We start from the raw sequence: 113,193 nt of genomic DNA, 5'->3' as shown, positions 1-113,193 counted from the left end.
GTTCCGGAAGAAGCTCCAAAAGGTAAAACGGATTTATTCGTCAGTGTCGATTTCCGGATGACCAGTTCCGGGCTGTTCTCCGACATTGTGCTTCCAGCTGCGACCTGGTATGAAAAATATGATCTCAGCAGCACAGACTTGCACCCATTCGTCCATCCGTTCAACCCGGCCATTTCTCCACCATGGCAGGCGAAAAGCGACTGGAATACTTTTCGTGAAATAGCGAAAGTATTCTCCGAGCTGGCCGAAGAACATCTGCCGGCAACGGAGGAATTGATGATGACACCGCTGGCACATGATACCCCGGGAGAAATCTCCCAGGCTCTTGGCAAGGTCAAGGATTGGCGCAAAGGAGAGACTGAGCCGGTACCAGGCAAGACCATGCCGAATCTGCAGGTCGTTCAGCGGGATTACCCGAGGGTTTATGAAAAAATGACAACAATCGGACCGGAAATCAAGAAAGGCTACGGTTCCAAAGGCGTTACAATTCCAGGTGAAGAAGTATATGAAGAGCTTGGAAAGCGGGTTGGTATTTCAAGGCGTGAAGGAATAGGCAAAGGGCTGCCAGATCTTTATACGGACAGGCAAGCGATCGAAGCCATCCTGTTGATGTCGGGTGCCACCAATGGCAAGCGGGCGACTGCTGGATGGAAGTCACTCGAGAAGAAGACTGGCCAGGACCTATCCGATATTGCTGAAGGTAGGGAAGAGGAGGAATTCAACCTCAACGATCTGACCGTTCAGCCAAGGCACGCTATCTCCACACCAGTATGGAGCGGACTGGAGAAAGACAACCGGAGGTATTCGCCATTTACTGTCAATACAGAATACAACATTCCTTGGCGGACATTGACAGGCAGACAGAGCTTTTATCTGGACCATGAGATGATTTTAGATTTCGGGGAAGGCCTGCCACTGTACATTCCGCCGCTAGCACATCGACCGTTCCTGGAAAATGAAAAAGGGGTGGAGGAGAACGGAGAATCGATTACCGTCCGTTACTTGACCCCCCATCAGAAGTGGGGCATCCATACCATGTTTACCGATACGACACAGATGTCGACCCTGTTCCGCGGTTGGCAGACGGTATGGATGAATGAAAATGATGGGCATGCAATTGGACTGAAAGATAATGACTGGATTGAAGTGTACAACCGGAATGGTGCTATTTCTGCAAGGGTGGTCTTGACCTACCGTATCCCACAGGGAATGGCTTATATGTATCATGCGCAGGATCGTACGCTAGGTGTACCGGGCACCTCCATCAATAAAAAGCGGGGCGGAACCCATAACAGTGTGACCCGGATCTCTTTGAAACCGACGCATATGATCGGCGGCTATTCACAGCTGAGCTATGGATTCAACTACTATGGACCGACCGGCCATCAGCGTGACACGATGGCAGTCATCAGAAAACTGAAGGAGGTAGATTGGCTTGAGGATTAAGGCACAGGTAGCGATGGTGATGCACTTGGATAAGTGCATCGGCTGTCATACATGTTCCGTCACGTGCAAAAATACGTGGACAAATCGTCCGGGAACAGAATACATGTGGTTCAACAATGTGGAAACCCGTCCAGGTCCCGGTTATCCGAAAAGCTGGGAGGATACCGATCGTTACAAGGGCGGCTGGGAAATGAAAAACGGGAAGCTGCGGCTCAAAGCCGGCGGTCCCGTTTCCAAACTCGCCAAGATTTTCTATAATCCAAACATGGCCACAATGGAAGACTACTATGAACCATGGACATATGATTATGATAACCTTCTTCATAGCCCGAAAAGGGAAAATCTCCCTGTCGGCAGGCCGAAATCCCAAATAACCGGTAAATATATGGACAAACCGGAATGGGGCTCCAACTGGGATGATGACCTGGCGGGCGGCAGTGAGGTCGTTCCGCTGGACCCGAACGTACAGGAACTTCAAGAACACATTTCCATGGAATATGAGAAGACTTTCATGATGTATCTTCCGAGGATTTGTGAGCATTGCTTGAATCCATCCTGTGTCGCATCCTGTCCATCCGGTGCGCTATATAAACGTGATGAAGACGGGATTGTTCTGGTTGATCAGGATGCCTGCCGTGGTTGGCGTTTTTGTATGAGCGGCTGCCCGTATCACAAAGTTTATTATAATTGGAACACTCATAAAGCAGAGAAATGCAATTTCTGTTATCCGAGAACAGAAGCAGGGCTTCCTACTATCTGTTCAGAAACCTGTGTCGGAAGGATCCGTTATATTGGGGTAGTGCTCTATGACGCGGACAAGGTAAAAGAAGCGGCATCTGTAGAAGACCCGCAGGATCTCTATGAAGCTCAGCTTGGCTGTTTTCTTGATCCTTTTGATCCGGATATACAGGAAAAGGCAAGAGAAGCAGGGATCAATGACGCTTGGATTGAAGCTGCACAGGAATCTCCTGTCTACAAAATGGCAATTAAATGGAAGATCGCTCTTCCGCTCCACCCTGAATACCGCACCATGCCTATGGTATGGTATGTACCACCGCTCAGTCCGATCATGAACCATATCACCAATGAAGATGAACTGAGTACAGACGGGTATATTCCTGCCGTCGATCAAATGAGGATACCGATGGAGTATTTGGCATCATTGCTCTCGGCAGGTGATAAGGAAGTAATCCGTAAAGTTCTGTTGAAACTGACAGCAATGCGTGTGCTCATGCGTGGACAGACGGTCGGTGATGTGGATGAATTCAGACAGAGTGAACTCGTGCAAGAGGCGGGAACCACACCAGAAGAACTTCAAGATATGGCCAGACTGCTGGGGATTGCGAAATATAATGAGCGTTTTGTCATTCCGACTGGAAGAAGAGAAATGGATGATGACAATTATTATGAACAAGGTGCCTGCAGCTTGGAAGACTTGGCTCCGCCAGAAGGTGTCATGGCTACCTTCGGGAGGGATTAAACAATGGACCAAGATCAGCGTGCTGTTCTTCTGATTGCATCGCGTCTCCTCGGTTATCCTGAGGAGACGGATGTTCAGGAAGAAGAGGAAATGGATGCTTTTGTCGAGGAGAAAATATCATCTCTAAGATTGAGACAGGACCTTAAAGCCGCATATGCACCTATTTTGAGGCTCCCTGTACATGTGCGCCGGGAGTTGTATGTGTCGAGCTTCGATTTGAAATCGAAGCTGGGGCTTTACCTGACGGCACACGAACTAGGAGACAGTCCAAAACGTGGAGCTGCCCTCATCCGTCTGCAGAATATCCTGGCCGATGCAGGCTATGCCGGGGTGGAAGGAGAGCTGGCAGATTATATACCGCTATTGTTCGAGTTTCTTGCAATCACAGAGGAAAACCCCGACCATCAGCGGCTTGTCAGAAGGCTTGCTGTTGCAATCAAGCGAATGTCTGACCATATCCATGATAGCCCGTTCGCCAAAATTCTGGAAGTATTGAGGGATTATGTTTTCCCGGAACCGACCAAAGCGGAAATAGAGAAGCTGGAATTCGAACGGGAAGAGGCGGATTTGGAAGAGCTGCCATACCCGATTATGTACCAGTGATTCTTATATTCACATCAATATCTGAAGGGGTGATTTGATGCCAGAAGTTTTCTGGTGGGTAGTCTATCCATATGTAACATTAATGATGATGCTCCTTGGATTGCTGTACCGATACGCATTCCGGCAGCTCAGTTGGGCGGCCCCTTCCACGGAATTCCTGGAAAAGAAATGGTTGAGTATTGGCTCCCCTCTTTTTCACTGGGGAATCATCTTCGCTTTTATCGGCCATGTCATGGGGATTATTATTCCCCTGGAATTCTATTATGCTGTCGGGATCAATGACCACCAGTATCATAGTCTCGCGCTTGCCGGTGGGGGAGTAGCAGCTATCATGGTCATGGCTGGGTTGATTATTCTCTTAATCAGGAAGATCATCTTCGACCCTGTTCGAATCCGAGCAAGTTTTGCAGATTTCTTTTCTCTTATAGCCCTTTTGCTGGTCGCGGGAACAGGTACGTGGGTGACTTTGGTATACAATACCGGGCCTATACCATATGATTATCGACAGGCAATAGGCCCATGGTTCCGCAGTCTGTTCGTTCTGCAGCCGAAATATGAATTGATGGCAGCGGCTCCCATGGTTTTCAAAATCCATGTTATTGCGGCTTTCGGCTTGTTTGCTTCCATACCGTTCACGAGCCTGGTCCACTTCTACAGTCTGCCTGTGAGTTATCCGACTAGAGCTCCGCAGCAATATCGGTCAAGGTCGAATTATAAGCGGAAAGGAAATGAAACACCTGGGGCATGATCAACTGGCACCGGAAGCCGGACGGCTTCCGGTGTTTTTCTTTTATAGCAATCCTGTCAGTATACCAGCTGCAAAGAGAAGACCGAATACCCAGTGATGCCGGCCTGCCCATTTCATCGCCATTTTTTCTTCAGCTTCTGTGCTGGACTCTCGAAAGGACCAGCGCAGCCGGATGGCGATGGGAATTGCCAACAGGACGAAGAGGGTGCCTGCAGGGACGGCTTCCACTATTACCAGAGCCAGAACCAGCAAATAGCAACTGAATAATAGAACCGTCAACAACCCTTCTGCCTGTCTCCTCCCCAGCCTCATTGCCAAAGTCCTCCGGTATCCCTTGTCTTTCTGGATATCCCGCAAGTTGTTGGTCAAGATCATCGTACTGATCAACATGGCATAGAGCAGAGCAATCATCATTATGGTCCAGTTGATTGCTTGGGTCTGAACACTGTAGCTGAGCAACGTAACCGTCATCCCCAAAAACAGGCCTGCTGTCACCTCTCCAAGCCCTAGAGCAGCCAAAGAATGCCGGCCGGCTGAATAGGCAATTCCTGCAGCGATTCCAATGGAGCCTACAACTGCTATCCACCAGCCGGCCTGAGAGGAAATCCAAAGACCTAGAATCATCGCAACCCCTATAAGCGAACTGGCTATATAGGGGACCTGATGATGAACGGGAAGCCGGCTAGATGCTTTCGCTTCTTCCAGCTGCCATTTTTCTTTATCCTGCCCATTCCTGAAATCAAAATAATCATTGAACATATTAGCCGATGTTTGTACTAGGATTGCCGCGACCAGCAACACGAACAGCAAGTCGTAACGCAGTCGTCCGTCAAGTGCAGCCAAACCTGTACCGGCTAGGATCGGACTGATGGTTCCGCTTAAAGTTATAGGTCTAGCCAGTTGCAGCCAGGTAAGTTTGCATGAATAAATACGTCCGTGCGAAAATGGGTCCGTTGATTGTTCTGCTTTTAAGACACGCATCATTCCACCACCCATATTAAATTAGATTTTCATCATCAGGATAATCAGCACGAGGAAACCCGCTATCTCGAATGATTCCAGTACAGCTATACGAAAAAGTTGCCGGAACAGTGGTTTCCCGTTTCCTTTTTCTGCCTCCTGCCAAAAATAATCATCGGTGAGCACCAGCATCGTCTCCCTGTAACCGATTCCTATCCCCCATAGCAGGGTAAAACCACCCACCAGTAATGCAGCCAGCCATATGTTTCCATATGCCGTATTCCAAAGAAAGTCCCAACTTTTCACAGGACCAAGGATAGCTCCGAGCAGTATGCCGGTGATACCGACGCCCATTCCTGCAGCCGTCAACAGGGGGTGCGACCACCTCATCAGACTGGTCAAGAATTGGCGCTGACTTTGATAAGACATCTTCATCACAGCAGGGAAGACTCCCCAGCCGATGAACAAAATGCCCCCGACCCAAATGATGCCTAGGAATATATGGAGGATAAGAACAATCTCACGCATTGGTGGCTCTCCTTCCTATTGGTCTACTGGCCGCTTTTTCATCTATAGAAAAGATGACTGGCTTCCATTTGCTCCTTCAGCTGTCATCTGGGGAGGAATTTGATGAGTCTTCTCAAGAACGAGACGGTAATTCCGGTCCACTGCCATTTTAAAACGAATAAGCAGAAAGCCGATGAGAAGGGCTTCTAGGATGGCTGATAAAATAGCCAACCATGTTGCTTCTGCTGCTGGAAGAATTGCCAGTAGAGCAATTTGAGCAAGAAACAGTCTCATACTTCGCAACATGACAGAAACTCCAAGTGATAGAATTGCAGCGCTCAGGATTAGCAAGGAAAGGCTGGAAGGACCTACATCAGGTGAAATGGTTTGAAGAGAGAGGAAACTTATCATGCTGAGGTCAACTCCTCTCTGGCAGGACTATCCGCTTGTTCTACTAGCTGTGAAACATGCGAGGGATCTTCATATTTACTTTCATCATAGCCATATAGAATAAAGCCGCCGCCAAGGCCTTCATTAATCATCCGGTCTACATCGAAATTCTCTTGGTACATTTGGTTTTGTTTCATGAGTATCTCCTCCTTTGTCTCAATTATCTGCTATTTACTTCTATAAATCCTTGACATAGGTCAATTATTTGAAAGAAATTGAAACTTGGGGAGGAGTGCATTCGCACCTTGATATCCTGAACGTGCTGCTGATAAATTCGCGCTCCAGCCGATATCCAGCACTCGCTCCGACAGAACGCTTCTTCCAAGGTCTTCGGACTCGTGTTGTATCACTGGAGTCTCCGCAGCGATGGCTCCCATAGAAGGAATCGACCACGGTTTCTGCCACAACGAAAACGGCATACCAACCGTTATCCGATTGGTATGCCGCTTCCTTGATCATTTAATTGTTGCTGTATTTCTTTATTTACTTTCCCTCTTGGCCACTGTATAGAATCATATACGTGGGAAAAGGATATTGTTCTCCAGGTGGATATGTTGGAACGTATTATCCTCTAATTCTTTCAACCGGGCATAGGTTATTTGATAGGATCCGCAGGCATTGGCATGCGGCTTGAAACCATCGGTGATCCGGCGCATTTCTTTCAGCAGCTTGCCAACTTCATCATGTTCGCTTTCCAACTCGCCATTGGCCTCATGGATCTGTCTTATTAATGCATCTGACGGATTTTGCTCGTACTCTTTAATGAGGGGGAATACATCATTTTCTTCTTTGATGGTATGCTCCTCCATTTCGGTCATGAACTTGCCGTACAATTTATGCAGCTCTTTAAGATGTGGTTGGTTTTCCCCATGTTTACGATAAATTTTGGTGACAAACTGACCAAGCGCAGGCAGTTCCTCCATCAAATAGGCGTGATGCCGGTGAACAATATGGTCTACCAATTCCGTCAATGAAGCGGTATCCCAGTCAGTTGCCTGATTGCCTTCTTCTTGCCAGCGGGTGAAAGCCTGATTCAGTTCAGATAGGATACTTTGTTCGTCCAGGTTTTTCTCTTCAAAGCTTTCTTTCAGGGGGCGATGGCCGCCACAGCAAAAATCAATTTGATGGACTTTGAACAAATCGCTTGCCTTTGGGAAAACCTTCACTATATTTGCCGGTGTATGTTCAACAGTAAATGTGTTCATCAACTCTACCTCCAATTAATGTCTTGTCTTTATGATAAGGGATGAAGGTTAATGGGTCAGTGATTTGCATCACTGGGGAAAGGTTTTTATAAAAATATTTGTCGTCCAACATCAGTTATTGTTGGAAGTAGAGGGGATAAATCATTTATAATTGGCTATAGTCATAATATTCCATTTACAGAGATATCATTCACTTCACTGAAAGGGGCGAAGGCAATGCACTTGGTCAATCAGTTAACAGTGGAGAGGAATACGAGAATTTTCTCGGAGGATTGCAAGAGAGAGATAGAAGCGATCATGCATCCGGAAACATTTGTTAAAGGATCGAGCATTTACTGGGAGGGCGACGACACCGGTAAACTGTTCTACCTGAGGGAGGGGAAGGTGCGACTGACCAAAGTAAGTGATGAGGGAAAGGAAATAGCCATGTACTATTACTTCCCTGGTGACATGTTTGGTGAGTACCTTCCAGATCAGCACCCGCTCTGTGCCTTTACCGCGGAAGTTCTTGAGGACACAACAGTAGGAGTGATCCGCAGAAAGGAGCTGGAGCAGCTGATGAAAGAAAACGGCACGCTCGCATTGGAATTCACCCAATGGCTCAGCCACACACAGCAATACACCCATATGAAACTGAGGGATCTTCTGCTCTATGGTAAGAATGGAGCATTGGCATCCATGTTGATCCGTATCTCCAATACATACGGACAAGACGATGGGGAGGAAATTACCATAAGCAGAAAATTCACCAATATGGAACTGGCCAAAATGGTCGGAGCCACCAGAGAGACAGTCAATCGGCTGTTGACAGGGTTTAAAAAGGATGGGCTGATCGACTATGAGCAGGGGAAGATTTCCATTCTCAATCTGGGGGGATTGAAGGAAATCAACCAATGCGAAGAATGCCCGGTGGAGATCTGCAGGCTTTGATCGCAGAGTTTCCTCCATAGGAAGAGAAGAAAAGCGGAAGACGCCAGGGGTATACATCCTGATGTCTTCCGCTTTTTGTTCGACTACTCTGCTGGCCTGTTGGGTTCTGTCAAATCATTGAACATGCCTACGTAATATTTAATGGTTCCCACATCACTACGGATAGCACTGATGGTCAGCCATTCCTTGTAAATTTCTCCATTTTTGCGTCGGTTCCAGATCTCTCCTTCCCAGAACCCCTTCTCTTCAATATCTTTCCACATTTTTCTATAAAATGCTTGATCCTGTTCACCGGAATGAAGCAGGGATGGCGTCTGCCCCAATGCTTCATCCTTGGTATAGCCGGTTACCACGGTGAAAGCGGGATTGACATCTTGGATGACTCCCTGTCTGTTCGTCACCATGATTCCTTCGGCGGTATGTTGGATTATCTGCCTCTCTACATTCATCTGATCTTGGTAGTACATGAAAACAACAATAACAAAGCTCACGAGGGCGAACTGGGACATCAGCATGAAGCCAATGGCATAATGGCCGGTAATATTGAAGACACTCGTCAAGATAAGCGGCGGGAAGAATCCTCCAAGTCCCCCCATCGCAGACACCACTCCATTGACGATACCGGCTTGTTTAGAAAAGTAAAGCGGCACAAGCTTGAAGACCGTACCATTACCGATCCCGACAGTAACAGCAACTGCCAATGCTCCGACTGTATACCATTCAATATTCGGTGAAAATGACAGCAAAATACCAGATAAGGCCACACTGATAAATACAATCATCAAAATAATGAAGGCGTTGAATTTATCGGCAAGCCAACCCCCTACAGGGCGGAGCAGGGTAGCAACAGCAATGAAGCCGGCAGTGCGGAGACCTGCATCCACAGCATCCAAACCAAAGTTGTTCACCAGGAAATTCGGCAGGAATACCGTGAAGGCGACGAATGCACCGAAAGTTATGAAGTAGAACAGGCTCAGGAACCACAGGGTCGCATTTTTATAGACACCTTTGATCTGTTCCACCATGGAATTCTTCACTTTTGTCTCTTTCCTGTCCCCGAAGAAGAAGTTCAATACGATGAAAAGCAAAAGCAGGACAAGGAAAAGGCGGACGGTAGCCTGCCAGCCGATGGACTGAGCCAGAACAGGTGCGGCAAAGGTGGTTGCTGCCGTACCAATATTACCAACCCCGTATATTCCATTGACAAGGCCATGCTTTTCTTTCGGGTAGTACTTTGGCAGGGAGGTTACACCGATGGAAAAGGTCGCTCCTCCAATACCAAGCAGCAAGCCGCCGATGACCAGGTCCATAAATGAGTCCGCAATACTAATGTAGAAAACCGGGAACAAGAGGGCGATGAAACTGATGATGAAGATCCATCTAGCCCCGAGCCGATTGGTATAGAATCCGATAGGAATTCGCAACAGGGAGCCAAGAATTACTGGTATCGCCGTAACAAGGGATACTTGCCCTGCAGTCAGATCAATGTCCTCCTGAATACTGGGCATCAATGAGGAAATGATGACCCAAATCATGAATCCGATGACAAGACTGGATGTTTGTAGTGTTAATTGTATTCCAGGTTTTTTCATAGGAGTTTCTTTCCTTTCTGGTTTAGATACGTTTAATGCAAGCCTACCGAATACCATTTTAAGTATCTGTGAAAAACATCACAGTCATGCAGAAGAATATGGAAAAAGTGAACAGGCTGTGACAAATCTCTTGGGTGTGAAAAACTTCACACCGGGATTAGCCGGTGAGTGGTTCAATGGGGATACAACATTTAAAGCAGTTGTCTGGAGGGACAAGCATGAAAAAGAAACCATCCCCGCTTTGGCAGAGATTGAACTATCTGAAGCCGAAAGAAACGTATTCAAATGATCACAGCCAGTTACAAGAAGGAAATCGTGACTGGGAAAATGTCTACCGCAGAAGATGGCAGCATGACAAGGTAATCCGATCCACCCATGGGGTGAACTGTACCGGATCATGCAGCTGGAATATATATGTAAAAGATGGAATTGTCACATGGGAAGGGCAGCAGCTCGATTATCCGACGACAGGGCCGGACATGCCAGAATTTGAACCACGCGGCTGTCCGAGGGGAGCCAGTTTTTCCTGGTACATATACAGTCCTCTTCGGGTGAAGTACCCTTATGTTCGTAAAAAACTGCTCGTCATGTGGCGGGAAGCATTAAAGAACCATGAGACCCCGCTGGAAGCCTGGAAAAGTATTGTGGAAGACAAGGAGAAAGCGAAGCAATACAAGCAGGCAAGAGGGAAGGGCGGTCTTGTCCGTACCGACTGGGATGAGGTGACCAAATTGGTGGCAGCATCTGTCCTATACACGACCTTGAAGTATGGTCCTGACCGTAACGTAGGCTTTTCTCCGATCCCAGCAATGTCGATGATCAGTCATGCAGCGGGAAGTAGATTCATGTCCTTGATCGGCGGACCGATGCTAAGCTTCTATGATTGGTATGCGGATCTACCGCCTGCATCCCCACAGATTTGGGGAGATCAGACGGATGTTCCGGAAAGTTCCGACTGGTTCAATTCCAGTTACATCATGACTTGGGGATCCAACGTACCTATGACCAGGACACCGGATGCACACTTTCTAGTGGAGGCCCGTTATAAAGGAACAAAAGTAGTCTCGGTCAGTCCAGACTATGCAGAATCCACAAAGTTTGCAGATGACTGGATGTCGGTGAAACAAGGTACCGATGGTGCGGTTGCCATGGCTATGGGGCATGTCATCTTGAACGAATTCTACCATAAAGAGAAGACTCCATATTTTGAAGAATATGCAAAGACTTATACCGATTTTCCATTTTCCGTCAGGCTCAAAGAGCAAAACGGCAGCCTGACAGCTGACCGGTTCCTCCATGCAAAGGATCTGGGCATAAAGACAGAGCATGATGAATGGAAACCAGCGATGTACAACCAGCGCACTGGAGGGTTTTCCATCCCACAAGGAACAATGGGTTCCCGATGGGACGAACAGGGCAAATGGAATCTCCGATTGGTGGATGAGAACACCAACGAAGCAATTGAACCTGTACTGAGTTTCCTGGGAGAAGAGGACGAGATTGTCCAAGTGGATATGCCTTACTTCGATCATGATACGAAGAAAGTACTTCCACGTGCAGTACCTGCGAAGAAAATAGAGATCGACGGTGAAGTGCAATATGTTGCTACTGTCTATGATTTGATGATGGCCAACTACGGTATCGACCGTGGACTTGGAGGTGAAGCAGCAGCCAGCTATGATGAGATAGCTCCATTTTCCCCGGCATGGCAGGAACAGATCACCGGAGTGGACCGCTCTTTGGTAATCAAAATTGCCAGGGAGTTCGCACAAAATGCAGTAGATACTAACGGACGCTCCATGATTATTATGGGAGCAGGGATCAATCACTGGTTCAACTCCGATACCATCTACCGGGCGATCGTCAACCTTGTCTTGATGGTTGGTGCCCAAGGAGTGAACGGAGGCGGATGGGCCCACTATGTAGGCCAGGAAAAACTCCGGCCTGCTGAAGGGTGGAGTGCAATCGCCACGGCGAAAGACTGGGGCGGGCCACCAAAATTGCAGAATGGTACTTCCTTCTTCTACTTTGCGACAAATCAATGGCGCTACGAAGAAACACCAGTAAGTGACCTGACAGCTGCCAATGTAGAAAAAGCAAGGTATGACCACCATGGAGACTATAACGTTATGGCAGCAAGGCTCGGATGGCTTCCATCTTATCCGACATTCGACCGGAACGGGATAGATATCCACAAAGAAGCTGTAGAGGCAGGAAACGAAACGGTTGAAGATATTGGCAAATATGTTGCCGGACAATTGAAGGATAAGAATCTTAAATTTGCAATAGAGGATCCGGATGATGAAGCGAATTTCCCAAGGAACCTGTTCGTATGGAGAGCGAATCTTATCTCCAGTTCCGGCAAGGGGCATGAATATTTCCTGAAAACCCTGCTTGGCACCAGTCACGGTATGATGAACTCGGATGAAGATACCCTTCGTCCCGAGGAGATCAAGTGGCATGAGGAAGCACCAGAAGGGAAGCTGGATCTGCTAATCAACCTGGACTTCCGGATGGCCGGTACTGCTCTCTACTCAGATGTCATTCTCCCGGCAGCAACCTGGTATGAGAAGCATGACCTCTCGAGCACAGACATGCATCCATTCGTCCATCCATTCAATCCCGCAATCGCTTCTCCTTGGGAAGCAAAATCAGATTGGGATATTTTCAAATCTGTGGCGAAAGGAGTCTCCGACCTCGCGGAAGAGCTGGATATGGAGCCGATCAAAGAGGTAGTGGCTACCCCATTGAACCATGATACACCGGCCGAGATGTCCCAGCCATTCGGTGAAATCAAAGACTGGTCCAAAGGGGAATGCGAGCCGATTCCAGGAAAGACGATGCCGCAGATCCATGTGGTGGAGCGTGACTTCAAACAAGTTTATAAGAAAATGACCTCCCTTGGTCCAAATATTGCCAAGCAGCCGTATGGCGGAAAAGGTATCAATTGGAACATGGAGAAGGAATATGAGCAGGTGAAACGAACCATCGGCACTCTCCAAGATGGCAGCATAGCTGATGGTTGTCCGGATATCACCAGTGCAAGAGATGCCTGTGAAGCAATCCTGATGCTATCGTCCACCACCAACGGCAAAGTTGCAGTCAAGGCATGGGAGGCACTGGAGAAGAAAACGGATCTGGAACTGAAAGACCTTGCTGAGGAAAGAGAAGAAGAATTATTCACATTTGACCAGATTACGGCTCAGCCAAAGACAGTCATCACTTCACCGGCATTTAGCGGATCGGAAAAGGGAGGCAGGAGGTATTCGCCTTTTACTACCAATATCGAGAAGTTGATTCCATTCCGTACGATCACTGGAAGACAATCGTTCTTCGTCGACCATGAAATGATGAAAGAATTTGGAGAAACGATGGCAGTATTCAAGCCGATTCTGAACCACCGTCCTTTCAGGGAAAACCGTCCGGAGGTAGAAGGAAAAGAGATTACGCTTAATTACCTGACACCGCATAATAAATGGTCGATTCACAGCATGTACTTTGATGCACAGCCAATGCTTACATTATTCCGCGGAGGGCCGACGATCTGGCTGAATAAGGACGATGCCGCAGATGCGGATATCGAGGATAATGATTGGATTGAATGCTTCAACCGAAATGGTGTCGTTGTGGCACGGGCAGTTGTATCCCACCGGATTCCAAGGACCATGGCATTCATGCACCATGCACAGGATCGCCATATCCATACACCTGGAACGAAACTGACGAAGAACAGGGGCGGCACCCATAACAGTCCTACCCGTATACATGTGAAGCCTACACATATGATCGGCGGCTATGCACAGCTGAGCTACGGCTTCAACTATTATGGCCCAACAGGGAACCAGCGGGATCTGAATGTGATCATCCGCAAAATGAAGGAGGTAGATTGGCTTGAAAATTAAAGCGCAAGTAGGTATGGTGATGAACCTTGACAAGTGTATCGGCTGCCATACCTGCAGTGTCACTTGTAAAAACACTTGGACAAATCGACCGGGTGCAGAATATATGTATTTCAATAATGTGGAAACGAAACCGGGGATCGGTTACCCGAAGCAATGGGAAGACCAGGAGAAATATAAGGGAGGCTGGGAACTGGACGGCGGCGAATTGCGGCTGAAATCCGGTTCCAAGGCCAACCGGCTGCTGAACTTGTTCTATAACCCGAATCAGCCGGAAATGGACGACTACTACGAACCATGGACCTATGATTACGAAACACTGACCAATTCCAAGGAACGGAAGCACCAGCCAGTAGCTCGGGCGAAATCCGCTGTAACAGGGGAATTCATGGACCTGGAATGGGGCCCGAACTGGGAGGATGACCTTGCTGGTGGGCATATCACAGGTCTGCGCGATCCGAACGTGGTACAGATGGAAGAGTCAATCAAGACGGAGTTCGAAGATGTGTTCATGATGTATCTGCCTCGTATTTGTGAACATTGCATTAACGCTCCATGTGTATCCTCCTGCCCGTCCGGTGCGATGTATAAACGGGACGAAGACGGTATTGTGTTGGTAGATCAGAATGCCTGTCGTGCATGGAGACATTGTGTCACTTCCTGTCCGTATAAGAAGGTCTATTTCAACTGGCAGACGAACAAAGCAGAAAAATGCACCATGTGCTACCCGCGGATTGAAAATGGTCAGCCGACCATCTGTTCGGAAACATGTGTTGGCCGTATCCGTTATATCGGTATCATGCTGTATGACGCCGATAAAGTGCTGGAAGCTGCATCTGTAGAAGATGACAAAGATTTGTATGAAGCACAATTGGGCATTTTCCTAGACCCGAATGATCCTGAAGTAATCAAGGAAGCGAAAAAAGAAGGAATTCCGATGGACTGGATAGAGGCGGCACAAAAATCACCGCTCTACAAAATGATCATCGACTGGAAAATCGCTCTCCCGCTCCACCCGGAATACCGCACCATGCCAATGGTTTGGTACATTCCACCATTGAGCCCGATCATGAATATGATTGAAGGAAAGGGAAGCCAGGCAGACACAGAGGATATTTTCCCAGCTATCGACAACATGCGTATTCCAATTGAGTACCTGGCGAATCTCCTGACAGCCGGAGATACCGACCATATCCGCAACGTACTGAAGAAAATGGCCGTGATGCGCGGGTTTATGCGGGCAGAGACAACCGGTAAGAAATTTGATAAAGAAACCATTACAGACCTTGGGTTGGAGGAAGACGATGTTCGCAAGATGTACCGCCTTCTGGCAATTGCCAAATATGAAGACCGCTTCGTCATTCCGAAAAGCCATAAAGAGGAAGTTGCAGATCTGTACGATGAGCAAGGTGCATGTGGACTGGACTTTGCCGGCGGACCTGGAAGCTGTGGCGTCCTGTCGTAGGCAGGACTGCCCTTACAAATTTTATTCGGTCTTAGTTAAATGATAAAGAGTTTGGGACAAACTAAATTGCTTTACTCAAGAGATGAGCAATGAATTGAATTAGCGAAGGAAATATACGTAGACTCCTACGGGAGGAAAGGCCTAGGTGAGACCCCGAAGTGCGATAGCACTCGGAGGCTCAGCAGCCGCCCGTGGAAAGCGGAGTATATTTCCGAAGCGGCAATTCCCACTTAACAATATTGCTAGCTAGTTCGTTTTTTCTTTTGATTAAACAGTTTTGTCCCAGGCTCGCTAATAAAGGATGAGTGAAATGAACCGGACACAAACAACGGAAATCTATCAGATTCTATCCTTCCTGTTGCATTACCCAAGCCAGCAGATGAAAGATACATTGCCAGTGTTGCGAACGGAGATAGAGTCGATCGAAGACCAACAGATCAAAGAAGATTTGCAAAAGTTTATGGAAATTGCCTGGAACACACCACTTGGGGAATGGATTGATTATTATGTCGAGCATTTCGACTTCGGCAGGATCACCAATCTGTATGTCACCTATCTCAAACTGGGGGAACAGAGGGAAAGAGGGCTTGAGCTCCTGAAGCTCAAGAAATTCTATGAATCTGCCGGGTTTGATGTATCGGATCATGAGCTGCCGGATTATCTGCCATTGATGCTTGAATTCTGTGCCCAAGTACCAGTCAAGAAAAGTAATGAGCTGCTCGACATGCATGCTGCTGCCATCAAACAGATCCATGGCGTTCTGGAAGAGAGTGAAAACTACTACGTCCTTTTATTCCATGCACTGCTGATCCATATGGAAAATAACGGCGTCCAGATCCCTGCAGAGGAAGAGATGAAAGCTGCTACCAAATAATCTATCGGAATTTTTGCTTAGCCTGAAGGAGGCAAGTTAAGATGAGTATGACGGAATTAGTACTCTGGGGAGTCATTCCCTATATCGTACTGACGATTTTTATCGGCGGTCATATTTACCGCTATCAAAAAGACCAGTTCGGATGGTCCACCAAATCCAGTGAGTTTCTGGAGAAAAAACGGCTCCGGATCGGGTCGACCCTGTTCCACTGGGGAATCCTGTTCGTTCTTGCCGGTCATGTCGGAGGATTAATTGTCCCGGTCGGCTTCTATAACATGCTGGGAATCACCGAGCATATGTACCATAATGTTGCCATTATATTCGGAATGCCTGCGGGTATTGCTGCCTTGATCGGCGCAGTTCTGTTAACCTATAGAAGAATAAGTGTAAAACGGATCAAGCAGACAACATCAACCGGTGACTGGGTAACATTGATCGGGTTGCTTTTGGTCATCATCAGCGGCCTGGTAGCTACTGCCCTCAATGTGGATTCACATGGATTTGATTACCGTACGACAATTGCACCATGGCTCCGGGGATTATTCATCTTCCAGGTACAGCCAGAGTTGATGGCGGAGGTGCCGATCTGGTTCAAGATACATATCTATACCACATTTGCACTCTACGTTGTCTGGCCTTTCACCAGACTGGTCCATGTATTCAGTTTCCCGTTCCGTTATCTGACTAGGAATTATGTTATTTATAAAAAAAGGATCTCCAGCAGAGAAGCTTAGATACTAATGGAGATCCACCGCACCTTTTTGCAGTCGGAAAAGAGGGGTAGATGTGAGTAGATGGTTTTACCTGAATATGGCCTTGCTGTGCCTGGCTGTATGGAATGTTGCTGCCAGCAGCTCCTTTCCGGCTCTAAGACTGACTGTGCTCTTTGGTTTTCTCGGCCTGCTGTTCGTCCTGTTCAACTGGACGAGGCATGCTGTTTTTTCCACCATCCGCAACTCCCGGGAGCGACGCAGGAAAATAAGATTCGCCAATCTCTCCAAAAGGGTCCTGCCCTACCACCGCTGGACAGGTACCATGGCTTTACTTCTGATTCTCACCCATGCCGGATTTGTCCTAGTACGGTATGGCTTCTACTGGCAGAACGGAAAAATGGCCACTGGTGTTCTGGCTGCAATTGTACTGGCTGCTGTCGTTGTCACGGGATGGATGCGCCTTTATCGGCCGAGCGGGAGGAAACGGAAAATTCATTTGTTCCTCGGCATGTCGTTGTTTTTCCTCATTGCTGCCCATCTGTTGTTTTAAGCTAAAAATATTGGAAATAAGGTTGTGAATTTGATGCTGAAAGTAAATAAACTTCTATCCCTCAGGGAAGAACTGAAGGCAAATGTGATGAAAAAGGAATATGATCAGGCTGCTAACCAAGCGGAGGAAATGGAGAATCTCCTGGCAGCTGGGACGGAAGCGGCTGAAGAAGAGCTGTTCCTCTCATTCAGTGCTTTGGCTAAATTGTACAGCCGGACTCGCAATTATGATAAAGCTGCGGACTTCAGCCGGCAAGCACTGCGTTTGGCCAAGTCTTTGGGGGAAGACCAGATGGAAGCAGTTATTGACGCCCATCTAGAATATGCTGCACTGGAGCGGGAGTATCAGCAGTTTGCTGAAGCCAGAAGGCAGTTGGCCAATTTGCTTCAACTGCTGGAAAAGAGGAAATTCAACGATGATTTCGCGCATGGAATGATTTACTCGAGCCTTGGCAAGGTGTCCCTGGATGAAGAGAATCTTGATGGCGCATCCAGACAGCTGAAGCAGGCGCTTGATTTTTTCGGCAAGGCCGTGCCGATGACCCACCCGGCATCTGCGCAAACGGCCGATATGCTTTCGGACGTCTATATACAGATGGAAAACCACCAGAAGGCACTCGAATTGAACAAGGAAATCCTGAAAGAGCATCAACAAGCAGAGAACAGGCAGGCAGAAGGAAGAACCCTTCTGAAGATCGGTGAGATCTATTTTTATATCGATTTGAAGCAGGCACATAAAACCATCCGCCAGGCAATGAAGTTGCTGACAGATATACATGGGGATAAACACCTGGATATCGCCCAAGGCAATCTCATGCTCGGCGAGTTGGATGAGAATATGGGGAAATATCCGCGTTCCCTGAAATATTATCAGCGGGCTTTGGAGAGCCTTGAGACCTTTTATACCAAAGACCATTTCATGATTGCTTATGCCTATTCCAAGGTCGGTACATTGTCCATCAAAGCTGGTGAGATGCTGAAGGCAAAAGAGCATCTGGAAAAGGGATTGGAGCTGACGGAAAAATTCCCGAAACTCAGACTGCAGTTCCTTCATGCCCTAGGAGAGATCTATTCGAATGAAAAGCGATATGAAGATGCTGATCGCATGTACCGTGAATTCCTTGATATTCTGGATAAAGACGGGAGGAAGAAATCTCAAGGATATGCTGATACACTTCAGGTGATTGCCTTCAACGAACTCGACCAGGAAAAGTGGGAGGATGCTGTCCGCCATTATGAAGAGGCCCTGGAGATTTATGAACAACTCAAGCCCATTCCTCCGCAGGAAGCAGGTTTGACCTGTATGCGTCTTGGCCACAGTTATGAAAATAAGCCGGGTCCAAGCCCGGAGAAAGCAGAAACCTATTATGAAAGAGGCTATAAGCTGCTGGAGAAAACCAAGAACCGAGACATTCTGCAAGAAGCGGTCACCGGACTGATTGAGTTTTACAGCCGTCATCCGAACGAGAAAAAGAGAAAGAAATACGAAGACAAATTTGTCAAACTGCAAAAGACGGAGTGATTTATTCGCTCGGTCTTTTTTGCTGCCGGCTTTCCCCGGCTTGTGACTTTTTTAACTGCAATTTCGTGAGGTTGTTGGTAACATGATAGTAAGCATTTAAATTAGGAGAGATTCCATGTCAATGTTAACAGATAAATTGGGCCGTCCCCTGCATGATCTAAGGATTTCAGTGACGGACCGCTGCAACTTCAGGTGCAGGTATTGTATGCCGAGGGAGCTCTTCGGCAAAGACCATGTCTTCCTGCCAAAGAATGAGCTTCTTAGTTTTGAAGAAATTGAAAGGCTGGCCAGGATTTTTGTAGAGCTGGGTGTAAAAAAGATCCGCCTCACGGGTGGGGAACCATTATTGAGACGGGATTTGCATATACTTGTGGAACGCTTGGCTGCATTGGATGGCTTAGAGGACATCGGATTGACGACGAATGCCTCTCTGTTGGAGCATTCTGCAGAAAAATTGAAAGCTGCTGGACTTCACCGCGTCAATGTGAGTCTGGATGCACTCGATGCAAAGCAATTTGAATCGATCAGCGACAGTGGCGTCAATCCTGAACGCGTGTTGAAAGGGATCCGCAAAGCAAAAGAGGTCGGCCTGGGTGTCAAGGTCAATATGGTGGTCAAAAAAGGAATGAACGATGACCAGATCATCCCGATGGCCAAGTTTTTCAAAGAAGAGGGTATTACTCTCCGTTATATCGAATTCATGGATGTCGGACAGTCGAATGGCTGGGATTTCAGCAAGGTTGTGACCAAGAAGGAAATATTCGATCAATTGTCCGATCAATTTGAACTGGAGCCTGTCGATCCTGCTTATATCGGAGAAGTAGCCAAGCGTTACCGCTACAAAGGAACGGATACAGAAGTAGGCTTCATCACTTCGGTTTCTGAATCGTTCTGTTCTACTTGCACCAGGGCTAGGCTGGCAGCGGATGGAAAATTATATACCTGCCTGTTTGCTGCAGACGGCAAGGACTTGCGCGAAGTAATCCGCTCCGGTGTAGACGATGATGGCTTGCGGTCGGCGATTGTCCCTACGTGGAAAAACCGTGAGGACCGTTACTCAGACGAGCGTACAGAAGAAACAGCGAGAAACCGGAAGAAAATCGAAATGTCTTATATCGGCGGGTAATCCCGCGTTCCCGGATAAATGGAGGAAAGGATAATGGCTCATGACAGATAGATATTCCAGACAGACATTGTTCCAGCCTATAGGGGAAACCGGGCAGCAGCGGATCAGTCAGAAGCATGTGCTGATTCTCGGCTGCGGGGCCCTTGGCTCCGCCAATGCGGAGAATCTGGTACGTGCTGGTGTCGGAAAATTGACATTGATAGACCGGGACTACGTAGAAGTCAGTAATCTGCAGCGTCAGCAGCTGTTCACAACTTCTGATGCCAATGAGCAATTGCCCAAAGTGGTGGCGGCAAAGGCCAGGCTTCAAGAAATCAACCCGGGAACGGAAATCGAGGGGCATGTCATGGATGCCACCAGTATGTCTCTTGAGCCCCTCATCAAAAAAGCGGATCTTGCTATAGATGCGACCGATAACTTTGATATTCGGTTCATTCTGAATGATGTGTGCCAAAAACTCGGGGTGCCATGGATTTACGGCTCCTGTGTAGGAAGCACGGGCATGAGCTATACCGTACTGCCGGATGAGGGACCATGCCTCCAATGCCTGCTGGATACCGTACCAGTAACCGGTGCAACCTGTGATTCGGTCGGTATCATATCACCGGCGGTCCAGATGGTTGTCGCACATCAATCGGCAGAGGCATTGAAACTGCTGGTGGAAGATAAAGAGGCACTCCGGGCCAAGCTGGTGACATTCGATCTCTGGAGGAACCATTATCAGACGATCGGGGTGGGCAGGGCAAAAAATGAGTCATGCCCATCCTGTGGGGAAAGTGCTGTATACCCGTATTTAACTTATGAGGCACAGACAAAAACAGAAGTGCTCTGCGGCAGGAATACTGTCCAAATCCGGCCAAATCGTAAAGTCTCACTGGAGGAACTATCCGGGCGACTGGAACGGATAGCCCCGGTTAAGTCCAATTCATTCTTGCTGTCCATGGAGTATGATTCCTGCCGGCTAGTGTTCTTCCACGATGGCCGGGCGTTGGTCCATGGGACGAATTCCATAGAAAAAGCTAAAAACATCTATTATAAATTGATAGGTTAGGAGGAGAAAAATGGTAGAACGGCGGAAACCGATTAAAGTGAATGAAGCAATCAACCGTGTCATGGAATATGCTGTGCCGGGAAACGTCCATCATGTACCACTGGACAAAAGTTATGGACAATTTCTTGGGCAGGGTCTGGTAGCCGACCACCCTGTACCTCCTTTTGACCGGTCCCCATATGACGGATTCGCAGTCCGCTCGTTGGACACGGAAGAGGCTGCCAGCACGAATCCTGTAACATTCGAAGTCATAGGGGAAATCGGGGCTGGAAGTGTATTTGACGGAAACGTAGGCAGTTTTCAGGCGGTCCGGATCATGACCGGTGCTCAGATACCGGATGATTGTGACGCAGTCATCATGTTTGAGTCGGTTAAAGAGTTTGAAGAGGATGGGAAACCATTCATTCAAATCAAACGCAGGCTGAAAACCGGTGATAACATTTCGTTCACAGGTGAGGATACGGAGCAGGGGGAAGTCCTCGCTAAAAAGGGAACACCGATCAACCCGGGAATCACTGCTCTCCTTGCAACGTTCGGATATAAACAAGTTCCTGTTGCAAGAAAGCCTAAAGTGGGTATCATCGCAACAGGCAGTGAACTGTTGGAGGTGGATGAACCTGTCCAGCCAGGAAAGATCAGGAACAGCAATGCCTATATGGTTCAAGCACAAGTAGAAAGGGCCGGAGCGGAACCAGTCTATTTTGGTCAGTTTAGTGATGAGTTTGAAACTTGCTTGCAGCAAGTGAAAGAAGCAATGGATGAAGTGGATATCCTATTGACGACAGGCGGGGTGTCTGTCGGTGATTACGATTATCTGCCAGCCATTTATGAATCTCTTTCAGCGGATGTACTATTTAACAAAGTGGGCATGAGGCCGGGGAGTGTCACAACAGTAGCCGCGAAAGATGGTAAGTTGCTGTTCGGGCTCTCAGGTAATCCATCTGCATGTTATGTCGGTTTTGAACTTTTCACAAGGCCGGTCATCCGTACGATGTTGTATTCACCGCTTCCTTTCCAAAAAGAGGAGACTGCTGTCCTTGGCGCTGACTTCCCAAAACCGAACCCTTTTGACCGGTTTGTCCGAGGGCGTCTTACATATGAGGATGGCCGACTAGTGGCTACGCCAAGCGGGCTGGATAAATCAAATGTCGTTTCATCTCTGGCTGAAGCGAATGTGCTGATTGTTTTGCCCGGAGGTACCCGCGGGTATGAAAGAGGCATGGAAGTATCCGTATTGCTGCTAGAAGATCAAGAGGGAAGTAGCAATGCGTTATTCCATCAACACGAACAGGAGAGTCGGACACATGGATGAAAAGTTATTCGATATCACCAAAGAGCCGATCCAGGTGGAGGAGCTGGTGAAGAAAGTAGAGCGAAGAGAGGCAGGTGCCATAACCACGTTCATTGGCACCGTCCGTGAATGGACGAAAGGGAAAAGGACGGTGTATTTGAAATATGAAGCATATGTGCCGATGGCTATAAAAATGCTCGAAAAAATTGGCCAGGAGGTCCAGGCTGAATGGCCCGATACAAAAATTGCCGTAACCCATCGGATCGGCAAGCTGGATATTTCCGAAGCCGCTGTGGTGATAGCTGTCTCTTCACCGCATCGCAAGGCAGCCTATCAGGCAAATGAATATGTAATTGAACGGATTAAACAGATTGTGCCTATTTGGAAAAAAGAGCATTGGGAAGATGGAGAAACATGGATCGGCGACCAGCTGGAAAATGTTCCTTATCCAGAAGGAAAACCTAGAATGGAGGAGGATCAAGGATGATCAACGTATTATTGTTTGCCCAACTGCAGGAAGAGGCGGGACGTGACCGTCTGGAGGTAGAGATGGGCGAGACGACTGTCAAGGAATTAAAGCAGAGACTGCAGGATTCCTTTCAACTTGGCAGGTTGGAATCGACCATGGCGGCAGTCAATGAAGAATACGCCAGAGATGAAGACACAGTGAAACCAGGGGATACAGTAGCATTCATTCCACCTGTAAGTGGAGGGTAACCATGCAAATAATTCAAGTTGCCGGCTATAAGAACAGTGGCAAAACAACCCTCGTATCCGAATTGGTGCATGCTTTTTCGGAAACCGGCATCAGCACTGCAGCCCTCAAGCACCATGGACATGGCGGTCTTCCATTGGGGCTTGAAGATACCGACAGTGCTAAACATTTGCACGCAGGTGCGGCGTTTTCCGGTGTGGAAGGGGAAGGCTTGCTGCAAATCTCTTCGGCAGATGGTTGGTCGTTGGGGAAGATGGTGGAAATTTATGAACTGCTGGGAACTGAATTATTGGTAGTGGAAGGATTCAAGCGGGAAAACTATCCGAAAATCATTTTGCTGCGGACGGCGGAAGAGGCCAAACTATTGGAGCAGGCGATGAATATAATTGCCGTGGTTTCAGCATTTCCTTTGGACAGCGACCCGGGGGTACCATTTTTCCATTGGCAACAGAGGAACAGAATGGCAGAATGGCTGATTGATTATCTTGGAATAACATCATAAAAAAAGAGGCAGTATCTGCCCCTAGATCAGTTGATATTGCAAATTTCAATCGGACAGTTTTCACAGCCGATCTCTGTCCGAAGATGATCAATGTTCTTAATGAGGATTCTGCCGTCACGGCCAATGGAAATGACATCCTGCTTACGAAGGTCGACGAGCAGGCGGTTGATGCTCTCCCTGGTAGCTGCGCAAAACATAGCCAGCTCCTGATTGGTGAACACCATATCAATCAAGATACCATCCTCTTTCTGGGTCCCATAACTATTCGACAGACGAATGAGGGTGGAGTATAAGGCGCCTTTCTTTCCGTTGAGGAGAAGGTCCCTGATTTTCGACTGGAATTTACGCATATGGGTGCTCGTCCACTTCATGAACTCAATGGCCAGCGGGGCATTGGTCATCAATTCCTTTTCCAGGATGTGCTTCTTGACGACCAATACCTCTCCAGGCTCGACGACTCTGGCACTGAGAAAATATTTAGCATGATCACTGAAGAGAGTCAATTCCCCGACAATATCATCCTGTTTACATATCCGCAAAGATAATTCTTTGCCATCAGCTGTCAGTTTATCTATTTGGACCAGGCCGGACCTGATCAGATATATTTCATGGGCATCCATGCCTTCATGGAACAGGTAGCTGTCTTTTTTCATAGAGCTGAGTGTTCCGATGGATTCCAGCAAGCTTTTCAAATCACCGGAAAGTTGCTCTGTCTGATTCGGCAAATCTACTGTTGCCAAGTTGTTTTGCATATAGGAAGCCCTCCACACGTTAGTATTTTCATACTTCTATTCTACCACTGGGTGCCAACTTGCGGTAAGTGGAAAATTTACGATATCATGAACATTATAAGGAGCCGATCAAATGGAGGAAAAATTGGCTGGCATCATTCTTGCAGGCGGTAAGTCGAGCAGGTTCGGCAAACCGAAAGCATTTGCCCAACGAGAAGGCTTGCCATTCTATCAATATTCCATAAATGCACTCACCCCGCACACGGACGAACTGCTGATTGTGACTAGTCCGGAACTGCAGCAACGCTTTCAAGCAGATTCGGAGTTACAAGTGGCAATAGATGTGGAACTATATAGAGGAGAAGGTCCACTTGCCGGTATCTACACAGGGATGGGTGCCATGAAGGCGGAATGGTACCTTACTCTGCCAATTGATGTACCATTTGTCGGAAAGGATATTTTCTCTCCACTCGTCCGGCAAATTCATCCAGGAATACAGGCAGTGGTACCGGTAACAGAAAAAAAAGAACAGCCGCTATTCGCAGTATGGCATCATTCTGTGAAAGGTATTATTGCAGAACAACTGAATAACCGGAAGCGGTCCGTTCATCAGCTGCTCGAAAGATTGGACATAAGAGAAGTCAAGATGGAGGTAGACAAGCCGTTCGTCAATATCAATAGACAGGAAGATTACGAACAGCATATCCACGGAGATCATATCAATCAATGGGAAGGGGACAGGTGAGATGCTGGAAAAACATCGTGAAGCTTCACCTAAAAAAGTGGCAGCAGCCGTCATAACAGTAAGTGATACCAGGAATGAACAGACTGATAAGAGCGGCAGGCTGATGAAGGAAATGTTGCGGGAGCAAGAACATCAAGTCATCGAGTATAAGATTGTTCCGGACCAAGTGGAAGAGATTCAATCAACCGTAACCAGTTTCCTTGATGACAGCCGTATCGAGGCAATTCTCATAAATGGCGGGACAGGAATAGCGAAGAGAGATGTCACCATTGAATCGTTGGAACTTGTATTTGATAAAGGAATACCAGGTTTCGGCGAATTATTCCGTATGCTCAGCTATCAGCATGACATCGGATCCGCGAGTATGCTCTCCCGCGCAGTTGCCGGTGTATCCAGTGGTAGGGTGATTTTTGCCACACCAGGTTCATCGGGGGCTGTAAAGCTTGCCATGGAGAAACTGATCCTGCCTGAACTCGGCCATACCGTGATGGAACTGGCAAAAGACTTGGAAAAATAGACAATGGCAGGATGGAGAAGGAAACACTGGGTGATTGCATTTGTAATCACCCTGCTGTTTGTCATGGCAGGATGGAAAACGTTTATGGATGTAGCTCCGGATGGAAAAACAGAGTTAACCGTTTCAGCAGCTTCCAGCATGATGGACAGTCTGATGGAGGTCAAAGAAGCTTTCGAAAAGGAAGAACCACAAATTGATATTACATATAACTTCGGGGGCTCTGGTACATTACGGCGCCAAATTGAACAGGGAGCTCCCATTGATGTTTTCTTTTCTGCTTCCAAAAGGGAATACACCCGTTTGGATGAGGCTGGCATGATTGTTAATGGTATAGCTTTGCTGCAGAATCGCTTGGCAGTGGTCGTGCCTGAGGGGGCTGCGGATCGGTCCTTCGATGACTTTGTCCGGAGTGAGAGGAAACTGGCCCTAGGTACGCCGAAAGCCGTTCCTGCAGGCACTTATGCCCAAGAAGCTCTCGAAAAACGAGGGGATTGGGCACCACTTGAAGATCGGATAGTTTTTGCGAAAGATGCTACTCATGTTCTAACATTGGTCGAAAAGGGGTCAGTCGGTGCAGGGATTGTTTATATGAGTGATATTCAGGATGAGCAGGGGATAAGAGTTCTTGAAGAGATTGACGAAACGTTGCATACACCGATCGAATATACAGCGGCGGTAATTGGAAACAGGGAAGGACAGGATGAACATACCATGACAGCAGCCAAGAGATTTTTGAAATTTGTACAATCGGAAGAATCCATGGAGACTTTCCGCCGATACGGTTTTGAAGCGACAAGTGGAAAGGGAGTCATCGACTGATGGAATGGTCATGGCACCCAGTTTCTCTTTCATTCTTCGTAGCCGCTGCTGCTACTTTGGTTGCATTTATCCTTGCCGTCCCCGCTGCCTATTTGATGGCGAATGGACGATGGAGAGGACGTGCCGTATTGGAGACTTTCTTCTTTCTCCCGCTTGTCCTGCCACCGACCGTTATTGGATTTTTGCTGATTCTCCTGTTCGGCAATAATAGCCCAGTAGGGAGGATATGGGAATGGCTGACAGGCAACAGCATGATGTTCACTGTCTCTGCTGCTATCCTTGCGGCGGCATCTGTAGCTTTCCCGCTGATGTACCAGTCAATCAAGACAGGATTTCAATCGGTCGACCCCAATATTCTAGGGGCTGCACGGGTGGACGGAGCCTCGAATTGGAAATTGCTGATTTTCATATTGATTCCCCTTTCTATGAGGGCGTTGGCAGCCGGAGCGGTTTTAAGCTATACCAGGGCTTTCGGGGAATTTGGTGCCACACTGATGTTTGCTGGAAACATTCCGGGCCATACACAGACCATCCCGACAGCGATTTATTTGGCAATTGAGACTGGTCAGGATAAGCTAGCTTGGTATTACGTCTTGATCAGCATCTTCTTTTCATTTATTTTACTCTACGCCATCAGCATGGCCGGCAGGAAGAGCTGAAGCTTATCATGTCAGGGATCAGCAGGAGACCCTGAGTATCGCCTGGAGCGCTACATATATTTGCTGTATAAATAGAAAAGCTGCCGGGCTACCCGACAGCCTGACAGGACAACAGTCAACTGTTGTCCTGCCTCTTATATTCGCCGCTTTTGCCACCACTTTTTTCTTCGAGATAAGTCTGGCCGATGATCATCCCCTTATCAACGGCTTTACACATATCATAGACCGTCAGTGCAGCTGTTGAGGCAGCGGTAAGGGCTTCCATCTCTACACCGGTACTGCCGACCGTCTTGACTTCCGCCTTGATGTTCAACTCATATTGATCATCTGCTAACCTTTCCCATTCAAAGGAAAGGTCTACGCCGCTGATAGGAATCGGATGGCACATAGGAATCAGATTAGATGTCTGCTTGGCCCCCATAATTCCAGCTACCTGGGCGACCGCCAGGACATCTCCTTTCTTATTTTTCTGCTGAACAATATTGTCGTAGACATTGCCGTCCATCTTTACACTGGAGTGGGCTACAGCTCTTCTGGAGCTTTCTTTCTTATCGGTTATATCGACCATTTTGGCTCGTCCATCTTCGTTGAAATGAGTTAAATCTGCCATGATGTTCACCTGCCTTTAGAATTTTACATCCTCTTTTATTCAAACATGATTAGGCAGAATGAAACAAGCGAGACGAGGTAAGACAAGGTGGTAGAAAGCTTTCCTTTCCAGTAATCTTGCCAAGGTAAAACAAGTACCGGCTGCCAAAGTAGGAGCCGGTACTTTCATTAACTTTCCGTTTTTTCAATGCGGCAGATGGACTGTTTGAGGATAGGTTGATGGGATAGTGGATCAATCACATCTCCGGTTAAATCGTTGGCTGGTTTTTCGTTTTTCCATTCCCCAAAGTGAAATGGGATGAATACTTCCCCCTGTTTCACTTCCTTGCTGATTTTTACTGGAACTTGGATGGCACCGCGTGGTGACTGCACTTGGACATTTTCTCCATCCGCTATATTTAGCGCATCTGCATCCTCTTTGTTCAGCTGGACAAATGCTTCTGGCGCCTTTTCATCCAGATCAGCTACACGTCCAGTTTTGGTCCGAGTGTGCCAATGCCATAGGAGACGCCCGGTATTAAGCCACAACGGATATTCTTCCCTTGGTTTTTCTGGTGAACCCATATGGTGGGTCGGATGGAAAATGGCCCGTCCGTTCGCCTGAATACTTCGAAACTCTTTTTCGGTTTTCGGCCGTCCAGTGACGATGTCTTTTCCATAACTTTGGCAGTATTCAGGAGTTGTTGCAAAATTACCGTCTTCATAAAGTCGGACGGTGCCTTCCGGGTTATCTTTCGGTGCCGGCCAGCGGATGCCATTCTTTTTTTCCAGTAGGTGATATGTCATTCCCGACATATCACTCGGCCGTCCTTTGGAAACCTGCTTCCACTCCTCAAAAGCTTCTTCTGGAGTAGAATATCCTACCAATGGGTTGCCGTCCTTATCTTCCAATTCCATCCTTCTGCTAAATTCCAGCAGGATCTCAAAGTCAGTCTTGACGCCTTCTGGGGGCTCTACTGCCTTTCGCAGTAAATTGATGGTACGGTCTGCGTTTTCCATGGTTCCTTCTTTTTCTCCCCACATGGCAGGGGGGAGGACAATGTCCGCTACTTCAGTTGTTTCAGTTAAAAACGGGTCCTGTACAACCACAAAGGCTTTTTCCATTGCAGACTTTACCCTTGGAAGGTTCGGCAGGGAGACAAGTGGATTGGTATGGATATTCCAGAAGAATCCAATTTGTCCTTTCTCCATCAATTCTATTTGTTTGATGATGCCCTTCTCAGGTCCGACAGCTAGAGAAGACTCTTCTACATTCCATAGCTCCGCAATCTCGCGAAGATGTTCGGGATTCTCTGGATTACGGTTGCCCGGATAGGTTCCCACTCCACCTACCGTGCGGTTGCCCGATGAACTTGGCTGGCCAGCCATATGAAGTGGCCCACTGCCCGGCTTGCCAATCAGTCCTCTCATCAAGTGAAGATTGTTGATAGCCACACAAGCTGCCGTTGCATCACTACTCTGGAATGCCCCTTGGAGTGTGGTAGAGACGAGACTCTCCGTCTGTCCGAGCTGTTCAGCCGCCATTCGGAGCATTTCAACCTCTATCCCTGTCTCTCTGCTTGTTTTTTCCAATGTCCATTCTTCCACGGACGCTTTCATTTCATCAAATTGGACGGTATGCTCTCCGATAAACTCTTTGTCCAGCCGGCCTTGGTCGATGATTTCCCTGATCAACCCGTTCATTAAAGCCACATTGGTGGCAGGCTTCAATGCCAGATGCAGATCGGCTTCCTTGGCTGTAAGAGTTTCTCTGGGATCCACTACGATAAGGTATGGTTTCCCTGTTCTTTTTTTCCTTTCCATGATCCGTTCGAAAAATACACTGCCTGTTTCAGCGGGATTGTGGCCGAACAGCATGATAGTGTCTGCTATGTCCACGTCTTCAAAGGAGGCCGGGACACCGTCGGAACCGAATGATTCCAAGAGACACCATTCTGTCGTTGCTGTACAGAGGCGGGTATTCGCATCGAGCAGATGGGTGCCGATCCCGGCTCTGCCGATTTTGGCAATTGTATAGTAGTCTTCGAGAAAACCCTGGCCGGTTGAATAGATAGCCACTCCGTCACCGCCATTTTTCTGGATCACTTCCTTTGCTTTTTGTACCATCAGATCCATGGCTTCCTCCCATGTCGCCTTCTCCAGATTCCCTTGGTTATTCCGGATCAGTGGGTGAAGGAGGCGGTCGGGACTATTATTCGGCTGCCATTGGTACTCTGCCTTTGGATCTAGTCTTCCCAAGTTGATCGAATGATCTTTATTTCCTCGGACACCTGCAATCTTTCCATCCTTGACCGCAATTTCACATCCGCAGCCGATGGAGCAGAGGTTACAGGTGCTGTGGACCCATTTATCTACAGCATCTTTCCTATCCATGTTTTGGTCTGTCTTTTGCTCTCCCCATGCCATGATGAAAACCTCCTTCTATTTTTCCGTGTAGAATGTTGGAACGATATAAGGGATATGTGCTTCCTTCATAAAGTCTTCTTCATCCGGCAGTGCTTCTTCCAATTCTTCTTTCATCTCATTGAATAACTCTTCCATCTCCTGAAGTGTCTGCTCTTCCAACAACTTGTTCTGGCTGCATATCCGTTTCCAGCTTTGAAAAAGCAGTTTCTCCGTTTCATCATCCCGGTATATGACTTTCAGCCATTCGACCAATTCGGAATATTGTGGCACATCCTCTTCCTTCAGGTAGGATAGCAGTTTGTCCAGGGTGTCCTGCTTTTCCCGGAGAATCAAATGAACTCTTTCTTCCAGAGGGTCCTCCGGAAAATATCGGTGTTCAAGCAGTCTGTCTGTAAGATCTTTGACTTTGGAAAAAGCCCTGTAGATATGATCGATTTCTTGACGTTTTTGTGCATCCAAAAAAATCCCTCCCGAGAATTATTCTCTTGGCAGGACCCGATTGTTGATAGGTACTAGCTCAATCTGTAAGTCTTTTATATATTCCCGTTGGAATGGTTGCTTAAACTAGCAGGAGAGGCTGAGAGTCTGGTAGTGGAGGGGTGGCTGCTTTCCGGGCGGAGGGGCAAAACGCCCGGAAAGCCTGCAGTATTAGAATAATTCATCTTCCAATGCTTCCGTGTCAATTAGGAAGTAGCCTGATTTATCTGTGGAGAGGAGATTTTTCTTTTTCAGCTGGGTAAGGGTCCGGCTTACTGTTTCCCTGCTGGAACCAATCATATTCGCGAGTTCCCTGTTGGTGAATTGAGTCGTAATCTTTACATCGCCACCGTCTAATTCGGTGCCATTATTTTTCGCCAGCCTGAGCAGGAGCAGGATAATCTGCTCATAGGTGTTGTGCAGGATCTGCTCTTCCAATCTGCTTTGCAGATCAACGATACGGTCGCCAAGCACCCGAAGCAGTTTGACACTGGTCTCGGGGTGGGTAAGCAAAAAGTTCTCGAAGGACTCGATCGGGATATACAAAAGGACCGCATCTTCAATCACCTGAGCATGTGCCGGATAGTCCCCTTTGCGGAAAAAGCCGAGATGCGGAAACATGTCACCGGCCTCCAGTACATTTACAATCTGTTCTTTGCCATGCAGATCTGTCTTATATATTTTAATTTTCCCCTGGTAAATGAAATAGACATTTGTCAACGGGTCCCCATGCATGAATATATGTGTGCCCCGGCGGTACAAGCGATTATGTGAAAAGTCCACAATCGGCTCCATTTCCGAATCGCTCAGTCCTTTGAACAAAGTGAAATGCTTTAATAGTTCCTTTGCGGAATAGTTATTCATGGAAAAAATCCCCTTTATCTATATACAGTCTTCCTTTCCTATTCTAGCATGCCGCAAGCCTTGATATTAACTTTTTTAACAATGTGATTAAAATCATAGGCAGCATGTGTCTTTACGCACAACAGCTTTGGGATAGAAGAGGTAGGATAAAACTGTAAACAATACATCATCAACCGGGAGGGCAAGGCAATGAAGGAAATAGTATTTGCAGAGAAACTGCATGCGCCGGATATTGAAGCGAAAATCCGCCATCCGAGGATATTTGAAGTGTTCGACGGTCTGGAGAAAGGAGAGTATTTGCAGTTATCTAATGACCATGATCCAAAACCTCTCCACTATCAATTTATTATGGAAAGAGAGGGAGAATTCACCTGGGAGTATTTGGAAGAAGGGCCGAACCGTTGGTGTGTAGCCATCGGGAAGATATAAAAAAATAGAAATTAGTTTGCTATCAAATTGACAATAGAAAGGATCGATGATTCCTATGAAGAAAGGTTTATTGGCATTCTTAGTACTTGCATTGGTGCTGTTCTTGGCGGCATGTGGTGGGGGCAGTGACGAGGTATCAGGGCCGGAAGACACAGATGACGCGACTGCGGCCGAGGAGACAGCAGAGGAAACGGAAAGTGAATCAGCAGAAGGTGAAGCTTCCAATGAAATCAATCTGACAGCTACGAACTTCGATTTGGGTGGAGAAGAATTTGTTGTGAATTCTGGAGAAGAAGTGACCTTGACCCTTACTAATGAGGAAGGGAACCATGGAGTTGCCATTGATGAGCTTGATGTAGACCTCCAGGGTGAAGGAGAAGTGACCTTTGTGCCAGAAGAGCCAGGTGAGTACACCATTTATTGTAATATTTTCTGCGGCGAGGATCATGATCAGATGACCGCCACACTGATTGTGCAATAGGAAGTGAGAAGAGCTTAGCCTACAGGCGGCTGCTCTTTTCTTATTTAATGACTGAAGTGAGGTACGTCACAACGCTATTTGGCAAGATAGGTTATACTTCAGTCAGAATTCAGGAGGGGATATCATGTTTAACCGGGATTACAATGAAAATCCGTTTATTGTTATATGGGAACTGACCAGAGCCTGCCAACTGAAGTGCCTGCACTGTCGCGCGGAGGCCCAGTATCATCGCCATCCCTTGGAACTTGATTTTGAAGAGGGGAAGAAATTGATCGATGATATATATGAGATGGATAATCCGATGCTGGTATTTACAGGAGGAGACCCCTTGGAGCGACCGGATGTATTTGACATTGCGGAATACGCCGTGCAGAAAGGGGTGCGTGTTTCAATGACACCGTCTGCAACGCCGAACGTGACAAAAGAAGCGATGAAAAAGGCGAAAGATGTTGGGTTGTCCCGATGGGCATTCAGTATTGACGGACATTGTGCCGAGGTGCATGATCATTTCCGAGGTACAAACGGATCGTTCGACCTCACCATGAATGCGATAGAATATCTGCATGAGTTGGATATGCCTCTGCAAATCAATACCGTTATATCCAAATATAATTATGAGTACCTTGATGAAATGGCCAAAATGGTGGGAGATTTAGGCTGTGTGTTATGGAGTGTATTTTTCTTGGTACCGACAGGGCGGGGGAAGGAAGAAGATATGATCTCCCCTGCAGAGCATGAGCGTGTATTCCGCTGGCTTTACAAACTGTCGAAAAAGGTGCCATTCGATATTAAAACTACCGCCGGACAGCATTACCGTCGTGTAGTCATCCAAAATAAAATGCGGGAACATAAGGGAATGAGCGATCAGGAGCATATTTTCTATGAGGATGCCCTGATGAACGGAAAAACGGGCCAGATTGATGGGTTGGGCCGCGCTCCGAAGGGAGTCAATGATGGAAACGGCTTTGTATTCATCTCCCACACCGGTGATGTCTATCCAAGTGGGTTGCTGCCGGTAAAAGCCGGCAATGTGCGCATGACCCCGCTTGCGGATATTTACCGTCATTCAGAGGTTTTCCAGAACCTTCGCAATCCGGATAAATATAAAGGGAAATGCGGGGTGTGTGAATTCCGTCATGTTTGCGGGGGTTCCAGGTCCCGTGCCTATAATGCGACTGGGGATTATATGGAGAGTGAGCCATATTGCGTCTACATTCCAAAGGTGATGAGAGAACAAATGAAAGAAGAACGGAAACAGAACAAACCAGCAAGCAACCAATAGAATTAGAGAAAAAAGCAACAGCCATGTAGTTAGGCTGTTGCTTTTGCGTCTGTTTACAAGAATAAGATGACAAGAATCCCGACAATGAAACAATAGAAAGCGAAATATTTCAGGTTCCCTCTGGCCATGATATTGATGAACCATTTCAATGCAAAATAGGAGGCAATAATGGATGCCATGAATGCGATGATATAGGGGATCATCAATGTATCGAAGTTAGGGTCGCTGACAATGTCCGTTATGGAGAGTACACTGATCCCCAAGCTCACCGGAATATAGAGAAGAAACGAGAAGCGAAGAGCAGTCTCTTGTTTCATCCCAACGAGCATAGCTGCGACGATAGTTGCACCAGAACGGCTGATGCCGGGGACGAGGGCAGCAGCCTGGGCGAAACCGACAATAAGAGCATCCTTCATACTGAGATCGCCGTCATTCTTCTGTCCGTGCAGATTGCGGATGATCCATAGGGCCGCTCCTGTAATAAGGAGAGTATAGCCAACAATCCATACACCTGCATCAGCAATCATGTCCTCAAATAAGAGGCCGAGGATTCCAGTCGGAATTGTGGCGACGACCAGAAAGATAATAAACTGGAAATCACCCTTTGCAGCTTCATCCTTTTTAGTCAGATAGAGCCAACCGTTTTTGATGAGCCGAATGATATCCTCGCGGAAGACAATCAATACAGCGATCAGGGACCCGAAATTCACTAATATTTCAAAGGAAAGACCCTTGATTTCCACATCGAATAATTCACGGAGTATTACCAGGTGCCCACTGGATGAAATGGGAATAGGTTCTGTAAACCCTTGGAACAGCCCCAATACAAGATATTTAACCAACGTCCAAAGTTCTGTCATTACTTCCATAGAGAGTCCTCCTCAGTTCTTCAATTCTTCAATTCTACCTCCATTAGACGAGTCACCATAAACCATTCGTTTGAATAGCCTAAATGGTGAGGAGGTTGTTATAAATGAACACAAATTATCAACATATGTATGAACAATGTAAGAATCATATGCATTCCTATGTGCTTGCTGAAATGGTGGATGGCACGAAAGTAGACGGCATCATCACTGGTTTGGATAATGAAAATGTTTATTTTGCAGTACCAGTTGGGGGAGAGAATCAGGCATATGCGGAGCATGATTACCGGAACGGTTATCCTGACGAACGTATATTCGGATACCCGGGCTATGGCTATCCAGGGTATGGTTATCCGGGTTATGGCTATCATCGACCGCCGAGAAGGTTTCGTCGACTTATCCTGCCGCTCGCCGCATTGGCAGCGCTAAGTGTACTCCCTTGGTATTAATGAATGGTTCATAGGAAGAAGTTAGTTTAACTGCAAAAAGAAACCCTTGCCCACATTCCTTGCAGGCAAGGGTTTCCCTACTAGTTTTGCTCGCTTTGGCCGCCGAGTGCTCCGCCACCTAATACGAATACAGCCACCGAGAGGATTCCGGCAAGGATCACGGAGTCCATGACAGCGAAAGGCTCCCCACCCATGCTTGTCAATACATAGGAAATGGCGAAACTGATCAGCAGCGCCCAAACAATTGTCATTATGTATTTCATGCTTAACACCTCAACTTTTAGGACTGGTTTTCATCATCTTCGTCATCATTCATGTTGTCATTATACTCATTCAGTTTACCAAATTTGGCAGACAAAGCAAAGTATTTTTATTCTTAATGAAGGGCGTCTTTGGGCCAATAAAGAAATTACATAGACAATCCAAGGAGGAGAAAATATGAATATACTCGTTTCAAACTGTAACCATTGGATTGGATGGCATGTTGTAGAGGATCTACTATACCAGAACTGCCATGTCCACGCGATGATTGACAAGGGAGTAAGAGAGGACCTACTTCTTTTCTTCGGGCGGAACAGCAATCTCACCGTGTTGGATGATGAGACAGCACTGTCGGCAAATTATGAGGCGATGATTGCGATTAATGAAGTCCCTGGATTCCAGGTCAATCACTACGATCGTTGCCTCTATATCGGCCATAAAGCTGTGAATAACTCAGAAAACATTACGACGATTCACCCACCACTGTTGTTCGGGGAATGGATGCCGATGAACGAAGATGGCATATATGCAGAAAAGGAGTTCATACGGTTTGATTCAAAGAAGTTTAGCCAGGAGGCTATGTATATCAAGGATTTTACAAGGGCGTTAATCCAATGGGTACGGGCTGGAATACTGCCCTCGATAATAGATGCCAAAGGTCCTGCTGATAAAATGGATATGAAAAGGAAAGACTCCGTCCTTATTATGGGGGGAGGCCGGGTTCAGCAAAGGGTAGAGGCATTACAGGAACATTATAGGACATACCGACCTCTGTATTGAAATTCCCATTTCATGGCAATACTGATGTTGCTGGATAGAGTTCATTTCGGTAAAATAGGGACAGAAAGAGAAATGGAGGCCGTTTGGTGAAAAGAATCTGTTTTTTTTCCTCGATCTTCCTTACAGCCATCCTCCTGTCCGGTTGTGATTATTTTTCTGCCGGGAATATTCAGAATGTCGGCATGCTCACAGAAGGCTCAATTGATGATGAAGGATGGGTGGATAAAGGTTATCAGGGGTTATTAAATATAGGCGATACATATGAAGTGGATGTTTTCTATGAAGAGAATGTCCGGACAGAGCAGCAGACGAGGGAAGCAGTGGATGAATTTGTACGCGACGGAGTCAACCTGATTTTCGGCCATAGCAGCAGTTATGGACCTTATTTTTCCGAACTCGCTGATGACTACCCCGATGTACATTTTGTTTATTTCAATGGAGGATATATGGATGAAAATGTGACCAGTCTGAATTTCAACTCCCATGCGGTGGGATTCTTTGCAGGCATGGTGGCCGGTAGAATGACAGAGGCGGATAAGGTTGGAATCATCGCCGCGTATGAATGGCAGCCGGAAATTGAAGGTTTCTTTGAAGGGGTCCATTACGAAAATCCGCAGGCAGAGATTGAGATAGACTTTCTGAATAACTGGCAGGATGATGGTCGGGCAGCAGAGATCTACCACACAATGAAAGAGAACGGTACCGATGTTTTTTATCCGACTGGTGATAGTTTTTCCCGTTCTATCATCGAGCAGGCAGAAGAGGATGGTCTCTACGCGATCGGGTACATCGTCGACCAGTCGGACATTGATGAACGGACAGTTCTTACCAGTACACGGCAGCATGTAGATCAGCTGTATGAAACCGTTGCAGAAGAATTTGATAATGGAAGTTTGAATGGCAGCATTATCACCTATGACCTGGAGGACGAAGTCATTTCTCTTGGAGAATTCAGTCCTGATGTACCGCAAGACTTTCAGGAGAAGCTGAATGAAGAGCTGGAAAAATACAAACAGACCGGCCTGCTGCCGAACGAACGTTAAAAAGCCCGGGTGGCCGCAGATGCGGTTGCCCGGGCTTTTAATGTCCAAAAGAGAATGATAAGGGGAAATCGAAGTTGAAAAGGTGATCTTGTTTGCTGATGTCCAAAGCTTACTTGCAAAAATAAAAGGATTGGATTAAAATTAGCACCAAGTCATAAGAATTGATAATAACGATGAAATTCATTATATAAGATAAGGGGATGGAAGCATGAGCGTAGGAGTTTTGGGTGCAGGGCATTATGTACCGGAGAAAGTTCTCACCAATAACGATATGGAAAAGATTGTAGATACCAGTGATGAGTGGATCCGCACCCGTACAGGGATTGAAGAAAGAAGAATAGCGGAAGACGATGTGGACACTTCGGATATGGCTTACTTCGCAGCTGTCCATGCCCTTGAGCAATCGGGAGTGGAAGCAGATGATATTGATCTGATACTGGTCGCCACTGTGACACCGGACACACCGTTTCCATCTGTATCATGCATGCTTCAGGATCGTCTAGGGGCCAAGAAAGCGGCTGCCATGGATGTCAGTGCCGCATGTTCCGGTTTCATGTACGGTATGGTTACTGCTCAACAATTCATCCAATCAGGAGTATATAAACATGTCTTAGTCGTAGGGGCTGAGAAATTGTCTAAAATTACGGACTGGTCCGACCGTGCAACTTGTGTGCTATTCGGAGATGGCGCCGGGGCTGCAGTGCTTGGAGAGGTGTCGGAAGGGAAAGGAATCCTTTCCTTTGAACTTGGCGCAGATGGATCCGGTGGTAAACAACTTTACCAAGACGAAGAGGACCATTTGCAGATGAACGGCAGGGAAGTATTCAAGTTTGCAGTCAGACAGATGCCAGAGTCTTCTGTCAATGTCATTGAACAGGCAGGGTTGGCGAAAGAGGATGTCGACTATCTTGTGCCACACCAGGCAAATATGCGAATCATGGAATCTGCAAGGGAGCGCTTGGGGATTTCTGAAGAAAAGATGGCCACTTCTGTAAAAAGGTATGGAAATAACTCGTCGGCTTCTATACCGATTGCCTTATCAGAAGCAATCCAAGGTGGTAAAATTAAAGATAATGATTTGGTAGTGCTTGTCGGATTCGGCGGCGGCCTGACATGGGGCGCTATAGCACTAAGATGGGGAAAATAAACGAACAACCATTAGAGGAGGCAGACCATATGGAACAGAGAAGGGTGGTCATTACCGGGCTTGGGTCAATCTCTCCAATCGGTAACGACACGAAAACAATGTGGCAAAATCTTATTGCAGGTACTTCCGGCATTGATTTTGTAACCAAAGTGAACAAAGACGAATACCCGGCAAAAGTCGCCGGTGAAGTGAAAGACTTTGATCCGGCACAGTACATCGATAAAAAGGATGTACGCAAGATGGATCCTTTCACTCAATATGCGGTTGCCGCTTCAAAAATGGCCTTGGAAGATGCAGGCTTGACCATCGATGACAGTAATGCTCACCGAGTCGGAGTATGGATCGGCTCAGGGATCGGGGGAATGAAGACATGGGAGGACCAGCATACGAAGCTGTTGGAAAAGGGACCAAAGCGGGTCAGTCCTTTCTTCGTACCGATGATGATTCCGGACATGGCTGCAGGCCAGGTATCCATACAGACAGGAGCCAAAGGAATCAATTCTTGTACGGTAACAGCATGTGCCTCCGGAGCCAATTCAATTGGTGATGCATACAAGGCTGTACAGCGTGGAGATGCTGATTATATCATCGCTGGAGGAACTGAGGCACCAATTTCCAATATGGCTTTCGCCGGCTTCTCCTCTGCTAAAGCACTCTCCCTGAATGATGATCCGCAAAAGGCAAGCCGCCCGTTCGACAAAGACAGGGATGGTTTTGTCATGGGAGAAGGGTCAGGCATATTGATTCTTGAAACATTGGAGTCCGCCTTGGAACGTGATGCTCATATTTATGGAGAGATTGCCGGATATGGAGCGACCGGGGATGCTTATCATATCACTGCCCCAGCTGAGCATGGAGAAGGTGCGGCACGTGCGATGCAGCAGGCACTTGATGATGCCGGTGTAGCTCCTGAAATGATAGATTATATCAATGCCCATGGAACGAGCACTGCACTGAATGACAAGTATGAAACGGAAGCCATCAAGACTGTATTTGGAGAACATGCCCACAAGTTGGCTGTATCGTCCACAAAGTCAATGACCGGGCATCTCCTTGGCGCAGCCGGAGGAATAGAATCCGTAATTTCTATAAAAGCAATAGAGGATGGTATCATTCCAGCTACCATCAATTATGAGACACCTGATCCGGACTGTGATCTGGATTATGTGCCGAACGAGGCAAGGGAACAGGAAGTCAACACAGTTGTAAGCAACTCACTCGGGTTTGGCGGCCATAATGTTGCACTTGTTTTTAAAAAATATCAATAATAGATGAACCCGGCCTTTACCATCGGTCGGGTTTTTTTTACATATCCGGAACAGAGCTGTTGTCCTTAGCAGGCAAAAGCTGCATAAACATAGTCAGTCATGAACCTTGTCCACTCGGCATAGACTAGACTAATAGTTTGTGGACGAGCAAAAGAATTTGAGGTGTGGAGACGATGGGGTATATTTTCCTGTTTCTTATTGGTTTCGGGCTGGCTGTTTCGGGTGGCGTAACACTGATTGCTTATTTGAATTTCTTGCCTGCAGGTTTGTCCTGGCTGGACTATTTCGTTTTTGTCAAGGGGAGGATGGAAACATATCTGCTTCCGATTGGCCTCTTGATCATGTCGATCATCATTTATCGATTCCCAAACAGATTTTAAGGCGACGTAATCTGAATAAATTTCCATTTGCTGGCCATAATGTATCGTAAGTTCAGTTTACAAAGCGAGGGTTGTATATGATGTACATGCATGATGTTTGGGTCAATTGGTTCGAAGGGGAAGAGAATGGTTACAGTGTCTGCCATTTTCATGAATGGCGAAAAGAGGATAAAATCGAGTTAATGGATCAGGTTCCGCTCTTGTACATAACAGAAGATTTATACCACTACATTGAAAACGACATGCAAGACCTGCCTAAGCCAATGCTTGATTCGATCTATCGACGTGCGTACACCCGTAAAGGACAGGAGCGTACCGTATTGGAATATGGTGCAGTACTGACAGATGGAAATGATATCCTTGCAATCGACACTATCGGCTATCAGATTCCCGTCCGGAAGAGCCGTCTGATTCCAAGGCAGGAACAGATGGTATATGATATGATAAAAAAATCCAAGCCACAGTCGTTCCAATTTGAAGCTGGCGATTATGAAAAGGAGTACCACATCCTCTCCTTGTCCCCTGAGCTGATATTCGGGTTGACAAGAAGGGAGAGACAGCTGAAACACCTCTTGATGATGGGGCTTGATCAGCTGCGGACAGCCAATAATCTGGAAGAGCTTCGTTATTGGCTGACAGAATGGGACCCAAAGAATTACCCCTATATCCGTTTTATGGACGAAGACAAGGTCTGGAAAGCATTATACCATGGGGTAAAAGACGGGTGGAGCCCCTCCCACGAAGAATTATGTGCGAAGATCGTAAAAGGACAGCCATTTTTGGAGAAAATGTACGAGATGGAACAGGATACGGAAGAAAGTAAATCGAAGCAAAATTAGTCCTGAAACGCTAATAATAAAAGCCGAATACCAAGGAGGTATTCGGCTTTTATTGATGGGATGTATATAAGCAGCAGGTGCTGGCTTCCTTTACTTTTTCTTCTTTACTCTGCCAAGACCCATTGCTTTTTTCGCTTTTCGTAGTGTCTTGTTGGCGGTGTATGCCGCTTTGTCGGCACCTTCATCCAAAATATCGTCCAACTCGGCTGAGTTGATCAATTCATTATATTTTTGCTGGATCGGCTCGAGAAGCTGAATGACTGCATTGGCTGTATCTTGCTTGAAATCGCCATAGCCTTTCCCTTCATACTTTGCCTCTAATTCTTCCACAGTCTCGCCTGAACAGCTGGAATAGATGGTCAATAAGTTGGAAATGCCCGGTTTATTCTCTTTGTCATATTTCACAATTCCTTCAGAATCTGTCACCGCACTCTTGATTTTTTTCTCAATTCTCTTCGGTTCGTCCAGCATGGATATGAACCCTTTCTGGTTTTCATCGGATTTGCTCATTTTTTTAGTGGGTTCCTGCAAAGACATTATCCTCGCACCGACTTTAGGAATACGTGCTTCTGGAATGGTGAAGATATCATTGAACTTATTGTTAAAGCGCTGTGCCAGGTCTCTGGTTAGTTCCAGATGCTGTTTCTGATCTTCCCCAACAGGAACGATATCCGTGTTATACAGGAGAATATCGGATGCCATCAACGGTGGATAAGTCAACAGACCGGCCGACACTGCTTCCTTTCCAGCTGATTTGGATGATTTGTCCTTGAACTGGGTCATCCGTTCCAATTCGCCGATATAACTGATCGATTGCAGCATCCATCCCAATTGGGTGTGTGCACCTACTTCGGACTGGATGAATAAGGTCGATTTCTTAGGGTCGATTCCTGACGCCAAGTACAATGCCGCCAGAGATTTAATGTTATTTCTTAATTCCAATCGGTCCTGTGGTACCGTAATGGCATGCTCATCCACAATGCAGAAATAGCAGTCATGGTCTTCCTGTAATTCCACAAACTGCTTCAAGGCTCCCAAATAGTTGCCCAGGGTCAATGTACCACTTGGCTGGATTCCGGAAAATATCGTTTTCATCGTTTTGCCTCCGTCTTCTTCAATGATATATGGTTAGATAGTAGATCCCTTGTGGACAGGATCTTTTTTTTGCATTAAAAAAGCTCATTGTTCCCTTGAAAAACAGGGACGAATGAACCGCGGTGCCACCCTAATTACCTTACAATTTGTAAGATCACTTTACTTTTTTGTCAGCTCGGAAGTCCAATTCCAAATTACCTTGATGCTTGTTTTCACCAACCACAAGCTCTCTTCAAATCAGCGGGTACATGTACTTTCTCTTCTTCATCGCCGATGGTATGTATTTTTTTACTATTATATATATCATTGTTTTGAATTGCAAGTGTAAGCGTAATCGGGCCTAGCAAATCCATGTTCCATGTACATCACTTCATTCAGTGAAAAGAGTTAGTCTATATCCATGCAGAACGATAAAATCAATATATAGAGCCGACCCTAGGTGGGCCGGCTCTACAATCATAGGCCATTAATATTTAGTCATTAAATACTTGGGCATAGGTTTTCCAGCCACCATCCAAGTTTTTCACAGTGAAACCATTCTCTTCTAAAATCCGTGTTGCGATATACCCCCGCAGGCCAACCTGGCAATTTACATAAATTGTTTCGTCTTTCGGAAGCTCCAGCAGATGCTCTCGTAACGTATCAACCGGAATGTTTTTGGCTCCTTCAATGAACCCATTTTCCAGCTCAGCTGGGTTACGAACATCGATCAAAGTACCACCATTAGCTACTATCTCATCAATTTCACTCCATTGGACGGTTTCTAAGCCGCTTTCTACAATATTGCTGGCAACATATCCTGCCATATTGACAGGGTCTTTTGCTGAAGAATAAGGCGGAGCATAGGCCAATTCCAAATCAGGCAAATCAAGGACGGTTAAGCCGCCTTTGATGGCAGTTGCGATGATATCGATCCGTTTATCGACACCTTCTTTACCAACTGCTTGTGCTCCGTAAATAGTCCCTGTTACTTTATCAAAAACAAGCTTAAGTGCAATCGGGGAGGCACCCGGGTAATATCCAGCATGGGAAACAGGATGAACGTGGACAACTTCGTGTGAAATTCCTAAACGATCCAACGTTTTTTCATTATTACCAGTAACAGCTACTGTGTAATCAAATACTTTTGCAATGGATGTTCCAAGTGTCCCTTTATAGCTTACTTTTTTTCCATAGATGTTATCAGCTACAGCCCGGCCCTGCCTGTTCGCCGGCCATGCCAGTGGAACCATGGCTGGTTGCCCATTCATATAGTCCTTCACTTCAATCGCATCACCGATTGCATATATATTCGGGTCATTGGTTTGCAAATATTCATTTACTTGAATTCCACCCCGTTTCCCGACGTCTAGTCCAGCTTCTTTTGCCAGCTCATTTTCTGGACGGACCCCGATAGACAGAAGGATGAAATCTGTGGTGATTTCCGTACCATTTTGAGTGATTACCTTTGTACCGTTTTCCTCAAAAGACTTGACCCCATCGTTCAAGAGGAGATGGATGCCTTTTTCTTTCAAATGCTTATGAATGATAGCTGCCATTTCATAATCAAGCGGGGCCATTACCTGCTCCGCCATTTCCACAACAGTTACCTCCATACCTCTTTCATGGAGGTTTTCTGCCATCTCCAATCCTATAAAGCCCCCGCCCACGACCACCGCATGTTTCGGCTTTTCGTTGTCGATAAACGACTTGATACGGTCTGTATCAGGGATGTTTCGTAAAGTGAAGAGAGCGGCAGCGTCCTCAATACCTGGTATGGGAGGGACGATCGGCCTTGCCCCAGGTGAGAGAATCAATTCATCAAACGTTTCTTCATACTTTTCATTCGTTTGTACATTTCTCACTACAAGGGATCTTTTTTCACGGTTGATTTGGATAACTTCACTGAACGTCCGTATATCCAATTTGTATCTGCTAGCCATACTTTCGACCGTTTGAACCAGTAATTTTTGACGGTCTTTGATGGTTTCTCCTATATAGTAAGGTAATCCGCAATTCGCAAAGGATATGTGTTCCCCTTTTTCGAACATGACGATCTCTGCATGTTCGTCCAGTCTCCTTAACCGTGCTGCAGCAGTTGATCCTCCAGCAACTCCACCTACAATGACGATTTTCTTTTGCATGCTTTCATCTCCTGTTTTACCCATAATTAAGTTATGCGTTAATAATATACCTGTCGGGGTATAATGTCAACTGAATCTTATTCGCTGCTCTTAAAGTTCCGACTTTATCTAAAGAAGGCTGAGTTTTTTCTCCGAATGTATGGACAAAAGGATTTCCATTTATTCTCTGAATTAATTTTACCGTGGAAAGCAGATGATAAAAAAAGAGTGGAGATCAATTTCTCGAGAACGAATTCGAGTTTTTAAAAAGGAGGATCATTATGGAAAGTACCAGTTATCAAGGTACAAATAAGATGATTGCAGGAATCGTATTTGGTGTCATTACATTCTGGTTATTTGCTCAAGCAATGGTAAATATTGTTCCTGCAGTACAAGAGGATCTAGGGGTTGAGATGACTGCGTTAAACATTGCCATCAGTTTGACTTCCCTCTTTTCTGGACTGTTCATTGTTGTGGCAGGTGGTTTAGCAGACAGAGTGGGGAGGAAGAAAATAACCTACGTGGGTTTGATTTTAAGCGTGGTTGGTTCACTGCTCCTAGTGCTTGCACAAGGTGCCGTATTGTTGATTATCGGACGTGTACTGCAAGGGTTATCTGCTGCATGTATCATGCCTGCTACCATTGCTTTGATGAAAGCCTATTTCGAAGGTGCAGAAAGACAACGAGCACTCAGCTACTGGTCCATCGGTTCGTGGGGAGGTTCTGGAATAACTTCCTTTGCCGGAGGAGCCATTGCAACGTACATGGGGTGGAAGTGGATTTTCATATTCTCTATTATTTTCGCCTTGCTAGCGATGTGGCTGATCAGGGAAGTTCCGGAAAGCAAAGCTAAAACATCTGGGAAATTCTCGTTCGATTACGGTGGGTTGGGAATCTTCATCATCACCATGGTTGCAATCAATGTCGTTATTACACAAGGTGCAGACTTTGGATGGACTAGTCTGCCGACACTCATTTTGGCGGCAGTATCGATTGCAGGGGTAATTGTGTTCGTAAAATATGAGTCAAACAGAGAACATGCTCTAATCGACTTTGAAATATTTAAAAACAAACCATATACTGGTGCTACTGTCTCCAATTTCCTGTTAAATGCCGTTGCAGGTACATTGATTGTAGCTAATACGTATGTACAAGTAGGTCGTGGGTTCACTGAATTTCAATCTGGGATGCTTTCTATCGGTTATCTGATTGCCGTCCTGGGCATGATTCGTGTTGGTGAAAAATTAATGCAAAAGACTGGTGCCAAAAAGCCGATGATTTGGGGGTCGTCCATTACGTTGGTTGGTGTTGCCGTGATGGGATTGACATTTTTACCAGGTGTTATTTACACCATCACCGTCTTTGTCGGATTTGTGCTATTCGGCTTAGGACTTGGCATGTATGCAACACCATCGACAGATACTGCAGTTGCTGCAGCACCAGATGAAAAGGTTGGAGAAGCTTCCGGTGTGTATAAAATGGCAAGTTCTTTAGGAAACGCTTTTGGTATCGCGATTTCTGCTACCGTATATAGTACTGTGGCAGCAGCGAGCAATGTTCATATATCCGCAACCGTCGGAATCATCACGAATGTAGCTTTCGCTGCTGTATCGCTGTTATCCGTTTTGATACTGATCCCAAGCGATTCCAAGAAAAGAAAGAAATCGGGCAAAGTCATCGAACAACGTACTTGATTAGCAGGACAGGTTTGTCTTGTCCTGCTTGGCCATGAATCGAAAGGAGATGATGTTCTTGAAAGAACAATTGATGAAAATGTTGGAAGAGCGAGAAGATGAAATGATTGAGATCCGCCGTCATTTGCACGAGAATCCTGAGCTCTCATTTGAAGAGGATAAAACAGCGGAATATATCGCTGAATTTTACAAGGATAAGGATGTAGAGGTGGAAACGGAGGTGGGAAATGGCCATGGAATCGTTGTCACGATCAAAGGCGCCAAGCAAGGTAAGACCTTGGCATTGCGGGCAGACTTCGATGCACTTCCTATCACTGAGGAAGCTGATGTTCCTTTCAAGTCAAAAAACGAAGGAGTGATGCATGCATGTGGGCATGATGCACATACAGCCTACCTGATGGTTCTGGCAGATTGTCTTGCGGAATTGAAAAATGACATGCAGGGTACCGTGAAAATCATTCACCAACATGCAGAAGAAGTGCCTCCCGGAGGAGCAAAAAGTATCGTGGAAGCAGGGGCACTGGATGATGTAGATGCCATCTTTGGCATCCATGTTCTGCCGATGGGGCCTGCCGGTACGGTTGGCTATCATAGTGGATATTCCTTTAATGGCCGGGCTTATTTTAAACTCAAGATTCAGGCGAGTGGAGGGCATGGCTCTTCACCGCATAAGGCAAATGATGCTATTGTAGCCGGGTCTTATTTTGTAACTGCTGTCCAATCGATCGTCAGCCGCAGAGTGAATCCACTGAATGCCGGTGTAGTGACAGTTGGTTCATTTGATGGAAAAGGAACCTTTAACGTGATCAAAGACAGTATCGAACTGGAAGGGGACATACGTTTTTCAAATGATGAAACAAAAGAAGTGATCGATAAAGAATTTCACCGGGTTGTAAGAGGGGTGGAGGAATTATTCGGTGTAACCTGTGAACTCACATATGAACATGATTATCCTCCATTGTACAATGACCCGGAATTGACTACTTTTGTAGCAGATACGTTGAAAGAAGTTGAAGATGAGGATATTAAGGAAGTAAAAGAATTCCCTAAGATGGCACCATCAGATGATTTTGCGTATTTCCTGGAGAAGGTTCCTGGTTCTTACTTTTATATTGCTTGTACACCAAAGGGGATGGAAGAACCATACTTCAACCATCATCCGAAATTTGATATAGATGAAGATGCAATTCTTGTCGCAGCCAAATCGGTAGGCCATGTTGCGTGCAGTTACCTAGCGATGGACAAATAATAAGGGTTTTTAGGTATGGAAAGGTATGCCGGTGCGTGGTTTTATAAGCAGCACGGGGCAGGGTGTACGCCGCGGTCCTGAAAGGATCGGAGCGCGGCGGCTGTAGTTGTGATAATTAGTGATTAATTAGCAGTTGAACAAGAGTTTCGCACAAGGATATTTCCCCAATTAAACCAGTTATTGGTTCAATTATTCGACGTATTCCGATATACTAAATTTAAAAACTAGAATTGGAGATTGAGAGCAATGGGGAAATTTCAGCAAACGATTTTGGCAGTGACTAGTGTTCTCCTGTTCAGTGCCTTGTTGCCCGCAGCAGTTCATGCAGAAGAAGAGACGGTCAGAGCCACTCCACATGCGGAGCGCCAGACAAGCATTGAACTATTGGATACGGAACAGCAGATGGCGCGGTTCACTTATGATTCCGGCTACGATTTTGAATATCCAGACGCGGTGCGAGGAATTTATGTAACCGGGAATTCTGCAGGTGGAAGCCGGTTCGAGTCACTCGTAAATCTGCTGGATGAATCAGCACTGAATTCCATGGTTATTGACATAAAAGAAGATAATGGGAATTTGACATTCGAACCGGAGGAAGGTTCACCGTACGAGGATATTGCCGAAAACTTCATTGGTGACCCGAAAGGCATGATGCAAGTCATGGAAGAAGAAGGGATATATCCTATCGCCAGAGTGGTCGTCTTCAAAGACAACGAACTGGCCGAAAAACGCCCAGATCTGTCCTTCCGTCAAAATGGCGAAGTATGGACCAACGGCAAAGGGGAATCTTTTGTAAACCCGTTTGAAAAAGAAGTTTGGGACTATAATGTAGAAATTGCTAAAATGGCGGCTGAAATGGGCTTCCAGGAAATTCAGTTTGACTATGTCCGTTTTCCGGAAGGGTTTGAAACCCGTGATGATGTGCTGGAATACAGCGAAGGCGATTATGCGGATATGGAAATGGACAATGTAGACAAGCGGGTGGAAGCTGTGAGTGATTTTGTAGCCTATGCCAGAAAAGAACTGGAATATTATGATGTAGATGTCTCCGTAGATATATTCGGGTATTCAGCCACGATCGAAGAAGCTCCGGGAATCGGCCAAAATTTCTCGAGGATTGCCTCCAATGTGGATGTAATTTCGTCGATGATCTATCCAAGTCATTGGGGATCTTATTTTGGGATTGAAAAGCCGGACACCGAACCATATAACCTGGTGAATGAATATGCAAAAGTTGAAAATGAAGTGCTCGGCCAGTTGGAGGACCCTCCAGTGTCACGGCCATGGTTACAGGATTTCAGTGCTCCATGGTTGTACAGCGGACCAACTTTTGTATATGGCAAAGAGGAAGTCGAAGCGCAGATACGTGCTTTGTATGACAATGGAATCGATGAATTCCTTCTATGGGATTCAGGCAACAGTTACACAGAAAATGTGGATTATATGATAGGAAAATAACAAAAAAGGCAGATTACCTCCCGAAGGTGTCTGCTTTTTTAATGATTTTGCCTATAAATGGGCATAATAAGGATAGAATCATATCTCACAGCATTTAACAAAGAGGGACATCTCCGTTATAATGAAACCGACTACTAAAAATAAGGAGTAGATCAATGAACTGGTATGAAAAGCTGAAAGAGTATTTCCCGGTAGAAGAAATGAAATCCAAGGAACATATGGAACGGCTTCTCGCAGAAAAAGGGGATGTGTACTTCAAGGATGAAAGTCCACAGCATGTGATGATGTATGCCGAATTTGAAACATTCATTTTTATCGATTATGTGTGGGTTTCCGCTGATACAAGGGGACAGGGCATCGGACACAAACTGATGGAAAAGCTTAAAGAGAGGAATAAGCCAATCATTCTGGAAGTCGAGCCTGTGGATTATGATGATTCGGACACCGAGAAAAGACTCCACTTTTACCGCAGGGAAGGATTTACCCATGCGCAAGGTATCGGTTACTCACGCCGGTCACTGGCAACCAATGAAGAAACACCTTTGGAGATTTTGTACTGGTCTCCGAACGACGAATCTGAAGATGTAATCTATAAACAAATGAGAAAGATGTATGAAGACATCCATACTTATAAGGATGAAGAGATATACGGCAAGGCTTATCAAACGGCAGATGAAGTGCTGAGCTTTGATGAAAACAGGGAATGCGATGACATATTGGAAAACCTGAGTGTTACGGAAAAAGCATAAGAGCTGATGGAAGAGCGGTGGAGATTGTCCCCGCTCTTTTAATTGAGTCCAATTGGGCTCATTGGTAGGGAAACTCCACGGAGTTTGACGAACGCCAATCGTCCTGCAGCCACACTCGCTTACTAATGGATAATAGTATGCACAAGAAATCGGTTGCAACGTAACATGCTGTCATGACAGTATGTTACAGATTAATAGGTGATTTTTTTGGATAAAGGTGTTTAAGAAGGTGGAAATAGGGTATCTTACAATTAAAGCATTCAATCCATCTCCAATCTTTTGAAAATAACCTGATTTTTTATTGTACCTCTACCTTTCGGTTGACAAATGTAGTATAATTACATATAGGTTATTTAAAGTTATTTTAATCTGTAAAATAGTTGAATGTTTATATTACATCTATATAGAATGAGGAGTGAAGTTACATGGTAACACTTTATACCTCACCAAGTTGCACATCATGCAGAAAAGCAAAGGCTTGGCTGGAAAAACATGAGATCGAATTCAAGGAGCGGAACATTTTTTCCGAGCCATTGACATTGAATGAGATCAAAGAGATATTGAGAATGACGGAAGATGGAACAGATGAAATCATTTCCACCCGCTCCAAAGTCTTTCAGAAACTCGATGTCGATCTCGACCAGCTTCCTTTAAAAGACTTATTCAATCTGATACAGAACAACCCTGGCTTGCTTAGAAGGCCGATCATCCTGGACGAAAAGCGTCTTCAGGTAGGTTACAATGAAGATGAAATCCGCCGGTTCCTGCCGAGAACGGTTCGCACCTTCCAATTGCGGGAAGCACAGCGCATGGTCAATTAATACACATACTTAGTTTCATATGCAACGATTAAAAACGCAGATTCCTGGTGAGGGCTGTGTTTTTATTTTGCCTTGAATTTATATAGGTATAAAGGGTGACAAATCAACTGATATGGGGTAAAATATGATACTAACTCTCGTTCTATCCTAGGCATATTACTTTCCATATTGCACTTGTCTTTCATATACTGTGAGTATAACCGGAGATGGTTAGATATGTTTTAGAACGGGTAATGAATAGGTAAGAAATTGTCCACGCTATAGATATAAAAATAAGGTGAAAGTGTCTCTTCCACCATTATTTAAGAAGGGAGAGGAACAAAAATGGAAATAGAAAGAATCAATGAAAACACCGTCAAATTTTATATTTCCTACATTGATATCGAGGACAGAGGATTCGAACGTGAAGAAATCTGGTATAACCGTGAACGTAGTGAACAGCTCTTCTGGCAAATGATGGATGAGCTGAACTATAAGGAAGACTTCTCTGTAGAAGGTCCATTATGGATTCAAGTGCAGGCATTGGATAAAGGATTGGAAATTGTAGTGACCAAGGCGCAAGTATCCAAAGACGGAGAAAACATTGAACTTCCGACGGAAGATGGCGAAACTGTTGATGTACCGGTAGATAAGAATATAGAGAATATTCTCGAAGATAAATACGGCAAAAGCGAGTTGGATGAAACCAGCGGTATGAAAGAAGATAATATGTGGCTGATTGTCGGATTCAAGGATTTTGAAGATGTCATTCAGTTGAGTCATCGAATGGAAGGATTCGATGGCAGCAAGGAAGAAACACTTTATCACTTTAAAGACAACTACTATCTGTTCTTGGAGTTCTCACCGGATATGATGGATGACAAACTTCAAGAAGATGTCATCAGTCAGGTGTTGGAATTCGCTCATGACTCTGATGTAACGATTCACATGCTTGAAGAATATGGGAAGAAAATTTTTGAACAAGCTACTTTTGCTCAGGTAAGGTCCCATTTCCCGGTTAATGTATAGACACTCTGTTATAGGGTGTCTATTTTTTTGTGCAAAGCAGGATTTCCCTCTCTCCAAGAAGAATATTTAGAAGAGGAGGTGGTGAATGAATGCTTCGGGCTATTTCTTCACAAGGAAAGGCCGTAACACTTGCCACGTGTTCAAGAAAACAAATTGATTCATGGAGGACTACCGGCTCGTTTCACTGCCCATTGTGCAGACAACCAGTCATCATCAAAGCCGGAACAAGAGTAATTCCCCATTTTGCTCATCAGGCCTCCGGCACTTGTCCGGCTAGTGGGGGAGAGGGAATGTATCATGAATGGGGTAAGCTTCAGTTATATCGTTGGCTTCAAGCGCAGCGGCTGCAGGTTGAACTAGAGGCTTATTTGCCAGAAATTCACCAGCGTCCCGATCTGCTTCTTACCCTTCCTGGCAGACGAATTGCCATTGAATATCAATGCGCCAAGATACCGATCTCTCAGCTAAACGAAAGAAATAGAGGCTACATAGATGAGGGAATCATACCATTATGGATCCTCGGAGAAAAACGAATGAATCGGAGAACCACAGACCACTTCAAATTGGATCGGTTTTCCATCCATCTTGCCCACCAATTCTCTCCTGATTTTCCACTCACATTATTCTACTTCTGCCCCCATACCCTTCAGTTCCTTACTTTTCAGGATATTCACCTTACCTCTGCAGGAATGGCTATCGGGAAATTCAGACAGCAGCGTCTAAATAACCTTCACTTTCCGGATATTTTCCGCACAGTGGCATACTCGCCGCAAGACCTGTTCTCCCAATGGAAAAAAGAGAAACAGCGTTTCCGCATGAAACCAAAAAACCGACTGTATGGAAAGGAGTTGGCCTGGCATCAATGGCTGTACTTGAACGGGAGGCAGGTAGAGCGTCTTCCGTCATTAGTGTACCTTCCCGTACCCTCTCAATATATGATGACCAGTCCGCCATGGGATTGGCAAAGCCGGCTGCTGATCGATTTGCTTACCCCGCTCCCTTTAGGGCAGAAGATTTCCCTTCATCGCAGTGAACAGTTGTTACGGAAATCCATAAATTCTCCCAAATACTATCCTCTGATCAAGGAACCGGGAAATCCAGTACGCGAGTATTTTAAACTCCTGGTAGATTGTGGTTATCTCCATCCCATCGGCCATAAATTGTTTCAGAAGGTCCGGGATGTGGAATACCACCAGCATATTGAACAGTCCACTGCTGCGGATGACGAACTGATGGATTATCTTGCAGACAAGTCAAAAGGCAAAATAAAGGCATGAATCCCGCCTTATTCGTTATACTAAGAAAATAAGGCATTTCTGCAGGAATTTTATGCCATATCAAGAATAGTAATGGGAAAGAAGAGTAAAAGGAGGAATTTATTGTGGCTGCAAAGGAACTACCGAAAAGAAGTGAAGTGCCTCATGATCGGACATGGAGGCTGGAAGATATTTTTACCACGGACGAAGATTGGCAGGCTGAGTTGAAAAGTTTGCAGAATGATATTCCGCAGATAGAGGCGTTCCAAGGTAAGTTGGATGAATCCTCCCAGACCTTGTATGACGTCCTGAAGTTGCAGGATAAGCTATCTGAACGCTTGGGCAGACTGTTTACATACGCGCATATGCGCTATGACCAGGATACGACCAATTCTTTTTATCAGGGATTGAACGCCCAGGCAGAAAATGTCCTGACCAAGGCTTCAAGCTCCATGAGTTTCATTGTACCGGAAATCCTTTCCATGGACGAAGAGAAATTGAGAGGTTTTCTGGAAGAAAACGAAGACTTGCAAGAGTATCGGAAAACGCTTGATGAGATCAACCGCCAGCGTCCCCATGTTTTGAGCGAGAAAGAAGAGGCGCTTCTGGCAGAAGCATCCGAACCGATGTCAAATGCTTCACAGACATTCAGTATGTTGAATAATGCTGATTTGACATTCCCAACCATCAAAAATGAGGATGGGGAAGAGGAAGACCTTACGCACGGCCGTTACATCCGTTTCCTTGAATCCCAGGACAGGAGTGTAAGAGAGGCTGCTTTCAAAGCGATGTATGAGACTTACGGCAGCTTTAAAAATACTTTCGCATCCACTTTGACCGGTGGAGTTAAACAGCATAACTTCAACGCAAAAGTGCGTAATTATGAATCCGCCCGACAAGCCGCACTGGACAACAACAATATTCCTGAAAAGGTATATGATAATCTGGTGGAAGCGGTCAACGATAACCTGCATCTGCTGCATCGATACACGAAACTGCGCAAAAAAGTTCTTGATGTCGATGAATTGCATATGTATGATCTCTACACACCGCTTGTCCAGGACGTGGATATGAAGATTCCTTATGAGAAGGCACAGCACTATGTCCTTGAGGGCTTGAAGCCGTTGGGTCAGGAATATGTGGACATAGTGAAGGAAGGGTATGACAACCGGTGGATTGATGTCGAAGAAAATAAAGGGAAGCGCAGTGGTGCTTATTCTTCCGGAGCATATGGGACCAATCCATATATACTGCTGAATTGGCAAGACAATATCAATGATACTTTCACGCTTGCACATGAACTGGGCCATTCGGTACACAGCTACTACACTAGAAAAAATCAGCCGTTCCGTTATGGCAATTACTCCATCTTTGTGGCGGAAGTGGCTTCAACCACCAATGAGGCGCTTCTGAATGACTACCTGTTGAACAATCTAGAGGATGACAAACAGAAACTTTATATACTGAATCATTTTTTGGAAGGTTTCCGTGGGACTGTGTTCCGTCAGACCATGTTTGCTGAGTTTGAACACGATGTCCATAAGCGTATGCAGGATGGAGAAGCGATGACTGCCGAGAAATTGACAGAGATCTACTATGCACTGAATCAGAAATACTTTGGTGACGAGGTTGTCTCTGATGAAGAAATTGGTCTCGAATGGGCACGCATACCACATTTCTATATGAATTATTATGTCTATCAGTATGCAACCGGGTATTCCGCAGCCACCGCACTGGCTAATGGCATTCTCGAAGGCAAAGACGGTGCCGTGGACCGCTATATCGACTTCCTGAAGGCAGGGAACAGTGATTATCCAATCGAGGTGCTTAAAAAAGCTGGTGTCGATATGACATCCAAACAGCCAATCCTCGATGCTCTGGCTGTATTTGAAGAAAAACTGAAAGAGATGGAAAATATGCTGCTATAGAAAAAGAGAGACCGGGTGGTCCCCTATAAGGGACTATCCGGCTCTTTTGGATAGAATTAAATAATAAGAGAGATGTTCAACGGCCGCCCCGGTAGGCTCGTTTATGGGTAAAGGAATAGAGGGTCAAGTAAATCGACAGGAAAAGGATGGGAAGCGTGAGGTAGATAGGGATGATCTGCATAAGGCCGAATAAGTTCAGAACAAGTGCGAAGAAGGTTAAAGCAAGAAATAGGACAGGCAAGAAATCCCGCATGTACACCACTCCTTCTCAATTTTTCGGTTTACTGTACTATATGACGGAGAATTTTGCATTAGAAGTGACAGATTTGTGAAAGGAAGAACATGTCTGTTGATTATTTTAAGTAATGTTGTTATGATTACAATGTAAGTTCAAAACAAACAAAAACCCCTTTGTTTGATCATGAAACTTTCTCCCATCCCCCTTTGTATGAATACAAAGAGAGATAAAGGATACACGCTGCCCCGTGTATCCTTTTCTTTTTGTCTTTAGGGCAGGTGTTCCTGTCATTCTCCATTTATTTGAAACTCCACTCCTTCAACAAATAAAAAAATCTTGTGCCAGCCAGTTGGGCGGGCGCAAGATTTGATATCATGTTACTCTATCCAGTATATTTCCAGAAGGAGCCATACTTGACTGGTATCCGTTCCACCTTCTGGCGTAATTGAAGTTTTTTCATTTCCCGTTCTGTTTTTGCCTCCGTCCAATCATATACGACGGAGATCTCTTTATCACCTACTGTACCGTAGAAGGACAGGAAGTCTTCCAGCGGTGGCTTTTCAGAAGGGATTGGAGACTTTTGCAGGATCTCACTCAGTACACGTACATAGATATCATAAGGATAGAGCCCGGAGATCTTAATTCCCTCTTCCTCAACCAGTTGATTGAAGAAGACAATGGTCGGGATATAGTCCACATCCATTTCCTGGGTCAATGTCACATCACACTGGAAGGCTTTTTTCGCAGACGAAGAATGGAGATCTTCCCGAAATTCTGGCACGTCAAGTCTTGCTTCTTTTGCACATTGGATGAGGACGAGTTCATCGGATATATCCTTCTTTTTCAGGAAGACACTCTCCTGCAGTTTACGGAGAAAAATCCTTCCAGCTTTTTTTCCTTGGAGTTCCGCAGCCTTGATCGCCAAGGAGGCTATCCAAGGGTAGGAAACAGGGTTCTCAATCCAAAGATCTCCATCACAGCACATTCCGGTCCGTTTCGCCGTTGTTTCCCATATATCTTTCATACGCCGCGGTTGGTCGAATGAATCTTTATTCAACGAATTTAAATGGCCGCTGATAATGGGTCGCAATGTGAAAAATCGGCCGTATTCAATAGACAGCTTCTTCAGGTAAGGTTCCAAAGACCAGCATTCCGGACAAAGGGGATCAATGAACACATACATCTCAATCGGCTTTTGGAGCAAATCAAGAAAATTGTAATTCTCGGATGTGTGGGTGCGGTTTGAACGCCTGAGCCCAGTTTGATTCCAGCTCACATTGATTCTCCTTTCATTCTGGTGTGTTCATCATGTGATTGGCTGTCATAGTTAACCTTTCAAAGATGGCTGTACGATAAGGGTCTTCAATTCCTGCCTCCATCAATGCTTCTTTCATGCATGCAAGCCATGCATCCCGGCGTGTTGGTGTGATCGGGAAAGGCAGATGCCTTCTTCTCATCATCGGGTGGCCACGTTCTTCTTCATACAACCTGGGACCGCCAAGGAACTGGGTCAGGAACAACTCTTGCTTTCTCGCTGTTTCTGACAGGTCGTCTGGGAAAATCGGTGTGAGGGAAGGATGTTTGCCTACCTTGGAGTAAAAGGCTGTAACCAGTTTATTTATTGTATCGGCACCGCCGATGGCTTCATAAAGTGTACCATGTTCTGTATTGGTCATTGTTTATTCTCCTTACCGCCTTGAGAACGGTGATAGATGGAATTTTAAGCATTCATCATTAAGAATGTAAACTTCCTGTTGTATTATTATTTTAGCAACGTAAAGGTGCTTGGGCAACTTTTCTGATTCACCTCAACACCCCTGGGCAACTATGCTTTGGCTATGCTATCAAAAAAACGCTGGATCTTATTCGGAGTCTTCCGGCGTTTGAGATTGTGTTCTGTCAATAATTCGTCGAACCTGGCAGTACCCAGCTCTTTGGAATCAGCTTCAAGCTCCAATTCATAATCTTCTCTTCCATTATATGTGCTGTAATCCAGCACAAGAAGAACTCCTCGATGTTCAATCTCCCGACGGCTGGTAGTGAGACTTCCATAATACTCCAAGTCTTCATGTAGAATGCCTTTTTCCTCCAATTGTTGTCCCACATTCGGCTTGAAAATAAAATCACCATTCAGCCAAGCGTCCACTTCATTCCTTGTCAGTCTATCATGGGTTTCCAGAAGTCCGTCTGGGTGGGGTTCTTTCAGCGTCAACTGGTATTCTCCGCCTTTCTCCCTTATTCTTAATGCACTGCCATGTTGTTTCAATGAAAATTCAGTCGTTTCGAAGTAATGGTTTGTTTGAATCTTCCCCGAATCGGGAAAGGGAAGGCTGGTTAGTAAACGCTGAAATTCTTCTTTCGTCAGCAGGTTCTTATACTCTATTTCTATTTCTTGTGTCATGTCATATTCGCCTCCAAATTCCTTGCAAAATAAGTTATTATTGATTATGGCGAATTTGTGTTGGTTATGCAAAGGTTAGCCATTTCGTTGTGTTGTGATAAAATGAACCTGACAAGAATTTGAGGCGGTGTTGAATGTGAACTGGGAAGCAATGCTGGCACCTTACAGGCAAGTTGTGGAAGAATTGAAAGTGAAATTGAAAGGGATGCGGTCGCAATTTGAACATGAAAAAAGGCATTCCCCGATTGAATTTATCACAGGAAGGGTTAAACCGGTCGCGAGCATATTGGAAAAAGCGGAGCGACGGAAGATCCCTATAGAAAAACTCGAAAAAGAAATGCAGGATATTGCCGGTGTTCGGGTAGTCTGCCAGTTTGTGGATGATATCTATACAGTCGTCGATATGATTCATCAGCGTCGAGACATGAGAGTCGTTGCTGAAAAAGACTACATATCCAATAAAAAAGACAGTGGTTACCGATCCTATCATATGATAGTGGAATACCCAGTGGAGACGATTGATGGGATGAAGATCATCCTTGCAGAGATCCAGGTTCGTACATTGGCGATGAATTTTTGGGCAACTAATGAGCATTCGTTGAATTATAAATATCAGGGAAGTATTCCGAAAGAAATCAAGGAAAGGCTGCAGCGCGCCGCAGAGGCGGCTTTTAAATTGGATGAGGAAATGTCCAAGATCAAGAATGAAGTACAGGAAGCACAGCGGATTTTTCATCGGAAATAAACCAGCGGGAGGGAGAGGCGTCCATCATGAAATTCAAGATTGTATCAAGAGGAGACGAAAGGTCACAGAAAATCAAAGCGACAATGAAGCAGTATTTGATCGAGTTCGGATTGGAATATGACAGGGAAGAACCGGAATTGGTCATCTCGGTCGGAGGAGATGGCACATTCTTGGAAGCCTTCCATCGCTACAACCACCGTCTGGAGTCGACAGCCTTTATTGGAGTACATACCGGCCACCTAGGCTTCTATGCCGATTGGACACCAGAAGAAGTGGAGAAGCTGATCATCGAGATTGCAAAAACCCCTTTTCAAATTGTCGAGTATCCACTGTTGGAAGTAATCATCCGGCCGAAGACTGGGAAAGAAGACCGTTATCTTGCTTTAAATGAATCGATGATTAAGACAGCTGAAGGTTCCGTTGTATTTGATGTACAGATCAAGGGTGATCACTTCGAGACCTTCCGTGGGGATGGACTATGTGTATCCACACCATCGGGCAGTACCGCCTATAACAAGGCGCTGGGAGGTGGAATCATCCATCCCTCCATCGAAGCGATCCAGTTGACCGAAATGGCGTCGATCAACAATCGTGTTTTCCGTACCATCGGTTCGCCATTGATATTGCCGAACCATCATACCTGCCTATTGAAACCGATGGTCGATAAGAGCTTTCTTATCTCCATCGATCATGTGACGTCCACTTTTTCAGATGTCAAATCGATTCAATGCCGGGTGGCAGAAGAGCGTGTACGTTTTGCCAGGTTCCGCCCATTCCCATTCTGGGACAGGGTCCGTGAATCATTCATCTCCGATGACGCTGATTTGTAGGGGGATTCTGGTATGAAATGGATAATAGAGGAAGGGCTAAAGGGGATGACGATCCGTGATTACCTTCAGCAGGTGCACGGATTTTCCCGAGCCATTCTGAAAGCAGCAAAATTTGATGGGGGAACGATCAAGGTAAACGGACGAGAGAAGACTGTCCGTTTTTCACTGTCAGCGGGTGATGAATTGGAGATTGTTCTGCCTGCAGAAACGATTGGACAGAACCTTCATCCTGTCGAGATGCATATCCCCATCCTGTTTGAGGACGATGATATTGTTATTATAGATAAACCGGCCGGTGTCCCGGTAATGCCATCATACAACCATCCCGTCTGTTCGATTGCGAATGGACTGTTAGGCTATTATCAGAGAAACCAGATTCCTTATACCATTCATGTGGTGACACGTCTGGACAGAGATACATCCGGCCTCATGCTGGTTGCCAAACATCGGTTGAGCCATTCCCTGTTGTCTGCCTCACAAAAAGCGGGGAACTTACACCGCATGTACCATGCGGTGGTGGAAGGATTTCTTGAAAAGGAGCAGGGAACCATAGATGCTCCGATTGGCAGGAAAGAAGGATCCATCATTGAACGAACGGTGACTTCGGAAGGGAAGAAGGCGGTGACCCATTACAGGACACTGGCTTCTCCTGATCAACGTACGTTGGTAGAGGTGAATCTGGAAACAGGCAGGACCCACCAGATCCGGGTACATTTTGCCCATATTGGTCATCCGCTGGCAGGAGATGATCTGTACGGAGGGTCTTCATCTTTAATCGGACGCCAAGCACTCCATTGCGTTCAATTGGAAGTGGAACATCCAGCAACGAAGAAACAAATGATCTTTACTTCCAGCCCTCCTGGTGATATGAAGCAACTTATCAGTCGCTGAAATAGCTGAACTTTTCTTCGACAAACGGCTGGCGGGATGGGACAGAGACCGTTTCTTCCTCTGGCAGACGGAAAGCGGTGAGCGCATTTCCAAATACACATCCAGTGTCTATGTTGATTGTCTTGTTCACCTCTCTTGGTTGCTGAACAGGTGTATGTCCATAGACAATCCAACGGCTCCCCTGGTAATTCTGGGACCAATCACGCCGTACCGGTCTACCGTCATCATAGAACTCACCGGTCGTATCCCCATATAGTACAAAGGATTTCACACGCTTATCGTGCCGGCCGATCAATGATTCTTTGATCCCGGCATGGGCGACGACCGCTTGTACTTCTTCAATCTCAAGGTACAGAGGGGAATGTTCATATAAGGACATGAACCTTTTTTTTACGGCATTTTGCCGACTGGAAGAGAGTACCCGATATTCCTCCACCGTGGTTTCCAATCCATGTTTGATCTGAACATTATTGCCCTTGAAATAACGGTAGAGTTTATCACAATGGTTACCAGGGACATATTTCGCTCTTCTTTCACTGACCATGCTTGTCACTAAGTCGATACATCTCATGGAATATGGGCCTCTGTCCGTAATATCACCGATGAAAACAGGCATCCTTCCGTCAGGATGGGTATAAATGTCGTCATGGCTATGGTATCCGAGTGTTTCGAACAGCTCTACCAACTCTTCATAACAACCATGGATATCTCCAATTACATCGTACTTCATTTCATTCCCACCTTCTTGTAATTTTTTAGGGTAAATGGATTCCTTTTGGGGAAAAGAATCATACAAAGGGTGCTTTATTGCTATTATTAATCGAAATGAAATTATTTTTACACTTAAATTTCACAGTATGTGTACAATAAGGAACAGGACCAGCTGGGCTGTTCCCGGGAGCTTTGTGTCAGAGAGGGTGTTTGCATATGGAATCAACCAACAGATATGAACAGGAATATGAAATACTATATGAAGAACAATGGAACCAGCTGAAGGAAGCATTGGACAAGCAGGAGATGGAAGAGTTCCGGGAAGAGTTTTTGGAACTTCACTCCTACGATCAGGCAACCTTCTTTACAGAACAGCCGAAAGAACTGCGAATGCGGATCTACACCTATCTTTCCCCGGAAGAGACAGCGGAAATCATGGAAAGTATGGAGTTGGAGGAAAGTGTCGATTATTTCACGGAAATGGACCCGCGGTACGCGTCCATGGTGCTCGCTGAGATGCCGGCCGATGATGCAGTCGACATTTTGAATGAACTGGAAAAAGATCAGGTAGCTAGTTTTCTGACTATCATGGATAAGGAAGCCGCAGATGAAATAAAGAAACTTCTCCATTATGAGGAGAAAACTGCTGGTAGTATCATGACCACAGAATATGTGGCTATCGTGAAAACACAGACAGTCAGAGAAGCGATGAAGCAGTTGAAAGAAGATGCTGCAGATGCAGAAACCATCTATTATATTTACGTACTTGATGAGGATAAGCGCCTGGTTGGGGTCATTTCCATCCGCGATCTGATTATTGCGGATGATGAAGACCTTGTTGAAGATGTCATGAGCGAAAAAATTGTGGCAGTCTCTGTAGCAAGAGACCAGGAAGAAGTTGCACAAATGTTTCGAGATTATGATTTCTTTGCAGTTCCTGTCCTCGACTTTCAGGATCATCTGCTCGGGATCATTACCGTCGATGATATTCTTGATGTCATGGAGGAGGAAGCAAGCGAAGATTATTCCATGCTGGCTGGTGTTTCTGAGACAGACAGAAGAGATGATAATGCTTTTGTTTCTGCTAGGAAACGGCTGCCGTGGCTCGTCATCCTGCTGTTCCTGGGGCTGCTCACCGCCAGCTTGATCGGCCGATTTGAGGAGACTTTGGAACAGGTTGCCGTCTTGGCGATCTTTATCCCATTGATTGCAGGAATGGCGGGTAATACCGGTACACAGGCACTCGCTGTGGCTGTCCGTGGAATAGCTAATGGTGATTACGGCAAGCAAGGGAAGACAAAACTTATTCTCCGAGAAGCAGGAACTGGCGTTATCACAGGAACAGTCTGTGGACTGGTCATTACGATTGTCGTCTATATCTGGCAGGGAAACTTGTATCTCGGGCTGCTCGTCGGTTTTTCGATCTTTGGGTCGTTGATCGTCGCCACGTTGGCAGGTTCCCTGATTCCTTTGTTGATGGACCGTCTGCATATCGACCCGGCTGTTGCTTCTGGGCCGTTCATTACAACGGTGAATGATTTGATCTCCATTTTGATCTATTTCGGCATGGCTACAAGCTTCATGAATTTTCTCATATAGAATACAGGAGCATCTCCATTTCGGAGGTGCTCCTTTTTGGACAGTCGCATCTGCACACATCCCATCTATGGGGTCATATACTAAGTAGACGCACTTTTTGACAAAGGAGAGATCCATGATGGGGAAGAAGAAATTTGCGAAAGAGCCACTTTTGTATATTCATCAGCCTTCGATTGGGAAGCCGGAAGCGAAGATGCAATATGATTATTCCACCCAACAAAAAGCACAACCAGTTATTGCTTCAGAAGAAGAAAGAGGAAATACCAGTATAGCCAAGAAGAGAGGCGACTTTCTGGAGGAAGAGCAGAGAGTTCTGGAAGAAATAGGTCAAGATAAAGAAAAAGGAAAAGACAAAGAAGTTTCCTCATTTAAAGAGCAGAAAGAGGTTTATTCGGATAACAAGCCCTTCAAGGAAATGGATATTCAGGAGAAAGCCGCTTATCTGGCGGAAACGCCAAAATTTACTCCGAAGAAAAAGTGTGAGGTCAAAATGGAGGACAGAAGGTTTCGTGGTACGATCACAGAAGTAAGGGATGGTACAGTATACATGCGCACTGGCAACCGTAGCAGGGAGTTGACGATACGGGAAATTACAGACATACGGATGATTGGATTTTGAGAACAGCTGGCGGTCAGTTGTTCTTCTTTTTTAAAACTAAAAAATACACCACAGCTATTGGGCTGTGGTGCATTATTTTTTCTAACAGATGGGTTCACCTTTCAACCTATACTGGACTGAACTATTGCCAAATTTATTAATCGAAGGCATTAATTGCTGGCAGGCAGGTAACATGGCAGAAGCAGTTCAGATCGACAGTCATGCAGATACCAGTGGCCCGAAGCCGGCCGGTTTGCTGTTCTACTGGATTTTTTGGATTGTCGTCATCTCCGAACTCTCTCAGCAATTCTAATGTTGCACAGCAATCATCATCTACATGCTTAACCCTAAAGTAGAAGCTGCCTCTGACTTTTTCAATATTCCGAGGGTGTGCACCGAACCCTTTGAATGGTTTACAGCCGTCTTTGCAATATAAGAGCACCGGGACTGTATCCAATCCGTTTCCGTTGTCTGTTTCCCCCAAGAGATCACTGATGGACTGTTCACAGCTGGTATCACAGCAGTTCTCCACAATATCATTTTGAGCGTCTTCAATTTCCTTTAAGATATCGCAGACACAATTACCTGTGTCAAAATGTTTTCCACAACCCATGAATTATTACTCCTTTCAAAAGTGAAATTGACTTAGTTGTCTTTAATAAGATATGTGCGGAGCTGGGTATTGTGTGGGCGGACATCAGCATTATATAAGTTAAATGACTATTTTTTTGTGGGCTGATGAACATACCCTTCACAAATCTTCTACATAGACTGGTAATCAGTAGAAAAGAAGGGAGTGAAAGAAATGGGCAGAAGACGAATCAGAGTCAAGGACTTAGTGATTGAAGCTGAAAATGTTGTTGTCCGCAGTAATCGGGAACATGATTTCGATAGTAAAGGAGAAAATGTAAGAGGAGATAGAGACCAAGGTGAAGAGCGTGAAGAAAGAGGGTGTGGAAGACGACGAAGGCGCAGAAGAGTTAGGGAAGAAGACAAAAATCTTCGTGGCCGCAGAGGAGACCGGGACAAAGATCATGACGATCGGAGAGGCAGAAGAGGAGATCGGGATGAAGATCATGACGACCGGAGAGGCAGAAGAGGAGATCGTGACGAAGATCATGACGACCGGAGAGGCAGAAGAGGAGACCGGGACAAAGATCATGACGACCGGAGAGGCAGGAGAGGAAATCGTGACGAAGACCATGACGACCGGAGAGGCAGGAGAGGAAATCGTGACGAAGATCATGACGACCGGAGAGGCAGAAGAGGAGACCGGGACAAAGATCATGACGATCGGAGAGGCAGAAGAGGAGACCGGGAAGAAGATCATGACGACCGAAGAGGCAGAAGAGGAGATCGTGACGAAGATCATGACGACCGGAGAGGCAGAAGAGGAGACCGGGAAGAAGATCATGACGACCGGAGAGGCAGAAGAGGAGACCAGGACGAAAGAGACCCATTCTGGTGGGTGTACTGATTAATTAATGTTTTTCATTCTGCAAAACATGAAATCCTCCTTTCAATATAGAAATGGCTTCTCCACGCGGTGGAAAAGCCATAAGGGCAGAAGGGTGCGTTAATTGCCATGGAACTTTTCATGATTCCTGTTGACAAATGGGAGGATGAAAAGTTCCTTTCCTTTTTCGTATTCAGCATAGGATACATCTTCTACTTTATCGTACCCCTGATCTTGCAATTGTTGCATCAACCATTCTTCTGTCAGGTTTTTCTCCTCGAGGTTATCATAGATGATCTCTCCATCTGTGATCAGAGTGGCAGCAAGATTGACTTCCTGGGGAGAAAGTTTCATATCCTGGCGTGTTGGTGTCTGCATGTCGGATTTTCTGAGCACTGATACCGTACCATTGGTTTCCATAAAAGCAAATTCGACATCTCTGAGGGAAAAAACATCCTTTGCCCGCAGCAGACTCTGCAGTTGGTTGATATCGAGGTTATTTTTCTTCATTACATCCCGTATCAGCTTACCCCGGTAGATAATGATATCTGGACTTCCCTCGAGGAATAGACGAGTGCGCTTGAATCGATTTGTAATGATTTCCGTGATATATAACAAACCACCCCATAAAGCAATAACGAAACCTATCTGAGGAATACCCGCATTTTTGTCAAACAGGGCGTTGCCAACAAGCTCACCCAAAATCAGAGCAGATATAAAATCGAATGGTGTCAACTGTGAGATCTGTGTCTTCCCAAGCACCTTTGTCAGCACAAAGAGAGCAGCAAAGCCAAATAAAGTTTCATAAAACATCTGCATATAAGCCTGCATCCGGATCAGCCCCTTTATAAACAGTCTCTGTTAGCTTAACCGAACACAGCCTTGTCATGCATGAAAATCAGCTAGGAGGTAGATTGGAGTGCTATACAAAATGAGAGTCCTCTATATAGATATAAAAAAACGCCCAGAGGGCGTTTTTTGAGGCTGCTTATTAAAAGAAAGGACAGTTTATATTATAAATCCTTTACCATCGTTACGTGGGGGATACCGGCGTCCATGAATTCCCCTGAGATGGTTTGGTAGCCCAGTCGCTGGTAGAACCCTTTGGCCTGGATCTGGGCATTCAATTTGGCTTTTCGATATCCATGATCGACAATGATTTTTTCCATTGCAGCGATCATGTCGGCTCCATAGGATTTGCCACGCTCTTCCTTCCGCACACAAATCCGTTCCAGCTTTCCGAATTCATCAATAAACCTGAGCCTGCTTGCTGCAATTGGTTCTCCTTGTTGGTCATATCCGATTAGGTGGGTTGCTGTTTCATCATATTGATCGATTTCTTCTTCCGTAGGGACTTTCTGTTCTTCTACAAATACCTTGGTTCTTACTTGGAATGCTTGCTGTTTCTCTTGTTCTGTCTCAACTGTCTTGATATTCATACCAATTATTATACCTTTTCCTTTCCAAATACAAAAGTTTCATAAACGGTCCAGGAGCCGTTGTCCAATTGATAAACAAGTTGGAACCGGTCCACTTCATCTTCCAATTTGATATCACGCATTCTCAGGCTACCGAAAACATCAGAGTATTCATCATGCCCGAGCTTTTGAGCTATAGTGATATGTGGGACGAAGCTGTACTGTTGATTATCTGGGAATTTGCCTGTATGCAGCTTTTCATAAAGATCTGTGAGCTGTTGTATAGGCTCCACCTTAAAATAGATCGTATTTGTTACTGGAGCAAATGTGCTAACCTTGTTGACCTGAATGTTGAATGGCTCCATTGAATTGGCAATGTGCTTCATTTCTGTAATCAGTTCCTCAATGGTCTGATCATCTGCCTCGAAAGCTTCTTTCACTGTAATATGAGGAGGAATCAGCGCATAATGTGGGTCATAACGTTTGCGGAGAGCGTTTGCTTCATCCTGAACTTTCTTGGTCGGAAAGATGATGATTCCGTATTTCATTCCTAAAACCTCCCAGTGTATGTGTGATGATTCCCATCGTGCAAAGTAATATCCGTATCCAGTATAACAAAGATTTTGCAAAATAAGTAATTTAATTAAACATCGTTGTGAGCAGCCGCTTCATATCCTTCTGCCAAGCGCCCCATGTATGTTTGCCCTGCTCCAGCTCATGGTATATATAGTCGGCACCTGTTCCCTCAAGGTGATGATGCAGATTGCGGTTTGGTGTCAAGAAATCAGCGGTTTCCCCATTGGTCATTTCCACTTCTGTTTCGTCCGTCCCGATGGTGTGGTAGATATCGATGGAATGAATATTGTTGGCATTTTCTACTGACTCCATCACCTCATCATCTACATAAGGCGACTGCATGATCACTTTCCCAAATGCGTTCGGGTATTTCAGAGCTGTCATCAATGCTAATGTACCTGCAAGTGAATCGCCCATCAGCGCACGGGATTTCCCCATATGGTACGTGGGAAGCTCTTCGTCCAGCAGAGGAACGACTTCATTCCTTAGGAATTTGATGTAGTCCGCATTCTGCTCACCGGCTGGATGATATTTCTGTCGGCGGTCATGTTTATCTTTGTAATGGATACCGGTAAAAACGGTATTGGTAATATCGCCGCTCGCGTGGAGTCGGTCACTTAAAGTTGCGACCCGGCCCATTTGGAAATAATCATCCCCATCCTGCATGATGCAGATGTTGTATTTATACAAGTCGGAAAATGTCTCCGGTTTGTACATTTTTATCGTCATTTGCTCACCCAGGTAGTTGCTTTGAATTGTCCATTCCTGAAACGAACCTTTTCTTCCCATAAATACACCCCAGTAACTAGTTTCATTCTAATTATAGATTGCTTAATGCGCTTTTTCTAATAATTGGCCCTTATATAATTCGTAATATTTGCCTTTTTTACGGGTGAGTTCCTCATGGCTCCCCTTTTCGATGATCTCCCCATGTTCCAACATGATGATGGTATCTGCTTCTTGAATAGTATTGAGCCGGTGTGCCACAACAAAGCTGGTACGACCTTTCATCAGCCGTTTCAATGCTTCCTGTATTTTTAACTCGGTGATGGTATCGATATTGCTCGTGGCCTCGTCGAGAACCAGAATGGTGGGTTCGGCCAATAACGCACGGGCGATTGTAAGCAGCTGTTTCTGTCCCTGACTGATCCCGCTGCCGGTTTGGTCCAGAACAGTATCATAGCCATTCGGCAGCCGGGAAATGAAATCGTGCGCATTGGCGTCTTTCGCTGCCTGTTCTACTTCTGTATCGGTCGCGTCTAATTTACCATATCGGATATTTTCCCGGATGGTTGCATGGAAGAGGAAAGCATCCTGGAGCACGAACGCCATATGCCGGCGCAGACTAGAGCGACTGATATCTTTAATATCAATCCCGTCCAAGGATATTTTCCCTGTATCATAATTATAGAAACGAGAGACTAAGTTGATGATTGTTGTTTTTCCGGCACCGGTATGGCCCACAAATGCAACGGTTTCATCAGGTTTTGCCTCGAAACTGATATTTTTTAAGATGGGGGTGTTTTCATATGCAAATGATACCTGATCGAAGACAAAATGTCCGTCTGTTTTTTTGATATCTTGCACTTGTGACTCATCGGTCTCTTCTTGTGTCTCATCAAGAACCTGGAAAACACGCTCCGCACCAGCAATGGCTGACAATAACTGGTTGAACTGGTTGGACAGTTCATTGAGCGGCCGTGTGAATTGGCGGGCATATTCCGTGAATATCACAATGATCCCGACAGTCACCATATCGGTGTTGATGGCAAGAATACCACCGACAAGAGCTATAAGGCCGAAACTGAGAAAGTTCAGCATGTTCATTACTTTCGGGATGAAACCGGCAATGTTCTGCGCCCAGAAACCAGTCTGTTTCAATTCTTGGTTGCGTTGTTCAAATTCACCGATCACCCGGTCTTCCTGAGAATAGGTCTTGACCACATGCTGGCCCGACACGATTTCCTCCACATAGCCGTTTACCTCGCCAAGATAGCTCTGCTGCAGCTTGTATAGTTTGCCTGTCCGCCTGGTGATCCAGCGCATCGCAGCATACATGAGCGGAATGATGGACATGGCGACCAATGCCAGAACAGGGCTGAGATAGAGCATAACTGCCACTGTACCGAACAGGGTCAACACACTGGAGAAAATTTGGATGACGGACTGGTTGAGTGTGTTGTTGACATTATCGATGTCATTGGTGAGCCTGCTCATCAATTCTCCATGCTGGCGTTTGTCGAAATAGGAAATGGGGAGCCGATGAAACTGATGAAACAAGTCTGCTCTTAATGTATAAACTGTGTTCTGGGCAATTCCAACCATCCAGAAATTCTGTAGGAAAATGGCCAATGAATGGAATAAGTATACAATAATCAGTCCGATCAGCAATATGCCAAGTCCGGAAGCTTCCTGGGTAACGATGTATTCATCAATCGCCATTCCTACCAAGTACGGTCCCAAAAGAGCAAGGGCTGAGCTGACAGCTACTGCAATAATGACAAGAAAAAGCCGGCTCTTTTCCTTTGCCAGATACTCCCATATACGACGGAGAGTGCCGGATATGTTTTTGGCTCTGCTTTTCTTCTCCACATTCATTGCATCAATAGGAATCCGTTTGTATTGGAAGGGTTTCTTCAGTTGTTCAATCAGCATATGCATACTCCTTTCCAAACTGGGATTCCACAATCTTCCGGTATAATTCCGAACACCTCAGCAATTCATGATGTGTGCCAGCAGCCAGGATCTTTCCGTTGTCCATCAGCAGAATACGGTCAGCGTCTCTTGCAGTAGAAACCTTTTGCGTAATGATTAAGGAGGTACATTCATATTTTTTCACGGCTTGGAGAAGCCTGGATTCTGTTGATAGATCCAATGCACTCGTGCTGTCATCGAGCATCAATACTTTTGGATGGCGGATTAACGCACGAGCAATAGATATCCGCTGCTTTTGTCCACCCGAAAGATTCACCCCTTTTTGGCCGACTTTCGTGTCATAACCATTAGACAGCCCGACAATCGTTTCATGGATTTGGGCATCAGCAGCCGCTTGGATCACTTCTTCCATGACAGCATGTTTCTTTCCCCAAGCAATGTTATCTGTGATTGTCCCGGTAAAGAGGAGGGGAGTCTGTGGTACATAACCAATCCCTTCTCGCAATTGTTCCAATTTGTAAGAAGTAACGGACTTGTCATCAATCAGTACATCACCACCTGTGGTGTCATACAACCTGGGCAGCAGTTGGAACATGGAAGTCTTTCCCGATCCGGTGGCCCCGATGATGGCTATTTTTTCTCCCGGCTCAGCAGTGAATGAAATATTTTTCAATACTGGTTCTTCAGCACCTGGGTATTGGAAGGACACATCCCTGATTTCGACTTTCCCCTGGGTCACCGCCTGACAAGGATCAGCATCTTCAGAATCCAGCAGGTCGATGTCCAATGTCATTACCTCATTCATCCTGTCTGCTGAGGCTTTCGTCCGTGACAAGGCCATGATAATGAAGGAAAACATGGAAATCGACATCGATACTCTTAGCGCATAATTGATGATGGTCACCACTTCGCCGACGGAGGTAGTTCCGGCAAGTGCCTGCATATTTCCGAACCATATGATGAAAATCAGGCTCATGTTCATGACAAACAACAGGACAGGCATGGATGATTCGACGAAACGAAACGTACGTCGGGTGGAGACTGCCAGGTTGCTGTTTGCTTGGATGAAACGGTCCTCCTCATGGTCGCGGCGCATAAATGCTTTGATCAGCCGCATTCCTGCAAGGTTTTCCTGCATGACCCGGTTCACTCGGTCAACATTCTTCTGGACATTGGAGAACATTCCGCCCGCCAACCTTAGCACAAGTAATAGGAACAGAATCAGCAATGGCACGGTTACAACAAATACCATTGCCAACCTTGCATTGACGAAGAAGGCCATCGTCACCCCTCCGGCCACCACAAGTGGAGCCTTCATCATGATCCGCAGTCCCATAAAAATCGTATTTTGAATCTGTCTGACATCATTAGTGAATCGAGTTACCAAAGCGGAGGTAGGATACTGGTCCAGATTTTTGAAGGAAAACACCTGGATTTTCTCAAACAGCTTTTGCCGGATATCGTAACCGAATGCAAAGCTCACATGAGAAGAATAGAAGGAATTGAAAATTCCCGCCACAAAAGCAACAAAGGCCAAGCCGATCATCAAGCTGCCCCACATGACTATATTGCTTACGTCCTGATTCACTACCCCATCATTGATCATCAGTCCAAGGAATAAAGGCAGCGCAAGTTCAACGCCCAATTCAATCAGCATGAACAAATATGCCATCACGATGGGGAGACGGTATGGTTTCAAAAAGGAAAAAGTCTTCACAAGCAACCCCCATATTAATAGAAAGAATTATTTAATTATTATAATCCAGAAGTAAATATATTACCATCGATTGCTTCGATAATCGAATTATTTTATAAGCGGAGATTAAACGCAGGTAATGATAGAAGGAATACCATTGGCAAGTACATAGAGGAGGAATAGTGGAAGATAAAACTCTTCTCATGAGATCAGTAAAGGTATCCATAGAGATTCAACAAAAAAATGCTAATTGTTATTGACAAAATGACAAATGCATATTATTATAAATCTTGTCGAAAACATCATATACACGATTCCGTAGCTCAGCTGGGAGAGCGCTACCTTGACAGGGTAGAGGTCGTTGGTTCGAGCCCAATCGGAATCATCCAGAAGAAAGCTGAACCTGAGGGTTCAGCTTTTTTTGCTTATAATAGTACACACCTACGCAGTCCAGGCCGATGGCAGTTTCTTGAGGTTCAGTGTTTGGTTTCTTCGCCATCTTTAACAGAATAGATTAATTCATCTGCTTCCTTATCCCAGTCTATTCCTACTTCTGCTGTGGCTCCCTTTTGGTTGGTGACCAAGAAACTTGAATGTCCATGTTCTCCAGCATGCTTTTCCTGAGCCGTAAAGTTTTCTTCGATATTCTCACCTAATAAGTCATTCAATTTCCTGACAGCTTGTCCACGTGATAAGTTTTCCATCCCATTTCCCTCCTCTATACTGATACTGTTAAATAATTTGTTCTTGATTTCCATCTTCATACGTGAAACAGGCTATTTCCAACAATTCACCATCAATGATTTTCTTGTGGCTGGCCATACTAAGACAGATGCCATGGAAAGGTGGGAAAAGGATGAACTTAGATTGGTTTGACCGAGTGACAGGCGAGCTGCAGGACAGCTTGAATTCCATTTGTGAAAAATATGATGAAACTGGCAGTATGCTGATCGAAAGAGGAGCAAAACACCCGAGGATCGACTTTTTTACCGAAAACGGAGAAGAAATCAGGGATTACTTCTGTACCTTGTTCTTTGACCCCTATAATGAAGAGTTTTACATTCATTCCATCGATCCTGAGTATGGTCAAGTAAGCAAAGTGATCTTGGAGGATATTGAGGACATTATCGATGCAGTACATGAAAGTTTCCATGATTTCATGGATGATGATATAGCCGAAGTGGAACTGGTGGATGAGAACGTAGACACTGTTTATACAGAGGAAGATGAAGTGTTTTACGAGGAACTTGATGTAGCTTGGGAAACACCCGAAGTTACTGCTTACTACCAAGAGAATGAAGTGGAAGTCACGTATCAATTCGGAATTGCTCAAGATACCGGTGAAGGTGTCATCAGAAGGCTGCATCGTATGTTTACAGAAGATGACATGATAAAAGATGAAACCGTGATGTCGTTCGGGAAAGAAGAAGCCAGTACGCTGATTGCCATGGTAGCCAGTCATATGGATGCTATCGAAGCCACAGATTATCTGGAATAGCTAGTAAATAGGACAAGAAGCCGCCCGGTAATCCGGGCGGCTTCTTTAATCACCGGGGTGGCCTGTTCTGCCGATACTTTTTATCATCTTTCATATCATTCAGCTCTTCTTTGTTTTTGTTTTTATGCTTTTCCTTTTTACCTTTGTTCGGCATAGGAATCCCTCCTCTTACTGGTTAGTTTAAGCAATCGTCCTTGAAAAATGTATGGCATTCCAACAGACTCAAGCGGAAATAACCGCGAGGCTTTTGGGCATACTAGCTTATGATGAAAAGACATTATTTTTTTGTTCAGGAGGTCAATTCATGTCGGAACAGAACAAGAATCGCAACAAGGATACAGGTAAACAGAGAAATGTCATCAAGTATGATACAACCCCGAAGCGAGAAAGAAATAATACAGAGTTTGCAGAGGAAAGCGAGTTCTTGAACTTAGATAATAAGAGGAACAAACGAGCAAGACAGGAAAGAGAACGGTAAGCGACGAAGAGTCCCTAAGGGGCTCTTTTTTAGTGCACCTGTTTTTTTTGGCATTCTTAACGAAACCTTTTTCACTCTTAACCCGTATGAAATACCAGGAAAGGGGTACGGGATATGAGAAATGTATTGGTGACTATCATCATGTTTGCAGCCGTCATGCTGTTTCCTATTCAGGCTATGGCGGTGGATTTTACGATTGCTGAAACAAAAATCGAGGCTTTTCTTCAAGAGAACGGGGATGTATACGTAAAGGAGAAGCATACGTATGAGTTTGAAGGGGAGTTCAATGGTATTACCAGGAGTTTGATTCCAAAAGAAGGAACAGGAATTTTCGACGTATCAGCTGCTGAAAATGGTGACTCATTGGAAGTAGAACAGGAGGAAAACCTGTATAGGGTCTATCGCGAAGGTTCTGATGAAACGATTACCATTGATTTGTCTTATACGATTAAGGGTGCAGTAGAAGTTTATTCCGATGTTGCCGAATTCTATTGGCCATTCTTTGACCAAAGCAATGAATCCGATTATGAGCAGCTGGATGTTTTCATCCACCCGCCAGCTTCTACTGAAGATGTGATCGCTTTTGGTTATGATGCTGCGGCAGAATCAGCTCGGATACAACGTAATGGAACCGTACATTTTCAAATGGCTACCGTAAAAAGTGGTCAAAACGGTGACATTCGTGCAGCCTTTGAGGCGGAATTGTTTCCATCGGCGGAAGTGACCTCCGATCAGGCGATGCGTGATGATATAGTGGCAGAGCAAATGGCTTTGGAAGAACAGCGGGCCACGGAGGATGAAAGAAGGAACATGTTAAGCAGTGCGGCCCCATATTTGATCATCTTTTCATCCATCTACTTGTTTGCTTTACTAGTATATGCCGTACGAGGGAAACAATCGACGGAATGGGAAGCGGAACGGCGCTTTGTTGATGATCATTTCATACCGAGTCAGGAGATAAGCATGCCAGCAACCATTCTTTACATGAAATCGGGTGTACTTCAGCCCGAGATGATGACAGCATCTCTGCTGGATTTGGTTCGGAAAGGGTATGTCACCCAAGAAGGTGACGACACTTATAGTGTAAAGCAGCGTGAGACTGAGTATGCCCACGAAGAGCAGCTGATGGAGTGGATGTTCGATCGTATTGGAAATAAAGGTGTCCTTGGCATGGAGGATCTACAGAAGTATACGCAAGACAAAGCGAATCATGATAATTATCAAAAAGATATGCAGGCATGGAAGAATAACGTTTGGGAGGAAGTTAGGAATAGTCATCTGTATAAGAAGAAAGGCAAGCTGAGAGTAATGGTAGGATTGACCAGTCTCCCTATGTTGGCCTTGTTTATTTTATTTGCTGTGTATGATCTATATATATGGATGGTGCCGTCCTTCATTCTTTTCGTTGGTCTGATGACATTCTCAATCGCTTACCAGCCACGAACAATCAAGGGAGCACGGATCAGGAAACAGTGGAAGGCATTTCAACAGCGTTTTCCTCATATGGAGGAAAAGGAATGGAGCGGGTTAGTTGATGATGACCAAAAACGGGCATTTATATACAGTGTCGGTATGAATAACAAGCAACTCGAGCAAAAGAACAAAGATCTGATTCAACCTGTTTCAACTATGGGTCATGTGAACACAGATATGGTGATGTTTCTCATCATTGCAACTGCTGCCAATCAGCACTTCGAGAAAGCAAGTACCACGGTCGCTGCCAGTTCTACAGCAAGTGGTGGCATGCCAGGCGGAGGAACTGGTGTGGGCGGCGGAGGAGGAGGTTCCGGTGGATTTTAGAATCTGAGTCTCTTCCATAGTTGTGAGACACAAGTGATGAAAAGGAAACCTCTTTCCCTCTTTAGGGAAGGAGGTTTTGATTTGTATGTAAGTATTAAGGAATAAACAAGGATAAGATAGTTTTGTGATAAATTTGCAATGATTGTCCGGATTATTGTTGAAATAGCCATTGATTATTAAAACGGTTTCACTTATGATGGAGATATAATAATTTGTTTATCGGGCAAACTATTATATCTTTCCTGCTTCCATATGATACATAGCATTCAGCAGGGACTACAGAGTATTCTATAACTGTGAATAAAACGAGACTTAGAGGAGTGTTTCAATGAGCAACAAACATACACCAAAAGTTGATGCACGCATCAAAGATATTTTAACTGTGGACGGCAAGCAGTTCAGGGATTTGAATGGAAATGGGGTACTTGACCCATATGAAAACTGGGAACTGCCGATCGAAGAAAGGGTACAAGACCTGGTCTCTCGGATGACATTGGAAGAGAAGGCCGGATTGATGACCATTTCTTCACAATATATGCCTGGTTCGGAAAGGATTCCAGGAAATATCGAAACCAAGGAAACAGATGAAAGCGGATTGTTGAATGAGACGGACGTGGTGCTGAAAACCCATCCATTCTCCAAACCGGGTGATGATAACTATGAACTGCCACGGCCATTGCTTTATAACGCTGGCACAACGAAAGGCATCAAAGATTTGAACCTTCGCTATTTTATTGTCCGTGATAATCCAAAGGCATCCGACCTTGCAACTTGGACGAATAAGATTCAGGAAGTTGCGGAAGATTCTCGCCTGGGAATTCCTGCCGTCATGGTATCCAACCCGCGGAACCATATCGGGCATTTGTATCATGGGCTGATGGAAGCAACTGGTGAATTCTCTGTATGGCCGGGAGAGCTGGGACTTGCAGCAACCGGTGATTCCGAGCTGATGAAGGAGTTCGGTAAAATTGCCGCCCGCGAATGGAGGGCAGCAGGGATTCAAAAGGTATATGGTTATATGGCTGATATTGCCACTGACCCACTCTGGATGCGCTATAACGGTACATTCGGCGAAGATCCTGATCTTGCAGCCTCTATGGTCAAGGCAGTGATTGAAGGATTCCAAGGGGAAAAACTTGGTGAAGACAGTGTCTCCTTGACAACCAAGCACTTCCCTGGTGGGGGTGCACGGCATAAGGGGCATGATCCTCATTATCCATGGGGAAGCTTCAATCCATATCCGACGCCAGGCAGCTTGTATAAGTATCATATCCCGCCATTTAAAGCGGCGGTCGAAGCCGGAACAACATCCATCATGCCGTACTATTCCTATCCTAGTAATGAACACAGTGCTCCACAATTGAAGGATGGTGAGCTCTTTGAAGAGATCGGCTTTGCCTACAACAAAGCAATTGTCCGCGATATCCTGAGAGAAGAGTTAGGATTCAAAGGGTATATCAATTCGGATACTGGTATTATCAATATGATGCCATGGGGGGCAGAGGATCTGTCGGCAGAAGAAAGGTATGCCAAAGCCTTGGAAGCAGGAGTGAATATGTTCTCGGATGAAGCGGATCCTTCTATCCTGATTAAGTCTGTCAAAGAAGGCTATGTTTCTGAGGACAAACTGGACGAGTCTGTAACTTATCTTCTGACGGAAATAATGGAGCTCGGTCTGTTTGAAAATCCATATGTGGATCCTGAGCAGGCACAAAAAATCGCCAAGGATGTATCCTCACAGGAAAAGGCGGACGAAGCACACCGCAAATCCATCGTGCTCAACCGAAACAGCGACCAGTTGCTGCCGTTGACTGATGAGAAAGTGAAAGAGATGAAACTGTATGTGGAAGTATTCAAACAAGACGGTGCTGAAGAAGAGACGACCAAGGTGAAGGAAGCGTTCACTAGCAGAGACGCCTCCCTTGTATTGACGGATAATTTGGAGGAAGCGACACATGCATTTGTTTTTGCCATTCCGAATACTGTACCAGACCGTCCGGATGAGCCGCTGACCGTTGCTCTCGGGCATGCTACTGGTGTGGATGTCGACAGGATCAGAGAGATAGAGGCAAAGGTCCCTACTATTCTTACCATCAATATGACCAATCCTTGGTTGATCGGCGATATTGAACCAGATGCAACCGCAGTGCTGAGTACTTTCGGAGTTAAATATGAAGTATTGGCTGATGTATTGCGCGGCAAGCATAACCCAACCGGTAAACTTCCATTCACATTGCCGGCCAGTCAGGAAGAGCTGGATAAAAGTCCTGGTGATATTCCAGGCCATGCTAAAGGGTCTTCCTATGTCTACCGTGATAGGGATGGAAATGAGTACGGGTTTGGATTCGGTCTAAGTTATTAATTATAGAATGGATGTAGGCAGCTATACTGTGCTACTTTCATCCATCTATGCGGCATGGATTCCATGTCGCTTTTTATTATGGGCATGATTGAAAAATCAGCAGAATATGCCATAATAAAAAGACAGTTATCAGAAAGATAGGAATAATTGTATGAGTCGAACAGGGGGATGTCATATGACAGAACAAAGAACAGCAATCATTGTGGGCGGTGGTATTGGTGGTCTAGTGACTGCATTGAAACTGCATGACCAAGGTCTGAACGTCCAAGTGTTTGAAAGCGTGGAGAACATTCGGGCTTTGGGAGTGGGAATCAACTTGCTGCCGCATGCTGTACGTATTCTGACGGAACTCGGACTGACAGATAAATTGGAGGCAACTGGACTGCCGACAGCCGAGTTATGCTATTACAATAAATTCGGCCAACAGATTTGGCAGGAACCGAGAGGACTTGATGCAGGTTATCATTGGCCGCAGTATTCCATCCATCGCGGCAGACTGCAGATGCTCCTCTTAGAAGCGGTACAGGAACGCTTAGGTGAACAATCAATACATACCGGCCATCATTTGCAGTCATTTGAAAGCTTTTCTGACAGGGTCCTTGCACATTTTAAAAATAAAAAGACCGGCGAATACCTAGGTTTCTATGAGGCAGATATGATGATTGCAGCTGACGGTATCCATTCTGCAGTACGAAAGACTTTTTATCCAGAGGAAGGTGATCCGGTCTTCAGTGGAAGGATTCTGTGGCGTGGACTAACCGAGTCATCGTCTTTCCTGACAGAACGGACGATGATCATGGCGGGATTTCAGGATCAGAAATTTGTCGCTTATCCGGTAGATCCGAGTGCGGGAGAGGGGCGGTCCCTTGTTAATTGGATTGCCGAATTGACCATAGAAGGGGAGCCCCCGTCCCGTGCTGATTGGAACCGTAAGATTGATAAGGGAAAATTTGCACCAGCTTTCAAAGAGTGGGACTTTGGGTGGTTGGATGTACCTCGCCTCATCGAAGAGACAGAGGTTGTCTACGAATTTCCGATGGTGGACATAAATCCTATACCCGCATGGACATTCGGCCGGATTACGCTGCTTGGTGATGCTGCCCATCCCATGTATCCGATTGGTTCGAATGGAGCCTCTCAGGCGATTTTGGATGCTGATGAGCTCGGAGAAGCTCTCAGTAAGCACCCGACAGTGGAAACTGCATTGAAGGCATATGAAGAAGCGAGGTTGGAGCCGACTGCAGAAATCGTTCGCAGCAACAGGAAGAATGGTCCAGAACAAGTCATGCAGTTGGTTGAAGAGCGAGCCCCGGAAGGATTCGCTGCATTGGATGATGTCATTTCACGGCAGGAGCTGGAGGAAGTGACCGGGAAATATAAGAAAATAGCCGGGTTCGATCAGAAGACTTTGAACAAGATATAGGAGCGCAGAGAATGGTAGAGCATATCGTTTTAATCAAATTTTCCAATGAAACGACGAAACAGCAGAAAGATGAGTTGATACGCAGAACATTGGCCCTCAAGGGAGCCATTCCAGGTATCGTGGACATTCAGCAGGGACATAATTTTTCGGAACGGAGCAAGGGCTATGAAGTCGGTCTGACTGTTCGGCTTACCGATCGGGAGGCATTGGCAGACTATGGACCGCATCCAGAGCATCAAAAGATAGTTTTCTACTTACACGAAATTGGTGTGGAAGATTCCATCATAGTGGATTTTGATATTGCCGATTAAATGCAGACGATAAGCCGGGCTATGAAGTTCCGGCTTTTCGTCTGTTAATGTGAGAGATGATATTTTCTCCGAGAAAGTCACCAGGAGAACCGTCCAAGGTGAGTATTTTACAAAAGCCTTCAGGGACGGTAGTGTGTTCCAATTTTCCATTTAGTTTTTCTGAACGGCCATTCGGGAAAACCCTTTAGCAAGAGAGCAAGCGTACAAATAAGGAGTTGGAAAAATGGAACACTCGTCTCTAAGGAAAAGATTGAAAGAGAAATGGAAAGAGATTGGGCCGGGAGCTATTATTGCTGCCTCCTTTATCGGCCCTGGCACGATATCGACAGCGACAGAGGCAGGCGCCTCGTTTGGATATTCATTGATTTGGGCTATTATCTTTTCAGTTGTCACCACTATGTTCTTGCAGGAGATGGCCTCTCGTCTGGGCATTATTACTGGAAGCGGACTGGGCGAAGCCATCCGCGGCCAATTTGAACGGCCGGTCTTCAAGTATGGGGCTGTCGTCTTAATTGGATTGTCTATCGGTGTGGGGTGTGCTGCCTATATGGCTGGTGACTTGACCGGAGGTGCCTTGGGTGTTTCTCTTATGACAGGGATTCCCCAGAATTTCATTGCTCCTATTATCGGAGTCATCATACTTATCCTAGGTTTGACGGGGACTTACAAACGGTTCGAAAAAATCCTGATTGCACTGGTCCTCGTAATGAGCCTTACATTCATTACAACGATGGTAATTGTACAACCGTCGGTCGGTAAGGTATTGACAGGTGCTTTTATCCCAACTGTTCCAGATGGATCGATTGTAGTAATCGTTGCATTGATTGGTACGACCGTCGTTCCTTATAACTTGTTCATGCATGCAGCGAGTGCCCAGGAACGATGGAAGAATCCAGCTGACATCAAAAAGGCCCGCACAGATATTTTGATTACCATCGGGGTTGGTGGTCTGATAACTGCTGCAGTCATTATAACCGCCGGCACCATTATCAGGGGAACAGACGCAGCAGGAGTAGAAGCATTGGCACTGGCGTTGGAGCCTGTACTCGGGAAGTGGGCCTCCGGTTTTATCAGTATTGGAATGTTGGCAGCAGGCTTGTCCTCTGCTATGGCTTCGCCGTTGGGAGCAGCATATACGATCGGTGGGCTCACCAAGTGGGGGACAGGGTTCGAAAATTGGAGGTTCAAGCTGATCTTCTCGATCGTTATCGGTATAGGAATTATCACCTCAGCTATCGGCTTTGAACCCATGCAGCTGATTCTAGCCGCCCAAGCCTTGAATGGTTTGATTCTGCCCATCATTGCAATCTTCCTGTTGATTGTAGTGAACAACAAGAACGCTATGGGCAAGTATGTAAACAGCTTCAAACTGAATATGATCGGAGGCATTATTGTACTGGTTGCCAGTGGTCTCGGAATCTACAGTCTTGTGGATGCAATCTCGGCTTTTATTGGTGGATAGCAGCGTGGTTCGGTTGCTTTACTAAAAGTCCTTCTATTAGATGAACATTCTATAGGGAATATAAAGTGATGGTAAGACATCTTCATTGCTATACAAATCTCAATGGTCTTACAATTAAATGGAATGGTATTCTGAATCAAAGGCATGGGATTCCTATTCTCTCATCTAAAACTTGAAAGGGGAATGATTGATCATGAAGGAACGTGTGCAAATTGGCAACACAGACTTATATGTAAACCCGGTGGGACTGGGGACAAATACAGTAGGTGGCCATAACATCTTCCCGGATGTTGAGGAAGAGACAGGAAGAGAAGTTGTCCGTACGGCTTTGGAGAATGGCATCAATTTTTTGGATACTGCATACATGTATGGGATGGGGCGTTCCGAAGAATTGATTGGCGAGGTTGTTAAGGAAAGAGGCAGTCGTCAAGAATTGGTGATCGCCTCCAAAGTATCGCCAAAAATAGAAGGCAAGGATATCGTCCATGATAACCATCCGGCATTTCTGAAGGATGAAGCGGAGAAGAGTCTGAAGCGGCTTGGAACCGATTATATCGATCTATTATATATTCATTATCCAGACCAGAAAACACCAGAAGCGGAAGCGGTCGGAGCATTAAAAGAATTGAAGGACGAGGGGAAAATCCGTGCCATTGGCATATCGAATTTTTCTCCTGAACAAATGAAAGCGGCAGACCAGGATGGTTATGTAGATGTCTATCAAGGAGAATACAATTTGTTGAACCGGAATGCCGAGGCGGAAATTTTCCCTTATGCAGCAGAACGAAATATTTCTTATGTGCCGTTTTTCCCATTAGCATCCGGCCTTCTCACAGGTAAGTACACCAAGGATACGGTAATCAGTGGCTTCCGTGAGTCGCTTCCATACTTTCAAGAAGAAGCGTTCGAGCAAAACGTGGAAAAGGTGGAGAACTTGAGGTCGATTGCAGAAGCAAAGGGAGTCGACATCACCAATCTCGTACTGGCCTGGTATCTGACCCGGGATACCATTGATACAATTATTCCAGGTGCCAAGCGAACAGATCAAGTGCTCAGCAATCTGAAAACATTAGACGTGCAATTAACCCAGGAGGAATCCAGGGAAGTGGAGCGAATCTTCCAATCCAGCAAATAAATAAAGAAACCTTACAGATTTGGATGAACCATTGCAAAACCCCGGTATCAATGAAGATGCCGGTGTTTTGTATATAAGGATAAATGCTGGCATTTGGAAAGAGGAGATAAGTAGTAGGTGCTAATAGGAAGTATTATAGATGGAATTGTAAACCTGTGAGATGGTATAGTAGTGTTAGGAAAATAATGGGAAATAGAAACGACAAAAAGGGGTGGGGACAGTTGACTTCATTAACGAATTTTGCTGAATACATAGAAGAGAAGGCGGAGTCATTGGCTGTCGATGTTGTTGAATCAGTCGTTAAGAAAGCAGCACTTTCTCTTCCGGAATGGGAGAGGAATGAGGCAGTTCACATGTATCATGATATGTGGCAATTTCTCGGAGAAACGATAAAAATCGAGGAGGAGGATGCCATTCCCTCCACTCTTCTCGATTGGAGCAAGAAAAACGCCGAGATGCAGGTTTCCGCTGGAAAGGAAATTCTTGAAATAATCGTTCGCTATCCTCCTACAAGGGAAGTATTCAATGAAATCGTCACGAAGATCAGCAAGGAACTGAAACTGACGGTTGAGGAAAATTCCTATATTCTCAAGCGGATCGGCCGTCTGCTTGATGTCAGTTTGAACGAAACCATCTATTCATTTAAACGGATGTCCGATAAGCAGCAAGAGGAAGTACAAAAGGACTTGATCAAGCTGTCTGCGCCGATCGTTCCGGTTGAAGATGATGTTGTGATAATCCCTGTGGTGGGTGATATTACTCCAGCCGTTGTCCAACATATGATGGACAGTGTCATCCCTAAGGTGGCGGAGATGGAGGTCAACTATGTCATCGTGGATTATTCTGGGACCTTGACAATCGATACGCAGATTGCAGAGTCCCTCCATCAACTAGGGAATATGATGCGGGTAATGGGCATTAAAGTCCTTCTTGCCGGCTTCCGTCCGGATATGGTATGGAACATGATGGATAGCAATATTGATATGACCGCAATGGCTTCCCATGCGACTGTCAAACAGGCATTGGAATATCTTCGCAAATAATCATGTATACATATTTAGGTAAACAAAAAAGCTGATGCCTCTGCATCAGTTTTTTTGGGAGTTCATAATTTTGTCTCCTGTTGCGCATATTATTCCCATAAGCTTGAGAAGGAGGCAGTTCCATGGAAACGAGCCAAGAGAAATTGACTTCTGCTGAGATAGGAAAGCTATGGGCAACATATACCGGAAATACGATGTCCAGATGTGTATTGAAATATTATCAACAGCATGTAGAAGATAAAGAGATAGAAAACGTACTAGAAGATGCCCTGCGATTATCTGAATCACTAATTGAGCAGGCGAAAAAGTTCTTAACCAATGAGGAATTTCCACTACCCAAAGGTTTTACTGATGAAGATGTGAATCCAGGGGCACCAAGACTGTTTCTTGATGAATTCTACCTCCATTATTTGAAATATATGGGCAAGGCCGGTATGACGATTTATTCCCTTGCTATCCCGCTGGCAAGCAGAATGGACATAAAAATCTTTTTCAAAGACACCTTGGAATCTACGGTTGATTTATTGATAAAAGTCGATAAAGTATTGATGGATAAAGGTTATGCGGTACTTCCCCCAGTTATTCCTACGCCGGAGCGAATCGATTTCGTAAAAAAACAAAGCTATCTCACAGGTTTCTTTGGTGAGTCCCGCCCCGTTCATGCGCTGGAGATAGCCCATTTTTATGACAGCATAGAAAATGATATGGCAAGTAAGGCATTATTGGTCGGTTTCAGCCAAGTTACTTCCAATGAACGCATTAAAGAATTTTTCTTGAGAGGGAGGAATATCACGGAAAGGCATGCTAAGGCTTGTGCGGCAAAATTGCATCAAGACAACCTCCCGTCCCATGAATACCTCGATCATCTTGTAACGACGTCCAACGTACCGCCCTTTTCCGAGAAGTTGATGGTTTCTCACAAAATGGAGATGTTTTCCATGAAAATAAGATCCTATGCCAACGCAGCCTCCCTGAACGGCAGAAGGGATATCGGTGCTATGTACAGCCGATTCCTCATGGAGAATGCTCTGTACACCGAAGATGCCGCCAATATTTTGATTGACCATGGCTGGTTGGAACAGATTCCCCAAGCAGTGGACCGAAATGATTTGGCATCTCCCTGAATATAGCCACAAATAGATGTTAGAAAGAGGAGAATAAGGGAAAAGTATTCAGGATACTAAACAAAAATGTAAATGGAAGGTGACCTGAATGCTTGACTCCCAAAGTCTGGAAATTGTCAAAAAGACGGCCCCCCTATTGAAAGAACATAGTCGTGAGATTGGTATCCGATTTTATGAGAAGCTTTTCTCCAAAGCACCCGAGCTTTACAACATCTTCAACCAGACCAACCAGCAGCGTGGTATACAACAAGAGGCGTTGGCTTATTCTGTCTATGCGGCAGGAGAGAATATCGATGACCTCTCCAATATTAAACCGCTCGTCATGCGAATTGCCGAAAAACATGTCGCATTAGGTGTAAAACCGGAACAATACCCTGTCGTAGGGGAGACTTTGCTGGAAGCGGTGAAGGAAGTTCTAGGTGATCAAGCAACGGATGAAGTGATCCAAGCTTGGGGTGAAGCATATAATGCTATTTCCGATACCTTCATTAGTATGGAACAGGAACTATACCAACAAAGAGAACAGAATAGCTGGCGTGGATTCCGTGAATTTATAGTGGATAAAAAGGAACAGGAGACTGCATCTGTCACGTCTTTTTATTTGAAACCAACAGATGGAAAGCCGATAGCTTCCTATGAACCTGGTCAATATTTGACATTGAAAGCAGTAATTGAGGGAGAGAAGTATACTCATATGCGTCATTACAGCCTTTCTGATGCGCCGAACGAAGACTACTACCGGATCAGTGTCAAAAGAGAAGAAGGTAACAGCATGCAGGAAATTCCAGATGGCATTGTCTCCAATTATCTCCACCGCCAAGTACAGGAGGGGGACACTCTATCCTTTGCTGCTCCTGCAGGTGATTTTGTCATTGACAGTGAAAAACTGCCGATTGTCCTGATCAGCGGTGGAATCGGCCTAACGCCACTGATGAGTATGCTGCAGACCCTTGCGGATAAAGAACCTGACCGGCCAGTGACCTTCATCCATGCGACACAGAACAGTACCACCCACGCGATGAAGGAAGATGTGGAGCGGCTGGCTGCCAATCATAAAAATATTTCCTCCTTTGTCAGTTATGACCGCCCGACCGAGCTTGACAAGGAAGAAAAAAACTTTGACAAAGAAGGTTATATCGATCTCGATTGGCTGCGGGCTGTCCTCCCGGATAAACAGGCGGATTTTTATTTTTGCGGAGCGGTTCCCTTTATGAAAGCGTTGAAAGAATGGGGAATACCGAAAGAGCGTATCCACTATGAAGTGTTCAATCCAATCAGTATTCTAGAAGAAGCATAGAAAAGCCATGGCTTGCGCCGTGGCTTTTTTTCGTATTTTTTTAAGTGATCGAAGAAGTTTAACACAATATCCTTGAATTTTCTATCTTTATATAATATTATAATATTTCAAGTAATACATTATATTACTTAACTTTCCACATTTATCATAACTCCGCACTAACTTATAACTTATATGATAAATGTTTACCCTGTTTTTTAGGAAAGTATGCTTGCTGGGTTTTCCATAAAATCAATAAGGGGGATGTACATGTTCCATCCAGATGAAAAGAGAGCAAAGCCGGGAGATGTCATTGAGTTTGAAAGAAATAACATGGTATATACGGGAAGAGTGATGCCATCTAGAGCGGAGAATAGTATTGTCGTGGATATATCGGGAATGGACAGGTATGAGGAACTGAATCACGGCTACCACAATACGGTGGTAAATCACACGAAATATAGGATTGTCGAAGAAGAAGTATCATAAAAAAAATAGAACTACATCGAGAAGGAGTATTCAGATCATGCGACGCAGCAATAGACTTGATTTCGAGCAATTAGTACAAGAGAACAAACAAGAGCTTTTGGAAGACGAAAAACAGTTGTCCCAAATCGAGAAGCGCCTGGAAAAAAGGCAGGAAGAATTACTGAGACAAGGACATAATTTTGAATGAATACAAGGTACCGACCGGTCCGCCGGTCGGTGCTTCTCTTTTTCGTTGGAGTATTCCTTTGAGTAGGAGAAATGATAAGGTGGCATTTCAATGATACCTGGACGGACTGAACCTAAAACTTTAGGCTGACTTCATGAGCGGTTACTTATAAACTTTGGTGGAAGGTTTAGATAAAAATGTGTAATGCACCACGTCTTCAAAGAGTTTGATAAGATATAAAAAATGTAGAGCATCTAACTACTTGAATTCCAGTGTTGGGGACACATCCTGTTCTTTCCTACACCAATAGTTAAAGATTAATCAATTAATTATTAAATTAATTGTAATATACAGTTATCTTTTGTAGAAATAATTTCCAATATGTTAAACTATGTAATGTAGTTATCCGGAGTTAGTCCGATTACTTAGCGTAATAAGCTGAACCGGTGACTGCAAAAAACAATCTCACACATAAGAAGGAGGAATTGGCGACATGTCTGTTACTCGTGTAGGAATGGCTGTTCTGCTTTCGGTGATTTTTGTTTTTGGTGCTGGGCAACCAGTGTTCGCTAACCATAGCGGAGATCTGAATTGTAGTGACTTTAATACGCAAGCAGAAGCACAGGCCCACCTCGAAGCACATCCGAATGACCCGGACGGCCTTGACCGGGAAGGCGATGGCATCCCATGTGAAAATCTTCCTGATGGTGACAGTGAGTCCGTGGATAGTGAGGTTGCAGCCGAAAGTGAAACAGGTGAAACTGCAACTTCTGAGGAAACAAAATCTGATGAATCAACCACTTCTTCTGAAGAAAGGGGCGGCGAACTGCCTGAAACATCAACTGCATTACCGCTTGGTATTCTAGGTGGCTTAGGTGCAATGATCCTTGGCGCACTTGGTATGCGTAAACGTTAATATACTATACGGCAGGCGAGTTTCTCGTCTGCTTTTTCTCTTTCATAAAAAATTAGAAGGAGGAGAAACCTGTGATAAGAAGGTTGTCGGTAATCTTGTTTGTTTTAGGTGTGTCCCTGGTTTCGTATAATGGTTGGCAGTATTATGAATCAACTAGATCGGTGCAGGAAATACCGGATCAGAAAGATGCTCCGTCTATAGATACAGTCAAGGCGAATGAACAAGAAACAAGAGATACAGTTAACAAGGAATCAACAAGGGAGGCATCCGTTAGCCCGATGACCTTTGATTATAATATTGCCAAAGGAGAAGAAGTAGCAGAACTGGACATCCCCAAGCTAGATAAGCGATTTACTACTTATTGGGGGACAGATGAGGATACCCTAGGTCAGGGTGTGGGTATGTATGTGAGTGAGTGGACAACTATCCCTAACCGTGAGGGAGGGCATACAGTACTGTCAGGGCATCGAGATACTGTATTTATCGGCTTGGATGAACTTGGCGAGGGTGATACGCTCGAGGTTCATTATGATGACGAAACATTTGTCTATAAGATTAAAGAGACATGGATTACTGATGCAGAGGATCGCTCCGTGATTGTGGAAAAAGACAAACCGACATTAACACTCACCACCTGCTATCCATTTAATTATGTCGGATATGCCCCCGATCGGTATATTGTCCAGGCTGAACTGGTTGATTGATATACAGTAAACATCGGATAAAGATCAAAAAAGAAAGACTTTATCCGGTGTTTTTTGAAGATATATAAAAGGTTTAATATCGGAGCAAATCTTTCTGTTAGGTAAGGTAAAGCCAATTCATTTATTTCTAATCTAGGCTTCCTTTTCGTCAATGAAGGGAACTGTGACTCTATCCCCTGTGAGTTTACACAGAGGGAAGCTAATACAATAATTCCATTTTATGTGAAGAAGGTAGATACTATGGCATTCATTTTATTGATTGTCGGCTTGGCTTTACTCATTAAAGGTGCCGACTATTTTGTGAAGGGTGCCTCTAGCATTGCTTCGAACTTGAATGTGTCCCCGTTGCTAATTGGTCTGACAATTGTAGCGTTTGGCACAAGTGCACCGGAAGCGACGGTGAGTTTGGTTGCCGCCCTTGAGGATAGTGCTGGTATGGCCATCGGCAATGTGGTAGGGAGCAATATTTTCAATATTACCTTTGTGGCTGGACTGACCGCATTGATCTATCCGCTGAAGGTGGAGAGCGAGACAATCAGAAAAGAAATTCCGTTCACCTTGCTTGCTAGTGTAGCATTGCTTGTACTGGTAAGTGATGTCTTCCTGCAGGAATGGAGCGCCAACTTCATAAGTAGAAGTGACGGCTTCATTCTCCTTCTGTTTTTCGCAATATTTTTATATTACTTATTTGAAGTGGCCAGGCGCAGTAGGGAGCGGGGCCGTTCTAGCAGTCATCATGTTGCCAAAGAGGCATGGGTGAAAAACATCATTCTAACCCTCGGTGGACTGGCCGCTATTGTATTTGGTGGAGATCTGGTCGTAAACGGCGCGACCGAGATTGCCCTCTCGTGCGGCATGAGTGATACACTTGTCGGTCTGACGATTGTAGCGGTTGGAACTTCGTTGCCGGAATTGGTTACATCCATTATGGCTGCTATTAAAAGAGAGGGTGATATTGCCCTTGGAAATATTGTCGGAAGCTGCATATTCAATATCCTCTTCGTGTTGGGAACATCATCCGCTATCTCACCGTTGGCGGTGGATCATAGAATATTCACCGATGTATTATTGATGATTCTGCTGACAGTTATTTTACTGGTATTTTCCAGGTCGAATTATAAGATTGGAAAAATGGAAGGAATTATTCTGGCAGCGGCCTATGTGTTATATATGGTTTATGTAATCTTGAGGAATTAAAGGGAAAAGGACTGATCGTCTCAGTACGGTTCAGTCCTTTACATTGGAGCAGTTTGTGCTGCCTGTCCCTGGAATGTTATCTTGTTTGGCTATCTAATAAGTAACCGGTAATAAATACCGGTTTGTATGGTTGAGAGGTTTATTGTTATACTTCTCTGGTTCTTCTTTTGTTTAATCTTACTTTGGAGGTATCATTCATTCCTCTATAATAACGATTTCTTCTCGAAAAATTTTCCAGCTTTCTGACAGCTTTTCGAAACTCATGCTCTGATAGTTGGTCCGTGGCTCGCATGGAGCAAAGCATTGCATATGCCATTGGTGTTGTATCTATATTTATATCAATATCCACATCAGAATTTCCGCTGTTACTTACTGTTGCTTCTACTAGCTCAGCAGCTTCAGCATAGGAATTAGTTCCTTTGTCATAGGGATACAAATCTTCCACTTTTCCCACAGGATCCCTCCTTTTTTTAGAAATAGAATCAAAGCGGAACTGGATTCCGCTTTGATGACAGTAACTCCTACCATTTATGATTATTCTTTCTTCTGCGTCTATCTTCCGTACCTGCTACCTCATCTTCATTCCCATCGAGATCGTCTGAAAAATCTACATAGGAATTTCCGCTTTTAATGATTCTTGCAATATTGATGTTACGATTTTTGTTTTTTAGGTCGTTTTCATTTTCGTTCTCATTATCATTGACATTGATATCCTCAAAGTCAAAATCATATTCATTATCAAAGTTAGATAAAGTTTCTGCTTCCACTTCGCTGTTTCTTTTTCTATGACGTCTTGATGTTTCTCCTTCTACCTCTGCATTGGTTCTATTCCTGGAATAGCAGGCTTCCTGGTTGCCATAACGGTCGTACTTTCTCCACATGAATTCTCCCTCCTTTCTTCTATTGTAATAACAATGTATTCAGAAACTATTGAAAGTGAAGTAGTAGGTATCCTAAGATATACGTTGGTTTTTTAAACAAAAGTGGGTGAAACTCAGGATTTCTGCCTTTTCGTCATAAAAAATGATAAGTTAAAAAAGACAGACATTATATATGTCTAGAATTGAGAAATCGGGGGAGGAAAAGTTGTGTGAGCGATTAAACGGGGGAGTCCCCGCTATTTATATATAGCAAGAGCCATTAAGAGTTATGATAGGTTTGTTGGATGATCTCTTGTGCAATGGAAGCATTTGCTTCTTCTATCCGTTGATGTTCGTCCACTGAATCTCCTGACAGCCGGTTATCCACATCAAGCAGATGATGATCTGCATGGATTCCGGTATTCGCCTGTATTCCTTCCATTTTATCCTGTTTAATTGTGTCTGTATTCATTGGTTTCTTCTGCACATGATCACCTCTTTTATAATATGCACAGGAATGTTCACTCTAATCAATATCCTGAAGCGGCTTTGGTTATATTATCAGTAGGAGGTGATTTCAATGGATCAAAAGCAAAATAAGGACCAGGAAAACATCAATGTACAGCTTGGTGGAATGGGTGTTTACGGCAATACTTCAAATAAAGAGATTGGCGGTTACAGAGCATCAGGGGACATCGAGAATGCTGGAAGATTAGATAAAGGCTTTCAAAAGAACGCTGAAGGGGATGATATAGTACCCTCAGCATCCATCAAGGAAGAGGCAGAACGAATGGAAGATTAGATCATAAGGGCTTTGCCAATATAAGGGCTTTGCCAATCGTGGGCAGGCCCTTTCTTAACATTCTTTGTCTATATGACAAGAGCACAACCATTACGGTCGGAGGTATGGTCGAAAAAAAGGTATTCTTTCTCAGGGTTTAATGTTCATGTTTCTGTGTTACTAGAAACCAAAGGAGGAGGAAACCATGCTATCGACTATATTTATAGGGGTTACTATTTTATTTCTCATTATTAATCTGTATTATTTCTTTACAAATAAGGATTTCAAGAAAAGCTATGCAAGCCCGGCCCTATTTTTTAAACTTGTCTATGTATTTATCAGTATAACCTTAGGCTTTGCCGTTTTGTATCAGTTATTATCCTTGGAAGAAGCAGTACTGGTCATTAATGATCCTACCGGACAGCCAGCAAGCGAATCATTTCTTACTCATCTATACTACAGTGGGGTTACCATCCTCTCCGTAGGTTACGGTGACCTTGTTCCAGTAGGACCAGCTAGACTGTTTTCCCTCGTAGAAGCCGGGATCGGTCTTCTGCTACCATCCGCCTATTTCATGAAGGCTATTAGTAGTTCTAGAAATGAAGAAGAGGAAAGTTAGGAAGCCACAACTCGGCATATTCTTCTTGCCGGGTTTTTTCAATCCACGGCTTTATTGAATTTCACTTATCAACTCTGAAAAACCGGATAAAGTAGCATCCAAAAATTTCAAGGGTCTTTGGAAGTTTTAAATTTATTCCACGTGGTATTAGTAACAGTATGTTTGAAGCAAGGGAGTTACCCTTCTTACAATAGAAATGAGAAATATATATTGGAGGTTTTTCAAATGAGCAAGGAGAGTAAGGGCTCGAGTAGATCAAGGCTTATTGACTGGAGAATTTTTGGGCCAGCCTTGGTTATTATGATTCTGATCAGCATTCCTTTTGCCATGTATGAAGATGAGTCCTTGGAACTGCTGAACAGTATATTTGACCAAATTGTCAATGTATTTACATGGGGCTACATATGGTATGCCATTATTCTTGTGGCAGCAGGCCTGTATCTATCTTTTTCAAAATATGGAGATGTTGTGCTGGGAAATCCAGCAGAGAAACCGAGATTTACTTTATTTGAGTACTCGTCGATCTTAATTGCCATGGGCCTTGGTTCCACCATTATGCGGACCGGGATGACCGAGTGGGCTAATATTGCGGTAGACCCACCGTTTGGCGTAGAACCTGGATCTACGGAGGCATTGTTATGGGGAAATTCTTACAGTATGTTTATGTGGAGTTTCCAGGTATTTGCCATTTTTGTAATGGCTGCACCTGCCATGGGTTATATTCTCCATGTCCGGAAAAAGCCGTTCATGCGGATATCTGAGGCGTGCCGGACAATCTTCGGGGACAAGTTCACAGACGGTCTGGGCGGAAAACTGCTGGACGTCGTATTCCTGATCAGTATTCTATCTGGTGCAGCTGTAACATTGGGGCTAGGTACACCAATTGTCACGTATAACTTGGCGGAAATCTTCAATATTGAGATCACTTTCGGGTTGACATTGATTGTCACCATTGTCTGGGTATTTCTGTTCTCAATTAGTGCCTATCTGGGTATTGAACGGGGAATCAAGAAATTGAGTACCTTTAACATGTATCTGGCCGGTGCATTTGCTGTGTTTATCATGGTTGTCGGGCCTGGGATTTTCATTCTTGACTATTTCACGGATACGGTAGGATTCTTATTGTCCAACTATGTTGATATGTCTCTTTACACCAACTCGCTGGATATGGATGGAACAACACATATGGAAAGCAACACTGTCTTTTGGTTTGCCTATAGTGCAACCTGGGCAATGCTGCACAGTGTGTTCGCTGCTAAGATTTCCCGAGGAAGAACCATCAGAGAAATGATTCTGACCTACCTGCTGGCACCAACATTGATCTCCTGGGTCGCAACCGGCGTACTTGGAGGACTTGGTGTACACCGCTTCACAACAGGAGAGGTGGACGTTACAGGGATTGTACAGGAAGACACGATGGCAGCAATACCAGCCATCTTGAATTCTCTGCCATTATCCCTTATCGCTTTAGTAATATTTGTGATAATTGCGATGATCTTTATGGTGACAACATTAGACTCTACAACCTATACTATTGCTTCCTATGCAGGTACAAAGAATATGAGTAAGGCAGAACCATCCAAGAACTTGCGTCTGATTGTAGCGGCATTGATCACTGTGCTCGCGTTGTCCCTTCTCCGTATTGGTGGTCTGGCTCCTCTTGAGGTGCTGTCCGGACTGATGGGGATTCCAATTATCGTCATTCAGTTCCTGACCATTTATGCAGCCAAGAGAATGATGGATGAGGATAGAGCATGGGTGAATAATGTAAGGAAGAAGAAGAAATGGACCCAGCAGTCCAATGAATAGTAGATAGGATGATTAAAACCATCCGCTCCTTTGAAGCGGATGGTTTTTATATTTTATTTTTCGGTGGAAATAATCTTTCCGAGTGAGGGTACGATAGAAATATGGAAAAACTGGATGTATAATCCGGGGTGTTGTGTTACAATGGCACGAAGGTTATATCATGAAAGGGGAACGAATCGTGAAATTGAGCAAAAATTGGTTGTTGGGTTTATTGCTGATTCTGTTTGTATCTTTTCTTGCTGCGTGCAGTGATGGAGAAGAATCAGCTGACGATAATAGCGAAGAAACAGGCACTCAGGAAAACGAACAGGCACCAGAGATGCCGGAACCTGATTTGGAAGGTGTACCGGAAGTAGTAGCTGAAGTTAATGATACGGAGATAACAAAGGAAGAATTTACGACCGCATATGAAGCACAATTCCAGCAGATGGCTATGCAGTCACAGATGACCGGCCAGGAGCTTGACCAAGAGCAGTTGAAGAAACAAATCGCTGACAGTATGGTTGGTACAGAACTTTTGCTACAGGAAGCAGAAAATCGAGATTACTCTGTGACAGAAGAAGAAATAGATGAAACACTGTCCGAGCTGGCAGAAAGGAATGGATTAGGTTCAAAGGATGAACTTATTGCTGCCTTTGAAGAACAGGGAACTTCTGAAGAAGAAGTGATTTCACAAGTGCAAACCCAAGTAAAATTGGACAAGTTGATTGCCGAAGAATCGGGTGACATTGAACCGACGGAAGAAGAGCTCAAGGAAGCCTATGAACAGGCGAAATCCCAACAGGAACAAATGGCTGGAGAAGAAGGCGGAACAGAAATGCCTTCCTATGAGGATGTTAAACCACAACTGAAAGATCAGCTCAAGCAGCAAAAAGAAGGAGAAGTGACAATGGCACTGATTGAAGAACTGCGCGGGAATGCAGATGTCACTGTACACCTCTGAGAATAGGAAGATGAGAAACCAGGTCTCTTAGTGGACCTGGTTTTTTCATGGCTTCTTTCTAGGTAGCTGTAATGCATTTACTTGATTGCTCCCAAAGGCGTACCAGGTTGGGCAAGAAATTTAATCCGATAAGAATCGAAGCAAATCTTCATCCCAACCAAAATTCTCTTCTGGTGATTATGGAATATTGGACTTCCCCAGCTTCATACGCTAGTAAAGTGTTCAGGATAAAATGTAAGGAGGAATTACATGGGGGAAGAATTCAACTATCACGAGGAGCAATGGGAGAACAGGGAGGATCAGGCACAGGGAGGAACGGGGTTTCACCCTGCACCACCAAATCACCCAACCCCGCAGCATAACGTACCACAGTACTATACGCCATATCCTGTCTACTTGGACCCTTTCTATCGTAATTGCGGCTGTCATGGTAAGCAGCAAATGACTTCACCTGGCATGAACCAGCCAATGTACCATGGGAACATGTATCAGGATAACATGAACCCTTCGCACCACCAGCAATTGCAGGATTTCTGCAGAAGGTACCAGTATCATCTTGTTCAAGGTGAGGGCACGGATGGCAGGACGTACGATGGGATTATTGAAGGGGTGGATAATGACGCGGTATACATGTTGACGCCTGATGGGGATAATGATTGGGACGATTGGGATGATATGGATCGCCAGTACGGCTATGGCCCTTCCGGATATGGCTACAACTATGGCCAACCCGGTTTCTATGGATATCCAAGAAGGTTCCGTCGTTTCAGACGCAGACGTTTCCCGTTCTTCTTTTTTCGGAGATTTTTGTTTCCGCCATTTTATTAATAGGTACATTCATATGCCGGTTGTTTCCTGTCTGGGAACTTCCGGCTTTTTTTATTGAGACAGATAGGTCAGGAGCAGAGAGAGCAGCTAGCTGGCATATCATTCAGTCAACTGATTTGGATAATCAGTTGACACTGAAGTTGTATTCCTATATCCTGTTTTCAGACAATATATAAGGAAGAGGGGGGATTTTCATGAAGTTGCGGCCGCTGGATATTACACTTGCTGCATTGTTTGCTGCATTGATGGCAATTGGCGCAAATATTGCTTCTTTCCTTGTGATTGGAGGGGTGCCGATTACATTGACGACTTTTTTCAGTATATTATCTGGACTTATACTAGGTAGCAGGCTTGGTGCGATATCCATGACAGTATATATGCTCATCGGGTTTGCGGGGGCACCTGTATTCTCGCAATTCTTTGGAGGACCTTCTGTTTTGATCAGACCGACATTTGGATTTATCCTATCGTACATCCTAGTCGCTTATGTGGCAGGTAAGATTATCGAGAGGAGTGCTACTAAAACCACCTATATGGCGGGAGCAATGATAGGGTTGGCCGTCAATTACTTCATTGGTACGAATTGGATGTACCTGGCCTATCAACTCTGGTTGGAAGCTCCGGAGAAAATCGGATATGCTCTGGCTTGGTTATGGATGCTGCCACCTTTGCCGAAGGACATCATTTTTTCCATACTGGCCGGAGGACTGGCTTATCGAATACGTGGAACAGTGTACAAGCCTGAGAAAGGGAAAGGACGGTCAATTGCCTAAACGGCAGACCATCCTTGCTTTGATTTGATCCCTAACCCCAACAATTCTTTTCTCTTTCAACTATTTTTTTCTTCTGCTTGGTTAATATTGCCCTCCAGCCATTCGCCAATAATCTCCAGTACCTCTTGGTCGATTGGTTCTTTGACTTGTCTTTTATAGTCTTTGAGAATTTTACTGAACCTCTGTTCATTTGTTCTCCGCAGAATATGGGACATGTCTTCAATCAGGTGGGTATCACATGGGCCGGATGACAGTTCAGCGATTTCCTCCAAATCCCAAGGTTTCACCTGGACATCCTTCGTTCCAGTGATGGCAAGCACTGGGCATTCCACTTGCGGCAGATAGTCACGGATATTATATTGGCGATGTTCGCGGTCCCATTTGGCATTGATTTTTTTCCCACGGTAACGGATCACATCCTCCGTTGAGTTTTCGATTCTATCCATGACTTTACGGTTCAATTTTTCAATTTTCCTATCGACGTTCAACAAGCGCAACAGCCAGCCTTCAAACCCGATAGCATTCTTGATGTCTTCCTTCATCTTTTCCCGCTGCCAAGTAGTTGTCTCAGACAGCGGTTCTGCTGTTCCGGCAAGCAGGACCATGCCGCTTACCGGCTCCTGTGCGTGGATGGCTGGTGCAATGATACTTCCTTCGCTATGCCCCAGCAGAATAATCCTATGTGCATCCACTTGCGGGTGGTTCTTACCGAATCGAAGGAGGCTGATCGCATCTTCTATGAGGTCAAATAGACCAGCTTTATAAAAGTCGCCTTCACTTTCGCCGACCCCACGTTTGTCATACCGCAACGTAGCTATGCCCTTTTTTACCACGAAATCACTTATCTCTTTAAATGTATTGATTCGCAGATGTTTGGTATTCTCATCCCTGTCCAGATCCCCGCTTCCGTGGACCATGACCATCAATGGATAGACTTCCTGCTCTTCCTGCGGCAGGGTCAGAGTTCCTGCCAGGTCGTAGTTCCCTTCAATGATCACTTGCTGTTCTCTCATTTATTCATCCTCCTACCAAGGGCAACCTATAATTTTATGTTATCGCTAGTCATCGGCCGCTCCCCACAGATAATCGCACGATAGCTTAGAAACAATGGGGGGACACTGAATATCTACTATTATAGTAGGGCCGTTGATGATATGAAACAGTTATGGTGGGCAGTGGATATGCGGAGGTTCAGAATCCTCCGAAGTGGAACCACTGTACTCTTATGTTAGCTATTCCACTCCCTGATGTGAGGGAGGTAGGCCCTTTCCTGCAGCCTTGCTAAAAATGCGTCTTCTGGTTCCAAATGAAAGAAAGGTTCCATTCTCTTCATGGAGAGATGGAACCTTTCTATTGTGTAGATATGCCGGATGCTAATGAAGACCATTGATGATGCTGTCAGGTTCTTCCAATTGATGATCCGCAATCACATCCTGCAGCAAAACCCAGCCGAAGACCAGAAAAACCGCGGTGAACAAGAGTAGGGCAAAGACTGCAATTTTTCCTTTCATGCTATACCTCCGTTATATTTTCCTTTATAGGTGATTTCCGTTCATTTCTTCAGGCAGGGGGTCGATTTTATCGACCTCTTCTTTATTGAACCACCCAAAGAAAATGGAAGTTAAAATGGTACCATACGTAATTTCCTGCATGATTTTCATAATGATACCGCCCAACTGTTGATCTTCCAACGTTTCCATAGAAGTAAATACTTCTGGACCCGACAGTGTCGGAGCTAGACCAGAGAGAACTCCGCCTGGAACACAGAGACTCAATGCCTGCAGCCAAGAGCCGTCTTGAGTATAAGCGGCGTATAATGGAGTATCAGCAAATATGATCAAGACGCATGCGGGTGTAATCAACACACTGTTGGCTAGGATATAGCCTATCTTCAGTACTGGGCGAAGGGTATCGAGTTCCTTCAACGGTGATAATAACGGGAAATAAACAATAAATGCAGCAACCAATAAGATGATCGATACTGTCGTATGGGCCACAGGTGATGATTTAGTGAAATTAAAGATGACAGGCAGATGGTATAGGGAAAACAATACATTGAATAGCAGCATCGATATGATCGGCCGTGTCACCAATTTGAAAACGGGTTTGATCCCCGGGGCGTATACAATTTTCCTCCACATCCATTCCGGAATCCCCTTGATCATGAGAATCGGGAATACAAGCAAATAAATCGCCATCTGGACCATATGGGAAGTCAGGGTGATATGGGTCATCAAGTCAACTGGTGAACCCTTTACTGCATATAATAGGAACAGACCTGTATAGAAATAGATATATTGTTCCCGGCGAGGCAATTCTGTCCCACCGAATTTATGGCGATATGGCCCGGTAATCAGGTAATAGGCCACGCCCAGTATTATTATCCATAATAAAAAGTAAGGGCTCCACAGAGCGCGGAACCCGAATATTTGTAATTCCAACCACATTAGTAATCCCTCCGTATAATGGATGATTCATCCATTGTGGACCTTGGAAAGCAGTAGTTGCGCTCTGCAAGATCCAACATGATGAGTCTCTTTAACTTTTCTGCCCAGTTTTAGGAAGACGGGCAAGCAACATCATGAAGATGATGAGTGAAAAAGCGGTGAATGCCAAAAATGGAATGGTGATGAAACCACCCCAGTTTATATACTCGGTGGTACATGGGACGCCGTTCACGCATGGTTTGATTTCCGCGAAACCCGGTACCTTTTGCTCCAGATAATGGAACAGAGAGATGAACCACCCAATGCTGGCCAGTGGCAATACATACTTTTTGACACTCCAATCATTCTGGAATGTCCCTATCCCCAGGATAAGGGTGAGCGGGTACATGAGGATGCGCTGGTACCAGCATAGTTCACAGGGGATGAATCCCCGGATTTCACTGAAATAAAGACTGCCAAGTGTGGCGGTTAAAGATACGAACCAGGCGAAGTACAGCAAAAGTTGATTCCTGCTCATTCTTCTGTCCTTTCCAACTCTTGATCAATCAGGTCGGTAATCGCTTCATAATCAAATGGGTCTTCCACCATGATGTCGTTGATCATGATGCTGGGAGTGAATTGTACATTGAATTCGGAGACAAGCTCCTCATCTTCATTCACTTCTTCCATGAATGTTTTCTCTTCCAAGTCTGTAGCGAGCTGGTCGGTACCAATACCGGAGATCTTGCCGGCCACTTCGAGAATTTTCTCCTCTGTTACCCACTCCATGTCATGTGCATCCGGCTGTTCGTCGTACAAGGCTTTTTGAAAATCCCAATATGCGTCGGAATTTTGACTGTAGACGGATTCAGCAGCCAGTGCGGCTAGCCTGGATTCTTCCCCGTGAAACAAAGTATTGATATAAGAGAACTGGATTTTACCCGTGTCGACATAATCGTTGAGCAATTGAGGATAAATCATCTCCCCCCATGCTTTACAGGATGGACATTTGAAATCCCCGAATTCTACGACACTGACAGGAGCATCTGCTTCACCCATCGTCGGTTGGCCCTCGATTGGAGGCTGCTCTCCTGTGGATTCTATCTGATCTGTCGTCTGGTTGTTATTCAATACCACCAGAGCAGCAATCAAACCAAAGACGACAATAGTAATGATGACTGCTATTTTTAGTGTTGAATTTTTGTCTTTCATGAAGACACCTCTCTATATGTAAATTGAATATCCTCCTTATAGCTTACCATTAAATGTGGTAGCGAACTTTGACAATTCCCTTACATTATTCATCTATTATTATAGACAGAGCTGATGACTTTTACAAAAAGAAAAAAGCCACCCGAACATGGGTGGCAGTAAATGCCAATCTATAGATTAGCGACGGGTTGCAGTCCTGCTACGACTGGTCTGGTTTGTGTTGTGGCTAGTCACTACATCATTTGGATACATGCTGTGGTTCTCTGTATCATTAGACAGGAAGGTACGGTATACATTGTTTTCGTTGTCTTCATCGGCTTCCACCAATACAATGATTTTTCCGTCTTTCAGATATCCTTCATACTGCTTGGCATGCTCTTCTGGAATGCCGGCCCCGACTAAGGCCCCGACAATTCCACCGCCGCCTGCCCCTACACCCGCACCGGTTAGAGCGGAAACTAGTGGTCCAGCAGCAGCTACTTGCCCGATGCCAGGGATGGCCAGCATTCCGAGACCGGCAATTAATCCGCCGAGACCGCCAAGTACACCACCGGATGCAGCTCCAATGCCAGCACCTTTTCCAGCATTTTTGCCGCGTCCTTCATCATTGGTGCTTACTCCGGTATTTGTTTCATTTTCAATGACATTCACTTTATTCTTATCCTGTGCAAATATGGAAATATCATTGGTTCCATAGCCATGTTCTTTCAATTCCCTGATTGCCCGTTCCGTTGTATCCACGCTGGAGAATACGCCACCGATAATTTTTTTGTCCATTGTATCAGCCTCCTCTTAGTGATGTCTTCATAGACCAATACCCGGTATCGACGGGATATATGCATCATCTGTTTTTTCGTTGTTACCTTATACGATGTATATCTATTGGGAAGTATACTAGCAGGTGGTTTTATGATCGTCCATACTCTAATTGGTTTCATACTTCCGTGGTTTGCCGCTGTCTGGTTGCTGAAAATGGACAGCATTCTACTTAAAATCATGGTTCTTTTCGTTATGATTGAATCCCTGTTTGTGAACGTAATTGGCTTACAGCTTGGATTTTGGCTGCTATTGCCTCTCGAAGCAATACCGATCTTATCTCAAATGCCTTATATTTTGGGGGCTTATCCCATAACCGCAGCTTATATGGTTTACTTTATTCAATCATCTGATAAGCCGGTTGCCGGATTGGTGCTCTTTTCCTTGCTGATAACCGGATTGGAGTTCATCTTGCTTTCGGTTGATTGGCTGGTGTATGGGAATGGATGGAATATAATATTTACTTTTTTCTCTTATCTGGTACCGAACGCACTTGCCTATCAATTTTATAAAATAACGCGGAGGTCTTTGTTCCGGTCACGTCTCTACAGCTCCTGACAAGGCCTATTTGCTGTTACGTGGTTTATGGATGGATGGTGACCATTGTGCCATTTGGAACGATAGCTGCCAGTTCTTCTACATCCCTGTTATACATCCGGATACAGCCTAAGGAGACGGCTTTCCCTATAGAACTCGGATCGTTCGTTCCGTGAATCCCATAATGCTGCTTGGATAAACTCATCCACATGGTGCCGAAAGGCCCTCCTGGATTGGGGGCTTTGTTGACGATGACAAAATTCCCTGTTGGAGTCTCATGTAACATGCGGCCAACAGCAATAGGATATTGCTTAACAATTCCTCCATTTTGCAGTAGTCGCAGCCGGAAATTATTTAGTGATATATCAATTTGATACGGGATGGATTGTGGGGAAGGAAGGCCTGGGATGACAATCGATTGGCCAGGATAGATGAGATCCGGGGTTATTCCTTGATTGGCGCTGAGGATTGCAGGCAGCGGTGTCCGGTAATCTCTGGAAATCTGTATAAGTGTTTCGCCTGTTTTCACAGTATGGATCAATGTAAATACCTCCATGGTTGAAAGTAGGATAATGCATCCTATGCATAAAACCCATGTGTTGCGAGCGTGCTGCCATAGGTAAAACTCCTTGGACTTCCACACGTCCAAGGAGTTGTTTCTATTGGTTATTCAATTTTTTCAGGGGCTCAACAGCTGGTCCTTCGATGACTTCTCCAGTGCAAGAGAAACGTGATCCGTGACACGGGCAATCCCAGCTTTTTTCACCATTATTCCAATCCACCCCACAGTTCATATGGGTGCAGGTTGGATCAATTAAATGCAGTTCCCCTTGTTCGTCTCGATAAGCCCCAGTTCTTTTTCCTTTTATACTGACAATGGCGCCCTCACCATTTTTTAGTTCATCGACATGTTTTTCTCTCCGCTTCAGATGAGATTTCATCATTTGTGCGCCGTCATCAGCCAGTTCCTTGAGAATTGCTTTGCCGGTTTCTTTCTTCAAGTGTGTCCTTGTAGGGGCAAACAGTTCTTTATAACGGTTTTCTTTTCCCAGAATCAGGTCCCGCAGCAGGGTTGCTGCAGCCATACTGTTCGTCATTCCCCATTTTTTATAACCTGTTGCTACAAGTAGACCGGGCTGCCCTGTGACGGCCTGGCCGATGTACGGCACTTCATCGGGTGGAGTTAGATCCTGTGCAGACCATCTGTGCAGGACCTCTTTTATTCCATAATAATTGTCAACGAACCGACGAATATTCTCAAAATGCTGCAGGGTGTCTATACTCTTTCCAGTCTTATGCCCCTCGCCACCAAAGATGGCTATTTTTTCGCCGCCCATTTCAGCATGTCTCATCGAAAAGCTCGGTTGGTCGATGCCAAGATACATACCATCGGGAATGTTCTTTTCTGTTTTGACTGCCAAGGTATAGGAGCGGTTTGGATGGAGCCGGGAAAAGTAGAATCCTTTCTTATCATCGAAAGGAAAGTGGGTGGCCATTATTGCATGTCTGCATTGGACATCATACCCTCCTTTTGTTTTCACCGTCATACCCTCATCACTGCTTTCAGTCGAGAGGGCAGTGGTATTTTCATAGATACGGCCACCGCTCTTTTCAACTTCCTTGACGATCGCTTCTAAGAATTTCACCGGATGAAAATGTGCCTGATCTTTCATGATCAATGCCTTCTCGGTATGAAAGGGAAGAGAGGTCTGATCGGTCAGCTCACCTTTGATGCCGATCATATCATAAGCATGTTTCTCTTTCTTCAGCATTCGCTTTCCTTGGCCTGTGCCTGCATGGAGGATGGCATCTTGATACTTAAAATCACAATCAATCTCATGTCTATCGATGATCGCCCTGATTTCATCCATAGCCTCCACTTGTGCATCATAATAAAAGCCAGCCTGTTCTTCTCCATGCATCTCAATCAACTGGCTGTACATCACGTCGTGCTGGGCGGTTACTTTAGCTGTGGTGAAGCCGGTGGTTCCGTCGAGAAGGGAAGAGCCTTCCAGTAATACAACATTTTTCCCTTCACGTGCCAGCATATAAGCTGCAAGAATGCCGGTCATGCCGCCGCCGATAATAGTGGTGTCGGCTTTGATATTTTCTTTTAGAGGTGGAAAAATCTTTGATATTTTATCTTTTCTCCAATAGGAAGCAGAATGATCTGGGAGATTTTTTTCGTCTCGTTTCTGATTCATGGACGGTTCCTCCTTTCCTAGTAGAGAACTATACCCATCTCTAAGGGGCTGCATGCCTGTGAACGTCCATCGAGCGAAACTAAAGAAATCCCTGATGCATCGCTATTGCCTCAGGGATTTCTTCTTTTGCTTCTATTATGTGTCGGTCTTTACCGAATCTCTCCATGTGTGAATTTGTTCAGGAGATCATCCAGCTGCTGGCTGCATTCAATTGTTTTTTCATTGGCTAAACCATATCTCAGTCCAAGTTCTATCATTTCTTCTTTTTTCATTAGGATGGCCATGGGTAGTTCAGGCTCCACTGGTTCTATTATTTGGTCCATTATATTTTTCCCCTCTACATTTTCAATCGTACAGATTTATTTATTTGGTGGCCCAACAAATTCATTATGGCAACCTTTTCTAACGGAATCAATGGTTTCCACAAAAGAAGTCACTGTTCTACGAAAGTAGACAAGTGATAAAACTAGACAAATAATTGGTTATTCAGCCTCTATCTCCCGCCACACTTGATGTTTTAGCCACACATTTAGCGCTTCAATATGACAGAGATTTACGTTGCATAAAATTTTTCGTTCGTGTTATGATAAGAACAAAGGTTCGGAACAACAGTTCTTGAAGGAGGGGCATCCATGAAAGAATTATTTACACGTATTTCGGGTGGCACACAGAAGCTGGAGATGATTTATCTATCTGGAAACGGCCAAATTTCCCAGCGGATCATCCGAGTAGTAAAAGTGGAGGGGGAGTATGTTCTCGCTTATTGCTATACCAAAAAAGAGGTGCGCAAATTCAAATTGGACCGGATTCTATCGGCCTACCCAGTCCGAAGAAAGGTGGGAGCATAATGGGAAAAGTAAATGATCGCGGAAATATGAAGTGGACCTCTCTGATGCTTCCTGAGCATATCCAGATGTTGAAAGATATGTGGGAGGATAGGGAGGCCAGGCCAATGCCCATTTTGGATGAACAGAAGCTGACAGAAATCAACAGGGTATTGCAGATGGCCGCTCATGACAGCCTTCCTGTGGAGATCAAGTATTATAATGGCCGGGATTACTTGACGGCAAAGGGAAAAATCTCCCGAATAAATCCTCTCGACAACTGTATCCAACTGGAAGGACAAGGAAAAATCATGGCCGACCAGGTGCTGGATGTATATATAGAATAACCCTGTCCGCGGATGAGCCATTGCCGCGGGTCATTGCCCCATCTTTTTGGACAAAAAGAATACCCCCCTCGGAAGGGGAGTATCATTCACCTTATATAGCCGTTGTACCTTCTTCTTTCATTTTTTCTTTGACTGCTGCAATTTCTGTCTGCACTTCTTTCATTTTCTTATCATCTAAATGATAGAAGTGCATGGCAGTAAGGGTAATGATCCAGCCGACAATTGGAATACCGAACATCAATACCATCGTTGCGATCAGTAATGGAGTGGTCAAAGCTTCTCCTAATTGTGGGAATTCATTTTCATACCCTATGAATCCTACAGTAATACCTACAAGTGCCGGTGCCAAGGAAGACATCGCCTTATCGATGAAGGAGAAGATGGTTCCGAGCATTCCTGGTACGTAGCGTCCTGTCTTATAGGTCTCATAGTCGGATACATCTGCAATCATTGGAATGACGATCGCAGGTGTCAAGCTTTCAATACCTCTCAATATTGCATAGAGGAGAAGGAAAATCAAGGTAGTCAAACCGATGTTCTCAAGAGAAATTGTTGTAGGTTCAATGAGCAGGAAGAATACAATCAGCAGGGAAGCTGTGATGATCCCAAGCCATGTTGCTTTCACCAGTGCACTTTTTAAACCTGTTTTTGTTGCAATTTTAACTCCGAGGAATGTAATCAAAAGCGTTGGAACAATGGTAATCAAAGAAATGGTTCCACTGAGTGCGTAATCACCGATCATGATTCCGAAAAACATAATGTAGACGGCAGGCTGCCTGAGAACCATACCAGCAATTTTGTCCGTAGACGCTGCGATGACCAACATTTGCATCGGCCTGTTTCCTTTAAGGATCGGCCAGTAGTCACGGAATCTGGTTTGGACGGTGGCATCAGCGAGTCCATAATACTCTTTTCTATCCCTGTTATTGATGGCGATCACAGCCAGAATGGTAAAGATACCTGCTGTAACAATTGCGTAGGTATTCAATTCGGTGAACAAGGACATGGTAAAGTCACCGTGTTTGCCCACCAGATAGGAGGCAACAAAAATCTGCCCGCCTGTAAATACCCCGATATTATAGGTGGCATCAAAAATACTGAACAATGGACGCTGTTTCGGATCGTTGGTCAAAACGGTTTGGGCCGCTTTCGTACAGGCAGTTTGGAATGTATATCCAATAATATAGATGGCATACATCATAATGAAGAAAGGCAGCTGCATGGCTTGCGGTAAGGAATGCGTGACATTATACATAATGAGTACCGAGCTGGCGAGAATTAGATTTCCAAGCAGCATTAGCGGCTTGAATTTACCGAATTTCGACTCCGTTTTATCGATGATGTAGCCGATAATCGGATCTGTAATAGCATCGAATACTCTGCTCAACCCGATGACAGCACTGACTACTACAACCGTCAGTCCGGCGACACCAGTTGCATAATAAGATACGAAACCAATAATGAATAAATACAAGTTTGTTGCAGTGTTATTAAGGGCAAAAAGGGCGATTTGCCAGAGTTTGGCAGAATTATATTGCTGGCCGTTTGCTGAAGCTGTATTTGCCATAGTATTACCTCCAGTGTCTTAAAGTGGGAAATCGTTTTCAAAGTTTAGTAAGCTATTTATTCTGTATGGTCATATGCTGTTCGTAGATGGATGAACAAGACATACAAACCCTCCTTTGTTAGCGCTTACCTATTGGTTTAAAAAAATTCGACCTTCACGCGGATGAGTAAAGCCTTCTAAGTTAGTTTGTTTGGCAAGCAAATTAAAATGTTACCGTTATTGTAAGTGAAAGCGCTTGTATAATCAACCGTTTTTTTGCCTTTTTCGACATTTTTCAGAATACAGTTAAGGAAGATGTATGGAAAATACTGTGTGAGATAATCCCCTTGCTTTAATATACTTAGTTATTTATAATAAGTATCAGTGTTTAACATACTAGCTTCACAGATTTAACTGACATGGAGGAAATAATATGAATATATTAGTAGTCAAAGCAAACAACCGTCCAGAAGGAATCTCTACCAAAATGTATGAGGCTTTCATGGAGCAAGTGAAAGACAATAAAGACTTTAATGTCTCTACTTTCGATATCTTTGAAGAAGAGATGCCTTACTTCGGCCAGGATCTCTTGAATGCACTGGGGAAGCTCGATAAGGAAGAGGACATGAACGAAGTGGAACAGAAGATTCTTGCTGCCAAACAACGAGCCAAAGATGCAGTAATCCGTGCAGATGTGCTTGTATTTGCCTTCCCATTGTGGAATTTCACCATCCCTGCGAAATTGCAGACATTCATCGATTACATTGCCGAAGCAGGATTCTCGTTTAAATATGATGCAGAAGGAAATCTTGTCCCATTGATGGACGATAAAAAGATCATTCTACTGAATGCACGGGGCGGAGTCTACTCTGCTCCGGAAATGGCACCAATGGAAATGGCTGTTGATTATATGCGCAATATCCTTTCCGGTATGTTTGGAATGGAGGTCATCGATGAAGTAATCATTGAAGGCCATAATGCCATGCCAGAGAAAGCGGAAGAAATTGTAAAAGAAGGACTGCAAAGAGTAAGCGAATCAGCATCCAAGTTGGCTTTCCAGGAAGCTTAAATATTAAATGCATAAAAGGAGCAACCATGCCCGGTAAGGGGATGGTTGCTCCTTTTCTTTTTATAGTCCTTGCATATTGATCATCCACTGAGGATAGGGAATCCTTGGTTCACTGACAGCGTGGAGGGCTTCCATCTCTTTTTGTGTTAATTTGATATCAGCCGCTTTCAGATTTGATTCGAGTTGTTCAAGCTTTCTGGAACCGATGAGGACGGAACTGACACCCGGGCGATTCATCAGCCAAGCCAAGGCAATTTCAGCCGGTCCTGTCCTATGGTTTTCACTGATTTCCACTAATTTCCTTACAATGTCGTCCGCCTTTTGAATATCTGGAATGGGCGGAAAGTGTCCGGAATCCTGATTGGCAAAACGTCCTTCCGAGGGGGAGTGGTTGTTATGGTATTTCCCAGTCAAGTAGCCGCCATTCAAGGGGCTCCAGACAAGGATGCCCAATCCTTCTTCCTGGGCAAGTGGGATGACTTCATGCTCCAAGTCCCGGTTGATCAAGCTGTAATGCATCTGGGCCGTTGCATATCTGGCCCATCCGTTTTTATCGGAGATGCCGAGTCCTTTCGCCATCTGCCATGCAGCATGGTTGGATACCCCGATATAACGCACTTTTCCTTGCTTTACGGCATCTTCCAGAGCCCGTAATGTTTCTTCTAACGGGGTAGTAGAATCAAATCCATGAAGTTGATAGAGATCGATATAATCCGTTCCTAGACGCCGTAGACTGTTTTCTAACGAGTTCATAATATGGAAGCGGCTGAGGCCGCGGTCATTAACATCATCACTCATCGCTTCTAATACTTTTGTTGACAGAATAAGATTCTGGCGTTTGTTTTTGATGGCTTTTCCAAGCATTTCTTCTGATACACCATTATTGTAGACATCTGCCGTATCAAAAAGATTGATTCCAGCGTCCATTGCCATATCTACCATGTGATCTGCTTTTGCCTGGTCTCCAAAGCCAATATTCCAATCTTCTCCAAATGTCATGGTGCCAAGGGAGAGGACACTTACTTTTAAGCCTGTATTTCCAAGATTGCGGTACTCCATGGAGAACCCCCCTTTATTAATGAACTTCCAGTCCAAATATAGTAGAACAAAGGAAATATCACAACTACTTTACCCAGAAATGTCCGGTGTCATCCATGTCACAGACGTTCTCTATGAGCCTAGTGAAACCCTTAATCAAATTCTAATATTCCAACATTCCAAACATTATTTCATACTTCGAAATAAATTTATGTTATGTTCATTAGGGGGGAACTCAATACATAGTTGAAAGGAGCATCATATTTATTATGAGAAAGATTCTTACACCCATCGTTCTAACATCCCTGATGATTTTGTCCGCATGTGGGACTGGAGAAGAGGGAAACTCTAGCAACGAAGAGCCTATGAGCTATGGTGAGCAGATGGACTATCAAATCACAGGTATTGAACCTGGTGCAGGGGTAACCGTAACAACCGAAGAAGTTTTAAGTGAGTATAGCAATCTAACAGGTTGGGAGCTTGAACAATCATCAACAGCTGCCATGATGGCTGAACTGCGCGAAGCCATTGATCAGGAGGAACCAATCGTAGTAACTGGATGGAATCCCCATTGGATGTTCGCCGAATATCCGGATTTAAAGTATCTGGAAGATCCTAAGGGAGTATATGGTGAGGCAGAAGAAATCAGGACACTTGCCCGTATAGGATTGAAAGAAGAGAAACCAGGGGCTTATAAAATACTAGATCAGTTTGAATGGGAAGTAGAAGATATGGAAGGCATTATGCTTGAAGCGGAGCAGACTGGCGGAGATATTGAAGAACTTTCCCGTCAATGGGTGCATGACAACCAAGATAAGTCAGAAGCATGGACAAAAGGTGTGGAAGAAGTTGACGGGATAGAAGTGGAATTGGTAACGACCCAATGGGATTCCGAGCTTACCTCCACCTATGCTGTAGCTGAAGTCATGGAAGGAAAAGGATATGATGTAACAGTGACACCGGCAGATGTGTCTGTCATGTACCAGGCAGTTGCCACAGGGGATGCAGATGCAACCGTAGCGGTCTGGATGCCTACCACGACAAAGGAATTCTATGATGAGCACGAAGGAGACTTCGAGGACCTGGGTGCCAACTTGGAAGGCGCAAGGATCGGAATGGTCGTGCCAGGTTATATGGATATAGAATCTATCGAAGATCTGGAGCCAGCTGAGTAAGGCTTCTATATAAAAACACATAGAATCCCCATATCATCTATGTAGAAAAGCTGGAATGTATAACCTATGAAATCTAATATATTCCATTTGTAACATTTCTGTCCATTTTGTAATTCATGTAACCTACACTTAACCGCCCTGTAACCACAGAATGGGTTTGGCTATGGTACGATTACTCCTGTAATAAACAAAAGGGGGATTACCTAATGAGAAAGTTAGTAGCCGCATTTGCAGGGTTGGTTATCGCAGGAATTTCTGCAACATCCGTATCAGCCGCAGCAGACCACACCGTTCAAAAAGGTGACAGCCTATGGAATATTGCAAACAATAATAATACAACAGTAGAAGCATTGATGGACATAAACAATTTGAACTCGACCATGATATATCCTGATCAGGTGTTGAAAGTCGAGGGGAATGAACAGACAAACTACTATATTGTACAACAGGGAGATACTCTATCCAGCATCAGCAGTGACCAAGGTGTGACGGTTTCTGATTTGAAAGCATGGAATAATCTATCTTCCGACTTGATCTATACTGGTGAACAATTAGCTGTGAACGGCGAGGCCGCTACCACAGAACCACAAGTTGTGGAACAACATACAGAAACTGCTGCTAAAGCAGAGCCGACGGAAGAAACAGAGACAGCGGAAGTGAATACACAGAAGACCGAAGCGGAAGCTGCACCCAAACAGGAAAAACCTGCTTCCAATCAGGCAGAAGGACAGACACTTACAGTTGAATCGACTGCCTATACCGCTGGGTGTGCCGGTTGTTCCGGTGTAACTGCTACTGGTGTTGACTTGAATGCCAATCCGGACGCAAAAGTGATTGCCGTTGATCCAAATGTTATTCCACTTGGTACGGAAGTATATGTAGAAGATTATGGCTATGCCGTAGCTGCTGATACAGGTGGTGCCATCAAAGGAAACAAGATTGATGTCCATGTTCCTAGCAAAGATCAAGCATATAGCTGGGGCAGAAGAACGGTTGAAGTGACCATAGTGGATTAACCGATACGAAAAGAAAGCATCTTCCTCTCGGGAGATGCTTTCTTTGTTTTGGAGTTTACACCTTCACAATCAAGGATCTATGACTATAAGGCCGCTTTGTTGTTTTCCAATTCTGCCACCGTCTTCACACGGACCATGAAGTCATCAACCACCTTATCTGTAGCAAACAACAGGAATACTTTTGCAAACCATTTCAAGGGGCGGTTCGTCACTGTGTAAATAAGTGTCGTGCTGCCATCCCTGATCTTTTCCAATTCGTAACAGGCAGTTACCTCAAACATGCCAGCCAATGTAAAACCAATCTTCAGTTTCTTGGCGTCGGTCCTGTCGACGTATTCGAGTGTTTCCACCTCATATTCTTCCACCCGTTTTCCTTCCTTATATTTCTGTAGATACACGCTTCCCGTTCTTTCATCTGTAATGCTAATTGGTTGATGATCGATAACTTGGGGCATGATCTTCTGCATATCCTCCAACTCACCATCAAATAAATTCCATACCTTTTCCATAGGAGCGGAAATATCAATTCGCTTTGTCCATTTCTTCATAGAAAGTCCTCTTTTCTTCATATTTATAGTACGATTAGTACGATGCATATATATTGATTAGACATGAAGAAAAGAATCCCTGCTCACAGGGATGATTTTTTGAGAAACACCTCATGGTTATTTAGAAAATCATGGTGGATGGAGGTGAGATGGATGTGGAGGCAGATCAATAAATATTACTCTCCTATGGTGGATATGTTGACCATAGGAGTTGCGGCAATTTCTATTCTTTATACAGTCAACTATTATGGCAGGCTTCCCGAAAAGATTCCAAGCCATTTCAATTTTTCAGGAGAGCCGGATGCATGGGGTGGCAAGCAAACACTTGTTGTTTTGCCGGCAATTCATGTTCTTACTGTTATTACATTCTTTTTTATTAATTATTTCACTGTCATTAAACAAGAAGATCCTCGGGAATCCCTGCGTTTTGTGAACATCCCTTTTATTCAGAAGAAAGGATTGAAAAAATCCGAGGCGGAAATGGTCCGTAAACATAGCACAAGAATGATAGCTCTTCTTAATTTAATGGTAAGTCTGATTTTCGCTTATATTCAACATGGTGTGATACAGACTGCATTGGGACAGCAGGAGGGGTTGGGTATGATTGTTCAGCTGTTGACCGCATTCCTGCTCTTTGTGCCGTTTGTATTCTTATGGATGATATACAAGGGGTTGAGAGAAAACCGACCTTAATAGCTTTACTTCTATCCGAGATGGGACAGTGAGTAGTATGGTGCGTTGTGGTAATGGAAGGGAATTTCAGATAGAAATGAGGGAGCCTATATGCCGGTTTGTAAAACATGTGACAACAAATGGTCGTGGAAAGAGACATATATTGCATCATTTACGTTATCTGTTGGAATGACTTGCCCCTATTGTGGAGAAAAACAGTATTTGACGGCAAAATCTAGGATAAAGAGCAGCAGCATTAGCTTCGTCTCACCTATCATCGTCCTGATGTCTACATTTTTTGATGTTTCCATTGCTTTGTGGTTATTGATCCTCATTTCCTACATGTTCCTTATAATAATTATTATTCCATTTTTCTACGAATTGACGGACGAAGAGGAACCGCTTTGGTAGACGATTGCTCGCCAGTAAGACAGTTTAAATGTTATCTTATAGAAAAGGCATTTGGAAGGAGGGGCAGGATGGCAGAATCCACACAAGGAAGCGAAAAAGGCGATCTGCTGCTTCAAGCAGCCCGTACACAAAGCTCCATTTTACGATTGTTGGAAACGACCATGATGGAGACCTATCAATATGAAAAAAGTTTACCGAAGGATGAGCAAAATGAAGAGCTTATCCATCTGGCGGAACGGGCAAGGACGATCATTGCGAAAAAGCCGAAATTAAAGGAAATTCATCGAAAGCTCGAAGAAGAACACTCCATAAAGTTATAAAATGCATGCCTTCCGATGAGGAAGGCATTTTGTTTGGTAAGAGTGTGCTTATGAGCCAGATTATCTCCCATGTGATGCTTTAGGTTCCAGATTTCCAGCAACAATTCCAGCGGGATACATATAAATGGAACATGTCCCAAAAATCGGAGATGAAGTGGGCGATGTTTCTTCTAAAAAAAGCAGGCAGTATAATGTTCGGGAGTGTCCTTCTGTCAATCGGAGTTAATTTTTTCCTGACTCCTTTCAGGCTCCTTGATGGAGGGCTGATAGGAGTAGGTTTAATTATAAGGTATCTTACAGGAATGCAGACAGGCCTGGTTATTATCGGGTTGAGTATTCCGATTTTTGTGCTGGCTTGGATATATTACCGGGAATATTTTTATAACAGCCTGCACGGTATGCTGTTCTCTTCCTTTGCTATTGATCTACTTTCCCCATTTCATCAGCAAGTTTTGCATACCTTCCATATCCCGCCGCTGTTGAGCTCGGTTTTGGGAGGGTTATTTATCGGGCTTGGCGTTGGAGTAATGCTACGTTGGAAGACCAGTACCGGAGGAACCGATCTACTGGCCCAGTTTATGGCGAAAGCCTTTCAAATGAATGTTGGTGTTCTTATATTTATCATGGATGTCTTGATCATCAGTGCGGGAGGTCTGCTGATTTCTCCTCATACTTTCCTCCTCTCTTTCATCACCATCTTGTTTGTAGGGGTTTTTACGAGTATCTGTACATGGGATGTAAAGTATTGAGCTTGGAGCAGCAGGGGCAAGAGGAAGGACCTAACACAGAATTTTTTATACCATGTATAAGACTGCCTGCTTTCGAGTAAGCCTGCAAGCTTTTCATAGAGACAGATGATACATAATAAGGCTGACTTGGGAAAAAATATTGCATAGCTTTCATGAAAGAGAGGGATTGTATATGTCCGAACATTTACATCAGCAATTACAAAAAGCCAGTCATCAGATTGATGAGGCTCAGGAAGCCATCCGTCTGGCACAAGGACAGGACGAAGAATTACTGGAGAAGGCGCATGACCAGCTGCAGCATGCGGAATGGGAACTTCAGCAGGCACAGCATGAAGCTGGGAAGGAAGCTACAGAGAATCCGCAGTTTCAGCAAGCATATCAGCAACTGCATGATACTCGCCAACAGGTGCAGGAGGCGAAACAAAACAACCATGATGTTCTCTAAATGAAAAAAGGGATGCAATTTGCATCCCTTTTCTTGTGCTCTATGATTTGCTCATTTCCTTTGGAGTATCCGCAGATTCCGTGCTATCTTTTTTCTTCTCTTCTTCTGGGTCACTTGCCAAATCGCGGGCGGAATTTTTGAATTCGCGCAGAGTCTCTCCGGTGGCCTTGCCGATTTCCGGAAGCTTTTTAGGACCGAAAATAACCAATGCGATGACTAGGATTAAAATCAGGCCTGGTATTCCAATTGATGAAAGCATCTAAAAATCCCTTCTTTATAAAAGTTTTGTAACTTCATTCTTCCCTATATTTCTTATTTTAACACGTTTCTATTTCGGGACAACCAAATCGCAAGGGATTAACGTTTATTTTACAACGATTCAATTTTCCTTTAATAACCAATTGTTACGCTAGTAATAGGAATCAGGGAAACATAAATGAACAGAGGAGGATTTTCAATGAGTGGGAAACCGAATATGGACAGGCGTCGATTTTTGAGGGTCGGGGGCATGAGTACAGCAGCAATCGCCTTAGGGGCAAGCGGGTTCTTATCCTTGAGTGAAAAAGCAGCTCTTGCAGCATCTCCCCAGGCGAAAGGGTCACTGAGCGGCTTCGGGCCTCTGGCAAAAGACCCTGGTGGTGTGTTCGACCTTCCAAGAGGATTCCAATACCGAATTATCTCGGAAGAGGGAAGCAAAATGGCAGATGGCCGGCCTGTCCCTCAAAAGTTTGATGGTATGGCAGCATTCCAGGGGAAACACAATTCTACCATTCTCGTACGCAACCACGAGCTGACAGGCAATACGAAGTATCCGGTGATCGGTGAAAATCCGTATAGTAAAGATTATACAGGCGGAACGACCGCTCTCGTGGTAGGAGCCAACCGGAAAGTAGAGGAAGAATATGTGACCTCTGCCGGCACCATCCGTAACTGTGCAGGTGGCGGGACACCGTGGGGCACCTGGTTGACCTGTGAAGAAACCCTGCACAGGGGACATGGATATGTCTTTGAAGTAGACCCATTGGATCCGGAGAACAACTTGTCAAAAACACCGATACGTGAAATGGGGGCATTTTCCCACGAAGCAGTGGATGTAGATCCTGCAACTGGCATTGTTTATCTTACAGAGGATGCAGGACCAAGCTTTTTTTATCGATTTCTTCCAAACGACCGCAGTCAGAAAATCGGCTCACTACATAAAGGAGGAAAGCTGCAGGCAGCAGCCATAGAGGAGTTAAGCGCCAATCATGCAAGTGATTTCTATTCCGGGCAGAAGTTTGGTATCGTATGGAAAGATGTGGATCCGGAGAAACCCACGGATGATGCAGAAGATAAAGGGTGCATCCAATTCTCCCGGTTGGAGGGCTGTCATATGGTAGGGGGAGTTTTCTGGTTCTCTGATACTTCCGGAGGGCAAGAGGGGTTAGGTACAGTTTACCGTTACATCCCGGCTACGAACACCTTGGAATTGTTCTATGAATCTACCAAATCGAATGACCTGGAAGCTCCGGATAATATAACAGTTACACCATGGGGAGACCTATGGATTGCGGAAGATGGTGGCGGGGTAGACAGGATTATCGGCCTTACGCCTGAAGGAGAAGCCTATACATTTGCTGAAAACAGACTGAATCATTCAGAACTGGCTGGACCTACATTCTCTCCAGATGGGAAGACATTCTTCGTGAACATCCAGGATCCAGGATTGACATTGGCAATCTGGGGACCATTTGCCAAGAGAAATGCAAGAGGCCAGCGTCGCATGGGACATGCTGCTCCCCCGAAAGGCTATGCACCTGAGATTTCAGATAAACTTGCTGCCTTTGCAGAGGTACAGGGAATGACTGACCTTGAAGTTGCCGCATTCCATCGTCATGGGATGCCCGTTCTATAAGATGAAAAAAGTGACTGCCCATCTTCGGATGGGCAGTTTTTTGTATGAAAGGATCATTAAGCAATTCATCTGTTGTATGGACAGTGTCCTTCT

At 45.0% G+C, this 113,193-nt stretch carries 124 protein-coding genes, 1 tRNA gene, 1 pseudogene and 1 other annotated feature (1 of these 127 cut by a window edge); of the genes and pseudogenes, 81 read left to right on the top strand and 45 right to left on the bottom strand.

The genetic code is table 11. The features are described 5' to 3' along the window. The 4 genes in view from ACFOGI_RS10250 to narI (ACFOGI_RS10235) are tightly spaced (at most 37 nt apart) and all read left to right on the top strand, a layout consistent with a single transcriptional unit that may run on beyond the window. Positions 1-1,446 carry the 3' portion of a nitrate reductase subunit alpha gene (locus tag ACFOGI_RS10250; RefSeq protein ID WP_390272036.1) on the top strand. It extends 2,235 nt beyond the left edge of the window, so the window shows 1,446 of its 3,681 coding nt (coding positions 2,236-3,681); its start codon lies off the left edge, out of view; it ends in the stop codon at positions 1,444-1,446. Next, positions 1,436-2,926 (top strand): nitrate reductase subunit beta, encoded by a 1,491-nt coding sequence (gene narH / locus ACFOGI_RS10245; RefSeq protein WP_390272034.1) that lies wholly within the window; start codon positions 1,436-1,438, stop codon positions 2,924-2,926. Before ACFOGI_RS10250 ends, narH (ACFOGI_RS10245) begins: the two co-directional genes overlap by 11 nt. Before the next feature lie 3 nt (positions 2,927-2,929). Further along, positions 2,930-3,529 (top strand): nitrate reductase molybdenum cofactor assembly chaperone, encoded by a 600-nt coding sequence (gene narJ, locus ACFOGI_RS10240; protein ID WP_390272032.1) that lies wholly within the window; start codon positions 2,930-2,932, stop codon positions 3,527-3,529. A gap of 37 nt (positions 3,530-3,566) precedes the next feature. Then, a complete protein-coding gene (gene narI, locus ACFOGI_RS10235) occupies positions 3,567-4,277 on the top strand; it encodes a respiratory nitrate reductase subunit gamma (protein WP_390272030.1) in 711 nt (236 codons plus the stop codon). 42 nt (positions 4,278-4,319) lie between these two features. Here the strand turns inward: narI (ACFOGI_RS10235) and ACFOGI_RS10230 are convergent, their stop codons facing one another. The 6 genes from ACFOGI_RS10230 to ric all read right to left on the bottom strand — a co-directional run bounded on the left by ACFOGI_RS10230 (position 4,320) and on the right by ric (position 7,399). Next, positions 4,320-5,258: a prenyltransferase gene (locus ACFOGI_RS10230; RefSeq protein ID WP_390272028.1), complete on the bottom strand. Its 939-nt coding sequence runs from the start codon at positions 5,256-5,258 to the stop codon at positions 4,320-4,322. A 21-nt stretch (positions 5,259-5,279) separates the two neighbouring features. Further along, positions 5,280-5,765 carry a hypothetical protein gene (locus tag ACFOGI_RS10225; RefSeq protein ID WP_390272027.1) on the bottom strand — a complete coding sequence of 162 codons (486 nt, stop codon included), beginning with the start codon at positions 5,763-5,765 and terminating at the stop codon, positions 5,280-5,282. Positions 5,766-5,807: 42 nt separating this feature from the next. Beyond that, a complete protein-coding gene (locus ACFOGI_RS10220) occupies positions 5,808-6,050 on the bottom strand; it encodes a hypothetical protein (RefSeq protein ID WP_390272026.1) in 243 nt (80 codons plus the stop codon). A gap of 101 nt (positions 6,051-6,151) precedes the next feature. Continuing rightward, a complete protein-coding gene (locus ACFOGI_RS10215) occupies positions 6,152-6,331 on the bottom strand; it encodes a hypothetical protein (protein WP_390272024.1) in 180 nt (59 codons plus the stop codon). 60 nt (positions 6,332-6,391) lie between these two features. After that, the gene (locus tag ACFOGI_RS10210; protein ID WP_390272022.1) at positions 6,392-6,613 is read right to left on the bottom strand and encodes a hypothetical protein; all 222 of its coding nucleotides are present in this window, start codon (positions 6,611-6,613) and stop codon (positions 6,392-6,394) included. Between the two features lie 93 nt (positions 6,614-6,706). Continuing rightward, positions 6,707-7,399, bottom strand: coding sequence for an iron-sulfur cluster repair di-iron protein (ric, locus tag ACFOGI_RS10205; protein ID WP_390272020.1), 693 nt, complete (start codon positions 7,397-7,399; stop codon positions 6,707-6,709). 216 nt (positions 7,400-7,615) lie between these two features. On the opposite strand from ric, the gene ACFOGI_RS10200 reads away from it, so the two are divergent. Continuing rightward, complete coding sequence (locus ACFOGI_RS10200) at positions 7,616-8,329, top strand: Crp/Fnr family transcriptional regulator (protein ID WP_390272018.1); 714 nt, start codon at positions 7,616-7,618, stop codon at positions 8,327-8,329. Between the two features lie 83 nt (positions 8,330-8,412). Here the strand turns inward: ACFOGI_RS10200 and ACFOGI_RS10195 are convergent, their stop codons facing one another. After that, positions 8,413-9,921, bottom strand: coding sequence for a nitrate/nitrite transporter (locus tag ACFOGI_RS10195; protein WP_390272016.1), 1,509 nt, complete (start codon positions 9,919-9,921; stop codon positions 8,413-8,415). A gap of 218 nt (positions 9,922-10,139) precedes the next feature. Here ACFOGI_RS10195 and ACFOGI_RS10190 point away from each other — a divergent pair, with 218 nt between their 5' ends. From ACFOGI_RS10190 to mobB, 12 genes are all read left to right on the top strand, one after another. Next, positions 10,140-13,823: a nitrate reductase subunit alpha gene (locus ACFOGI_RS10190; protein ID WP_390272014.1), complete on the top strand. Its 3,684-nt coding sequence runs from the start codon at positions 10,140-10,142 to the stop codon at positions 13,821-13,823. After that, positions 13,813-15,285: a nitrate reductase subunit beta gene (gene narH / locus ACFOGI_RS10185; protein WP_390272012.1), complete on the top strand. Its 1,473-nt coding sequence runs from the start codon at positions 13,813-13,815 to the stop codon at positions 15,283-15,285. The genes ACFOGI_RS10190 and narH (ACFOGI_RS10185) overlap by 11 nt, the downstream gene beginning before the upstream one ends. A 310-nt stretch (positions 15,286-15,595) precedes the next feature. Further along, positions 15,596-16,159 (top strand): nitrate reductase molybdenum cofactor assembly chaperone, encoded by a 564-nt coding sequence (gene narJ / locus ACFOGI_RS10180; RefSeq protein WP_390272011.1) that lies wholly within the window; start codon positions 15,596-15,598, stop codon positions 16,157-16,159. A gap of 47 nt (positions 16,160-16,206) precedes the next feature. Then, positions 16,207-16,893, top strand: coding sequence for a respiratory nitrate reductase subunit gamma (gene narI / locus ACFOGI_RS10175; protein WP_390272180.1), 687 nt, complete (start codon positions 16,207-16,209; stop codon positions 16,891-16,893). Between the two features lie 52 nt (positions 16,894-16,945). Then, complete coding sequence (locus tag ACFOGI_RS10170; protein WP_390272009.1) at positions 16,946-17,422, top strand: hypothetical protein; 477 nt, start codon at positions 16,946-16,948, stop codon at positions 17,420-17,422. Positions 17,423-17,455: 33 nt separating this feature from the next. Beyond that, on the top strand, positions 17,456-18,943 hold the full coding sequence (locus ACFOGI_RS10165; protein WP_390272007.1) for a tetratricopeptide repeat protein: 1,488 nt from the start codon (positions 17,456-17,458) through the stop codon (positions 18,941-18,943). 115 nt (positions 18,944-19,058) lie between these two features. Further along, a complete protein-coding gene (gene moaA / locus ACFOGI_RS10160) occupies positions 19,059-20,069 on the top strand; it encodes a GTP 3',8-cyclase MoaA (RefSeq protein WP_390272004.1) in 1,011 nt (336 codons plus the stop codon). 40 nt (positions 20,070-20,109) lie between these two features. After that, a complete protein-coding gene (locus tag ACFOGI_RS10155) occupies positions 20,110-21,120 on the top strand; it encodes a MoeB/ThiF family adenylyltransferase (protein WP_390272002.1) in 1,011 nt (336 codons plus the stop codon). A 10-nt stretch (positions 21,121-21,130) separates the two neighbouring features. Next, complete coding sequence (locus tag ACFOGI_RS10150) at positions 21,131-22,432, top strand: molybdopterin molybdotransferase MoeA (RefSeq protein ID WP_390272000.1); 1,302 nt, start codon at positions 21,131-21,133, stop codon at positions 22,430-22,432. Continuing rightward, on the top strand, positions 22,425-22,898 hold the full coding sequence (locus ACFOGI_RS10145; protein ID WP_390271998.1) for a molybdenum cofactor biosynthesis protein MoaE: 474 nt from the start codon (positions 22,425-22,427) through the stop codon (positions 22,896-22,898). The genes ACFOGI_RS10150 and ACFOGI_RS10145 overlap by 8 nt, the downstream gene beginning before the upstream one ends. Further along, entirely contained in the window at positions 22,895-23,128 is a 234-nt protein-coding gene (gene moaD / locus ACFOGI_RS10140) for a molybdopterin converting factor subunit 1 (protein ID WP_390271996.1), read from the top strand. Before ACFOGI_RS10145 ends, moaD begins: the two co-directional genes overlap by 4 nt. A gap of 2 nt (positions 23,129-23,130) precedes the next feature. Next, the gene (mobB, locus tag ACFOGI_RS10135; RefSeq protein WP_390271994.1) at positions 23,131-23,628 is read left to right on the top strand and encodes a molybdopterin-guanine dinucleotide biosynthesis protein B; all 498 of its coding nucleotides are present in this window, start codon (positions 23,131-23,133) and stop codon (positions 23,626-23,628) included. A 26-nt stretch (positions 23,629-23,654) separates the two neighbouring features. On the opposite strand, the gene ACFOGI_RS10130 is transcribed toward mobB, so the two are convergent. Continuing rightward, complete coding sequence (locus ACFOGI_RS10130) at positions 23,655-24,380, bottom strand: Crp/Fnr family transcriptional regulator (RefSeq protein WP_390271992.1); 726 nt, start codon at positions 24,378-24,380, stop codon at positions 23,655-23,657. A 112-nt stretch (positions 24,381-24,492) separates the two neighbouring features. Between ACFOGI_RS10130 and mobA the strand changes: the two genes are divergently transcribed. The 4 genes from mobA to modB are packed head-to-tail and all read left to right on the top strand — an operon-like array spanning position 24,493 to position 27,099. Further along, the gene (gene mobA, locus ACFOGI_RS10125; protein ID WP_390271990.1) at positions 24,493-25,104 is read left to right on the top strand and encodes a molybdenum cofactor guanylyltransferase; all 612 of its coding nucleotides are present in this window, start codon (positions 24,493-24,495) and stop codon (positions 25,102-25,104) included. A 1-nt stretch (position 25,105) separates the two neighbouring features. Further along, complete coding sequence (locus tag ACFOGI_RS10120) at positions 25,106-25,621, top strand: MogA/MoaB family molybdenum cofactor biosynthesis protein (RefSeq protein WP_390271988.1); 516 nt, start codon at positions 25,106-25,108, stop codon at positions 25,619-25,621. 30 nt (positions 25,622-25,651) lie between these two features. After that, complete coding sequence (modA, locus tag ACFOGI_RS10115; protein ID WP_390271986.1) at positions 25,652-26,440, top strand: molybdate ABC transporter substrate-binding protein; 789 nt, start codon at positions 25,652-25,654, stop codon at positions 26,438-26,440. After that, positions 26,440-27,099 carry a molybdate ABC transporter permease subunit gene (gene modB, locus ACFOGI_RS10110; RefSeq protein ID WP_390271984.1) on the top strand — a complete coding sequence of 220 codons (660 nt, stop codon included), beginning with the start codon at positions 26,440-26,442 and terminating at the stop codon, positions 27,097-27,099. The genes modA and modB overlap by 1 nt, the downstream gene beginning before the upstream one ends. 115 nt (positions 27,100-27,214) lie before the next feature. Here the strand turns inward: modB and moaC are convergent, their stop codons facing one another. From moaC to ACFOGI_RS10090, 4 genes are all read right to left on the bottom strand, one after another. Next, complete coding sequence (gene moaC, locus ACFOGI_RS10105) at positions 27,215-27,709, bottom strand: cyclic pyranopterin monophosphate synthase MoaC (RefSeq protein WP_390271981.1); 495 nt, start codon at positions 27,707-27,709, stop codon at positions 27,215-27,217. A gap of 167 nt (positions 27,710-27,876) precedes the next feature. After that, positions 27,877-30,114 carry a molybdopterin oxidoreductase family protein gene (locus tag ACFOGI_RS10100; protein WP_390271979.1) on the bottom strand — a complete coding sequence of 746 codons (2,238 nt, stop codon included), beginning with the start codon at positions 30,112-30,114 and terminating at the stop codon, positions 27,877-27,879. 15 nt (positions 30,115-30,129) lie between these two features. After that, entirely contained in the window at positions 30,130-30,573 is a 444-nt protein-coding gene (locus ACFOGI_RS10095; protein WP_390271977.1) for a hypothetical protein, read from the bottom strand. Between the two features lie 189 nt (positions 30,574-30,762). After that, a complete protein-coding gene (locus ACFOGI_RS10090) occupies positions 30,763-31,455 on the bottom strand; it encodes a Crp/Fnr family transcriptional regulator (RefSeq protein WP_390271975.1) in 693 nt (230 codons plus the stop codon). Positions 31,456-31,644: 189 nt separating this feature from the next. On the opposite strand from ACFOGI_RS10090, the gene ACFOGI_RS10085 reads away from it, so the two are divergent. From ACFOGI_RS10085 to ACFOGI_RS10075, 3 genes are all read left to right on the top strand, one after another. Beyond that, on the top strand, positions 31,645-31,884 hold the full coding sequence (locus ACFOGI_RS10085) for a DUF2249 domain-containing protein (RefSeq protein ID WP_390271973.1): 240 nt from the start codon (positions 31,645-31,647) through the stop codon (positions 31,882-31,884). Positions 31,885-31,939: 55 nt separating this feature from the next. Further along, the gene (locus ACFOGI_RS10080; protein ID WP_390271971.1) at positions 31,940-32,365 is read left to right on the top strand and encodes a cytochrome C oxidase subunit II; all 426 of its coding nucleotides are present in this window, start codon (positions 31,940-31,942) and stop codon (positions 32,363-32,365) included. 124 nt (positions 32,366-32,489) lie between these two features. Further along, the gene (locus ACFOGI_RS10075) at positions 32,490-33,647 is read left to right on the top strand and encodes a TIGR04053 family radical SAM/SPASM domain-containing protein (RefSeq protein ID WP_390271969.1); all 1,158 of its coding nucleotides are present in this window, start codon (positions 32,490-32,492) and stop codon (positions 33,645-33,647) included. A gap of 53 nt (positions 33,648-33,700) precedes the next feature. Here the strand turns inward: ACFOGI_RS10075 and ACFOGI_RS10070 are convergent, their stop codons facing one another. Further along, positions 33,701-34,507, bottom strand: a complete 807-nt coding sequence (locus ACFOGI_RS10070) for an undecaprenyl-diphosphate phosphatase (protein ID WP_390272178.1) — start codon at positions 34,505-34,507, stop codon at positions 33,701-33,703. Between the two features lie 113 nt (positions 34,508-34,620). On the opposite strand from ACFOGI_RS10070, the gene ACFOGI_RS10065 reads away from it, so the two are divergent. After that, complete coding sequence (locus ACFOGI_RS10065; RefSeq protein WP_390271966.1) at positions 34,621-34,962, top strand: hypothetical protein; 342 nt, start codon at positions 34,621-34,623, stop codon at positions 34,960-34,962. 80 nt (positions 34,963-35,042) lie between these two features. Here ACFOGI_RS10065 and ACFOGI_RS10060 read toward each other — a convergent pair whose 3' ends face one another. Beyond that, the gene (locus ACFOGI_RS10060) at positions 35,043-35,225 is read right to left on the bottom strand and encodes a DUF2929 family protein (protein WP_390271964.1); all 183 of its coding nucleotides are present in this window, start codon (positions 35,223-35,225) and stop codon (positions 35,043-35,045) included. Between the two features lie 175 nt (positions 35,226-35,400). Here ACFOGI_RS10060 and ACFOGI_RS10055 point away from each other — a divergent pair, with 175 nt between their 5' ends. From ACFOGI_RS10055 to ACFOGI_RS10030, 6 genes are all read left to right on the top strand, one after another. Continuing rightward, on the top strand, positions 35,401-36,003 hold the full coding sequence (locus ACFOGI_RS10055) for a hypothetical protein (RefSeq protein WP_390271962.1): 603 nt from the start codon (positions 35,401-35,403) through the stop codon (positions 36,001-36,003). 86 nt (positions 36,004-36,089) lie between these two features. Next, positions 36,090-37,046, top strand: coding sequence for a BMP family ABC transporter substrate-binding protein (locus tag ACFOGI_RS10050; RefSeq protein ID WP_390271960.1), 957 nt, complete (start codon positions 36,090-36,092; stop codon positions 37,044-37,046). A 208-nt stretch (positions 37,047-37,254) separates the two neighbouring features. Beyond that, positions 37,255-38,193 carry a beta-ketoacyl-ACP synthase III gene (locus ACFOGI_RS10045; protein ID WP_390271959.1) on the top strand — a complete coding sequence of 313 codons (939 nt, stop codon included), beginning with the start codon at positions 37,255-37,257 and terminating at the stop codon, positions 38,191-38,193. 29 nt (positions 38,194-38,222) lie between these two features. After that, positions 38,223-39,461, top strand: a complete 1,239-nt coding sequence (fabF, locus tag ACFOGI_RS10040; RefSeq protein ID WP_390271956.1) for a beta-ketoacyl-ACP synthase II — start codon at positions 38,223-38,225, stop codon at positions 39,459-39,461. A 173-nt stretch (positions 39,462-39,634) separates the two neighbouring features. Then, positions 39,635-39,841 (top strand): hypothetical protein, encoded by a 207-nt coding sequence (locus ACFOGI_RS10035; RefSeq protein ID WP_390271954.1) that lies wholly within the window; start codon positions 39,635-39,637, stop codon positions 39,839-39,841. Positions 39,842-39,918: 77 nt separating this feature from the next. Continuing rightward, on the top strand, positions 39,919-40,680 hold the full coding sequence (locus tag ACFOGI_RS10030; RefSeq protein ID WP_390271952.1) for a YjbA family protein: 762 nt from the start codon (positions 39,919-39,921) through the stop codon (positions 40,678-40,680). A 90-nt stretch (positions 40,681-40,770) separates the two neighbouring features. Here the strand turns inward: ACFOGI_RS10030 and trpS are convergent, their stop codons facing one another. Then, complete coding sequence (trpS, locus tag ACFOGI_RS10025; RefSeq protein ID WP_390271950.1) at positions 40,771-41,775, bottom strand: tryptophan--tRNA ligase; 1,005 nt, start codon at positions 41,773-41,775, stop codon at positions 40,771-40,773. Positions 41,776-41,876: 101 nt separating this feature from the next. Continuing rightward, positions 41,877-42,052 (bottom strand) — a binding site (T-box leader). A 196-nt stretch (positions 42,053-42,248) separates the two neighbouring features. Next, a complete protein-coding gene (gene cdr / locus ACFOGI_RS10020) occupies positions 42,249-43,898 on the bottom strand; it encodes a CoA-disulfide reductase (RefSeq protein ID WP_390271948.1) in 1,650 nt (549 codons plus the stop codon). Positions 43,899-44,158: 260 nt separating this feature from the next. Between cdr and ACFOGI_RS10015 the strand changes: the two genes are divergently transcribed. From ACFOGI_RS10015 to pepF, 9 genes and pseudogenes are all read left to right on the top strand, one after another. Further along, positions 44,159-45,571: an MFS transporter gene (locus ACFOGI_RS10015; RefSeq protein ID WP_390271946.1), complete on the top strand. Its 1,413-nt coding sequence runs from the start codon at positions 44,159-44,161 to the stop codon at positions 45,569-45,571. Between the two features lie 52 nt (positions 45,572-45,623). Beyond that, positions 45,624-46,820, top strand: a complete 1,197-nt coding sequence (locus tag ACFOGI_RS10010; protein ID WP_390271944.1) for an amidohydrolase — start codon at positions 45,624-45,626, stop codon at positions 46,818-46,820. A gap of 246 nt (positions 46,821-47,066) precedes the next feature. Next, positions 47,067-48,278: a putative glycoside hydrolase gene (locus ACFOGI_RS10005; protein ID WP_390271942.1), complete on the top strand. Its 1,212-nt coding sequence runs from the start codon at positions 47,067-47,069 to the stop codon at positions 48,276-48,278. Between the two features lie 155 nt (positions 48,279-48,433). Beyond that, positions 48,434-49,027, top strand: coding sequence for a GNAT family N-acetyltransferase (locus ACFOGI_RS10000; RefSeq protein WP_390271940.1), 594 nt, complete (start codon positions 48,434-48,436; stop codon positions 49,025-49,027). 425 nt (positions 49,028-49,452) lie between these two features. Further along, on the top strand, positions 49,453-49,848 hold the full coding sequence (spxA, locus tag ACFOGI_RS09995) for a transcriptional regulator SpxA (protein ID WP_390271938.1): 396 nt from the start codon (positions 49,453-49,455) through the stop codon (positions 49,846-49,848). A gap of 324 nt (positions 49,849-50,172) precedes the next feature. Next, on the top strand, positions 50,173-50,856 hold the full coding sequence (gene mecA / locus ACFOGI_RS09990) for an adaptor protein MecA (protein WP_390271936.1): 684 nt from the start codon (positions 50,173-50,175) through the stop codon (positions 50,854-50,856). Between the two features lie 89 nt (positions 50,857-50,945). After that, positions 50,946-51,122, top strand: a pseudogene (locus tag ACFOGI_RS16795) (competence protein CoiA family protein); the annotation flags it as partial. Between the two features lie 24 nt (positions 51,123-51,146). After that, positions 51,147-52,133 (top strand): competence protein CoiA, encoded by a 987-nt coding sequence (locus ACFOGI_RS09985; protein ID WP_449366761.1) that lies wholly within the window; start codon positions 51,147-51,149, stop codon positions 52,131-52,133. Positions 52,134-52,234: 101 nt separating this feature from the next. Continuing rightward, on the top strand, positions 52,235-54,040 hold the full coding sequence (gene pepF / locus ACFOGI_RS09980) for an oligoendopeptidase F (RefSeq protein ID WP_390272176.1): 1,806 nt from the start codon (positions 52,235-52,237) through the stop codon (positions 54,038-54,040). Between the two features lie 76 nt (positions 54,041-54,116). Here the strand turns inward: pepF and ACFOGI_RS09975 are convergent, their stop codons facing one another. The 4 genes from ACFOGI_RS09975 to ACFOGI_RS09960 form a co-directional block, all read right to left on the bottom strand. Further along, positions 54,117-54,293, bottom strand: a complete 177-nt coding sequence (locus ACFOGI_RS09975) for a hypothetical protein (protein WP_390271932.1) — start codon at positions 54,291-54,293, stop codon at positions 54,117-54,119. A 367-nt stretch (positions 54,294-54,660) separates the two neighbouring features. Beyond that, positions 54,661-55,554, bottom strand: a complete 894-nt coding sequence (locus ACFOGI_RS09970; protein ID WP_390271930.1) for a ClpXP adapter SpxH family protein — start codon at positions 55,552-55,554, stop codon at positions 54,661-54,663. Between the two features lie 13 nt (positions 55,555-55,567). Further along, the gene (locus tag ACFOGI_RS09965) at positions 55,568-55,954 is read right to left on the bottom strand and encodes a globin domain-containing protein (RefSeq protein ID WP_390271928.1); all 387 of its coding nucleotides are present in this window, start codon (positions 55,952-55,954) and stop codon (positions 55,568-55,570) included. A gap of 149 nt (positions 55,955-56,103) precedes the next feature. Then, positions 56,104-56,679, bottom strand: a complete 576-nt coding sequence (locus ACFOGI_RS09960) for a CYTH domain-containing protein (RefSeq protein WP_390271926.1) — start codon at positions 56,677-56,679, stop codon at positions 56,104-56,106. A gap of 136 nt (positions 56,680-56,815) precedes the next feature. Between ACFOGI_RS09960 and ACFOGI_RS09955 the strand changes: the two genes are divergently transcribed. Genes ACFOGI_RS09955 through ACFOGI_RS09945 form a run of 3 tightly spaced genes read left to right on the top strand, consistent with a single transcriptional unit; the run spans position 56,816 to position 59,145 of the window. Beyond that, positions 56,816-57,424, top strand: a complete 609-nt coding sequence (locus ACFOGI_RS09955; RefSeq protein ID WP_390271924.1) for a GTP pyrophosphokinase — start codon at positions 56,816-56,818, stop codon at positions 57,422-57,424. 26 nt (positions 57,425-57,450) lie between these two features. Continuing rightward, on the top strand, positions 57,451-58,254 hold the full coding sequence (locus ACFOGI_RS09950) for an NAD kinase (protein WP_390271922.1): 804 nt from the start codon (positions 57,451-57,453) through the stop codon (positions 58,252-58,254). Between the two features lie 12 nt (positions 58,255-58,266). Next, on the top strand, positions 58,267-59,145 hold the full coding sequence (locus tag ACFOGI_RS09945; protein ID WP_390271920.1) for an RluA family pseudouridine synthase: 879 nt from the start codon (positions 58,267-58,269) through the stop codon (positions 59,143-59,145). On the opposite strand, the gene prpE is transcribed toward ACFOGI_RS09945, so the two are convergent. Next, complete coding sequence (gene prpE / locus ACFOGI_RS09940) at positions 59,135-59,875, bottom strand: bis(5'-nucleosyl)-tetraphosphatase PrpE (RefSeq protein WP_390271919.1); 741 nt, start codon at positions 59,873-59,875, stop codon at positions 59,135-59,137. The two genes, ACFOGI_RS09945 and prpE, sit on opposite strands and share 11 nt — an antisense overlap. Positions 59,876-60,072: 197 nt before the next feature. On the opposite strand from prpE, the gene mgtE reads away from it, so the two are divergent. Further along, positions 60,073-61,455: a magnesium transporter gene (gene mgtE / locus ACFOGI_RS09935; RefSeq protein WP_390271917.1), complete on the top strand. Its 1,383-nt coding sequence runs from the start codon at positions 60,073-60,075 to the stop codon at positions 61,453-61,455. Between the two features lie 118 nt (positions 61,456-61,573). Further along, positions 61,574-62,074, top strand: coding sequence for a CotO family spore coat protein (locus tag ACFOGI_RS09930; RefSeq protein ID WP_390271915.1), 501 nt, complete (start codon positions 61,574-61,576; stop codon positions 62,072-62,074). A 136-nt stretch (positions 62,075-62,210) separates the two neighbouring features. Here ACFOGI_RS09930 and ACFOGI_RS09925 read toward each other — a convergent pair whose 3' ends face one another. Beyond that, on the bottom strand, positions 62,211-62,666 hold the full coding sequence (locus ACFOGI_RS09925) for a CotY/CotZ family spore coat protein (RefSeq protein ID WP_390271913.1): 456 nt from the start codon (positions 62,664-62,666) through the stop codon (positions 62,211-62,213). 316 nt (positions 62,667-62,982) lie between these two features. On the opposite strand from ACFOGI_RS09925, the gene ACFOGI_RS09920 reads away from it, so the two are divergent. Continuing rightward, positions 62,983-63,534: a hypothetical protein gene (locus tag ACFOGI_RS09920; RefSeq protein WP_390271911.1), complete on the top strand. Its 552-nt coding sequence runs from the start codon at positions 62,983-62,985 to the stop codon at positions 63,532-63,534. A gap of 95 nt (positions 63,535-63,629) precedes the next feature. Here the strand turns inward: ACFOGI_RS09920 and ACFOGI_RS09915 are convergent, their stop codons facing one another. From ACFOGI_RS09915 to ACFOGI_RS09890, 6 genes are all read right to left on the bottom strand, one after another. After that, positions 63,630-64,340, bottom strand: coding sequence for a DUF421 domain-containing protein (locus ACFOGI_RS09915; RefSeq protein WP_390271909.1), 711 nt, complete (start codon positions 64,338-64,340; stop codon positions 63,630-63,632). A gap of 182 nt (positions 64,341-64,522) precedes the next feature. Further along, on the bottom strand, positions 64,523-64,948 hold the full coding sequence (locus ACFOGI_RS09910; protein ID WP_390271907.1) for a GNAT family N-acetyltransferase: 426 nt from the start codon (positions 64,946-64,948) through the stop codon (positions 64,523-64,525). Positions 64,949-64,956: 8 nt separating this feature from the next. Next, positions 64,957-65,475 carry a YjcG family protein gene (locus tag ACFOGI_RS09905; protein ID WP_390271905.1) on the bottom strand — a complete coding sequence of 173 codons (519 nt, stop codon included), beginning with the start codon at positions 65,473-65,475 and terminating at the stop codon, positions 64,957-64,959. A 91-nt stretch (positions 65,476-65,566) separates the two neighbouring features. After that, positions 65,567-66,292 (bottom strand): alpha/beta hydrolase, encoded by a 726-nt coding sequence (locus ACFOGI_RS09900; protein WP_390271903.1) that lies wholly within the window; start codon positions 66,290-66,292, stop codon positions 65,567-65,569. 42 nt (positions 66,293-66,334) lie between these two features. Beyond that, entirely contained in the window at positions 66,335-68,158 is a 1,824-nt protein-coding gene (locus ACFOGI_RS09895) for an ABC transporter ATP-binding protein (RefSeq protein WP_390271901.1), read from the bottom strand. After that, positions 68,148-69,830 (bottom strand): ABC transporter ATP-binding protein, encoded by a 1,683-nt coding sequence (locus ACFOGI_RS09890; RefSeq protein WP_390272174.1) that lies wholly within the window; start codon positions 69,828-69,830, stop codon positions 68,148-68,150. The genes ACFOGI_RS09895 and ACFOGI_RS09890 overlap by 11 nt, the downstream gene beginning before the upstream one ends. A 336-nt stretch (positions 69,831-70,166) precedes the next feature. On the opposite strand from ACFOGI_RS09890, the gene ACFOGI_RS09885 reads away from it, so the two are divergent. Further along, a tRNA-Val gene (locus ACFOGI_RS09885) sits at positions 70,167-70,239 on the top strand. 91 nt (positions 70,240-70,330) lie between these two features. Here the strand turns inward: ACFOGI_RS09885 and ACFOGI_RS09880 are convergent. Next, positions 70,331-70,558 (bottom strand): hypothetical protein, encoded by a 228-nt coding sequence (locus ACFOGI_RS09880; protein ID WP_390271899.1) that lies wholly within the window; start codon positions 70,556-70,558, stop codon positions 70,331-70,333. A 152-nt stretch (positions 70,559-70,710) separates the two neighbouring features. Here ACFOGI_RS09880 and ACFOGI_RS09875 point away from each other — a divergent pair, with 152 nt between their 5' ends. The 16 genes from ACFOGI_RS09875 to ACFOGI_RS09800 all read left to right on the top strand — a co-directional run bounded on the left by ACFOGI_RS09875 (position 70,711) and on the right by ACFOGI_RS09800 (position 87,238). Beyond that, positions 70,711-71,352 (top strand): hypothetical protein, encoded by a 642-nt coding sequence (locus ACFOGI_RS09875; RefSeq protein WP_390271897.1) that lies wholly within the window; start codon positions 70,711-70,713, stop codon positions 71,350-71,352. 304 nt (positions 71,353-71,656) lie between these two features. Then, positions 71,657-71,830: a hypothetical protein gene (locus ACFOGI_RS09870; RefSeq protein ID WP_390271895.1), complete on the top strand. Its 174-nt coding sequence runs from the start codon at positions 71,657-71,659 to the stop codon at positions 71,828-71,830. Positions 71,831-71,944: 114 nt separating this feature from the next. Beyond that, the gene (locus tag ACFOGI_RS09865; RefSeq protein WP_390271893.1) at positions 71,945-73,630 is read left to right on the top strand and encodes a DUF2207 domain-containing protein; all 1,686 of its coding nucleotides are present in this window, start codon (positions 71,945-71,947) and stop codon (positions 73,628-73,630) included. Between the two features lie 328 nt (positions 73,631-73,958). After that, positions 73,959-75,992 (top strand): glycoside hydrolase family 3 protein, encoded by a 2,034-nt coding sequence (locus ACFOGI_RS09860; protein WP_390271891.1) that lies wholly within the window; start codon positions 73,959-73,961, stop codon positions 75,990-75,992. Between the two features lie 175 nt (positions 75,993-76,167). Further along, the gene (locus ACFOGI_RS09855) at positions 76,168-77,415 is read left to right on the top strand and encodes a flavin-dependent oxidoreductase (RefSeq protein ID WP_390271889.1); all 1,248 of its coding nucleotides are present in this window, start codon (positions 76,168-76,170) and stop codon (positions 77,413-77,415) included. Between the two features lie 11 nt (positions 77,416-77,426). After that, the gene (locus ACFOGI_RS09850; protein WP_390271887.1) at positions 77,427-77,726 is read left to right on the top strand and encodes a Dabb family protein; all 300 of its coding nucleotides are present in this window, start codon (positions 77,427-77,429) and stop codon (positions 77,724-77,726) included. Between the two features lie 223 nt (positions 77,727-77,949). Further along, complete coding sequence (locus ACFOGI_RS09845; protein WP_390271885.1) at positions 77,950-79,188, top strand: Nramp family divalent metal transporter; 1,239 nt, start codon at positions 77,950-77,952, stop codon at positions 79,186-79,188. A gap of 193 nt (positions 79,189-79,381) precedes the next feature. Next, entirely contained in the window at positions 79,382-80,323 is a 942-nt protein-coding gene (locus tag ACFOGI_RS09840) for an aldo/keto reductase (protein ID WP_390271883.1), read from the top strand. A 221-nt stretch (positions 80,324-80,544) separates the two neighbouring features. Next, positions 80,545-81,366 (top strand): STAS domain-containing protein, encoded by an 822-nt coding sequence (locus ACFOGI_RS09835; RefSeq protein ID WP_390271881.1) that lies wholly within the window; start codon positions 80,545-80,547, stop codon positions 81,364-81,366. Between the two features lie 122 nt (positions 81,367-81,488). Beyond that, positions 81,489-82,490, top strand: coding sequence for a DUF3231 family protein (locus ACFOGI_RS09830; protein ID WP_390271879.1), 1,002 nt, complete (start codon positions 81,489-81,491; stop codon positions 82,488-82,490). An 88-nt stretch (positions 82,491-82,578) separates the two neighbouring features. Further along, the gene (hmpA, locus tag ACFOGI_RS09825) at positions 82,579-83,787 is read left to right on the top strand and encodes an NO-inducible flavohemoprotein (protein WP_390271877.1); all 1,209 of its coding nucleotides are present in this window, start codon (positions 82,579-82,581) and stop codon (positions 83,785-83,787) included. A gap of 249 nt (positions 83,788-84,036) precedes the next feature. Beyond that, entirely contained in the window at positions 84,037-84,255 is a 219-nt protein-coding gene (locus ACFOGI_RS09820; protein ID WP_390271875.1) for a YkvS family protein, read from the top strand. A gap of 37 nt (positions 84,256-84,292) precedes the next feature. Next, positions 84,293-84,442 (top strand): FbpB family small basic protein, encoded by a 150-nt coding sequence (locus ACFOGI_RS09815; RefSeq protein ID WP_390271874.1) that lies wholly within the window; start codon positions 84,293-84,295, stop codon positions 84,440-84,442. A 472-nt stretch (positions 84,443-84,914) separates the two neighbouring features. Then, positions 84,915-85,337 carry an excalibur calcium-binding domain-containing protein gene (locus ACFOGI_RS09810; protein WP_390271872.1) on the top strand — a complete coding sequence of 141 codons (423 nt, stop codon included), beginning with the start codon at positions 84,915-84,917 and terminating at the stop codon, positions 85,335-85,337. 71 nt (positions 85,338-85,408) lie between these two features. Next, the gene (locus ACFOGI_RS09805; RefSeq protein WP_390271870.1) at positions 85,409-86,041 is read left to right on the top strand and encodes a class D sortase; all 633 of its coding nucleotides are present in this window, start codon (positions 85,409-85,411) and stop codon (positions 86,039-86,041) included. A 240-nt stretch (positions 86,042-86,281) separates the two neighbouring features. After that, positions 86,282-87,238, top strand: coding sequence for a calcium/sodium antiporter (locus tag ACFOGI_RS09800; protein WP_390271868.1), 957 nt, complete (start codon positions 86,282-86,284; stop codon positions 87,236-87,238). A gap of 145 nt (positions 87,239-87,383) precedes the next feature. Here ACFOGI_RS09800 and ACFOGI_RS09795 read toward each other — a convergent pair whose 3' ends face one another. The 3 genes from ACFOGI_RS09795 to ACFOGI_RS09785 form a co-directional block, all read right to left on the bottom strand. Then, positions 87,384-87,692: a hypothetical protein gene (locus tag ACFOGI_RS09795; RefSeq protein ID WP_390271866.1), complete on the bottom strand. Its 309-nt coding sequence runs from the start codon at positions 87,690-87,692 to the stop codon at positions 87,384-87,386. A 67-nt stretch (positions 87,693-87,759) separates the two neighbouring features. Beyond that, positions 87,760-88,119, bottom strand: a complete 360-nt coding sequence (locus ACFOGI_RS09790) for a hypothetical protein (RefSeq protein ID WP_390271864.1) — start codon at positions 88,117-88,119, stop codon at positions 87,760-87,762. 259 nt (positions 88,120-88,378) lie between these two features. Next, positions 88,379-88,585, bottom strand: a complete 207-nt coding sequence (locus tag ACFOGI_RS09785; protein WP_390271862.1) for a hypothetical protein — start codon at positions 88,583-88,585, stop codon at positions 88,379-88,381. A 93-nt stretch (positions 88,586-88,678) separates the two neighbouring features. On the opposite strand from ACFOGI_RS09785, the gene ACFOGI_RS09780 reads away from it, so the two are divergent. The 6 genes from ACFOGI_RS09780 to ACFOGI_RS09755 all read left to right on the top strand — a co-directional run bounded on the left by ACFOGI_RS09780 (position 88,679) and on the right by ACFOGI_RS09755 (position 93,851). Further along, complete coding sequence (locus ACFOGI_RS09780) at positions 88,679-88,900, top strand: hypothetical protein (RefSeq protein ID WP_390271861.1); 222 nt, start codon at positions 88,679-88,681, stop codon at positions 88,898-88,900. A gap of 184 nt (positions 88,901-89,084) precedes the next feature. Beyond that, complete coding sequence (locus ACFOGI_RS09775) at positions 89,085-89,498, top strand: ion channel (RefSeq protein ID WP_390271859.1); 414 nt, start codon at positions 89,085-89,087, stop codon at positions 89,496-89,498. Between the two features lie 225 nt (positions 89,499-89,723). Next, a complete protein-coding gene (locus ACFOGI_RS09770) occupies positions 89,724-91,307 on the top strand; it encodes a BCCT family transporter (RefSeq protein ID WP_390271857.1) in 1,584 nt (527 codons plus the stop codon). Between the two features lie 178 nt (positions 91,308-91,485). Then, positions 91,486-92,250, top strand: coding sequence for a SurA N-terminal domain-containing protein (locus tag ACFOGI_RS09765; protein WP_390271855.1), 765 nt, complete (start codon positions 91,486-91,488; stop codon positions 92,248-92,250). A gap of 249 nt (positions 92,251-92,499) precedes the next feature. Beyond that, positions 92,500-93,078 (top strand): hypothetical protein, encoded by a 579-nt coding sequence (locus ACFOGI_RS09760; RefSeq protein ID WP_390271853.1) that lies wholly within the window; start codon positions 92,500-92,502, stop codon positions 93,076-93,078. A gap of 194 nt (positions 93,079-93,272) precedes the next feature. Beyond that, on the top strand, positions 93,273-93,851 hold the full coding sequence (locus tag ACFOGI_RS09755) for a biotin transporter BioY (protein ID WP_390271851.1): 579 nt from the start codon (positions 93,273-93,275) through the stop codon (positions 93,849-93,851). A gap of 56 nt (positions 93,852-93,907) precedes the next feature. Here ACFOGI_RS09755 and ACFOGI_RS09750 read toward each other — a convergent pair whose 3' ends face one another. The 6 genes from ACFOGI_RS09750 to ACFOGI_RS09725 all read right to left on the bottom strand — a co-directional run bounded on the left by ACFOGI_RS09750 (position 93,908) and on the right by ACFOGI_RS09725 (position 98,266). Next, positions 93,908-94,864 (bottom strand): alpha/beta hydrolase family protein, encoded by a 957-nt coding sequence (locus ACFOGI_RS09750; protein ID WP_390271849.1) that lies wholly within the window; start codon positions 94,862-94,864, stop codon positions 93,908-93,910. A gap of 360 nt (positions 94,865-95,224) precedes the next feature. After that, positions 95,225-95,362 carry a hypothetical protein gene (locus ACFOGI_RS09745; RefSeq protein WP_390271847.1) on the bottom strand — a complete coding sequence of 46 codons (138 nt, stop codon included), beginning with the start codon at positions 95,360-95,362 and terminating at the stop codon, positions 95,225-95,227. A 24-nt stretch (positions 95,363-95,386) separates the two neighbouring features. Then, a complete protein-coding gene (gene ctaG, locus ACFOGI_RS09740; RefSeq protein ID WP_390271845.1) occupies positions 95,387-96,298 on the bottom strand; it encodes a cytochrome c oxidase assembly factor CtaG in 912 nt (303 codons plus the stop codon). 91 nt (positions 96,299-96,389) lie between these two features. Next, entirely contained in the window at positions 96,390-96,815 is a 426-nt protein-coding gene (locus tag ACFOGI_RS09735; protein WP_390271843.1) for a disulfide oxidoreductase, read from the bottom strand. Next, a complete protein-coding gene (locus ACFOGI_RS09730; RefSeq protein WP_390271841.1) occupies positions 96,812-97,489 on the bottom strand; it encodes a DsbA family protein in 678 nt (225 codons plus the stop codon). Before ACFOGI_RS09730 ends, ACFOGI_RS09735 begins: the two co-directional genes overlap by 4 nt. A 177-nt stretch (positions 97,490-97,666) precedes the next feature. Then, a complete protein-coding gene (locus ACFOGI_RS09725) occupies positions 97,667-98,266 on the bottom strand; it encodes a low temperature-induced protein (RefSeq protein WP_390271839.1) in 600 nt (199 codons plus the stop codon). 132 nt (positions 98,267-98,398) lie between these two features. Between ACFOGI_RS09725 and ACFOGI_RS09720 the strand changes: the two genes are divergently transcribed. Next, complete coding sequence (locus tag ACFOGI_RS09720; RefSeq protein ID WP_390271837.1) at positions 98,399-98,863, top strand: hypothetical protein; 465 nt, start codon at positions 98,399-98,401, stop codon at positions 98,861-98,863. A gap of 25 nt (positions 98,864-98,888) precedes the next feature. Here the strand turns inward: ACFOGI_RS09720 and ACFOGI_RS09715 are convergent, their stop codons facing one another. From ACFOGI_RS09715 to ACFOGI_RS09705, 3 genes are all read right to left on the bottom strand, one after another. Continuing rightward, on the bottom strand, positions 98,889-99,383 hold the full coding sequence (locus ACFOGI_RS09715; protein ID WP_390271835.1) for a L,D-transpeptidase family protein: 495 nt from the start codon (positions 99,381-99,383) through the stop codon (positions 98,889-98,891). 118 nt (positions 99,384-99,501) lie between these two features. After that, on the bottom strand, positions 99,502-101,046 hold the full coding sequence (locus ACFOGI_RS09710; RefSeq protein WP_390271833.1) for an FAD-dependent oxidoreductase: 1,545 nt from the start codon (positions 101,044-101,046) through the stop codon (positions 99,502-99,504). A 149-nt stretch (positions 101,047-101,195) separates the two neighbouring features. Next, positions 101,196-101,369: an aspartyl-phosphate phosphatase Spo0E family protein gene (locus ACFOGI_RS09705; RefSeq protein ID WP_390271831.1), complete on the bottom strand. Its 174-nt coding sequence runs from the start codon at positions 101,367-101,369 to the stop codon at positions 101,196-101,198. 309 nt (positions 101,370-101,678) lie between these two features. On the opposite strand from ACFOGI_RS09705, the gene ACFOGI_RS09700 reads away from it, so the two are divergent. After that, a complete protein-coding gene (locus ACFOGI_RS09700) occupies positions 101,679-101,894 on the top strand; it encodes a WYL domain-containing protein (protein ID WP_390271829.1) in 216 nt (71 codons plus the stop codon). Beyond that, positions 101,894-102,217, top strand: a complete 324-nt coding sequence (locus ACFOGI_RS09695; RefSeq protein WP_390271827.1) for a YolD-like family protein — start codon at positions 101,894-101,896, stop codon at positions 102,215-102,217. Before ACFOGI_RS09700 ends, ACFOGI_RS09695 begins: the two co-directional genes overlap by 1 nt. Positions 102,218-102,308: 91 nt before the next feature. Here ACFOGI_RS09695 and ACFOGI_RS09690 read toward each other — a convergent pair whose 3' ends face one another. Then, complete coding sequence (locus tag ACFOGI_RS09690; protein WP_390271825.1) at positions 102,309-103,784, bottom strand: MFS transporter; 1,476 nt, start codon at positions 103,782-103,784, stop codon at positions 102,309-102,311. A 412-nt stretch (positions 103,785-104,196) separates the two neighbouring features. On the opposite strand from ACFOGI_RS09690, the gene ACFOGI_RS09685 reads away from it, so the two are divergent. Beyond that, complete coding sequence (locus tag ACFOGI_RS09685) at positions 104,197-104,832, top strand: FMN-dependent NADH-azoreductase (RefSeq protein ID WP_390271823.1); 636 nt, start codon at positions 104,197-104,199, stop codon at positions 104,830-104,832. A 60-nt stretch (positions 104,833-104,892) separates the two neighbouring features. Here ACFOGI_RS09685 and ACFOGI_RS09680 read toward each other — a convergent pair whose 3' ends face one another. Continuing rightward, complete coding sequence (locus ACFOGI_RS09680) at positions 104,893-105,891, bottom strand: aldo/keto reductase (protein ID WP_390271821.1); 999 nt, start codon at positions 105,889-105,891, stop codon at positions 104,893-104,895. 248 nt (positions 105,892-106,139) lie between these two features. Here ACFOGI_RS09680 and ACFOGI_RS09675 point away from each other — a divergent pair, with 248 nt between their 5' ends. After that, on the top strand, positions 106,140-107,045 hold the full coding sequence (locus ACFOGI_RS09675; RefSeq protein WP_390271819.1) for a glycine betaine ABC transporter substrate-binding protein: 906 nt from the start codon (positions 106,140-106,142) through the stop codon (positions 107,043-107,045). A gap of 206 nt (positions 107,046-107,251) precedes the next feature. After that, on the top strand, positions 107,252-108,061 hold the full coding sequence (locus ACFOGI_RS09670; protein ID WP_390271817.1) for a 3D domain-containing protein: 810 nt from the start codon (positions 107,252-107,254) through the stop codon (positions 108,059-108,061). Between the two features lie 83 nt (positions 108,062-108,144). Here ACFOGI_RS09670 and ACFOGI_RS09665 read toward each other — a convergent pair whose 3' ends face one another. Beyond that, the gene (locus ACFOGI_RS09665) at positions 108,145-108,609 is read right to left on the bottom strand and encodes an SRPBCC family protein (protein WP_390271815.1); all 465 of its coding nucleotides are present in this window, start codon (positions 108,607-108,609) and stop codon (positions 108,145-108,147) included. A gap of 153 nt (positions 108,610-108,762) precedes the next feature. Here ACFOGI_RS09665 and ACFOGI_RS09660 point away from each other — a divergent pair, with 153 nt between their 5' ends. From ACFOGI_RS09660 to ACFOGI_RS09640, 5 genes are all read left to right on the top strand, one after another. After that, positions 108,763-109,302, top strand: coding sequence for a DUF1648 domain-containing protein (locus ACFOGI_RS09660; protein ID WP_390271813.1), 540 nt, complete (start codon positions 108,763-108,765; stop codon positions 109,300-109,302). Between the two features lie 90 nt (positions 109,303-109,392). Then, the gene (locus ACFOGI_RS09655; protein WP_390271812.1) at positions 109,393-109,692 is read left to right on the top strand and encodes a TIGR04104 family putative zinc finger protein; all 300 of its coding nucleotides are present in this window, start codon (positions 109,393-109,395) and stop codon (positions 109,690-109,692) included. A 68-nt stretch (positions 109,693-109,760) separates the two neighbouring features. Beyond that, positions 109,761-110,012 carry a hypothetical protein gene (locus ACFOGI_RS09650; RefSeq protein ID WP_390271810.1) on the top strand — a complete coding sequence of 84 codons (252 nt, stop codon included), beginning with the start codon at positions 109,761-109,763 and terminating at the stop codon, positions 110,010-110,012. Positions 110,013-110,173: 161 nt separating this feature from the next. Further along, complete coding sequence (locus tag ACFOGI_RS09645; protein WP_390271808.1) at positions 110,174-110,761, top strand: YitT family protein; 588 nt, start codon at positions 110,174-110,176, stop codon at positions 110,759-110,761. 172 nt (positions 110,762-110,933) lie between these two features. Then, entirely contained in the window at positions 110,934-111,206 is a 273-nt protein-coding gene (locus ACFOGI_RS09640; protein WP_390271806.1) for a hypothetical protein, read from the top strand. A 40-nt stretch (positions 111,207-111,246) separates the two neighbouring features. Here the strand turns inward: ACFOGI_RS09640 and ACFOGI_RS09635 are convergent, their stop codons facing one another. Then, complete coding sequence (locus tag ACFOGI_RS09635; RefSeq protein WP_390271804.1) at positions 111,247-111,465, bottom strand: twin-arginine translocase TatA/TatE family subunit; 219 nt, start codon at positions 111,463-111,465, stop codon at positions 111,247-111,249. A gap of 198 nt (positions 111,466-111,663) precedes the next feature. Between ACFOGI_RS09635 and ACFOGI_RS09630 the strand changes: the two genes are divergently transcribed. Next, entirely contained in the window at positions 111,664-113,100 is a 1,437-nt protein-coding gene (locus ACFOGI_RS09630) for an alkaline phosphatase PhoX (protein WP_390271801.1), read from the top strand. Positions 113,101-113,193 lie beyond the last annotated feature (93 nt).

The organism is Virgibacillus xinjiangensis, from assembly GCF_042643145.1.
Classification (GTDB): Bacteria; Bacillota; Bacilli; order Bacillales; family Amphibacillaceae; genus Virgibacillus_O; species Virgibacillus_O xinjiangensis.
This window is presented reverse-complemented; position numbering and strand designations above follow the sequence as displayed.

What these genes read in the sequence shown, in the direction of transcription:
- ACFOGI_RS09760 (WP_390271853.1), top strand. Translation starts at nt 92,500, where the DNA reads ATGGGGGAAGAATTCAACTATCACGAGGAGCAATGGGAGAACAGGGAG.
- ACFOGI_RS09880 (WP_390271899.1), bottom strand. Translation starts at nt 70,558, where the DNA reads ATGGAAAACTTATCACGTGGACAAGCTGTCAGGAAATTGAATGACTTA.
- ACFOGI_RS09730 (WP_390271841.1), bottom strand. Translation starts at nt 97,489, where the DNA reads ATGAAAGACAAAAATTCAACACTAAAAATAGCAGTCATCATTACTATT.
- mecA (WP_390271936.1), top strand. Translation starts at nt 50,173, where the DNA reads ATGGAAATAGAAAGAATCAATGAAAACACCGTCAAATTTTATATTTCC.
- ACFOGI_RS10090 (WP_390271975.1), bottom strand. Translation starts at nt 31,455, where the DNA reads ATGAATAACTATTCCGCAAAGGAACTATTAAAGCATTTCACTTTGTTC.
- ACFOGI_RS10000 (WP_390271940.1), top strand. Translation starts at nt 48,434, where the DNA reads ATGAACTGGTATGAAAAGCTGAAAGAGTATTTCCCGGTAGAAGAAATG.
- ACFOGI_RS09905 (WP_390271905.1), bottom strand. Translation starts at nt 65,475, where the DNA reads ATGAAATACGGAATCATCATCTTTCCGACCAAGAAAGTTCAGGATGAA.
- ACFOGI_RS10225 (WP_390272027.1), bottom strand. Translation starts at nt 5,765, where the DNA reads ATGCGTGAGATTGTTCTTATCCTCCATATATTCCTAGGCATCATTTGG.
- ACFOGI_RS10015 (WP_390271946.1), top strand. Translation starts at nt 44,159, where the DNA reads ATGGAAAGTACCAGTTATCAAGGTACAAATAAGATGATTGCAGGAATC.
- ACFOGI_RS09630 (WP_390271801.1), top strand. Translation starts at nt 111,664, where the DNA reads ATGAGTGGGAAACCGAATATGGACAGGCGTCGATTTTTGAGGGTCGGG.
- cdr (WP_390271948.1), bottom strand. Translation starts at nt 43,898, where the DNA reads ATGCAAAAGAAAATCGTCATTGTAGGTGGAGTTGCTGGAGGATCAACT.
- ACFOGI_RS10045 (WP_390271959.1), top strand. Translation starts at nt 37,255, where the DNA reads ATGAGCGTAGGAGTTTTGGGTGCAGGGCATTATGTACCGGAGAAAGTT.
- modB (WP_390271984.1), top strand. Translation starts at nt 26,440, where the DNA reads ATGGAATGGTCATGGCACCCAGTTTCTCTTTCATTCTTCGTAGCCGCT.
- ACFOGI_RS09640 (WP_390271806.1), top strand. Translation starts at nt 110,934, where the DNA reads ATGTCCGAACATTTACATCAGCAATTACAAAAAGCCAGTCATCAGATT.
- ACFOGI_RS09915 (WP_390271909.1), bottom strand. Translation starts at nt 64,340, where the DNA reads ATGCAGGCTTATATGCAGATGTTTTATGAAACTTTATTTGGCTTTGCT.
- ACFOGI_RS09895 (WP_390271901.1), bottom strand. Translation starts at nt 68,158, where the DNA reads ATGCTGATTGAACAACTGAAGAAACCCTTCCAATACAAACGGATTCCT.
- ACFOGI_RS09775 (WP_390271859.1), top strand. Translation starts at nt 89,085, where the DNA reads ATGCTATCGACTATATTTATAGGGGTTACTATTTTATTTCTCATTATT.
- ACFOGI_RS10150 (WP_390272000.1), top strand. Translation starts at nt 21,131, where the DNA reads ATGGTAGAACGGCGGAAACCGATTAAAGTGAATGAAGCAATCAACCGT.
- ACFOGI_RS09900 (WP_390271903.1), bottom strand. Translation starts at nt 66,292, where the DNA reads ATGGGAAGAAAAGGTTCGTTTCAGGAATGGACAATTCAAAGCAACTAC.
- ACFOGI_RS10035 (WP_390271954.1), top strand. Translation starts at nt 39,635, where the DNA reads ATGGGGTATATTTTCCTGTTTCTTATTGGTTTCGGGCTGGCTGTTTCG.
- ACFOGI_RS09720 (WP_390271837.1), top strand. Translation starts at nt 98,399, where the DNA reads ATGATCGTCCATACTCTAATTGGTTTCATACTTCCGTGGTTTGCCGCT.
- ACFOGI_RS09925 (WP_390271913.1), bottom strand. Translation starts at nt 62,666, where the DNA reads ATGGGTTGTGGAAAACATTTTGACACAGGTAATTGTGTCTGCGATATC.
- ACFOGI_RS10155 (WP_390272002.1), top strand. Translation starts at nt 20,110, where the DNA reads ATGACAGATAGATATTCCAGACAGACATTGTTCCAGCCTATAGGGGAA.
- ACFOGI_RS10145 (WP_390271998.1), top strand. Translation starts at nt 22,425, where the DNA reads ATGGATGAAAAGTTATTCGATATCACCAAAGAGCCGATCCAGGTGGAG.
- ACFOGI_RS10190 (WP_390272014.1), top strand. Translation starts at nt 10,140, where the DNA reads ATGAAAAAGAAACCATCCCCGCTTTGGCAGAGATTGAACTATCTGAAG.
- ACFOGI_RS09675 (WP_390271819.1), top strand. Translation starts at nt 106,140, where the DNA reads ATGAGAAAGATTCTTACACCCATCGTTCTAACATCCCTGATGATTTTG.
- ACFOGI_RS10230 (WP_390272028.1), bottom strand. Translation starts at nt 5,258, where the DNA reads ATGCGTGTCTTAAAAGCAGAACAATCAACGGACCCATTTTCGCACGGA.
- ACFOGI_RS09910 (WP_390271907.1), bottom strand. Translation starts at nt 64,948, where the DNA reads ATGAATATCAAGACAGTTGAGACAGAACAAGAGAAACAGCAAGCATTC.
- ACFOGI_RS09840 (WP_390271883.1), top strand. Translation starts at nt 79,382, where the DNA reads ATGAAGGAACGTGTGCAAATTGGCAACACAGACTTATATGTAAACCCG.
- ACFOGI_RS09655 (WP_390271812.1), top strand. Translation starts at nt 109,393, where the DNA reads ATGCCGGTTTGTAAAACATGTGACAACAAATGGTCGTGGAAAGAGACA.
- ACFOGI_RS09875 (WP_390271897.1), top strand. Translation starts at nt 70,711, where the DNA reads ATGAACTTAGATTGGTTTGACCGAGTGACAGGCGAGCTGCAGGACAGC.
- mgtE (WP_390271917.1), top strand. Translation starts at nt 60,073, where the DNA reads ATGGAATCAACCAACAGATATGAACAGGAATATGAAATACTATATGAA.
- ACFOGI_RS09700 (WP_390271829.1), top strand. Translation starts at nt 101,679, where the DNA reads ATGAAAGAATTATTTACACGTATTTCGGGTGGCACACAGAAGCTGGAG.
- narJ (WP_390272032.1), top strand. Translation starts at nt 2,930, where the DNA reads ATGGACCAAGATCAGCGTGCTGTTCTTCTGATTGCATCGCGTCTCCTC.
- ACFOGI_RS10215 (WP_390272024.1), bottom strand. Translation starts at nt 6,331, where the DNA reads ATGAAACAAAACCAAATGTACCAAGAGAATTTCGATGTAGACCGGATG.
- ACFOGI_RS09665 (WP_390271815.1), bottom strand. Translation starts at nt 108,609, where the DNA reads ATGAAGAAATGGACAAAGCGAATTGATATTTCCGCTCCTATGGAAAAG.
- ACFOGI_RS09725 (WP_390271839.1), bottom strand. Translation starts at nt 98,266, where the DNA reads ATGGACAAAAAAATTATCGGTGGCGTATTCTCCAGCGTGGATACAACG.
- ACFOGI_RS09950 (WP_390271922.1), top strand. Translation starts at nt 57,451, where the DNA reads ATGAAATTCAAGATTGTATCAAGAGGAGACGAAAGGTCACAGAAAATC.
- ACFOGI_RS10065 (WP_390271966.1), top strand. Translation starts at nt 34,621, where the DNA reads ATGAACACAAATTATCAACATATGTATGAACAATGTAAGAATCATATG.
- narI (WP_390272030.1), top strand. Translation starts at nt 3,567, where the DNA reads ATGCCAGAAGTTTTCTGGTGGGTAGTCTATCCATATGTAACATTAATG.
- spxA (WP_390271938.1), top strand. Translation starts at nt 49,453, where the DNA reads ATGGTAACACTTTATACCTCACCAAGTTGCACATCATGCAGAAAAGCA.
- ACFOGI_RS09800 (WP_390271868.1), top strand. Translation starts at nt 86,282, where the DNA reads ATGGCATTCATTTTATTGATTGTCGGCTTGGCTTTACTCATTAAAGGT.
- ACFOGI_RS10070 (WP_390272178.1), bottom strand. Translation starts at nt 34,507, where the DNA reads ATGACAGAACTTTGGACGTTGGTTAAATATCTTGTATTGGGGCTGTTC.
- ACFOGI_RS09865 (WP_390271893.1), top strand. Translation starts at nt 71,945, where the DNA reads ATGAGAAATGTATTGGTGACTATCATCATGTTTGCAGCCGTCATGCTG.
- ACFOGI_RS10010 (WP_390271944.1), top strand. Translation starts at nt 45,624, where the DNA reads ATGTTCTTGAAAGAACAATTGATGAAAATGTTGGAAGAGCGAGAAGAT.
- hmpA (WP_390271877.1), top strand. Translation starts at nt 82,579, where the DNA reads ATGCTTGACTCCCAAAGTCTGGAAATTGTCAAAAAGACGGCCCCCCTA.
- mobA (WP_390271990.1), top strand. Translation starts at nt 24,493, where the DNA reads ATGGAGGAAAAATTGGCTGGCATCATTCTTGCAGGCGGTAAGTCGAGC.
- mobB (WP_390271994.1), top strand. Translation starts at nt 23,131, where the DNA reads ATGCAAATAATTCAAGTTGCCGGCTATAAGAACAGTGGCAAAACAACC.
- ACFOGI_RS10165 (WP_390272007.1), top strand. Translation starts at nt 17,456, where the DNA reads ATGCTGAAAGTAAATAAACTTCTATCCCTCAGGGAAGAACTGAAGGCA.
- ACFOGI_RS09845 (WP_390271885.1), top strand. Translation starts at nt 77,950, where the DNA reads ATGGAACACTCGTCTCTAAGGAAAAGATTGAAAGAGAAATGGAAAGAG.
- ACFOGI_RS10075 (WP_390271969.1), top strand. Translation starts at nt 32,490, where the DNA reads ATGTTTAACCGGGATTACAATGAAAATCCGTTTATTGTTATATGGGAA.
- ACFOGI_RS09850 (WP_390271887.1), top strand. Translation starts at nt 77,427, where the DNA reads ATGGTAGAGCATATCGTTTTAATCAAATTTTCCAATGAAACGACGAAA.
- ACFOGI_RS10005 (WP_390271942.1), top strand. Translation starts at nt 47,067, where the DNA reads ATGGGGAAATTTCAGCAAACGATTTTGGCAGTGACTAGTGTTCTCCTG.
- prpE (WP_390271919.1), bottom strand. Translation starts at nt 59,875, where the DNA reads ATGAAGTACGATGTAATTGGAGATATCCATGGTTGTTATGAAGAGTTG.
- ACFOGI_RS10220 (WP_390272026.1), bottom strand. Translation starts at nt 6,050, where the DNA reads ATGTTGCGAAGTATGAGACTGTTTCTTGCTCAAATTGCTCTACTGGCA.
- ACFOGI_RS09670 (WP_390271817.1), top strand. Translation starts at nt 107,252, where the DNA reads ATGAGAAAGTTAGTAGCCGCATTTGCAGGGTTGGTTATCGCAGGAATT.
- ACFOGI_RS10195 (WP_390272016.1), bottom strand. Translation starts at nt 9,921, where the DNA reads ATGAAAAAACCTGGAATACAATTAACACTACAAACATCCAGTCTTGTC.
- ACFOGI_RS10130 (WP_390271992.1), bottom strand. Translation starts at nt 24,380, where the DNA reads ATGCAAAACAACTTGGCAACAGTAGATTTGCCGAATCAGACAGAGCAA.
- ACFOGI_RS09960 (WP_390271926.1), bottom strand. Translation starts at nt 56,679, where the DNA reads ATGACACAAGAAATAGAAATAGAGTATAAGAACCTGCTGACGAAAGAA.
- ACFOGI_RS09650 (WP_390271810.1), top strand. Translation starts at nt 109,761, where the DNA reads ATGGCAGAATCCACACAAGGAAGCGAAAAAGGCGATCTGCTGCTTCAA.
- ACFOGI_RS09815 (WP_390271874.1), top strand. Translation starts at nt 84,293, where the DNA reads ATGCGACGCAGCAATAGACTTGATTTCGAGCAATTAGTACAAGAGAAC.
- ACFOGI_RS10085 (WP_390271973.1), top strand. Translation starts at nt 31,645, where the DNA reads ATGAAGGAAATAGTATTTGCAGAGAAACTGCATGCGCCGGATATTGAA.
- ACFOGI_RS10120 (WP_390271988.1), top strand. Translation starts at nt 25,106, where the DNA reads ATGCTGGAAAAACATCGTGAAGCTTCACCTAAAAAAGTGGCAGCAGCC.
- ACFOGI_RS09690 (WP_390271825.1), bottom strand. Translation starts at nt 103,784, where the DNA reads ATGGCAAATACAGCTTCAGCAAACGGCCAGCAATATAATTCTGCCAAA.
- moaA (WP_390272004.1), top strand. Translation starts at nt 19,059, where the DNA reads ATGTCAATGTTAACAGATAAATTGGGCCGTCCCCTGCATGATCTAAGG.
- narJ (WP_390272011.1), top strand. Translation starts at nt 15,596, where the DNA reads ATGAACCGGACACAAACAACGGAAATCTATCAGATTCTATCCTTCCTG.
- ACFOGI_RS10030 (WP_390271952.1), top strand. Translation starts at nt 39,919, where the DNA reads ATGATGTACATGCATGATGTTTGGGTCAATTGGTTCGAAGGGGAAGAG.
- ACFOGI_RS09750 (WP_390271849.1), bottom strand. Translation starts at nt 94,864, where the DNA reads ATGAGAGAACAGCAAGTGATCATTGAAGGGAACTACGACCTGGCAGGA.
- ACFOGI_RS10210 (WP_390272022.1), bottom strand. Translation starts at nt 6,613, where the DNA reads ATGCCGTTTTCGTTGTGGCAGAAACCGTGGTCGATTCCTTCTATGGGA.
- narI (WP_390272180.1), top strand. Translation starts at nt 16,207, where the DNA reads ATGACGGAATTAGTACTCTGGGGAGTCATTCCCTATATCGTACTGACG.
- ACFOGI_RS09985 (WP_449366761.1), top strand. Translation starts at nt 51,147, where the DNA reads ATGTATCATGAATGGGGTAAGCTTCAGTTATATCGTTGGCTTCAAGCG.
- ACFOGI_RS09705 (WP_390271831.1), bottom strand. Translation starts at nt 101,369, where the DNA reads ATGGACCAAATAATAGAACCAGTGGAGCCTGAACTACCCATGGCCATC.
- ACFOGI_RS09755 (WP_390271851.1), top strand. Translation starts at nt 93,273, where the DNA reads ATGAAGTTGCGGCCGCTGGATATTACACTTGCTGCATTGTTTGCTGCA.
- ACFOGI_RS10200 (WP_390272018.1), top strand. Translation starts at nt 7,616, where the DNA reads ATGCACTTGGTCAATCAGTTAACAGTGGAGAGGAATACGAGAATTTTC.
- ACFOGI_RS09930 (WP_390271915.1), top strand. Translation starts at nt 61,574, where the DNA reads ATGGGGAAGAAGAAATTTGCGAAAGAGCCACTTTTGTATATTCATCAG.
- ACFOGI_RS09945 (WP_390271920.1), top strand. Translation starts at nt 58,267, where the DNA reads ATGAAATGGATAATAGAGGAAGGGCTAAAGGGGATGACGATCCGTGAT.
- ACFOGI_RS09855 (WP_390271889.1), top strand. Translation starts at nt 76,168, where the DNA reads ATGACAGAACAAAGAACAGCAATCATTGTGGGCGGTGGTATTGGTGGT.
- moaC (WP_390271981.1), bottom strand. Translation starts at nt 27,709, where the DNA reads ATGGCAGATTTAACTCATTTCAACGAAGATGGACGAGCCAAAATGGTC.
- ACFOGI_RS09860 (WP_390271891.1), top strand. Translation starts at nt 73,959, where the DNA reads ATGAGCAACAAACATACACCAAAAGTTGATGCACGCATCAAAGATATT.
- moaD (WP_390271996.1), top strand. Translation starts at nt 22,895, where the DNA reads ATGATCAACGTATTATTGTTTGCCCAACTGCAGGAAGAGGCGGGACGT.
- ACFOGI_RS10055 (WP_390271962.1), top strand. Translation starts at nt 35,401, where the DNA reads ATGAATATACTCGTTTCAAACTGTAACCATTGGATTGGATGGCATGTT.
- ACFOGI_RS09810 (WP_390271872.1), top strand. Translation starts at nt 84,915, where the DNA reads ATGTCTGTTACTCGTGTAGGAATGGCTGTTCTGCTTTCGGTGATTTTT.
- ACFOGI_RS09680 (WP_390271821.1), bottom strand. Translation starts at nt 105,891, where the DNA reads ATGGAGTACCGCAATCTTGGAAATACAGGCTTAAAAGTAAGTGTCCTC.
- ACFOGI_RS09645 (WP_390271808.1), top strand. Translation starts at nt 110,174, where the DNA reads ATGTTTCTTCTAAAAAAAGCAGGCAGTATAATGTTCGGGAGTGTCCTT.
- ACFOGI_RS09745 (WP_390271847.1), bottom strand. Translation starts at nt 95,362, where the DNA reads ATGAAAGGAAAAATTGCAGTCTTTGCCCTACTCTTGTTCACCGCGGTT.
- ctaG (WP_390271845.1), bottom strand. Translation starts at nt 96,298, where the DNA reads ATGTGGTTGGAATTACAAATATTCGGGTTCCGCGCTCTGTGGAGCCCT.
- trpS (WP_390271950.1), bottom strand. Translation starts at nt 41,775, where the DNA reads ATGAAAACGATATTTTCCGGAATCCAGCCAAGTGGTACATTGACCCTG.
- ACFOGI_RS09870 (WP_390271895.1), top strand. Translation starts at nt 71,657, where the DNA reads ATGTCGGAACAGAACAAGAATCGCAACAAGGATACAGGTAAACAGAGA.
- ACFOGI_RS09770 (WP_390271857.1), top strand. Translation starts at nt 89,724, where the DNA reads ATGAGCAAGGAGAGTAAGGGCTCGAGTAGATCAAGGCTTATTGACTGG.
- ACFOGI_RS09830 (WP_390271879.1), top strand. Translation starts at nt 81,489, where the DNA reads ATGGAAACGAGCCAAGAGAAATTGACTTCTGCTGAGATAGGAAAGCTA.
- ACFOGI_RS10100 (WP_390271979.1), bottom strand. Translation starts at nt 30,114, where the DNA reads ATGGCATGGGGAGAGCAAAAGACAGACCAAAACATGGATAGGAAAGAT.
- ACFOGI_RS10060 (WP_390271964.1), bottom strand. Translation starts at nt 35,225, where the DNA reads ATGAAATACATAATGACAATTGTTTGGGCGCTGCTGATCAGTTTCGCC.
- ACFOGI_RS09635 (WP_390271804.1), bottom strand. Translation starts at nt 111,465, where the DNA reads ATGCTTTCATCAATTGGAATACCAGGCCTGATTTTAATCCTAGTCATC.
- fabF (WP_390271956.1), top strand. Translation starts at nt 38,223, where the DNA reads ATGGAACAGAGAAGGGTGGTCATTACCGGGCTTGGGTCAATCTCTCCA.
- ACFOGI_RS09660 (WP_390271813.1), top strand. Translation starts at nt 108,763, where the DNA reads ATGTGGAGGCAGATCAATAAATATTACTCTCCTATGGTGGATATGTTG.
- ACFOGI_RS10080 (WP_390271971.1), top strand. Translation starts at nt 31,940, where the DNA reads ATGAAGAAAGGTTTATTGGCATTCTTAGTACTTGCATTGGTGCTGTTC.
- ACFOGI_RS09695 (WP_390271827.1), top strand. Translation starts at nt 101,894, where the DNA reads ATGGGAAAAGTAAATGATCGCGGAAATATGAAGTGGACCTCTCTGATG.
- ACFOGI_RS09780 (WP_390271861.1), top strand. Translation starts at nt 88,679, where the DNA reads ATGGATCAAAAGCAAAATAAGGACCAGGAAAACATCAATGTACAGCTT.
- ACFOGI_RS09975 (WP_390271932.1), bottom strand. Translation starts at nt 54,293, where the DNA reads ATGCGGGATTTCTTGCCTGTCCTATTTCTTGCTTTAACCTTCTTCGCA.
- ACFOGI_RS09735 (WP_390271843.1), bottom strand. Translation starts at nt 96,815, where the DNA reads ATGAGCAGGAATCAACTTTTGCTGTACTTCGCCTGGTTCGTATCTTTA.
- ACFOGI_RS09710 (WP_390271833.1), bottom strand. Translation starts at nt 101,046, where the DNA reads ATGAATCAGAAACGAGACGAAAAAAATCTCCCAGATCATTCTGCTTCC.
- ACFOGI_RS09890 (WP_390272174.1), bottom strand. Translation starts at nt 69,830, where the DNA reads ATGGCATATTTGTTCATGCTGATTGAATTGGGCGTTGAACTTGCGCTG.
- ACFOGI_RS09685 (WP_390271823.1), top strand. Translation starts at nt 104,197, where the DNA reads ATGAATATATTAGTAGTCAAAGCAAACAACCGTCCAGAAGGAATCTCT.
- ACFOGI_RS09965 (WP_390271928.1), bottom strand. Translation starts at nt 55,954, where the DNA reads ATGACCAATACAGAACATGGTACACTTTATGAAGCCATCGGCGGTGCC.
- ACFOGI_RS09820 (WP_390271875.1), top strand. Translation starts at nt 84,037, where the DNA reads ATGTTCCATCCAGATGAAAAGAGAGCAAAGCCGGGAGATGTCATTGAG.
- ACFOGI_RS09790 (WP_390271864.1), bottom strand. Translation starts at nt 88,119, where the DNA reads ATGTGGAGAAAGTACGACCGTTATGGCAACCAGGAAGCCTGCTATTCC.
- ric (WP_390272020.1), bottom strand. Translation starts at nt 7,399, where the DNA reads ATGAACACATTTACTGTTGAACATACACCGGCAAATATAGTGAAGGTT.